Source organism: Sphaerisporangium sp. NPDC049457, assembly GCF_055586705.1.
In genome coordinates, this window is sequence record NZ_JBVJHR010000002.1 from 271,108 (window position 1) to 364,601 (window position 93,494).

Sequence of the window (93,494 nt, forward strand, 5' to 3'; positions counted from 1 at the left end):
CGAGTGCGAGCGCCAGCGCGGCGGCGATGATCCCCCGACCGGCCATCCGTCAACTCCATCTCTCGGCGAGGTGACCCGGCCGCCGGGCCGCCGTCAGGGGGCCCGTCCCGTCCCGCAGGCCACCGCCCGGACACGACGCAGAAGCCTAGCCAACAGCGCGCCCTCGATCGTCGAGATATGTCGGATTTAGTGGTATTTCGCGGCCATGATCACCGTGCGCACCGGAAAGATGTCCGCGCGTATTGAACGGACGCCGACCGAGAACGCCTTCACCTTCGCCCTGCCCGGCCGGACGGCCGCGCAGGGAAGGTACCTGGAACGCATCGGATAAGGCGCAGGCGGCGCGAGGCCCGGGAACCGTGAAGGCCTCCGGCCGGTCGTGCGCCGCCCCGCGACCCTCCTCCTGGAGGCCGGGGACCGCGGGGCCGCCGAGTAGCCTTTGCCCGTGACCGACACCAACCTCGATCCAGAGGACAGCAAGATCATCACGCTGGCCCGTGCCGCGCGCGCTCGCAACGGGACGGTCCAGGGCGCCGCCGTCCGCGACGAGACGGGGCGCACCTACACGGCGACCAACGTGGACCTGCCTTCTCTGCGGTTGTCCGCCGTCCAGGTCGCCGTGGCGATGGCCGCCTCCAGCGGAGCGGTCTCGCTGGAGGCCGCGGCCCTGGTCAGCGATGAGGAGGAGCCCAACGAAGAGGACATGGCGGTCGTCCAGGACCTCGGCGACGCCATTCTGTTCTTCGCGGCCCCCGACGGCTCCCTCAAGGGCCGCTTCCGCTGACGCGTGCTTCCCGCGCGGGCCCGGCCCGGAGCGCCGGTCGAGGCGATGCTCCACCCGCCGAGGGGAGGGGCGGTCGGTCTGATCGGCGACAATGGGTGGCGTGAGTTCCTCAGCCGCTGAGTTCCGTGCCGGGTTCGCCTGCTTCGTCGGCAGGCCCAACGTCGGCAAGTCGACGTTGATGAATGCGCTGGTCGGCGCCAAGGTGGCGATCACCTCGTCCAAGCCCCAGACGACCCGCCGCGCCATCCGCGGCATCGTCAACCGGCCCGACGCCCAGCTCGTCATCGTCGACACGCCGGGCCTGCACCGTCCCCGCACCCTGCTCGGCGAGCGGCTCGACAGCCTCGTGCTGTCCACCCTCACCGAGGTCGACGTCATCGGATTCTGCGTGCCGGCCGACGAGCAGATCGGCAAGGGCGACCGGTTCATCGCCGAGAAGCTCGCGGCCGTCAAGAAGACCCCGGTGGTCGCCGTGGTCACCAAGTGCGACCTGGCCTCCCGCGAGCAGATCGCCGCCCGGCTGCTGGACGTGTCACGGCTTGGCGACTTCGCGGAGATCGTCCCTGTCTCGGCGGAGTCGGGCGAGCAGCTCGACGTGCTCGGCGACCTGCTGATCCAGCGCCTCCCGAAGTCCCCGCCGCTGTACGTGGACGGGCAGCTGACCGACGAGCCCGAGCAGGTGCTGGTCGGCGAGCTCATCCGCGAGGCGGCCCTCGAAGGCGTGCGCGACGAGCTTCCCCACTCCATCGCCGTCGTGGTCGAAGAGATGACCCCCCGGGAGGGCCGCGACGACCTTCTCGACGTCTACGCCCACATGTTCGTCGAACGCCCCTCGCAGAAGGCCATCGTCATCGGCCCGAAGGGCGCCCGCCTCAAGGACGTCGGCACCCGCGCCCGCAAGCAGATCGAGGCCCTCCTCGGCACCCACGTCTACCTGGACCTGCGCATCAAGGTCGCCAAAGACTGGCAACGCGACCCCAAACAACTCCGCCGCCTAGGCTTCTACGACTGACCACCCCCCCGACCAACCTCGCACCACGTCCATTCCGCCCCTGGCGGTGATGCCTTCTGGCGCCGCGTCGGCGGGATGCGGGGTGGTGCGCGTGCGGGTGCCCTGGTGCCGGTGGACGGGGATCCGGTGTCAGCCGTGCGGGCTCAGTTGTGACTCGCCCCAGGTGAGGCGGGTGCGGAGGGTGGGGGCGTCCGGGGCCAGGGCGGAGATCAGCGTGCCTTGGCCGGCGAGCGGCAGCACCGCGCAGCCTTCGGCGAGCACGGCTTCGTTTCCGGTCGTGCCCGGAGGCCGAGGGTTGGTGAAGGCAGGGCCGGCGAGGAGGAGGTTGCCCACGCAGCGTGCGTCGGCGTACACCGCCGGGCTGCCGTCCACGGCCGGGTCGCCGGCCACGAACTCCTGGCGGAGCAGCGGCACGCCTTCGATGGTCGCGTCGAAGCGGGCGTGGCAGCGGCCCGGCCGCTCGCCGTACCGGCCGAAGACGATCTCCTCGCGCCAGGACACCGACGCGCCCCCGGCCAGAGCCAGGCGGACGATCATGCGATGCTCGCAGCCCGCCGCGAGGACGGTGGGCTCCGGGGCGTACACGAGCGTCGCCCCCGCGCCGACCCGGGCCTCGATCGTCATGACGGACTCTCCCGTCCCGGGGAGGACGAGCGTGCCGGCCACCGAGGCGATCTTCAAGTGGGTGCCGGGGGCGACGTCGAGGACCAGTTCGAGACGGTCGCCGCCGAGCGGCCCGGCGGCCGTGGACACCAGGTGCACCGTGCCAGGACCGGTCTGGCGCAAGGTCAGCGGCGGGTCGGACCGCAGCGTGCTCAGCACGGTACGCCCGCCGGACGACGCGGTGGCGACCACCGCCCGTGCGTCGAACGACCGCCGGCCGGCGCCCGGCGCCGCCCCGCCGATCTCAGCCGTTCCCTCCCCGGCCGCCGCGTTCTCCTTCCCGGCCGCCGCGCTTCGGCCGTTTCGGGCGGATGGGGTGGGGGCGTCGGAGCGGGACGGTTCCGGGGGTTCGTACGTCGCGGCGGGGCGGGTGGTCTCGTACATGGGCAGGGGCGCGCTCAGGTGTTGGCGGTGGGGATGGCGGAGTCGTGTGAATGGGTGCGGGCGTGCGCCCAGGACTGAGCCACCCCGTGCACCCATTCGGCCACCGCGTAGACCTCCGGCACCTCCCTGATCGAGGTGAAGAGCACCGGTTTGCCGTCGCGTACGGCCGCCGCGTCCCTGGACATCACCGTGAGGTCGGCTCCCACGTGTTTCGCCAGGTCGGTCTTGTTGATCACGAGCAGGTCGGCGGAGGTGACCCCCGGACCTCCCTTGCGCGGCACCTTGTCGCCGCCCGACACGTCCAGCACGAAGATCTGCTGGTCGGCGAGCCCTCGGCTGAAGGTCGCGGTCAGGTTGTCACCGCCGCTCTCCACGATCACCACGTCCAGCGGACCGAAGCGTTCCTCCAGGGTTTCGACCGCGTCGATGTTGGCGGCGATGTCGTCGCGTATCGCGGTGTGCGGGCAGCAGCCGGTCTGCACGGCGACGATGCGCTCGGGGTCGAGGACGCCGGCCCTGCGCAGGAAGTCGGCGTCCTCGGTGGTGTAGATGTCGTTGGTGACGACGCCCAGCCGGAGCACCGGGCCGAGCGTGCGGCACAGCGCGGCGACCAGCGCGGTCTTGCCGCTTCCGACCGGGCCGCCGATGCCGAGGCGCAGCGCCCTGCCGTGGGCGTCGGGGGAGTCGTGGCGGTCGTCGTGGTTAGCTGACAAAGAGCCGTACCTCCGTGCGTAGGTGCTGTTCGGCCAGCAGATCGAGTGCGGGAGCGGCGTGCGCGGGAAGGCTCTCCCACGCGGTGCGGGCGACGGCCTCACCGGCCGTGCCCGGGGCGGCCGTACGCGCCGCGCCAGCGGCGGCGGCGGTACGGGCGACGCCGGATAGATCCGGCACGAGGCCGGCGAGCACTCGGTGCACGACGACGGGGTCGAGCCCGAGCAGCCGGACGGCCGCGGTGGCCGGTCCGGTGATCGAGGTGTACGCGGCGGCCAGCGCCGCGTCGTGAGGCGAGCACCCGGCGGCGGCGGCCACCGCGCCGAGGGCGATCGGATGGTGCGCGCCGTCGGGTACGGCACGGGCCAGGGTGTCGAGCGCGGGGGACGGCCAGATGCGGCGGCCGCTGCGCAGCAGCAGCCTGCCCTGGGTGCGCGCCGCGCTCCGCTGCGCCGGCGACGCCGTGCGGGCGTCGGCCTCCGCGTCCAGCCCCTGCCACGCCCGTTCGGCGGCGTCGGGGGAGGTCGCCAGGGTGCAGGCGGCGGCGGACAGGGCGGCGGAGACGAGCCCGGACGTGGCGAGCCGGCCACGGAGGAACCGCGCCAGATCCTCCGGGCCGGTGATCGCCCCGATGCGCACCGCCTGCTCCGCGCCCCCGGAGTGACCGTGGCCACCGGCCGGGAGCCGGGAGTCGGCCAGGAGCAGCAGCGCCGCGTCCATGATCAGAACCCGGTCAGAACAGGAAGTAGCGCTGGGCCATGGGAAGCTCCTCCGCCGGGGCGGGCTCGATGAGCTCGCCCTCGACGCGGACCGCGAACGTGTCGGGGTCCACCTCGATGGCCGGGAGCGCGTCGTTCAGCGGCATGGAGTCCTTTCGGCGCGTGCGCACGTCGGCGACCGGCGCCAGCCGCCGGTTCACCCGCAGCCGGTCCGCCAGGCCGTCCTCGATGGCGAGCGGCGCGACGAAGTGCAGCGATGTGGCGGCCGCCGTGACCGGGGCCGCGCCGAACATCGGGCGTGGCATGACGGGCTGGGGGGTGGGGATGGAGGCGTTGGCGTCGCCCATCTGCGCGTAGGCGATGACGCCGCCCTTGACGACGAGCTGCGGCTTGACCCCGAAGAACGCCGGCTCCCACAGCACCAGGTCGGCGAGCTTGCCGACCTCGACCGAGCCGACGTGCGCGTCCAGCCCATGGGCGATGGCCGGGCAGATCGTATATTTCGCTACATAGCGCTGCGCGCGGACGTTGTCGGCCCGTCCGTCGCCGGGCAGCGGACCCCTGCGCCTCTTCATCACATGGGCGGTCTGCCACGTCCTGATGACCGTCTCGCCGACCCGCCCCATCGCCTGGGAGTCGGAACCGATCATCGAGATGGCCCCGATGTCGTGCAGCACGTCCTCGGCGGCCATCGTCGACGGCCTGATGCGCGACTCGGCGAAGGCCAGGTCCTCTGGCACCGACGGGTTGAGGTGGTGGCACACCATCAGCATGTCGAGGTGCTCGTCGAGGGTGTTGACGGTGTGCGGGCGCGTCGGGTTGGTCGAGGACGGCAGCACGTTCGGGTACGCCGCGACGCGGATGATGTCGGGCGCGTGCCCGCCTCCCGCGCCCTCGGTGTGGTACGCGTGGATCGTCCGGTCGCCGATCGCCCCCAGCGTCGACTCGACGAACCCGGCCTCGTTCAGCGTGTCGGTGTGGATGGCGACCTGCACGCCGGTGGCGTCCGCGACCCGCAGGCACGCGTCGATGGCCGACGGCGTCGTCCCCCAGTCCTCGTGCAGCTTGAACCCCGAGGCGCCGGCCCTGAGCTGTTCCAGCAGCCCTTCCTCGCTGACGGTGTTGCCCTTGCCGAGCAGCGCCACGTTGACCGGCATGCCGTCCATCGACTCCAGCATCCGGGCCAGGTACCACGTGCCGGTGACGGTGGTGGCCTTGGTGCCCTCGGCGGGGCCGGTGCCGCCGCCGATGACGGTCGTCACGCCCGCGGCGAGCGCCTCGTCCACGATCTGCGGGCAGATCAGGTGGACGTGCGAGTCGATCGCCCCGGCCGTGATGATCTTGCCGTTGCCCGCCAGGATCTCGGTGGACGGGCCGATCACCAGGTCCGGGTGGACGCCGTCCATCGTGTCGGGGTTCCCCGCCTTGCCGATGGCGACGATGCGCCCGTCCCTGACCCCGATGTCGGCCTTGACCACCCCCCAGTGGTCGAGGATGACCGCTCCGGTGATCACCAGGTCGGGTGCGCCCTCGGCGCGCGTCGTCCTGGCCTGGCCCATGGACTCGCGGATGACCTTGCCGCCGCCGAAGACCACCTCGTCGCCGGCGCCGTGACGTCCACGGGCGAGGTCGTCGGAGACCTCGATGAACAGGTCGGTGTCCGCCAGGCGGATGCGGTCGCCGGTCGTCGGGCCGTACAGCACGGAGTATCGGGAGCGCTCGATCGACGGCCGCGGCTCAGTCACCGGAGTCCCCCTCGTCCGTCTCGGCCGTGCGCGCGTCGAGCGGCCCCGCCCACTCGGGGCGCAGCCCCGGGACGACGCGCCGCCCGCCGATCGGCACGAGCGTCACGTCCCGCTCGATGCCGGGCTCGAACCTGATCGCGGTGCCGGCGGGCACGTCCAGGCGCAGGCCCCACGCCGCGTCCCTGTCGAAGGACAGGCCCGGGTTGGCCGCGGCGAAGTGGTAGTGCGAGCCGACCTGGATCGGCCGGTCGGCCGTGTTCACCACGCGAAGGACCAGGCGCTCTCGCCCCGGGTTCAGCGGGACGGCCCCTTCCGCGTGGACGATCTCGCCGGGCGTCACAGGATGGGCCGGTGGACGGTGACGAGCTTCGTGCCGTCGGGGAAGGTGGCCTCGATCTGAACCGATTCGAGCATCTCCGGGATCCCCTCCATGACGTCCTCGCGGCGGAGCACCTTGCGGCCCGCCTCCATCAGCTCCGCGACGGTCCTGCCGTCCCGAGCGCCCTCCAGGAGGAACGACGCGATGATCGCGGTCGCTTCCGGGTGGTTGAGGCGCAGTCCCCGGGCCTGACGCTCGCGCGCGACGCCCGCCGCGACGTGGATGAGCAGGCGTTCCTGTTCGTGTGGGGTGAGCCGCATGGCCGGACCCTAGGCAACCGCCGTTTCGACGACGTGTCGGAGACATTTCCGGTCTGTGTCGGGAGCACGGGTGCCCGCATATCGCCTGCCCACGTCCTTCCGCGCCCCATTCCGGTAAAGGCAACCGGTCTCCGTCGGGCCCGCCCGATCGTATGCGGACGGGGGCGGAATGCGTATTACGGCCCGGCCCGGCGATCCTTTTGTGTTGTTGCGGTGAGGAGCCGGTAAACGGCAATTAACAATCGCGACGTCAGCGGGAAACGTGGCTCGATCACCTTGGCGGCAGATGGGTCGGTGCGGGGGACGTATCGGCAAGGAGGAGTAATTGCGGAATTCAGCTTGGCGCATCGGGGCCGTTATGGCGGTCCTGGCAACCGGGCTCGCGGCCTGCGGTGGTCAGCCATCGACGACCACGGGCGGCACCGCCGCATCGGGTGGGAGCGACACCATCAAGGTGGGCCTCCTGCACTCCCTCAGCGGCACCATGGCGATCAGCGAGGTCACCGTCCGTGACTCCGAGCTGCTGGCCGTCGAGGAGATCAACAAGGCGGGCGGCGTGCTGGGCAAGCACCTCGTTCCCGTCGTGGAGGACGGCGCGTCCGACTGGCCGACCTTCGCCGAGAAGGCCACCAAGCTGATCGCCCAGGACAAGGTCGCCACCGTGTTCGGCGGCTGGACCTCGGCCAGCCGCAAGGCCATGCTCCCGGTGTTCGAGAAGCGCAAGGCGCTGCTGTGGTACCCGGTCCAGTACGAGGGCCTGGAGAGCTCTCCGTACATTTTCTACACCGGAGCCACCACCAACCAGCAAATCGTCCCGGGATTGGACTACCTCAAAGAAAAAGGCAAGAAAAAGATCTTCCTGGTCGGCAGCGACTACGTGTTCCCGCGCACCGCGAACAAAATCATCAAGGCGTACGCGGCGGCGAACGGAATGCAGGTGCTCGGCGAGGAGTACACCCCGCTCGGCCACACCGAATACAGCACCCTGGTGAACAAGGTCGTCCAGGCCAAGCCGGACGCCGTCTTCAACACGCTGAACGGTGACAGCAACGTCGCCTTCTTCAAGCAGCTGAAGAGCGCCGGGGTGGGCGCCGACACGATGCCGGTCATGTCGGTGAGCGTCGCCGAGGAGGAGGTCAAGGGCATCGGCGTCGACAACATCGCCGGCCACCTGGTCGCCTGGAACTACTACCAGACCACCGAGAACGCGGCGAACGCCAAGTTCGTCGAGGCGTTCAAGGCCAAGTACGGCGCCGACCGGGTGACCTCCGACCCGATGGAGGCCGGCTACAACTCCGTCTACCTGTGGGCCGAGGCGGTCAAGAAGGCCGGGACGACCGACGTCGAGGCCGTGAAGAAGGCCGCGGGCGGCATCGCGATCGAGCGGCCCGAGGGCATGGTCACGATCGACGGCGAGAACCAGCACATGTACAAGACGGCGAGGATCGGCGTCATCGAACCGGACGGCCAGATCAAGGAGGTCTGGAACTCCGGCAAGCCGATCAAGCCCGATCCGTACCTGAAGACCTACCCCTGGGCGGGCGGCCTCACCTGACGGTGGGGACGGCCCACGCGAACGTGGCCCGGGCGGGGAACCAGCCGTCCTCGCCCGGCCACCCACGTCCAGCAGCATCCGGCTGCGTGAGGAGCACCTCATCAGTGACACCGGGACATCAGTGACACAGAGACGGCCGCGCGGCGGCACGCGGAATCGGCGGGGAAGGCAAGGGAGGTGAGCGGGTGGAGGCCATAGTCAACCAGCTGCCCATCGGGCTCTCGATCGCGGCCGTGCTGCTTCTCATCGCACTCGGCCTGACGTTCACGTTCGGCCAGATGGGCGTGATCAACATGGCCCACGGCGAGTTCATCATGGCGGGCGCCTACACCGCCTACCTGCTCCAGGGCTGGGCGGGACGGCAGGCGGTGCTGGTCGCGCTGCCGGTCGCGTTCGCCGTGGCCGGGGTCATGGGGCTGATCCTCGAGCGGCTGGCCATCCGGCACTTCTACGGCCGCCCGCTGGACACTCTGCTGCTGACCTGGGGCGTCAGCCTGGTGCTGCAGCAGCTCGCCCGCGACCTGTTCGGCGCGCCCAACGTCCAGGTGCAGGCGCCGGCATGGCTGCAGGGCGGGGTCGGGATCCTGCCGTACAACCGGCTGTTCATCTTCGCGCTGGCCGTCGGCAGCGTCGTGGCGATCTGGGCGTACATGAACCGCACCTCGCAGGGGCGGCGGATGCAGGCGGTCATGCAGAACCGGCAGCTCGCCGCCGTCAGCGGCATCAACACCGGTCGGGTGGACCAGCGCACCTTCTTCATCGGTTCCGGCCTGGCCGGCATCGCCGGGGTGGCGCTCACGCTGATCGGCCCGGTCGGCCCGGCGCTCGGCACCTACTACATCGTGGACGCGTTCCTCGTCGTGGTCGCCGGCGGCCTCGGCCAGCTGCGCGGCGCGGTGATCGCGGCCGTCGCCCTGGGCCTGCTGAACTCCTACGCCGAGTTCTGGACCAACGCGAGCCTGGCCAAGGTCATCGTGTTCGTGGTCATCATCGGATTCCTGCAGGTGCGGCCGCAGGGACTGTTCGTGCTGAGAGCGAGGGCGCTCACATGACGGCGACCGTGCGGAAGGTCGTGCCGCTCGCTCCGGCGGACGGCGGCCGGCCGTGGCGCGACCGGGTCAAGGGCCCGGCGGTGTTCACGCTCGTGGCCGTGCTGGCCCTGGTGGTGGCGCCGGCGCTGCTCGAGCCGTTCCGCCTGGGACTGCTCGCCAAGTACCTCTGCTTCGGCATCGTCGCGCTCGGCATCGGGCTGGCGTGGGGTCAAGGCGGCATGCTGACCCTCGGCCAGGGCGTGTTCTTCGGGCTCGGCGGCTACGCGATGGGCATGTACCTCAAACTGCACGACGCGGGCGGCGACCTGCCGGACTTCATGGTGTGGAGCGGCGTGGAGAAGCTGCCCGCGCTGTGGGCGCCGTTCGGGAACCCGCTGTTCGCCATCGCCTTCGCCGTCGCGGGGCCGGTGCTGCTCGCCGTCCTGCTCGGCACGCTGGTGTTCCGGCAGCGCGTCCGCGGCGCCTACTTCGCGATCCTGACGCAGGCGCTCGCCGCCGCCACGGTCATCCTGCTGGTCGGCCAGCAGGGGCTGACCGGCGGCACCAACGGCCTGACGAACTTCTTCGACCTGTTCGGCCAGGACCTGGCCGCCGACCAGACGCAGCGCGGGCTGTACCTGGTGGTGGCGGCGGTGCTGGGCCTGCTGTACCTGCTGGCCTGGCAGCTCGTCCGCAGCCGCTTCGGCCGGCTGCTGGTGGCGATCAGGGACGGCGAGGACCGCGTCCGCTTCCTCGGCTACAACCCCGCGACCGTCAAGACCGTCACCTTCGCGGTGTCGGCGGGGATGGCCGGGCTGGCCGGGGCGCTCTTCGTGCCGGTCGTCGGCATCATCTCGCCCGCCCTGCTCGGCGTGGTGCCCTCGCTGGAGCTCGTCGTCGCCGTGGCGGTCGGCGGCAGGTTCTCGCTCGCGGGCGCCGTGCTCGGCGCGGTGCTGATGGGCTACGCCAAGACGGCGTTCAGCGAGCAGTTCGCCGACGGCTGGCTCTATCTGCAGGGGGCGCTGTTCATCCTGGTGATCAGCCTGGCGCCCAAGGGCGTGTTCGGCCTGGCCGCCGCCGCCAGGAACCTGCTGGCCGCGAGGATGCCACGCCGGACGCCGCCGGCGGCGCGACCGCCGGAACCGGCGGTCCCGGACGACGGCCGCGGCCCAGACGTGAGCGTCCCCCTGATCGAGGTACCGGAGTCGCGAGCATGAGCGGGGCACTGCTGGAGGTGCGCGACCTGTCGGTGGTCTTCGACGGGTTCCGCGCGCTGGACGGGGTCGACCTCACCGTCGAGCAGGGGGAGCTGCGCTTCCTCATCGGGCCGAACGGCGCGGGCAAGACCACGCTGATCGACGTCATCACCGGGCTGACCAAGCCCGCCGCGGGCACCGTGCGGTTCGAGGGCGGGGACCTGGTCGGCCGCAAGGAGCACGAGATCGTCCGGATGGGCGTGGGCCGCACCTTCCAGACCTCGGTCGTGTTCGAGGAGCTCACCGTGGTGGAGAACCTCGACCTGGCCGCGTCGTTCCGCAGGCCGCTGTGGTCGCTGGCCCGCCGCCGGCGCGGGGTGTCCGACGCGGTGGCGGCGGCCATGGAGACCACCGGCCTCGACCTGCTCGCCGGCAGGCCCGCCGGGGTGCTGTCCCACGGGCAGCGGCAGTGGCTGGAGATCGGCATGCTCATCGCCCAGCGGCCCCGGCTGCTGCTGCTGGACGAGCCGGTCGCCGGCATGTCCGCCGAGGAACGCCTGCGCACCGGCGAGCTGCTCACCGAGATCGCCAAGGATCACACGGTGATCGTGATCGAGCACGACATGGACTTCCTGCGGCGGTACGCGTCCCAGGTCACGGTGCTCCACGAGGGCAGGGTGCTCGTCGAGGGCTCGGTCGACCAGGTGCGGGCCGACCCTCGTGTACAGGAGGTCTATCTGGGCAGGGCCGAGGAGAGATCCAAGGGCGCGGCCACCGCCGGAGAGGTGAAGTGATGCTGTCGGTGCAGGGCTTGTCAGCGGGGTACGGCAGGGCGCGGGTGCTCTTCGACGTGTCCTTCGAGGTGGAGGCCGGCAGCCTGGTGTGCGTCATGGGACGCAACGGCGTGGGCAAGACCACGCTGCTCAACACCGTGATGGGCGTGCTGCCCGCGACGGCGGGGACGGTCACGTTCGAGGGCAGGGACGTCACCCGGCTGCGGCCGCACGAGCGGGTGCGCCTCGGCCTCGGCTACGTCCCGCAGGGACACGAGACGTTCCCGCAGCTCAGCGTGATGGGCAACCTGCTGGTGACGGTGGAGGCGTCCACGCACAAGGACCCCGCCTCGATCGACGAGGCGCTTGAGGTCTTTCCCCGGCTGAAGCCGCTGCTGAAGAGGCGCGCGGGCTTCCTGTCGGGCGGCCAGCAGCAGCAGCTCGCGATGGCGCGGGCGCTGGTGACCCGGCCCAAGCTGCTGATCCTGGACGAGCCGACCGAGGGCATCCAGCCGTCCATCATCCTGGAGATCGAGGAGGCGATCGAACGGCTGCACGACTCGGGGCTGGCGGTGCTGCTCGTCGAGCAGTACCTGGACCTCGCGCTGCGGCTCGCCGACCGCTTCCTCATCCTGGACGCCGGGCACGTCGTGCGCGCCGGCACCGCCGACGAGCTCCGCGAGGAAGAGGTGCACCGCCTGCTGGCCGTCTGACCGCGGTCACTCCCGCCTGCCGGTCCGCTCGATCGTCCGCGGCAGGTGGGAGTAGTGCAGGTCGAAGGCCGGGCGCTCGGAGCGTATCGGCGGGATGCTCGTGAAGTTGTGCCGCGGGGGTGGGCAGGATGTCGCCCATTCGAGCGAGTTGCCGAAGCCCCACGGGTCGTCGATGGTCACCCTGGGGGCGCGCCGCCAGGTGTACCAGATGTTGTACAGGAACGGCAGCGTCGAGGCGCCCAGGATGAACGCGCCGACCGACGAGATCAGGTTCGCGACCTCGAAGCCGTCGGTCGCCGCGTAGTCGGCGTACCGGCGCGGCATCCCCTGCGCGCCCAGCCAGTGCTGGACGAGGAAGGTGGTGTGGAACCCGACGAACAGCAGCCAGAAGTGCCACTTGCCCAGCTTGTCGTTGAGCATCGTGCCGGTGAGCTTGGGCCACCAGAAGTAGAAGCCGGAGAACATCGCGAACACCACGGTGCCGAAGACGACGTAGTGGAAGTGGGCGACCACGAAGTAGGAGTCGCTCACCTGGAAGTCCAGCGGCGGCGAGGCGAGGATGACGCCGGTCAGGCCGCCGAACAGGAACGTCACCAGGAAGCCGACGGCGAACATCATCGGCGTCGGGAACGTGAGGTGCCCGCGCCACATCGTCCCGACCCAGTTGAAGAACTTCACCCCGGTCGGCACGGCGATGAGGAAGCTCATGAACGAGAAGAACGGCAGCAGCACCTGGCCGGTGACGAACATGTGGTGCGCCCACACCGTCATCGACAGGCCCGCGATCGCGATGGTCGCCCCGACCAGGCCGATGTAGCCGAACACCGGCTTGCGGCTGAACACCGGCAGCACCTCGGTGATGATGCCGAAGAACGGCAGCGCGATGATGTACACCTCAGGGTGCCCGAAGAACCAGAACAGGTGCTGCCAGAGCATCGCCCCGCCCGTGTCGGGGTCGTAGATGTGCGTGCCGAGCCTGCGGTCGGCCTCCAGCGCCAGCAGCGCGGCGGCCAGCACCGGGAAGGCCAGCAGCGCGAGCAGGCTGGTCAGCAGGGTGTTCCACGTGAAGATCGGCATCCGGAACATGGTCATGCCGGGGGCGCGCATGCAGATGATCGTGGTGATGAAGTTGACCGCGCCGAGGATCGTCCCGAGCCCTGACATGGACAGCCCCATGATCCACAGGTCCTTGCCGATGTCCGGCGAGTACGTGGACCGGGACAGCGGCGTGTAGGCGGTCCAGCCGAAGTCCGCGGCGCCGCCGGAGGTGAAGAACCCTGACACCACGATGATGCCGCCGAACAGGAACAGCCAGAAGCTGAACATGTTGAGCCGCGGGAACGCCACGTCCGGCGCGCCGATCTGCAGCGGCATGATGGCGTTGGCGAAGCCCGCGAACAGGGGGGTGGCGAACAGCAGCAGCATGACGGCGCCGTGCATGGTGAACAGCTCGTTGTACTGCTTGTTGCCGACGAACTGCAGCCCCGGCCGGGCCAGCTCGGCGCGGACGACCATCGCCATGATGCCGGCGATCAGGAAGAACCCGAACGAGGCGATGAGGTACATGTTGCCGATCACCTTGTGATCGGTGGAGGCGGCCCATCCCGTCAGGAGACGGCCCTTGCGGGCGAGCTTGCTCGACGGGACAGTGGCCTCCCGCGTGTAGATCACCAGCCCGCCTCCCGCCACGTCCCTGCGTTCGTCCTACAAGTCGGTCCGTAGTCCGATTACAGCGCTCAAAAGGGACCTAGTGCCGAAAATGCGGGCAAAAAGCACGGCGGTGACGGCCAGGGTTTCTTTACCGCACCGGCGACGACCCGCGTCCTCACCCGTGTGCGCGCGTCGTCCACAGCCGGCCGGGGTGACGGGCGGCGGGCGGCGCGGTGCCCGTAAGCTCCCTGCTGAAGACAGGAGGAAACCAATGCAGGATGGCGAGATCCTCGCGAAGATCAAGGGCCTCATCGCCGAGGAGCACGATCTGCGCGCGCGGGTGAGCACCGGAGAGGTGTCCGCGGACGAGGAGCACGGCCGGGTCCGCGAGCTGGAGGAGGCCCTCGACCAGTGCTGGGACCTGCTGCGCCAGCGTAAGGCGCGCAGAGAGTTCGGCGAGGACCCCGACTTCTCCAGTCCGCGCCCGGTCGACGAGGTCGAGAACTACCAGCAGTAGATCGCGTCGGGTCCCCGGCCCGGGGGCGAGATCCGGGCCGGGGCCGCAAGCACGTCGCCACGTACCACCACGTACCGCCGCGTTCCCCCTCCCGCACCCCTGCCGGGGCCTTCGCGTTACGAGATGGCGTCGGCGTCTGCTACGGTCGTGGGTATGCTGCGCGGGCTGCTTCTTAGCTGCCGCGGCGAGGGCCTGTAAGAGGCCGGCTCCCTCGCCGCGGAGCGAGCCATGCGCGTCGGCCGCTTTGCAGGGTTAATCCCGGTGGCGACCACTCTCTGATGCATCAGACCAGCTCAGGCGTTCTGTCCTGACGTGCGCCGCCCCCGGTTCCGACACGAGCAGGAGCACGCCATGTATCCCGAGCAGCAGCCCAGCGCCATGCCCTTCCAGCGCTACCAGTCGTTCGCCCCGGTGCGGCTGACCGACCGCACCTGGCCCGACAAGGTGATCGACCGGGCCCCCCGATGGTGCGCGGTCGACCTGCGCGACGGCAACCAGGCGCTGATCGACCCGATGGACTCCCACCGCAAGCTGCGCATGTTCGACCTGCTGGTACGCATGGGCTACAAGGAGATCGAGGTGGGGTTCCCCGCCGCCTCGCAGACCGAGTTCGACTTCATCCGGCAGATCATCGAAGAGGACCGCATCCCCGACGACGTGGTCATCCAGGTGCTGACGCAGGCGCGGCCCGAGCTGATCGAGCGCACCTTCGAGTCGCTGCGCGGCGCCAAGCAGGCCATCGTCCACCTGTACAACTCCACCTCGACCCTCCAGCGCCGCGTCGTGTTCGGCCTGGACAAAGAGGGCATCACGGCCATCGCCGTCGAGGGTGCCAAGCTGTGCAAGAAGCTCGCCGACACGATGGGCGACACCGAGATCTACTTCCAGTACTCGCCTGAGTCCTTCACCGGCACCGAGCTGGAGTACGCCGTCGAGGTGTGCGACGCCGTCAACGACGTCTGGCAGCCCACCCCCGACCGCAAGGTCATCATCAACCTGCCGGCCACCGTCGAGATGGCCACGCCGAACGTCTACGCCGACCAGATCGAGTGGATGCACCGAAACCTGGCCTACCGCGACTCCATCGTGTTGTCCCTGCACCCGCACAACGACCGCGGCACGGCCGTCGCCGCCGCCGAGCTGGGCTTCCAGGCCGGCGCCGACCGCATCGAGGGCTGCCTGTTCGGCAACGGCGAGCGCACCGGCAACGTCTGCCTGGTCACCCTGGGCCTGAACCTCTTCTCGCAGGGCATCGACCCGCAGGTCGACTTCGGCGACATCGACGAGATCCGCCGCGTCGTGGAGTACTGCAACCAGCTCCCGGTCCACCCCCGCCACCCCTACGGCGGCGAGCTGGTGTACACCGCCTTCTCCGGCTCCCACCAGGACGCCATCAAGAAGGGGCTGGAGGCGCTCGAGCGCGACGCCGCGGCCGACGGCGTGCCGGTCGACGACTTCGCCTGGGCCGTCCCGTACCTGCCGATCGATCCCAAGGACGTCGGGCGCACCTACGAGGCCGTCATCCGGGTCAACAGCCAGTCCGGCAAGGGCGGCGTGGCCTACATCATGAAGGCCGAGCACGGCTTCGACCTGCCGCGCCGGCTGCAGATCGAGTTCTCCGGCGTCATCCAGACCCACACCGACACCGCGGGCGGCGAGGTCACCCCGGCGCAGATGTGGGAGGTCTTCAGCGACGAGTTCCTCCCGAGCACGGTCAAGCCGTGGGGGCACTTCGGCCTGCTGGCGCACCGCAACGTCTCCCAGGTCGACGAGAAGGACGCCATCAGCGCCGACATCCGCATCGGCGGCGAGATCCGCGAGGTCGAGGGCGTGGGCAACGGTCCCATCTCCGCCTTCGTCGACGCCCTCGGCCGCGTCGGGGTCGACGTGCGCGTCCTCGACTACACCGAGCACGCGATGAGCGCGGGCTCCGACGCCCGGGCCGCCGCCTACGTCGAGTGCCAGGTGGGCGAGCGCGTCCTGTGGGGCGTCGGCGTCGACGGCAACACCGTCACCGCCTCCCTCAAGGCCATCCTCTCCGCCGTCAACCGCGCCCTGCGCTGACCGATCGCCGGGCCTCTCCGCCGTCAGCCGGGGTCCTGCGCCGGCCGATCGCCGGGCCTCTCCGCCGTCAGCCGGGGTCCTGCGCCGGCCGGTCGCCCGATCTGAGGCAGGGTCGCGGCGACCGTCAGCCCGCCGCCCGGGTTCGGATGGGCCGTCACGGTCATCGCGTGGGCTGCGGCGATCGAAGCGACGATGGAAAGGCCCAGGCCGGAGCCGCCGGCGCTCACCGTGCGGTCCGGAGCCATCCGGCGGAAGGGTTCGAACAGCTCGGGGATGCGTTCCGCGGGAACCTCGGGGCCGGTGTTGGTGACGACCAGCCCGGCCTCCGGGGTCACCCGCACCTCCACGCTTCCGCCGGGCACATTGTGCCGGACCCCGTTGTCCACCAGGTTGGTCACCAGCTGGGTGAGCAGTACGGGGTCTCCGATCACGGTGGTGGGCCGGGCTCGCAGCGCGACCCCGGGGAAGCCGGCGACGACGTCCGCGACGACCCGGTCGAACCGCACGGCCACGACGTCGTCGAGGCCGTGGTCGCTGCGTGCCAGCAGCAGCAGCCCGTCGATCAGGCGCTCGGTCCGCCGGTTGGCCTCCAGCAGTTCGGTCCGGAAGCGCTCGATCCGGTCGGGGGTCGGGTCGGCCAGCCCGATCTCGATGGCCGCCCGCTGGATGGCCAGCGGCGTCCGCAGCTCGTGCGAGGCGTTCGCGACGAACCTGCTCTGGGCGGCCACCGCGCGTTCGAGGCGGTCGAGCATGGCGTCGAAGGTGTCGGCCAGCTCTCTCAACTCGTCCTTCGGCCCCTTGAGCGCGATCCGTTCGTCCAGGTTCGTCAGCGACAACCGCCGCGCGGTCGCCGTGATCCGCCCCAGCGGGCGCAGTGTGCGCCCGGCCAGCCACCACCCGGCCCAGATCGAGACAACGATCAGCACGATGCCCGCGACCAGTGTGATGATCGAGACACCGGGGCCGATGTCCGCCGCGTACCGCACGACCGGCGGCGTGCCGTCGCGGCTGTAACGGACGGAGCTCGACTGGGTCTTCGACTGGTACGTGACGCCGAAGGCGAAGAAGACGTTGACGGCCGCCAGTATGGCCATGGACGTGGCGATGAGCAGGACGCTGTAGAACGCGGCGAGCCGGACCCTGAGCGTCATGGCAGGCGGTATCCGCTGCCGGCGACCGTCTCGATGACCGGAGGGTCGCCGAGCTTGCCGCGCAGTTTGCTCATGGTGACCCGGACGACCCCGCTGAACGGGTCGGTGTGCTCGTCCCAGGCCCGTTCCAGCATCTCCTCCGCGCTCACGATCGCGCCGTCCGCCCGCATGAGGACCTCCAGCATGGCGAACTCCTTGCGGGACAGCGCCAGATGGCGACCGGCCCGGAACACCTGCATGCGCGGTGCGTCCATGACGATGTCCCCACGGGTCAGCAGCGGCGGGACGGGGGCCATGCTGCGGCGTCCGAGGGCCTGGACCCGGGCCACGAGTTCCGCGTAGTCGAACGGCTTGGGCAGGTAGTCGTCGGCGCCGAGGCCGAGGCCGGTGACCCGGTCGTGCACCGACGCCGCCGCGGTCAGCATCAGGATCCTCGTACGGGCGCCCGCCTGCGCGAGGTCACGGCAGATGGCGTCGCCGGGCGTCCCCGGCAGGTCGCGGTCGAGCACGAGCACGTCGTAGTCGTTGACGCTGAGCCGTTCGGCCGCCGCCGTGCCGTCATAGGCGACGTCGACCGCCATCGCGTACCTGCGCAGCCCCTCGGCGACCAGGTCCGCGAGGGCCTTCTCGTCCTCGGCCACGAGCACTCGCATGCCCAAGTCATATCCCGTCCCGGGTTACCCCGGCGTTAACGGTCACGGAGACGACCGCGAAACGTCCGGTCCGCGATCGTCTGCCGCATGAGAGAACTCGTCCTGTGCCTGGTGTTCCTGGTCGCCGGATGCGGCGCCATCCCCGGCCTCGGCGCCGACGGCGGGCGGCACGACCAGCTGGTCAAGTATGCCCAGTGCCTTCGCGGGCAGGGAATCAACGCGACCGGCCCACCTCCCGGCGACGACGGCTTCAACCCTTTCAGCTAGGGCAGTTCGCCGAGAGCGCGGGCGAGGACGGTGGCGGTGTCCGCGACCACCTTGCTGTCATAGGGAGCCGCGGCGGCCCTGGCGTTGGTGTAGATCGCCATGATCAGCGGCGCGGCCGATGGCGAGGTGCGGATGACGGCGATGTCGTTGGCGCCCCCATAGGTACTGGTGCTGCCCGTCTTGTCGCCGATGATCCAGGTCTTGGGCAGACCCGCGCGGATGCGCTCGCCGCCGGTCGTGTTCGCGAGAAGCCAGGCGTTCAGCCGCGACTCGTCCCGGTCGTCGAGGGCGGAGCCCGCCGCCACCTTCCGCAGATCACGGGCGATGGCCGCCGGAGTGGTCGTGTCCCGCCTCTCCTTGGGACTCCACACGTTCAGCTCGGTCTCCCAGCGGTCCAGCCGGGAGATCGGGTCCTTCAACGTGCGGAAGTACCGCGTCAGGCCCTTCGGCCCGCCGATCTGCTTGAGGATCATGTTCCCCGCGGTGTTGTCGCTATAGATGATCGCCGCCCGGCACAGCTCGGAGACGGTCATCCCATCGTCCACGTGCTTTTCCGTCTCCGGCGAGTTGTCCTTCAGCTCCTCCTTCGTCCAGCGCACGACCCGGCTCATCAGGCCAGGGCTCGACGTGCGCGCCTTCTTCAGCACGGCGGCGCAGGCCATCGCCTTGAAGGTGGACAGCAGCGGGAAGCGTTCGCCGGACCGGTAGCCGAACGCCTTTCCGGTCGCGGTGTCGAGCACGTACGCGCCGATGCGCACGCCGGACGCCTTCTCCAGCTCGCGTAGTTGCCGCCGCGCCGCGGCCGGCGACACCCCGCCGGCCGCGTGGGGGCGGGACGACGGCGTCAGCGCCACCGTCGCCGCGACCGGGGGCGCCCCGCCCGTCGCGTACGGCGCGGCCCATGCCGTGCCGGTCCCATACCCGCTGACGCCCGCCATGACGGAGACCGTCAGAATCCCTGTGCTCGCCGCCGCTCCGAACCGGCGCACCCCGAACATTCGCATTCTCATCCTCACTCGTTGATCGGACTGGACCGCGAGCCAATCAGACCTGTTCGACTTATGTCCAATATCGAGATGAATGCCGGATTCATCCACCGATGGATATCGGACCAGTTCACGACACATGCCGCTCGACCGCGTCCGTCGCGCTCCTCGGGTGGTTCGTGCCGCTCGAACGGCTAGTGGGAGGAGTCGGCGTTAATGCCGCGGATCAAGCATTTACCCACGTGTCGGCGTGGGGGTCAGTGGGACGGGGGACTCTCCCGTTCACACGCGGATGCCTGCGGTGCAACCTGAGAACCGGGCAAAACGGAGATATCGTGGAAGATCATCACTCGCCGGCGGTGAGCCGCCGTGACCTCCTGGGGCTGTCCACCGTCGCCCTGGCCGGCGCGGTGCCCCTGGCCGTATTCCCCGGGTTCGACATCCCGGCTCTCGCGGCGTCCCCCGCGCAGGTCCACGGGCATGGGCACAAGCCGGGGGTGACGCCTCCTGAGGACCTCATGCGGGAGCACGGAGTGCTGAAGAGCATCCTGCTGGTGTACCGGGAGGGGATCCGGCGGATCCAGCGCGGCGAGCAGGTGCCCGCCCACCCGCTGCACGCCGCGGCCCGCGTCATCCGCGACTTCATCGAACGCCACCATGAGCACCTGGAGGAGAGGTACGTCTTCCCGCGCCTGCGCGAGACCGGCAGACTCCGCCACACGGTGGCGGTCCTGTGCACGCAGCACAGGCGGGGACGCGAGCTGACCGACCGCATCCTGGACGCCACCCGCCATTCCAGGGCCTCGGCCCACCGGCGCCACGCCTTGGTCTCCGACATGGCCGCCTTCATCCGCATGTACGAGCCCCACGAGGCCCGGGAGGACACGGTGGTGTTTCCCGCGTTCCGCAAGTTGACCTCCGCCAGGGAGTTCGCCCGCCTGGGCGAGGTTTTCGAGGCCGAGGAGCACCGCCGTTTCGGGCACCGCGGCTTCAACGCCGTGGTCCACCGGGTCACCGACATAGAGAAGGACCTGCGCATCCACGACCTGTCCCGGTTCACCCCGCCGAAGTCATCCCACCACCACAAACACGGCCGAAGCTCGGCCCGCTGACCTCCGGCACCCTCCCTCCGCCCAAAGACACTCGGCGCCCGCGGACCAGACCGGCCGCGGGCCGCCGGGGGCCTCTCCCCCCGGCGGCAGCTTCTCTGGGCTCCCGTTGCCGGCCTGCTGTTGCCGGGCCTGCCGGCGCCGCGCCTCCCGTTGCCGGGCCACGGCGCGCCGCTGTCTCAGGCGTTCGACGCGGTCTGCGCGTAGCCGTCCAGGATGCCGGGCCATCCTCCGGGGGAACCGAACACCTTCGACATCTGCTCGGCCTCCGCGCCGTGCCGTTCGATGTGCCGGTGTTCGAGCTCGACCCGGGTGTGCCCGGCATCCTCGGTGAACCGCACCTCGACCTCGCTGGCGTGGTCGCGGTCCGGGTCGTACTGCCACTGGCCGTTGATCTGCCAGGTGACGACCAGCCGGTGCGGCGGCTCGAAGACCAGGACGCGACCCCAGTCGCACTCGCTCCCGTCGACGTCGCGCTCGTACCAGCGGCCGCCCGCGCGCGGCTCCAGCACGGCCTCCGCCATCTCCGTGGCGCCGATCTTGTGGCCGCGGGGCCACCAGGTGTCGAAGTGCTCGGTGAACAGGCCGAAGGCCCGCTCGATGGAAAGTGCCACGGTCACCGTGTGCCGTATCGGACCAAGAACGTCGTGCATGACTGACTACTCCGTTGTTCCATGACCGTCTCGCGACTGGTCGTCCTGCGCGGCCAACTGCTCCGCCGCCGCCTGGAAGCTCCGCAAGGCTTGGCCCCACATCCGGTCCAGGTAAGCGTGGATGGCCTCGACGCCTCGCCGGTCGATGCGGTAGATGCGCCGCGTCCCCTCTGCCTGGTCGGTGACGAGGCCCGCTTCTTTCAGCACTCGCAGATGCTGCGACACCGCCGGCCTGCTGACCGGCAGCTCGTTGGCGAGCTGGCCCACGGCTTTGGGGCCGAGCGCGAGGCACTCGAAGATGGCCCGCCGCGTCGGATCGGCCAATGCCGCGAGCGCGTCCACTCCGTAAGCTCCCACGAACCGTTAGTCTGCACTTACCAATTAATCCTGTCAAGACGCCCAAAAGACCACAACCTGAGCCCTTCGCCTCCGTCCGACCTCAACCTGACGGCAACCGACGCGTCAGATCCACGGCGACGACCGCGTCAGCGAAAGAGCGACGATCGTGTCAGCTGCATACCGTCCAGCGTGTCAGCGAGGCGGCGTCCAGCGTGTCAGCTCTGTCACGGCCGGGGGCTGCTCGGGTGGCCGGTGCTCGGGTGGCCGAAGAGCCGGGTCAGCCGGTCGGCGTCCAGGTAGGTGGTGATGCCGCTGATCAGGCCCTCGGACACGTCGAGGAGGACCAGCGCGAAGGGGACGTGCACACCGTCGGGTCCGGGTCTCGTCTGCCAGAACGCCGGCGAGCCGTTCGCCGCGACCGGAATGAGGCGCGCCCCGGCGCAGGACGCGGCCGGATCGAGCAGCGCCTGCCTGATCTGGTCGCGGCCGCGAAGCCACCAGGCGAAGGGAGGCATCGACATCGTCGCGTCCTCGCGCAGCAGGGCGACGAGCGCGGCGATGTCATGACGCTCGAACGCGGTGCAATAGCGGCTGAGCAACTCACGCTGGACAGGATCGGACGGCCGGAAGGGCTCGCCGGACGTGACGTCGACCGCCTTGAGCGTCGACCTTGCCCGCTGCAACGCGCTGGTGACCGACGCGGCGGTGGTCTCCAGCAGGGTCGCGACCTCCTCGGTCCGCCAGCGCAGCACCTCGCGCAGGATCAGCACCACTCTCTGCCGCGGCGGCAGGTGCTGCAGCGCGGCGACGAACGCCAGGCGGACCGTCTCACGCCGCACGGCCACCTCCTGCGGATCGCCGTCCAGCGGCAGCACGAGAGAGTCGGGAACGGGGTGGACGAAGAGCCGCTCGGACACCGGCTCGCCGATGCTCGGGCCGGGCGTCCCGGCCGGGCTGAGATCCATGGCCAGTGCCCGGCGCTGCGGGCTGCGCAGCATGTCGAGGCAGATGTTGGTGGCGATGCTGTAGAGCCAGGTGCGCAGCGAGCCCCGCCGCTCGTCATAGCGGTCGAACGACCGCCAGGCACGCAGCAGCGTCTCCTGCACGGCGTCCTCGGCCTCGAAGCCGGAGCCGAGCAACCGGTAGCAGTATCCGGTCAGTTCGGTGCGGAACGGTTCCAGCCGGGCCCCTACGCCGGTCAGCGTCTCCACCATCCCCCGACCATATGCGCCGTCACCGACATCACCGACGCATCACGGGGCCGGCCGATGAGTTTCCGGCGCCGCCCTCGTATCCCACAGGGATGGACCACGAACGCGCGCACAGAGCAGTGCGCGCGAAGCATGAACGGGAGATCGGCGATGACCGAAGAGCAGCTCAGGGACGCGGTGGCGGCGGAACGGCGCGAGCAGGCCGACCTGCTGGCCGCTCTGCGACCGGAACAGTGGGACGCGCCCACGTTGTGCGACGGCTGGAGGGTACGCGAGGTCGTCGCCCACACGACGATGCCCTTCCGCACCTCGCTCGGCAGGACGATGGTGGAGTTGCTGAAGGCGCGCGGGAACATCAACCGCATGGCCGACCGGTGCGCGCGCCGCGACGCCGCCAGGCTGCCGGCCGAGACGCTGCTCGCCACCTTGCGGGACAACGCCGCGAATCCGTGGACCCCGCCCGGCGGAGGCGTCCAGGGCGCGCTGGCGCACGACGTCATCCACGGTCTCGACATCACGGTGGGCCTGGGACTGGACCGCCGGGTCCCGCCCGGGAGAGTCGCCATGGTGCTGGCCGGGATGCGGCCGAAGAACATCGCGTTCTTCGGTACCGACCTCACAGGCGTCGCGCTCCAGGCGACCGACCTCGACTGGAGCCACGGCACGGGACAGCCGGTCCGGGGCCTGGCCCAAGACCTGCTCCTCGCGATCTGCGGCCGCCGCCTCCCACCAGGCCGACTCACCGGCGAGACGGCAACCCGGTTCTCCCAGTAGCTCCCCGCGACCTGGCGGCAGGCGGGAACGCCCGGCATGTCGGTAAGGCCGGCATGCCGGGAAGGGGACGGGCGGTCATGAGGTGCTGGGGATCACGGTCAGGACTCTTCTGCCGACCAGCTCGCCGTCGTGGGTGATGATCACCAGGTTGCCGCGGATCTCGTAGGCGTAGGAGCCGTTCTCGGCGAAGTAGCCGGTCGGGGTCTCCACGGCGGGCACGTTCATGCTGGAGCCGGGACGGTCGGTGAACTCCCCGAAGTAATAGACGGCGCCGTCCTCGGTCCGGCACAGGATGATCCTGATGTTCCCCGACACGTACGCGACGACCAGATCCGCCTCCCCGCCGGGTAGTGCCCGGGCGACCCGGCCGGGGCAGGCGGAACCGGCGCGCCGCGGGCCGGCGCCCGTCTCGTCCGCGTCCGCGGCGGCGGCCACCCCTGAGGAACCGCTCGGGGCGGCCCGCGGGGTCAGGGCGGCCAGCATGTCGCTGACCAGCGCGAGCGCGAGGATTCCCGCCACGAGGATCATCGCGGCTATGAGCAGACCCTTCGCCGCAGATCTGTAAGGCGCGTCCGAGATGGGCGCAGGGCCGAGGACCGGGGGCCTCACATGCCCGTTCGGCGGCGGAGCAGCGTACACCATGGGCGTCGCCGGCCGGGTCGACGGCGGGACGTACCCGCCCGTCCCGCCCGGCGCCGCGTGGGGTGGGAAGAAGAGGGCGCCGTCTTGCGGCCGCCGCCCCACGGCTCCCGGCGCCCCCGATGGAGATGGAGGCGGATAAGGCGATGGCGGAATGGACGATGGGGGATATGGCGGTGGCGGAATGGACGACGGGGGATAAGGCGGTGGCGGGGCGGCCTGCGGCTCGGGCCGCCGCTCGTCGCACGCGACGCAAACGCCGCATCCTCCGTCGTTGAAGGTGTCGCACGCCGTGCACCGCCAGGTGGCGTTCGTCATCACAGGCTGTTCACGATGGTGTTGATGATCTCATCCATCTCGACGTCCTCCAGGCCCTGGCCGGCCTTGGACGGGAACTGCAGGGTGTAGTTCCACTCCTCCGTGATGGTCGTCCACGGCTCGGCGTCCGGTGCGAAGAGCACCAGCCTCTTGGCGGAGTTCTCCATCACGGCCGACGGACTGCTCGCGTACCCCCACTGCTCGAACAGCCCGTCCAGGTCGCGGGGGATGTGACGGGGATACGTGGCCGCGGCCAAGGCCTCGGGCATGCCGAGCGGGTGCGCTGGAGCGTCGGTGAACATCACGATGACATGCCGGCGCCGGTCCAATCCCTTCTCCCAAGGCGAGTCGATGGCCAAAGCCAGCGCCTCGAGCCCCGACTCGGGGAAGTCCCCGCCGCCCGAGGGCCGAAGGCCGCGCACGAAGTCCTCGAACGCCGGGGTCTGGTCGGGGAGGACGAAGAACGCGCTCTCCTCGAGCGCGTCGTCCGCGCGGTCCCCGAAGTCGCGGAACGCGATGACCTTCAGCCGCAGCCGGCTGATCGCCTTGCCCTTCCGGCCCATCACGGTCTCCAGCCGCTGGTGGAACGACAGCGCGTTGTTCTTGACGGTGTCCAGCACCGGTCGCATGCTTTCGGTCACGTCGATGCAGAGCACGATGTCCACGGCGTATCGCAGGTTCGCCGGGTGATGTCCGATAGAAGTCATGACGTTTCCCTTCTCAGATGGGGGCGAGGCCGGCGAACCGGCGCGCGTCCGCCGGCCGCCGGTGGGCGTGCGGGCGCCGATCAGCTCTTGCCGAGGTTGACGCGCAGGCGCGAGGCGCCCGTGCCGGCACGGGACGGCGGGGTGACACCGTCGGCGTGGGGAAGAGGTTGACGGTCTCTCCCATGCTGGTCGGGCCGCATGTGAGAGGGCGGCTCCTCGCCCGGCGCCGCGTGCGGCGTCGCACGAGGGCCAGGGCCGCCGAGAAGCCCGCAGGCGGCGGGGTCGCGCAATGCCTCCACGAACGCGGAGACCGGCGGACGGGTCAGCGGATCGGCGCCGGTCATCGACCGCACCAGCTCCCGCGTCGCCGGTGTCAGCCGGTCGTCCACGCGCAGGCCGGCGCCCGCGTTCACCGCGTCGGCCGGCGAGCCGAACACGGGATCGTGTGCGGGCAGCGCGCCCGTCACGTAGTAGTGCGTCATCAGCCCCAGGGCGAAGATGTCCACGGCGGTGCGAAGCCGCTCCGCCGTGACGGTCTCGTCGCCCTGGACGTACCGCCGCCACTCGGGCGCTCCGTACAGCGAGTCGCCGGTTATGGTCTCGCGGGCCGGGGGATCTCCCGCGACGTAGGAGTCGTCGAAGTCGATGAGCTTGGCGGTGTGGAAGCTGCCCGCGGTCCTCTTCTGGATCAGCACGTTGGCGGGTTTGAGGTCACCGTGCACGACGCCGATGTCGTGCAGGAGGCCGATGCTCAGCGCCAGCGTCCGCAGCAAGATCGACTTCTCCCGTGCCGGGAGCGACCACGGCTCCGCGAGATCGCACGCGTCGATGCGCTCTGTCACCTTGTAGTAGGTGGAGCCCTGGTGGAAGAAGTCGACCGCCAGGACGAGGTTGCCCGCACCGACCGCGTCCGGGCGCAGGCGCCCCATGATGGCGCGATGCCGCCTCTCGAACTCCTCGCATTCTCGAAGCCGCGCCGCTGTGCTCGCCGTCCCCGCGGTGGAGCCCTGTCGCGGGCGCTTCGGTTCGAGAAAGCGCTTCACGAAGTACCGCCGGCCGTCGCGCTCCGCGAAGGCCCACACGCATTTCCCGCCGCCGTCGTTGGTCGGCGGGCTGACGATGCGGTAACCGTTGATGACGCCCCCCAGCTTCATGGTCACCCCTCGGAGCGCGGTGGCATGAGACGCTCGTAGCCGGGCCGGTAGAGATCCCAGCGGCTCCGCCGCCACCCTCGGATCCGCGCTTCGCCGCCGCGCGCGACGTCGTCGGGCATCGTGTAGCGGGCCTCCACCTCCCGCCATCGAGCCGTGTAGGCGTCCTTGAGCTCCGCGAACCCTGAGTAGCCGAAGGCGGCCAGGCACAAGGACGCGTCGTCGGCCGAGTACGCCGCCCCCCACCCCGCCAGTGACCGCGCCCACTCCTGCTCATCGGACGCCGTCGACAAGGCCTCCAGGAGCAGCGACTCGAAGCCCGCAGGTGTGTCGACGTAGCCGAAGAAGCCGTCCGTGGCGCAGATCAGGACGCATGGTGTGTCCAGCAGCACGTTCTGGGAGTCGATGGTGAACGGACGGTCCACGCAGATCAGGTTCGTCAGAGGGGGATCCATGAGCAGCTGATCCAACGCGTCGGTCTCGACGGTGTGATCCCTTGTGAGCGCCTGCAGGCCCGACCGCTCCGTCAGCACGTAGCCCCGGGAGTCCCCGGCCCACAGGGCTTCGCAGTCGACCAGCGCGCCGTGCAGCCGGTAGCGGAGCGCCGCCATCGTGGTGGGAAGGGTCCTGCGCATGGTCCCGACCAGCTTGTTGCCGCGGGTGCCCGGCCGTACGGCGTCCAGTGACCGCGCCAGGTGGCCGCGCAGTGGTCCCGCGCCGAACCCGGCGCCTTCGCGCAGGCGCTCCAGGTACCAGGATTCGACCCCCTTGCGCGCCATGCGGGCGGCGACGAAGGCCCCGGTGCGCGGTGTCCCGTCGCGGGTCACGTGGTCCCGCGCCGCTCCCGCGCCGCCGGCCCCGTCGAACACGCCGATGATGCCCTCGGCGGTCGGCGCATGATGCACGAAAAGAGGTTCGGCGTCCTCCCCGGCGCCGACGCTCCGCTCCACCCACACACCGACGGCCAGCATCTCCGGCGCGCGGTGATGCCAGACGGCCGTCCCTTCCTTGGGCAGGCCTCTCGGCACCTCCCGGAGCGGCGTCTCCTCCTCCACCGGCTCACGGTCGTTCACGCCGCGCTCCCTCCGTGCCTCGTCGTGCCGGACGGCACAGGGCTGAAGGGCCGCTTCATCTCGGCCGGCCACCGGATCCTCCATCGTGTTCCTCCGTTGCATAGATGTGGGTGCCGCGGAGCCGGTCGGTATGCCGCGCGGGTTCGCCGGCAGGTCGCCGATCGCCGTCCGCGTCGTCGGCGGGCCGGTACTGCGACGGTCTGGACGCCTCCGCGTCGTCGGCGGGCCGGTACTGCGACGGTCCGGACGCCTCCTCCTCGCGCCGGGTCGTGCCGATCTCGCCGGTCAGCGAGCCCCGCAGGCGCCTGGAGCGGGTGCCTCCGAAGGGCGCGGCGGAGCCGCCCATGATCCGGTCCAGCAGTGCGCGCTCCGCGTGGAGCAGGTCGAAGGGCTCCCGATCGGTGCCGGATTTGCTCAGCACGTGCTCCAGGGCACGAAGCAGCTCTCCGCGCTCGGCCGCCTCCGCCGTCGTGACGAAGTCCAGCACGGCCCTCGGCCCCTCGACCCTGAGCAGCTCGGCGAGCGTCCCTTCCACGCCGTCGCGGCGCATCCAGGCCAGCTCGTGGTTCCTGCGCAGGTCGGCGAGCCGGGCCGAACGTTCGATGGCCCGGTACGCGCGGCCGGTGGTGGCGATCTCGTCCGGGTCGACCTGGAGTTCGACGTAGACGTTGCGCAGGCGGATCGCGGCGTCGCCGGTGAACCCGTGCAGCTCGCGGTTCAGCGCCTCCTCCGCCTCGTGGAACTGCGCGATGTCGTACCGGCGGGACACCTGGCGCAGCCGCCACTTGACGTGGTCGTAGATCGCGCCGCTGATGTCGCGGATGCCGCGCCGCACGATCTCCGCCGCGTCCCCCACCAGGCAGGTGAGCCGGACGAGCCCCTGGAAGGCGAAGTTCGCGTCCCTGCTCAGCAGGTCCACGTAGAGGACGACCTGGTGCTCGGCGATGTCGACGAGGAACATGCGCTGGTAGGCGCCGTACCAGGCCTCGGAGATCTGCTCTCCGTGGTGGACGGTCAGCGGCTCGCCGACGTGCGGAACGAGCACCAGCGCGGTGCCCGGTTTCGGCGGGCGCAGCGGGTTGATGAGCCGGATCCATGGCAGATCGTGGCTCTCGATGATGGGGTCGTAGGTGAACTGTGACATGTCGTCTCCCTTCTGTAGGTCACGCGTGTGGGGTGACCTTGTTCATCGACGGTCATCGAAGGCGGCGCAGCAGTTCGGCGTGAAGCTCCGCCGCGGCTCGCGAAGGGTTGGCCCGGTCGCCTCCCCATTCGCCCAGGTACCAGGCGAGACGCTCGCGGTGCCGGCCCCGCCGCGCCGCGATGTCGAACACGACCCGGCGCAGGTTCTCCCCGGCCGCCGTGTCGGCCGCGGCGTAGGCGTCGAGACTTTCGCGTAGCGCTTCGAGCGCGAGCGTCTGGACCGGTTTGCGGTCGAGGCCGCGCGCCCACAGCTCGCTGATCTGCTCGTGGTACTCGCCGGCGCAGGACAGGAGCACGGGAAGCGGACGGCGGCCCCGGGGATCGGCGTGATGCCGTCCCAGGCCGATCTCCCCGTCGTCCGGCGGAGGCTGGCGGAGCGCGAAGACGAAGATGGACAGGGCCTTGGTGACCAGGGGAGAGGTGTCCTGCGGCTCTGACCATTCGAGCAACGCGGTCAGGACCTCGCCGGTGTGGCCCTGTTCGATCAGCCGGAGCAGACTCCAGCCGACCGGCTGGAGGAACTTCCAGTCGTCGCGGTCGAGCAGCGTGCGCAGCGCCCTGGTCGACCGCCGCGGGTCCTGCGCGCCGAACCGGCTGCCGAACGCCGTGGCGGCCGCCAGCGACAGCCGCCGCTCGGAGGGCGAGTCCGACTCTTCGGTCCACGATTCGAGCAGGCGCCACACCCGTTCGGTCAGCGGCGGTGCGCTTCCCGCGACGCCGAGCGCGGTCGCCGCTCCGATCCGCATGGGGGCGGTCGAGCTGCCGCCCCACCGGCGCAGGTAACGGTGGACGGCGTGGTCGTAGTCGCCCCAGGCGATGACGCCCGCCGCCACCGCCGCCCGGGCTCGCACGTCGATGTCGGGATGGGTCACCAGCTCGCCGAGCCAGGTCAAGATCGTCGAGCGATGGCCGTCGAGGTAGGTCCACGCGTAGGCCAGCACCGCCTGTCGCATCAGCCGGTTGCGGAAACGGACCCGCGGCGGCTCGGCCTGCGCGGCCGGGCCGATGCCGCCGGTGGGCGCGTGGATCTCGATCCACCGGTGGTCGATTCCGAGGCGGTCACGGAAACGCAGGTCGGGCGGGTCTTCCAGCGTGGGCTTGAGCAAACGGTAGAGCGCGACCGCGGCGTCGGACACCGTCAGGTACGCCGCGTCCTCCAGCACCGCGGCCGCGAGCGCGAACACCCACGACTCGGGGTCGCCGTGGCGGCCGAACCACGCGTGGACCTGCCTGGTCGGATCACGCAGTTCCCTGACGGCGGCCTCGACGTCGCCATCGGCGCCGATGACGGACGCCAGATGCACGGCCACCTGCGGCTGGGGGACCTCGCGGAGCAGGTCCAGCGCCCCGGTGGCCGAGAGCGTCGCCCGCAGGATCGCCCTGTCCTGCGGGGACGAGTCGTCGTCCAGGACACGCCGCTCGATGAGGCGGACAAGGTCGATCTCGCCGAGCGAGGTGAGCACATGCCGGGAACGGCGCGCCGCGTCCTCCAGCGCCCCGCGAGGAGGCTCGGTGACCAGGACCATGTAGCTGCCCAGCTTCTTGAGCCGGGCCGCGGTCTCGGCCAGCCACCACTCGTCGATGGTCTCCACCGTCAGGCGCTGCGGCTCGGCGGAGGCGGCGGGGGCGTCATCGAGCAGGACGACGTAGCCCTTGCCGCGGTGGCGCGGCTCGTCCTCCAGCTCCTCGATGATGGACGAGTCGGTGACGAGGTAGCACCCGTGGTCCTCCCCGCCGTCGCCCCCGTTCGCGGACGTCTCCTCGGACGCCCTGCCCGCCGTCGCGCAGGACGTCGCGTCTCCGTTCTGCCGGAGCATTCTGGCCACGAGGTTGAACGCCGCGGCCTTGCGACCGCCCGGCACCATGGCGAGCACGAGCAGCCGCCGCTCCTGGAGCACGCGCAGTGCGTGGTCGAATCGGGACGGGTAGAGGTAGAACGCGGTGTTGTCGGCCAGATGCTCGCCGTCGATCAGCCGGAGCCTCCTGCCCGCGCCACCGGAGTTCCCGCGGGCCGCCATGTTGAGCCCGCCGGTGATGCTGACGGTGTCCTGGAACAGGGCCAGGGTTCCGATCCGCGTGCCGAGCGAGCCTGTCTGCAGCTGTTCGGCGACCCGGTCCGCGATCGCGGCCACCCGGGCGGACTCGGTGTGCTCTGTATCCTCGCCGCGGCTCATGGCCGCGATGGCGTCCTGCTCGCTGAGCGGTTCGTCCTGGTCGCCCTCCGGGCCGGGCCGGACGGGGGCCTCTTCGGGTGCCGGGGGGTCGCCGCCCTGCGGGACGTTGCGCCCGGCGTCGTCCGCGGCCGCCGAACCTGGGCGATTCGGCGCCGCGGGAGGTTCCTTGGGCGGGACGCCCTGCCGCTGGTTCATCAAGATCTCCCTGTTTCCGCCATGCCGAGGGAAGGGTGCGGAAAGGACGCGACGCCCCGCACCCTGTGTCGGCGAGGGTCAGTTGTAGATGTTCCAGCCGCCGCTGATCTTCACGGTGCCGTTGACGACCTGCGCGTGGTTGATCGACTCCGCGTTGATGGCCGTGCCCGCGGTGCGTCTCTCCTGCCTGCGCACCTGCTTGACGAGGTGTCCGATATCGCGCGCGAAGTCGCGGTCGCGTCCCATGTGGACGACGATGACGTCCCGCAGGGCGCGCACGGCCTCTGGAGCGGCCGGGGAGACACGGACGACGGCCAGCGCCGCCTCGCCTCGTGTGTCCCCTCTGAACTGGTTGAACACCCGGTCGATAAGTCTGTCGGCCGGCTCGCTCGCCGGATGGACCACGAACTCGTCCGGCGAACCGGCGAGGTTCTCGGCCACCAGCCGGGCGGCCCTCATCCCGATGTCCTTGCCGCCGCGGCGGGCGCCTGTGCCGCTGTCGTCCGCGGTGCCTCCGGCCCCCGTACCGCCATCGTGGCCGGTGTCGTCGTCGTACGTGCCGCGGGGGCTCGCCTCGGAGGAGGCGGACGCGGCCGGTGCGTCCTGCCCCGGCCCGTGCGCGGGGCCGGGGGCGTCGAGCGCCGAATCCTGCGCGAGGACCTGCTGGTGCAGCCGCCGCAGCTCGGGCCCGGGGTCGACGCCGATCTCGTCGGCCAGCCGGTCTCTGACGCGATGGAAGGTCGCGAGCGCGTCCTTCTGACGCCCAGCCTGGTAGTAGGCCCGCATGAGGAGGCACGCCAGTCCCTCGTCGGCCGGCCACTCGTCGGCCATGTCGATCAGTTCCGGCAGCACGCGCTGGTGGTGGCCGAGCCGCAGCTCGGCTTCGACGCAGATGGTGAGCACGGTTCGGTACTCGGTCCGCAGCCGCACCCGGTAGCCATCGGCCCAGCGCCCCGTCAGGCCGGCCAGCGGCTGTCCGGCCGGCCGGCCGAAGGAGCCGCCCCATTGCCGCAGCGCCTCGCGCGACAGACGTACGGCCTCCGCGTCGTCATGGCCGGCCATCTGCCGGGCCGCGTGGAAGCGGTCGTGGAACCGGTGCAGGTCGACTTGTTCGCGGTCCACGGACATCCGGTAGCCCGCGCTCTCCTTGGGCGGGAGAACGTCGCCCGCCGCCCCCGCGTTCAGCAGGTTTCTGCGCAGGGCGCCCGCATAGGACTGGAGCAGATCCTGGACCGTCGCGGGAGGCTTCTCGTCCCAGAGCTTGGCGATCAATTCGTCATCGGAGATCGGGTGGCCTTCCGCCACCAGCAGCGCCGCCAGGATGTGGCGGCATTTGCGGTCACCGAGGTCGACGCGAACCTCTCCGGCGTAGGCGTCGACGCCGCTCAATAATCGGAACTCCATTGCTCACCTCTCAAGGGGAAGGTTGACGGTGGTACGTGGTCGAGGCGGCGGAGGGGTGCGTGCGGCGCTGCCGGCGTGTCTCCCCGCCGGCCTCCCCGTTCACCTCCCTGCGCGCCTCCCTGTCCGTGACCAGGCAAAGCTCCCTGCGGGGGATCGCACTCTTCTTCTGCGGGCGGCGAGATGGCCTCCCAGAACAGAAGGAGAAGGATCCATGGCGAACGGCGTGCACCAGAAGGCCGCGTGGTTCAAGGCGACCTTCAGCGACAACGGCGGCGGCTGCGTCGAGGTCGCGATGTTCGAGGGCGGGGTCGCGGTCCGGGACTCCAAGAACTCCCACAGCCCGGTGCTGTTCTTCACCGACCAGGAGTGGGAGGCCTTCCTCGCCGGTGCTCGAGCGGGTGAGTTCGACCTGAACTGACGCGGGATTCGCGTGCGGGGAGCACCGGCGCCGGCTCGGCCGGCCGGTGCTCCCCGCCACGGCCGGTGGAGCGGGTGGCCCATCGGGCGGGTGGCCGTCATCGCGCGGCGCCGCGGATCTCGGCGGCGAGGGCGCCGATGAACTCCCGCGCCTCGTCGTGGAAGACCGCCATCTCGCTCAGCAGCGTCCACTGCCGGCGGTAGATGGCGACGTCATCGGGGTCCTTGGCGGTCAGGCGCATGTGCGTCGTCTCCACCTCGACGAAGGTGTCGGCTCCGTCGTCGTCGCTTTCGTAGATGGTGAAGCCGTGCGAGGGGCACACCAGCGCCTGGCGGTCCAGCGGGATCAAGCCCATGGAGATGTTGTCCAGCGTGCTCAGCGACGAGACGCGGTCGAGCTGGGCCGGCAGGAGCCTCCCCGGCCCGGGGCGGCACCGCAGCGCCGCCTCGGTGATCAGGAACTCGAATCTCCGGTCGTGCTCGTACAGCGCCACCTGCCGCTGAAGGCGTGCGGCGAGGGCCATCGAGAGGTCGCCGTCCGAGTAGGGCGGGTCGAAGAGCGTGAAGACCCGGCGTGCGTACTCCGCGGTCTGCAACAGGCCCGGCACCAGCGTGGGCTGGTAGACGCGGACGATGTGCGCCTGGTCCTCCTGGTCGCGGATCTCGTCCTGCAGGTGAGCCTGAGTCTGCAGGGCGGCCCGCCAGCTGTGCACCTCCGTGAAGACGGCCTCGGTCATGTCGGTCAGCCATTCACGCGTCTGCGCGGACGCGCGGACGGCATCGGCCCATCGGTTGACCTCGGGCAGGGAGGGGATCACCGTTCCCGACTCGATGCGGGAGACCTTCGACTGGCTGATCCCTATCTGATGCGCGAGATCGCGTCCGGAGACGCCGGCGAGATCGCGCAGGCGACGCAGCTCTGTGGCCAGCCGCTGGCGCCGGGTGCGATGTTCGCCTTGCTCGCCGATCGCGCCGGTCATCGCCCAGCCAACAACATCGTGGACTACCTCTTGACGTGCCGTGATGCACTTCGATTCCAGGTGATGTCCGACTAAATCAGCTTGAGTCCGATGTGTCAAGCTGATGCGCCGAACTGGATTCGGCAGGATATCGATGGATTTGCCAGGAAGGCGGGGCATTGGCCCTTGACGGAGCCTAGAGGGCGATTCATATTGATTCAAAATGATTCATGGACGTGACGATGGATGACCGGCAGGCGAACGAGAGGACACGTAGTGCTTGATCGAGAGCGGGAGACGATGGCCGAGGCGGCCGTCGCGGCGCTGAGCTACCTCTCCGACGCCGCGGCGTCGCCCGAGGCGTGGGAGCGGGGCGGGCATGCCGTGCGGGCCGAGTCCGAGCGGCGGCCGCGGACGTCGTTCCGCGATGCCGCGCCCAGGACGGGCGGTGCCGCCGTCCCTCGGCCCGCGCTGATGCTGTGGGGCACGGTGCTGGTGAGCGTCCTGCAGGATTCCGTCATCGGCCAGGTGTTGTCGCTGGTCGTTCTCGCGCTGATGCTGCTCGTTGCTCAGCGGAGGCGCGGCCGGTCAAGGCGCGCGTGCCGGCGCGGCCGAACGGCCGCGCGGACCGCTCGGGTGGCGCCCGCGCGTTTCAGGGCATGCGGACTTCCGTCCGGCAAGCCTGCGGCACCCGGCAACCGCCGGACGCCCGGCGACCGCGAGACGCCCGGGGACCGCGCCATGCCACGCGATCGCGCCGAGTTCTATGCCCGCGGGCGGCCCGCCCGCTGCCGAAGTGGTGCGTCGACCAGGCGTCCGGGCTGGATCCGCTGATCCGTCGGTGGGCTGGCCGGCTGCGCGTTCACCCGTCCGAGGGGGCGTTCACCCGTCCGAGGTGATGCCCAGGAGGTGGGACTGGGTGAGGGCGACGTGGTCGAAGGCGGCGGCGCGGTCTTCTTCGATGACGTTCTTGTACATGCCGAACAGCTCGAAGCTGACGGCGCCGTAGATGTGCGTCCAGGCGGCGAGGGCGCGCAGGATGACGTCGTCGGACAGGTCGGTGAACAGCGACTCGCGCAGCCGCTGGGCGTCCGGGGCGAACGACGCGGGAGCGGGCGGCAACCCGGTCAGGGGCGTCAGCCCGCCCGCCTGATGGGCGTCGCGCAGGATGTTCGCCATGACGATGCCGTCACGGGCCGCCGCCACCGCGGTGTCCTGCGGGGCGACGTAGCCGGGCACCGGCGAGCCGTGGATGAGGGCGTACTCGTGCGGATGGGCCAGCGCCCATGTGCGCACGGCGCGGCAGGCCGCCATCCAGCGGTCGAGATGGCGGTCGCGCGCGCATGCCGCGTCGGCCTCCTCCACGGCGGCGCCGACCGCGTTGAACGCCTCGGTGATGAGCGCGGTGAGCAGTTCGTCGCGGCTCGGAAAGTAGCGGTAGATGGCGGACGACACCATGCCCAGCTCGCGCGCGACGGCGCGCAGGGACAGCCCGGAGGCTCCCTCCATGGCCAACTGGCGCCGCGCGACCTCCTTGATCTCGCCGATCAACTCGGCCCTGACCCGCTCCCGCGCGGTACGACTGGCATTCATCCCGCCAACGTTACCAGAGCATGGGGCCGATTCAAGAGCGGCGCTCTGCGCGATGCCGCCGACCTTGACGAGAAAGCATGTCTGACGCCGCATAGCTATCAGCAACTTTGACCTGGGTTCCGGCAGAGGAACGACTCCATCGTGCTGCACCGTGCTGAGCTTCGATCGGATGAAATCGAGGATCGTGAGGGATTCAAGGTCACCACACCTCTCCGGGCGATCGCCGAGTCCGCCGCTGAGGCGCTGGATCAGGACATGATCGATTCCGCTGTCGCCGAACTCCTCGAACGCGGGGAGGTCACGCGTGGCCAGCTCGTGTGGGCGGCCCAGCGACTCGGAAGCCGCGCTGAACTGGGCGTCGAACGTGCGCTGAGGGCCGATCGGACGTGACGCGATACGGAAATGCGGTTTCACTGCGTCAGGCACTGGAGACCCGTCTCAAGCAACGGGCCGACGTCAACGGCACCGACCTGGGCAGGCTCCGGCGCAGAGTCCTCTTCGAGCGCGTCGCCGTTCGGCTGTCAGCGTTCCGGCCTGGACGTTGGGTCCTCCCAGCGACTACGGTGATCGACCCAACACGCGGGTGAAGGATCTCGTTGATCTGGTGCTGCTGTCGAGACCGGATTGGCCCCGGACGCCGAGCTGGCCAAGATCTGCCGGCACGTTTTCCGCGTCAGGGCGGTGCAGGAGCTTCCTGGCGAGATCGCTGATCCGCCACCTCGGTGGGACATCGAATATCCGCAGATGGCCCGAGGACTCACCGCCGCCCCCGCTGATCTGGCTACGGCCATGGAACTCGTGCGGGGCTTCTGGAGACGATCGCTCACTGATGATTACGGAAGGGACCCCGATAGCACCGGCCGGTAGAACCGCCGACGCGACCCTTCGCGCAAGGCTGCTCTCGTCCCCGAAGCCGTCGATGCGGACCGCTACTCGGGATGAGGAGGGCTCAATGGTGGTCCTCGCTTTGGGCTTCTCTGTCCGCGTCTCGCTTGACCTCTTGGTTTGATCCTGCTCGTCTGGGTGATGTGGAAGGGCGCCCGATCGGTCAGCATCGACCCGGGAACCGCGCCCTCGGTCGCAGCCGCCCCCTCGCGATGGACGACAGGCCGGCTTCGTCCGTCGGGGAACTGGGGGAGAGATGAACGCCGCACGCATCGGGCGACGAGGCAAGGTGATGGCGTCCGTGCTGGCGCTCACTGTGACGGCGCTGTCGGCGGGGGTCTTGTCGGCCGGCCAGGCCCAGGCGGCCGGGTCGTCAGGCGTCTCGTCGACGCCGATGAGCGGACCGTCGCCCTGTCCGGGGCCTGCCCGCGTGAAGCCCACGGTCGTGCTGGTGCACGGCGCCTGGGCCGACGCTTCGAGCTGGAGCGGCGAGGTGAGCGCCCTTCAGCGGGCGGGTTACACCGCGCGGGCCATAGCGAACCCGCTGCGCGGTCTCACGGCCGACGCCGCGTCCGTCGCCGACTTCCTGAAGACGCTCTCCGGGCCGATCGTGCTCGTCGGGCACTCCTACGGGGGCTCGGTCATCACCAACGCCGCCGCGGGCGTCCCCCAGGTCAAGGCCCTGGTGTACGTCGACGCCGCGGCGCCCGCCGTCGGTGAGACCACCGGCGGGCTCAGCGGCTCCGACTCGGCGCTCAGCAAGGATCCCCGCTCCCTCTATGACAGCGTGCCCTACCCGGGAGCGCCCCAAGGAGCGGTCGACCTCTACCTCAAGCAGGACGTCTTCGTCCGTTCGTTCGCCAACGACCTTCCCAGGGACACCGCGGTACGTCTGTGGGCCTCACAACGGGCCGCCTCCACCAGCGCGTTCATGACCCCCTCGAAGGCCGCGGCATGGCGGACGATCCCGTCCTGGTACTTCATCAGTACCGGGGACCGGATCATCACGCCGTCCTCGGAACGCGCCATGGCCCGCCGCGCGCACGCCAAGATCACCGAATTCCGCGGTGGGTCCCATCTGACCCTCATCTCCCACCCCGACGCCGTGACCCGCGTCATCCAGTCCGCGATCTGCTCCGTCCGCTAGTGTCCTGCGGCCACTTTCCTTCACCCGGCACCCGGCACCCGGCACCCGGCACCCGGCACCCGGCACCCGGCACCCGGCACCCGGCACCCGGCGTGTGCCGGGTGCCGGCGCCGGGTCGGCGAGGCGTGGTACGGCGATGGCGGCGCCGTTGCGCGGCGGGGAACCGGAGAACCGTCTCGCACGCTGTCAGATCAGACGACCTGCTTTCACGCCACTGACGAACGCGTCCCACTCGGGTCCGCTGCACGTCAGCGCCGGACCCGCCGGGTTCTTGCTGTCGCGCACACCTCGATGGCCACCAGACAGGCGTGCAACCTCAACACAGTTTCCGCCGTCCGGTCCGGAGTGGGAGGACTTGCTCCAGATGGCCGTTTCCAGTTCCAGGGTCATTTCGTCCACCGCTGCATCCTGTCCTTGATCAGGCTGAGGGATTCACGCCGCGAGAGTGCTTCGGCGCGAATCCCTTCATACCTGAATGTAAGGGTCCTGACGTCTTCTGGCCGCTCGGTCACGCGCCCCAGAATTCCGGCCGATTCAACGTATGCCGTGTCAGCCGCGCCGTCGGCCTGGGCGATGACGAACGCCCCGGCGAGCCCGGCGGTGGAGTAGGCGTCGAATGGCAGGATCTGGATGGTGATCCGGTGTGCCTGCGCGGCTTGGAGAAGGCGCTCAAGCTGTGCCGCCATTACCGCTGGACTGCCTACCGGACGACGAAGAACTCCTTCGTCGATGACGATCCAAAGTAGAGGAGGCTTGGGGCGATCGAGGATGGATTGGCGTTCCATCCGGGCTGTCACCTGTTCTTCTATCTGCTCTGGTGTCACACCGATATCCCCGCTCAGGATGGCCCGGGCATAGTCCTCGGTCTGGAGCAGGCCGGGAACCACCAGCGGTTCCCAAGAGCGCAGAGCCTCGGCCGTGGCTTCGATGTCCAGCCAGGGGCGGAACCATGGGGGAGCGGTGGGGCGGCTGACCATGGGCCACAGGCGCATGAGGGCGCCTTCGGCTTGGAGTGCCTCGTCGCAGAGGCGGGCGAAGTCCTCGGACGGGGACCGTCGTGCCGTCTCGATCATGCTGATCGTGCCCACCGAGTAGGGGATCGCACGGGCGAGACGGGTCTGCGACCAGCCGCGCTCTTTACGGTGTCGCCGCAGCTCGAAGCCGAACAGCGCGGTCGGTGACTCTGACGGGCTGAGCTCGCTTTCCTTGGGCATGGGGGGCTCCGGGAGGCCATTCCTCAGCGTTTCACCGAGGGTTTCAGTTGAAGCGTTGATAACTGGTTGCAGTTGATCGAACACTAACCGTAGTCGGATTCTGGCACCGTCGGAAGTCCTGGGGATCGGATTTCGGAAATGGACGGTGAAACGATGGAGCCTGCGAACCCGCGGCTGAATGTGCTGGGAAGGGCCGCCCTGCCGGGGGTCCGGGAATCGGTGCCGCTCGCGCGTCGTCAGGTGCGCCGATGGCTGGGCGCGGACCACCCCGCGGCCGACGATGTCGTTCTCGCCGTCTCCGAGTTGGTGACCAACGCGATCACGCATTCCGGGTGCGGGAGGGACGATCTCATCGCCCTGACGCTCGCGGAGAACGACGGCGCGATCCACGTGGAGGTGAACGACCCCGGGACTCCGCACCGCGAGCCGGCGGTGCGCGAGGACCCGGACGCGGAGAACGGCCGCGGCCTGCTGATCATCCGAGAACTGGCCGAGGAGTGGGGCACCCGCGCCCTCACCCCCGGCCTTGGCCGCACCGTCTGGTGCTCCATCCGCTTCGCGTCGCCTCTGCTCACTCCGGCGCGTCACGAAGCGAGGGTGGCCCCTTGACACGGCTGCCGGTATCGGCCACGCGGGCGAGAGCATCGGCCGCGAGAAGTCTCATCGCGTCGTAGCACGCGGAGTCGACCACGAGATCATGCATGGCGGCCATGGCGGCCTGCCGATAGGGCGTCCCCAACTCGGCGAGACCCTGCGCGATCCTCAGCCGCCGGTCGGGCGGCAAGCCGGGATCGTCCAGCAGTCCTCGGGCGCGGTCACCGGCGGACCGCCGGTACGAAGGGCGAAGACCGGCCAGGCCCATGGCCATGACGGCTCGCTCGTACGGGCTCGCGAGCGGGTCGGCGATGGACCGTTGAAGGAGCCGGACGGCCCTGTCCCGGCCGCCGGGTCCCGTTCCGGCCAATGCCTGCGCGGCCAGGAGCCGTTCCTCGGGTTCCGCCGAGTCGTCGGCGGTGATCTCGTGCAGGAGCTCGGCGGCCACGTCCCGGCGCGCCAGGTGACGGCGGGCCAGCGCCTCGGCGGCCAGACGACGGAGAGGCGCCGGGGTCGAGGCGTCGGCGCCCTCCCGCGCCAGCGCCTCTCCCGCCTCGTCCTGGACGGACGCGTCCAAGGTCATGGCGGCCAAGGAGTCCAGCGCCAAGGCTCGGTGGGCGCCCGCCACGGTCGTGTCGGCGGACAGGTTCCGAAGCGCCTCGGCCGCTTCGCGGCGTCGTTCGTCGCCCAGCATCGCCAGCGCGTCCGCCGCCCGCCGCCGCACGCCCGCATCGGCGCCCGCTTCGCCCGCGAGCTCGTGGAGGGCGCGGGCCAGCACGTCGCGGTCCTCGTCCTGTTTCATCAGGACGGCGAACGCCTCCCACCGTTCGTCGTCTCCGGCTCCGCTGTCGCCGGCCATCGACTGGAGCGCCTTGATCCCCGAGGTACGTGCCTCAGGCCCCAATTCGAGGAGCATGCCGATGGCGTGTCGGCTCTGGTCGGCGAAAGCGCCTCCCCTCCGCGCGATACGCCGCAGGTGCGCGATCGCGAGATCGCGTTTGTCGGCGCGCTCGGCGAGGGCCATCGCGGCCTCCGCACGCTCCCAGGAGCCGGCGGAGGCGTCGTCGGCGATGGCGTCGAGCAGGTCGCCGGCCCGCGCACGACAGGCCGGCCCCAGGCGGGCGAGCGCTTCCGCGGCCTGGCGGCGCTCCCACGCCCGGAGCCCGGCATCTTCGGCGATCAGTGCGAGCAGGCGTGCTCCTCGGTTCACATGGAGGTCGCTCATCTCCAGGAGACCTGTGACGGCCTGGATCCGTTCACGGCCCGGGCGTGAGGTGTCTTCGGCCAGCCGGGTGAGCAGGTCCACCGCGTCGAAGTGGCAGGCATCGCTCACATCGGCCATCGCCGCGACCGCGAGCGCGCGCGGCAGCTCGCCGTCCGGCCCGTCCGCCTCCTCACGAAATCCGCGCACCGCCGCGAAGGCGAGCCGCCGCGCATCGGGACCGAGCCTCGCCAGCGACTCGATGGCCCACAACCGGTTCCAGGAGTCCACGTCGCCGTCTGTGGCCAGGCGGTGGAGACCCGCCACGGCGCTCTCCAGCGCCTGCGGGGACAGCAACGAGCCCAGGTGTTCCGCCGCCCACCGGCGAACTGTGACGTCGGCGCCGGCGTCCGTCGTCAACTCGCCGAGCAGGATCAGGCCACGGGACTGGGCGACGGGCCCGAGCCTGACGAGGTCTCGCGCCACTCGCAGGCGTTCGACGGGATCGTCGACCAGGTCGACGACCAGCCGGTGCAGGACCTCCGCCCCCTCGTCACGCTCGTCGCCGCCCAGGCCGGCGAGATCCTGTGCCGCCGCGATACGGACGCCGGCATCGGCCGACGCGTCCGCCGCGAGCCGGCGCAACACCTCCGCTCCTTGCGCCCGCCGCTCGCCGCCCAGCTTGGCGAGGGCCTGCGCCGCCTGCCGCCGATCGTCCGGCTCCTGCTCGCCGGCGTCGGTGGCCAGCCGGTACAGCAGGTCCATCCCGGTGTTCTCCTCGTCCCCGCCCAGCTTGATCAGCGAGTCGGCCGCCTTGCGCCGCACCTGTGCGTCGAGAAGGACATCGAGGCTGATCCGCTTGAGGATCTCCGCGCCGCGCTCGCGATGCTCGCCGCCGAGTTCGGCGAGTTCGGCGGCGGCTTCGCGGTGTGAGTCAGGGGCGATGAGCGGGTCGGTGGCGTGCCGGCGCAGCGACTCGGCGACACGCTCGCGCTGTGAGGCGTCGAGCTTCACGATGTCGGCCAGGATCGCCGGCCGATGCCGAACATGGGCGCCTGACACCTCGGCCAGCTGGTCGAGCACCGCGACACATCGCGCACGATGATCCGGGCCGAGGGACGAGAGCTCGGATACGGAGTTCAGGCGAGCCGTCGCCGTCGCGGCGGGGTCCGTCGTGAGTTCGTGCAGGAGGGCTACGGCCCGGCGGTGCCGGTCGGTGCCGGCGGCGTACACCTGGCGGACGGCGTATCTCCTCTCATCGTGATCGATGGTGACATCGGCGGCGATGCGGTCATAGATCTCTGCGGCGACCGAGGGGGGCACCAGGTGGTGGGACTCAAGAAGAAGGAGAGTCTTGTCTCCCGCGTCGACGGAGGGATCGTCGGTCAGCTCTTGGATGGCCGCGCCCGCCTCCTCGCGATATCTGTCCCCTGTATCGAGCAGCTTCTGCACCGCGTCCCGGCGGAACGCGATCGGCGCCGTGTGGTCGGAGGCCAGACGCGTCCACAGGTCCGCCGCCTGGTCGAGATGCACGGCCCCCATGTCCGTCAATACCCGGGCGCTGTTGAACCGGGACTCGGCGGACGCCGTCGCGGTCATCGCCAGCCGATGGATCAGCGTGGCGGCCGATGGTGCCTCGCCAGGCCTGAGCGTCATCCGGGTCGCCATCGCCAGAGCACGTTCGGTCGACGAAGAAAAGGGATGGCGGAAGAGCTCGTCGGCGAAGTGCAGGACGGTCGACAGGAAGCGCGTCCCCAGATTGGCCAGCGTGCTCCCCGCCTGAAGGCGACGGGCGAATGTGAGCGTGGGCCCGGTGACCAGCTTCAGCAGAAGGTCGGCGGCCGTCATCCGATGGCCGTCTTCCAGTTGGGCGAGCTGGATGGCCGTCATCTGGAGCTGCCCGGGCTGCACGGCGGCGTCGGCGCTGATCGCATAGAAGGCTTCCGCGCCGCTCCGCTTGAAGCCGGCACCGAGTTTGGTCAGGTCCTCCGCCGCTCTGTAGCGGCTGCCCGCCAGTAGGTTCCCGGAGTCGGGTCGCACCGCGAGGTCGAACATGACACGCGCGGCGGTCGACCGATGCGATCCGCCGAGCTCCGCCAGGTCGCGGGCAGCGGTGAGCCTGATCCCTGCGTAAAGGCCGAGATCCGCGGTCACCCGCAGCAGCGCTTCGACGGCCTCAGGACGACGGGACGGTTCGATCTTCACAAGAGCGGCCAGGGTCAGCGCCCGGTCGAACGGATCACGGCGAAGATCATGTGCCAGTCGCCCCAGCAGCTGAACGCTTTCGTGTACGTGCCGGCCTCCCAGCTTGTGCAGCTTCTCGGCGGCTGATCGTCGGTCCGAACCGTGGCAAGAGCGGTCCATGGCCAGGTCGTGCAAAATTTCGGCGGCTCGTGGCCGCTGCTCGTGACCGCACTTGGCCAGTTCCTCGGCCATTTCCACGCGTTGCCAGGCGTACACCGCCGGGTCCGTGGCCAACCGGTGAAGCATGTCCGCCGCGCGCGCTCGATGGGGGCCACCCAGCCGTGCCAAACTCTCGGCGGCCGCCCGGCGATCCGTGATCTCCGTGCCGCCGTCCTCGCCGAGGGCGACGAGCAACCGCGCGGCCTCTTCGCGGTGATCGCCCCCGAACCTGGACAGGACGGTCGCCGCCTTGCACCGGATTCTCGCCTCATGCTCGGCAGTGGCGAAGGTCCGCAATATCGCCGGCCCGTCCCGACGCACTCCGCCCGATCGCTCCCGGAGCAGGTCGATGATGGAGATTCTGATCGCGGCACCGAGGGACGCGTCCGCCAGCAGGGCTTCGAGTCGTTCGCGGACGGGGGCGTGGCGGGTCAGGGCGATCACCTCCTCCAGGTCCGTCACCGAACCCGTTCCCACCAAGTCCTCCAGCCGGGACAGGTAGGCCGTGAGCTGGGCGTCCGAGACGGGAGCGCCCTTCTCGACCAGGCCGTCCGCGGCGCCACGCTGGTCCAGAGTCCCGTTCTGGAGGGCGTCCAGGAGCCCCGCGCCCGGTCCCACGAGATGCAGGTAGTGCAGCACCACGCGGGCGGCGGCCTCGTCGCCGAGCAGGAGGTCGCCCATCAGCTTCTCCCACGGCGGTTCGCCGAGGTGGAACTCCCGGGGCAGGGTCTTGGCGCGGGCGGTGGCGGCCAGGTGCTCGGCGAAGGTCTGGTGCAGGAACCGCAGGCGGGTGCGGCTTCTCGACAGCACCCCCGTCTGGGACAACCATTCGGCGAGCGCGCTCTCCCAGTCCAGAGGCAGGTGGGCGGGCATCGGGGCGTGGTCGGCCAGGTAGCGCCGCGCGACCTCCATGAGCGGGGTCTCGGTGGTGGTGTAGGCGGTGGCCAGCGCTTCCATCAGTGCGACACGGTGCTCGTACAGCCACGCCGCCAGGCGCGGACCTCCCGGGACCTCGTCCAGGGTGGCCAGTGACGAGGCTCCCGCCTCGATCCGAGCCTGGGCGTACCGCCCGATGTACTCCTCGTACAGCTCGTACCGTCCGGCCGGCAGCGGGCGGTCGCGGCGCGACTGGTGGATGTTGGCGGCCACGGTGGCCAGGAGGGGTACGACGAGGACCTCCTCCAGGCCGGCCAGCCGCACCTGCCGCAGGAACTCCTCCGCCGCCGCGTTCCCCGAGAGCGTGTCGTCCGGATCGAACCAGTTCCGGGCGAACTGCACCAGGGCGTCCTCGTCGAACGGCTGCAGCTCGTAGAAGCCGACCCTGGAGCCGCGCAGGCGGTCGATCTCGCCGGGGGACAGGGGACGCGTGGTGACCAGGAACCGCGCCGGACCCTCGTCGCCCGGGAACCGGGACGCGAGCGCGGTCAGCAGTCGCTCGCGGTCGTCCTGGTCGGGGATCTCGTCCAAGGCGTCCACCACGATCAGCCACCGGCGTCCGCTCACCTTCCCGGTGAACAGGGACGCCGCCACTTCGCCGTCGGACGGCCCGTACTCCGCGGTGACCGAGGACCGCAGCGCCTCGGGCCAGCCACGATGGAGATGCCCGGCCAGCACGCGCGCTGGCAGCATCAGGGGGACCAGCGGCGCTTCGCCGCCTTGGGCCGCCTCGTCCAGCACGGCCTTCGCGTAGTGCCGGACGAGCATCCTGCCGAGCGTGGTCTTACCCAGACCGGCCGCACCCTCGATCACCAGGTGGTCGTGCTGCTCGAAGACCTGCTCGAACGGCTGCGCCAGGCCCGGGGACGGCCGCCGGTCCTCCTCCACCTCCCAGAACTCCTCGCCATCCTCCTCCCGGGGCCGGCGCGGGTCGGGGGCGGCGGCGACGCTCTGCCGCACGTACACCTCCGACAGCGGAAAGCGTCCATGGGCGCCGCGCAGCGGATAGGGCAGATCATCGGAGACCTGGCACATCAGGCGAAGGACGCCGGTGAGCGGTGGAGGTACCGGTGTCGCCGGCGAGCGGACCGGTGCATGGGACGGCCGGCAGGAGGCGGTCAGGAGCGGCCAGCGACGCAGGAGGGCCGAGACGGGGAGCATCCAGGCGACCTTGGCGCCGTCGGCGCCGTCCTCGGTGACGACGATGCCGACGACCTGGCCGGTGTCGTCGCGTTCCACGGCGGCGCCGCTGAACCCGCGCTGAATACGCCTGCCCACGGCGCGCGTGGCGTCGAGTTGGATCCATTCGGGACCGCCGGGGTCGCCCACTTCGTACGACACCGCCCACACGCCCGTGTCGAGTCCCGGGGGATAGCCGTAGGCGCGCACGGCCGTGCCCCGTTCGGCGCGCTCGGTCAGCTCGGCGGGGACGGTGCCGGCGGGCGGCGTGGAGCGAAGCTCCAGAATGGCCACGTCGCCGCGCTCGTCGTCCTCGATGGGGAACCAGCCGCCGTCGGTGACCCATGCCTGCGAGCGCGCCGCGCCGGCGGCGACCGGGAAGTCGAGCTCCACCGGGTCGGCGGGGCGGGACCGTTCGGCGGCGTGCCGGCCGAGGGCGGCGTTGACCACGTGGGCACAGGTCAGCACGTGCCGGTCGCCGATCAGGACGCCGGCGCCGCACGTCACCGAGCCCGCGCGGACGCGGACGGACCAGCGGCGCACGTCAGGCCTCCGCGACGCGGCGCCAGGCCTCCCGGATGGCCGACTGCGGGGAGTCCACGGCCGCCTCGATCTCGTCACCTGTGCGCGAGGCCCGCCGGACCGTCGGCTTGCCGTCCGTGATCTCCACCACGACTTGGCCGTCCTCGGTCAGAGGCATGCGCATCAGCTCGCTCACATCGACTCCGGGGCATGGGGGGCGGAACCGCCGTAAAGGGCTTCAGCAGATGGTATACGCGCGTAGTCGGTCGAACACCGAGACCGCGCCGGCTGGACGCCGCGTCGCCGCTCTCCAGTGAATTCCCTGCCGGACCCGGCAGGAGGTCCTGGCGCGACGATCCAGTAAGACACGCGGCCTTCGGGGATGCGTCGAGCCACTATGAAAGGCGTCCACCGGAGGGGCCGTCGGGATAGATATCCCGTTATGCGGCTTATGTCCGATAAGTTAACAAAAGGGCAAACTACAGCAAGAGAGTAGTAACTTCAAGTACTTTACACGGCCTTGTCAGGGGTGATCGGATTCGTCCGATTCATCGACTCTGGAGGCTAAGTGAAGCCCTGTTCCCCCCGGAGGGCCTCGGCGTCCGCCGCCGCGGCCCTCATCGCCGTTGTGATCACCCCAGCGGTGGCTCACAGTGCTTCGCCTGCTGGACCGCCCACGGTGCCGCCGGCCGCGACCGGCGGCGCACCCCCCGCGTCCGCCGCGCCCGCCACGGTGACGTTGATCACCGGCGACAAGGTGAAGGTGACGCAGAGACCTGGCGCGACCCCCTTGGTGGACGTCGAGCGCGCGCCGGGAGCCACCGGCTCGGTGCGCGTCAGCACCGAAGGCAAGGACACCTACGTGTACCCCGACGAGGCCGTGGCCTACATCGCGGCCGGTCGGCTCGACAAGCAGCTCTTCGACGTGACGCGGTTGATAGCCCAGGGCTACGACGACGCGCGCAGCCGTGAACTCCCCCTGATCGTCACCCGCGCGCAGGATTCGGCCGCACGTAAGCCCGGCGCCACGGACGGCCCGTCCGCCGCGCCGTCCGGCACCGCGCTGCCGGGTGCCCAGACCACGCTGAGCCTTCCCTCGATCGGCGGTGAGGCGGTCCGCGCCCGCCGGTCGCAGGCCGCGGCCTTCTGGTCGGCCCTGACCGCCCCCGGGCGCGGCGACCGTCCTGAGGCGAGCCGCACCGCCGGCACGCCGGACGACGCGGCGCCCCCCTTCGCCGCCGGCGTCGACAAGGTGTGGCTCGACGCCAAGGCGAAGGCCACCCTGGCCGACACCACCGCGCAGATCGGCGCCCCCGCGGCCTGGGGCGCGGGAGGCACGGGCGCCGGGGTGCGGGTCGCCATCCTGGACAGCGGAGTGGACCCCACTCATCCGGACCTCGCCGACCGCGTCGCGGCCTCCCGCAGCTTCGTCCCCGGCGAGGAGGTCATCGACCGGAACGGGCACGGAACCCACACCGCGTCCACCCTGGCCGGGACGGGCGCGGCCTCCGACGGCAAGGAGCGCGGGGTCGCCCCCGGCGCCGACCTGCTGGTGGGCAAGGTCCTCGACGACAGCAACTCCGGGCCGATCTCGGGCGTCATCGCGGGCATGGAATGGGCGGCGCGCACCGAGCACGCCAAGGTGATCAGCATGAGCCTCGGCGTCAGCGGCTGGCACACCCAGGACGACCCGCTGAGCCAGGCCGTGAACCGGCTGAGCGACGAGACGGGCGCGCTCTTCGTCGTCGCCGCGGGCAACGACGGGAACAGCCCCTACAGCATCGCCGCGCCGGGCACCGCGGACGCCGCGCTGACCGTCGGCGCGGTCGACGCGTCCGACCACCTCGCCCCGTTCTCCAGCGCCGGGCCGCGCCTCGACGACGACGCCCTCAAGCCCGACCTGACCGCTCCCGGCGTCGACGTGCTGGCGGCGCGCTCGCAGTACATCGGCTACGGCGAGGGCTACTACCGCCTGGACAGCGGCACCTCCATGGCGACGCCGCACGTCGCCGGGGCGGCGGTCCTGCTGGCCCAGAAACACCCCGAGTGGCCGGCGCGGCAGATCAAGGACGCCTTGATGAGCACCAGCGTGCCGACCCCCGGCTACAGCCCCTACCAGGCCGGCGCCGGCCGGCTCAACGTGGCCGCCGCCTACCTGCAGGACCAGGTCATCGCGACCGGATCGGTGGACGCGGGGCTCGTCCGATGGACGTCCGGCGGGCAGCGGCAGCCGGTCAAACGGAAGATCACTTACACCAACACCACGGACGACCCCATCGCTCTGGAGCTCTCCGTCGACCGGGGCGACGCCCCCGCGCAGGCGTTCACGATCGCCGCGGACCACCTCACCGTGCCCGCGCGCGGCACCTCGGCGGTCGACCTCACGGTGGACCCGGACGGGCTCGTGGCCGGTCAGTACGCCGCCCGGGTCACGGCGCGGCACGCGGCCGGCGAGGTGCGCACGACCGTGGGGTTCTCCGTCGAGTCCGAGAAGTACGACCTCACCGTCCGCCTGAAGGACCGCGCCGGCCGGCCCCTGAGCGACAACGTCGAGATCAGGAGCGCCGACGGAGGCAGCACCTTCATGTGGGTGCCGAACGGGACGCTAACCAGCCGCTGGGCCCCCGGCTCCTACACGGTCATCGCCGTCCCGGACGTGGAAGGTCTGCACGGCGCCGACTCCCTCGGCCTCGCGACGCTGATCGCTCCTGAGATCGAGCTGACCGGCGACCGGAGCGTTGAGCTCGACGCCTCGCGGGCACGCCAGGTGAAGGTGGCGACGCCCAAGCCGACCAGCGTGGTCAGCGGCAGGGTCGACATCTACCGCTCGTTCACCTCAAGCCGGCCCGCGCCCGGCGACTGGAACGCCGTACACGAGACGATCATGACTCCCGCCGCCTACGACAGCCTGTGGGCTCTGCCGACCAAGAAGAAGGTGGAGAAGGGCAGTTTCGTCTTCACGACCAGGTTCCGCGCCGAGCAGACGCCGCTGAAGATCGGCTACCGTGGCCACGACCTCGGCGACGTCCTCGCGCAGCGCGGTTCGCCGGCTTTGCCGGACGGAACCTCGCGCCTGGACGCCGCCTTCGCCGGCACCGGCGCCGCGGCCGAGTACGCCGGCCTGTCCGTCCGCGGCAGGGCCGTGGTCGTGCGCGACGGCGACGCCGTGACCGCCGCCGACCAGGCGGCGGCGGCGCACAGCGCCGGGGCGGCGATGCTCCTGGTGGTCAACGACGGCCCCGGCCGCAAGAGCGACTGGTACGGCGCCGCCGACGGCGTCACGGCCGGGCCGATCCCGGTCGCCTCGGTGACCCTCGACGAGGGCGAGAAGCTGATCGGCGAGATCGCCGCCGCCGGCCGGAGGGCGGTCCGGCTGGACGTCGAGGCACACCCGGCGCCCGAGTACCTGTACGACCTGGTCGACTACCACCAGGGCGCGGTGCCCGAGGACCCCTCCGCCAGGACCGGCCCGCGCGACCTCGCCCGCGTCGATCTCCAGTTCGCCCCGCCGGCCGGCAGGAAGGGCTTCGAGTACCGGACGGACCTGCCGCCGTACGAGTGGTACTCGGCTCCCGCCTTCGCTCCGGAGCCGGTCAGCTCGGGATCGCGCACCGACTGGGTCTCCGCCGGAGAGGGGATCGTCTGGCAGCAGACCGCCGGCGTGGAGGGCTGGGGAAGCGCGCAGACCGACCGGCTGTCCTACCGGCCGGGCAGCGTGCAGAAGGACCGCTGGTTCGGCCCCATCACCCGGCCGCGCATGATCAGCACCGAAGGCCCGTTCCGCGGCGAGAACGGCCTGAGCGCCACCATCCAGGCGTTCGGTGACGCGGGAGCCGCGCACAGCGGCGGATCCGGCGTACCCGGCGTGCGGCAGACGATCGCGATGTACGAGGGGGACAGGCGACTGGCGCTGGTCGAAGGGTGGCCCAACCTCAACGTCGGGGACCTGGCGGCGCGCAGACTGCCCTACCGGGTGGTCGTCGAGACTCAGGTCGATCCCGCGCTCACCCCCTACTCCACCGCCACCCGGACCGAGTGGAGGTTCACCTCCGGCGCCCCTGTGGGCGCGGACGTGGCGACCATCCCGCTGGTCCAGCTCGACTACGGAACGGACCTGGACGCCGAAGGCCGGGCGCGGCGCGCGTCTGAGCTGTCGATCACACCGGTCGTGCTCAACGGCGACGCCGTCAAGGACCCGATCTCCGCGGTCACGCTGGAGGTCTCCTACGACGACGGCGCCACCTGGCAGCGGCAGGCCCTGAAGGAGAAGAAGGGCACCTGGCGGGCGTCCCTGCACGCGCCGCAGCGAGCCGAGTACGCGACCATCCGGGTCACCGCCGACCAGCGCGACGGCAGCGGCGTCACCCAGACCATCACCCGGGCCTTCGGCCTGAAGTAGGGGTCTAGGAATTAGACGGCGGCCGGCGGGGCGATGACGTGCGCCCCGCCGCGTTCCGCCTTCCATCTCAGGGGGACCACCGAATGAGCGCCGGCCGGGGCATGGCGGAGCGGAAGAACAAATCGAGAGCAGTGCTCTTGACGAGGAGTGCTTCCGCGCGAGAGCATTGCTCTTGAAAGAGAGCGATGTGTTCGTCGAGATGAGGCCGTTCGATGCTGACCGTGATGAAGGGCGCCAACGCGGGTCTGATGTTCCTCCTGGAGCTGGGGGTCTACCTGGCGGTCGGGTACTGGGGGTTCACCTTCAGCTCGAACTGGGGGCTCAAGCTGCTGCTGGGCATCGGCGGTCCGGTGCTGTTCGCGGTGGTCTGGGGAGTGTTCGGGGCGCCGAAGGCGAGCATTCCGCTGCGCGGACTAGGACGGGCGGTCCTTGAGGTCCTCTGGTTCGGCGGTGGCGTCGCGGCCGCGGCGGGGGCCGGCCTGATCACCACCTCGGTGGTGTTCGCCGTGCTGTTCGTCGCCAACGCCGCGCTGCGGCTCGTCTGGCACCAGGTCTGAGACACCGGCGAAGCAGCGTCGTAGCGGCATCGTAGCGGCGTCGTCACAAGGAGGAGCGGAACATGGGAAAGCACGTCATCGTCGGATCCGGGCAGGTCGGCGGACGGCTCGGGCAGATGCTCACGGAGTCGGGACACGAGGTCGTCATCGTCACCCGCTCGGGGTCGGGGCCGTCCGTGCCGGGGATCACCCGGCTCGCGGCGGACGCGAGCGACGCCGACCGGCTCGCCGGCATCGCCAAGGGCGCCGACGCCCTCTACAACTGCGCGAACCCGCGCTACCACGAGTGGGCGCGGGACTGGCCGCCGATCGCGGCCGCGATGCTCGCGGCGGCCGAGCGCGGCGGGGCGGTGCTGGTCATCACCGGCAACCTGTACGGGTACGGGCCGGTGGACCGTCCGATGACCGAGGAGACGCCGCTCGCGGCCCGCGGGACCAAGGGGAAGGTGCGCGCGAAGATGTGGCGCGACGCGCTCGCCGCGCACGAGGCGGGCCGTGTACGCGTGACAGAGGTGCGCGGCTCCGACTACTTCGGTCCGGGGATGTCCGGCCAGAGCATGTTAAGTGACCGTTTCCTCAAGCCGCTGATCGCCGGCAAGCCGATCCGGGTGCCCGCCGATCTCGACCAGCCGCACAGTTTCACCTATATTCCGGACGTGGTGCGGGCGCTTGCGACGGCCGCCGTGGACGAGCGGGCCTGGGGACGGCCCTGGCACGTGCCAACTCCGCCCGCGACGACGGTTCGGCACCTGGCCGAGCGGATGGCCGAAATGGCCGGGGCGGCCGAGCCGCGCGTCTCGACGATCCCCCATGTCGTGATGCGGGCGGGCGGGCTGTTCTCGCCGATGCTGCGCGAGCTGGAGGAGACGCGGTACCAGTTCTTCCGGCCGTTCGTCGTCGACTCCTCGGCGTTCACCGCGACCTTCGGCGCCGCGCCCACTCCGATGGACGAAGTGCTGAAGGAGACGCTCGCCTGGTGGCGTGCCCGATAGGACGCGGGTGCGAACTCGGAGGAGACCTCGGCCGAGAAGTGGTTGGATGGCCGCCATGACCGAGCAGGGAGCCGGCGTCACAGTGCGCCGGGCGACGGCGGTGGACGCGAGTGCGCTGACGTACCTGCGCGCGTTGATGCTGGAGGCGGTGGGCGCGCCCGTCGGGGGCGCGGACGCTGAGTGGCGCATGGCCGCAGAGGCGTGGTTCACCGAACGGCTGGCCGACACCGCGGGCTTCGCGGCGTTCGTCGTGGTGGCATCGCTATCGCCGCCTGGACCGCCGGCGGGCGTTTCGGCCGTAGTCTCTCGGCATGAAGACGACGCGGGTGGCGATGATCGGTCTCGGGGACATCGCGCGGAAGGCGTATCTGCCGGTGCTGTCGGCGACACCCGGGCTGGACCTGCTGCTCTGCACGCGCGACCGGGACACGCTGGAGCGGCTGGGGGACGCCTACCGCCTTCCGGCGCGATTCACCTCGGTCGACCAGGTGATCGCCGAGGGCGTCGAGGCGGCGTTCGTCCACGCCGCCACCGGGGCGCACGTGGAGATCGTGGCGGCCCTGCTGGGGGCCGGAGTGCACGTGTACGTGGACAAGCCGCTCGCCTATGACCTCGCCGGGGCGGAGAAGCTCGTCCTGCTGGCGGAGGAGCGGCGGCGTTCGCTCATGGTGGGATTCAACCGCAGGTACGCGCCCGGGTACGCGGGGCTGCGGGAGTCGCCGCGCGATCTGGTCGTCATGCAGAAGAACCGGAGCGGGCTGCCGGAGGATCCCCGCCGGGCCGTCTTCGACGACTTCATCCACGTGGTGGACACCCTGAGATTCCTCGCGCCGGGCGAGATCTCGGACATGTCGGTGGACGTACGAGTGCGCGGCGGTCTGCTGGAGCACGTCGTCCTGCACCTCTCCGGAGATCGGCCGGACGGCGACGACGGGGGAGGAGCGTTCACGGCCATCGGGATGATGAGCCGGGTCAGCGGGGCGGTGGAGGAGACCTGCGAGGTCATCGGCGGCGGTGGGAAGCGCCGGGTCGTCAACCTCGGCGACGTCGTCGACTATGACGGTGGTGAGACGGTGACCCGCAGACCCGACTGGACGCCCGTGGCCCGCCAGCGCGGCATCGAGCAGGTGTGCCACGCGTTCCTCGCCTCGGTCCGCGACGACCGCGTCATCTCCGCCGACGACGCCCTGCGCACCCACGCCCTCTGCGAACAGATCGTCACCGCCGCCACCAGCTGATCCGCACCCCACGCCCAACCGGACGGCGACGCCGAGCCGCCGTACATCGGCGCCGACATCGCCGCACTACATCCCGCCGCCGCGGCGCCATTGGGGTGACGGCTGGGCAGGTGGGGTTGGTTCGGCCGGTTGGATGGTGGCTTGTGGTGTGGCGGGGATGAATCGGTTGATCGTGGCAAAGGGGTGGTAATCCTCGCAAAGTGGGCAGTGAGCTGCTGAGCCGGTCGGAGGCCGGTGTTGCCGAGCACCACCGGGTGATCCTCGCCGCGTACGGCGCCGTTCATATCGAGCGGCTGATGCGAGACCCGGAACTGCTGGTACGGTCGCCCGGCGGCCGGCCTCTGCGGCGCTCACCGGGAATGGCGTGGTACGTGGCGATCGCTCCGAGGGGGGCATCCGTGCCGTGGCCGTCCGGCGGACGGCTCCATGCCGTTACGGATCGGGAGGCCATCCTCCATCCCGGATGTATTGAGCATATGGTTCATAACGCTGCTCAAAAGGGGAGGTCACGTGCCCGACTTGCTGGTAGGGCCGATGTTGCGCTACGTCGATGAGACGAGCGCGTCCATATGGGTGGAGACGAGCGACCCGTGCGAGGTCGCGATCGAGGTCGCGGGCGCTCGCGCCACCGAGCGCACGTTCACGGTGCACGGTCATCACTACGCGATCATCGACGTCGAAGAGACCGGTGTGTACTCCGTCGAGCTGGACGGGCGGCGGGTGTGGCCGTTGGAGGGCTTCCCCGACAGCCAGATCTGCCCGCTGGCCGAGCTGAACCGTGTGGTGTTCGGCTCCTGCCGCACCAGCGTGCCGCACGACGAGGCGCACGTTCGCACCCATGGCAAGGACGTTCTGCGCGAGTTCGGCCTGCGGCTGCTGGAGGGCGACGACCTGCCGAGCCTGCTGATCTTCCTCGGCGACCAGGTGTACGCCGACGAGCCCTCGCAGGAGATGCTGGACTATATCCGCGCCCGCCGCCAGGACGGCCCCGACGAGATCGTGGACTTCGAGGAGTACGCAGAGCTGTACCGGCAGGCGTGGACCGACCCGGTGGTCCGCTGGGTCCTGTCCACCGTCCCCACGGCCATGATCTTCGACGACCATGACGTGCGCGACGACTGGAACACCTCCATGGCCTGGCGGCGGACGATGGCCGAGGTCCCGTGGTGGCCGACCCGGGTGGTGTCCGCGCTCGGCGCCTACTGGGTCTACCAGCATCTCGGCAACCTCTCGCCGTCCGAGCGCAAGTCCGACGCGCTGTACGCGGAGATCCGCGCGGGCGACGGCGACGGCGGCGCGGCGCTCGACGCGTTCGCCAAGCGGGCCGACGAGGAGCCGTCCTCCACGCGGTGGAGCTACACGCGCGACGTCGGCCGCACGCGGCTCGTCATGCTGGACACCCGGTGCGCCCGCGAGCTCGACCCCGCCCGCCGTCGCATGCTGGACGACGACGAATGGTCCTGGTTCACCGAGGTCGCGACCGGTGACGTCGACCACCTGCTCATCGGCTCGTCGGTCCCGGCGTTCCTGCCGAGCGGCATCTTCGACGTGGAGAGCTGGAACGAGGCCGTCGCGCGCGGGGCGTGGGGGCCACGGGCGGCGGCGTGGGGAGAGAAGATCCGCCAGACGCTCGACCTCGAACACTGGGGGGCGTTCCGGCAGTCGTTCGAAGAGCTCGGACGCCTGCTCGTGGACATCGCCGCGGGCCGGCGCGGCAGGGCCCCGGCCACCATCGTGCTGCTCTCGGGGGACGTGCACTACTCCTACCTGGCGGCGGCGGGCCCGGCGTCGGCGGACCTGGAATCGGCCCGCATCTACCAGGCGGTCTGCTCCCCGATCCGCAACCCGCTGAGCCGCAGTCTGCGCCTGGCGAACGTGATCGGGTCGTTCGGCGTGGCCAGCCTGGTCGGCGGCATCCTGACCCGCACCGTGCGGCTGCCCCGGCGCGCGCTGCGCTGGAAGATCACCAACGGGCCGTGGTTCCCGAACGCCATCGCCTCCCTCGACCTCGACGGCCGCTCAGCGGTGGTGCGCTGGCACACCGCCCGCCCGGACTTCAAGGAGATGAACCAGATCAGACTCACCCCCTGAGCCTTCTCCCGCACCCAGGCCGCCCCCGTTCCATGACGGGCGGCCCGGGCGGTGCGGGCGACGGGCACTGGCCCGGTCATGCCGGGACGGATGTTCCTCATGCGCACGACGGTCATACCGCTTTGCGTCCCTCCTTTCGGCCCGTCTGCCCGGAGACAAGACACCGGTGACAAGCCGCACCCGTCTCCTGTCGGGAACCTCCCGGACCCGTTACAGTCCGATTGGTAAGACTCGGCAGCGGGATACAGGCGGGGAGTGGTGTGCCGTTATACAGGGCGAGTCGCAGCGAATGGTGGCCGAAGCTAAGTGGCACCGCCCGCCTGATCGCCTCAGCCAGTGTGGGGGCGGTGACGGGCCTGCTGGTTCATGGAGTGACCTTGGTTAACGGCAGGAATCTCTTCATCATCACAGGCGGCATCGCCGGTGTGGCCACTGCGATCGTGATGCGGATGTATCGTCGCAGCGGCCGACTCACCGAGGTCAAAGTCACCGTCCCCCAGGTGAGCGAGCTGACATTCCTGGTCAACGATGACAGCAGGCAGACGGCCTGGAAGTTCTTCGTCGAAACGGTCTCACGGATATCGACTCAGCCTCTTCGCGACGACGAGGGCCTGGTGCGTGAGGCCATGAATTCCCTGTACGCACTCTTCCAGAACACCCGCGAAACCCTGAAGGGCAGCCGGCCCTCCCAGTACGTTCCGGGTGGGCAAAGTGTCGAGCATCTGGCGATCCACATGCTGAATACGGAGTTGAGGCCGTTCCTCAGCCGCTGGCATCCCCGACTGCGCGACTACGAGCAGAACCATCCAGGAAGCCGGGAGGCGGACTGGCCGGACAACGACGAGTGCCGGGCCGATCTTCGCCGCCTGCAACGCAGCATGTACGACTACGCCGTAGGTTTCGCCAGGCTGGCCGGTGTACGCGACGCGCCTGCGATGATCAATGTCGAAGGTCGACGTGATTCGGGCAACGACGTTTCCGATCGACTGTAACCTTGCGCTGACCGGCCCGAATCAACGCTTGTCCGATTCGTCTCATTTATGTCGATCGCCCCTTGGTGGGGAGAATGTAGCTACATTCGAGGGGCCTTGCCCGCTGTTTTCGACATGTCGGTTGAGCTCAGCGGGGATTTCAACAATCATTGGGTTATGTCCGCACTCCGGCTCTCCCGTGTGCGCGCGCTGGCTCAACGTGTTGAATCGTTGCTGACCCGGCGCTACCAACACCGAACGTGGTTCGTGCGCAGCCGCCGCCCGTCGATCCCTCCAGGCGATGCGGCACGTCAGAGTTCCGCGCACTATGAGATATTCATAAGCTACAGCAATGAGTGTGCTGGAATCTGTGACGATGTGCGGCGGATTCTGGAAGAGCGGATGGGATTCAGGGGCGAGGTCTTCATCGATCGGCACCGTATTCCTGGGGGCACCAGATGGCTGGCGGAGATCGAAGACGCTCTAGATCAGGCCCGGTACGTCTTGTTGCTGGCGACGGAAGAGGCGGTGCGGAGGCCTGAATGGATCCAGAGGGAGTTGACGGCCGCGAAAGCTCGCGAGACACTTGCCGATCCCGAGAAGCAGTTGAAAATCATCCCGGTGGAGTTCGACGAAGGAGCGAGCACCGTACTTCTCGGAGACGACAGCTGGCAGTACATCAAGGCCACACGGGACGGCGACTCGTGCGCCGACCCTGAGAAACTGGAGCAAGATCTAAGGGCCGCGCTTCTCCACCGAAGCCCGCGTCTCGCAAGAGCTCGGATCAATCTCGAGGAACATCGCAAGGACACCCAGTCATGGGTGGACGACAACTTGCCGTCCCCCTCCTTCTGGGAGAACATCTGGGACGGCTTCATCTCAGGATCAGAGGCGGTCGCCATCGTCGCTCCCGGCGGGCGGGGTAAAACCGTGGTCGCCGCACACTATGTGGATCGCATGCTCAGGCGACAGAAGACCTATCCGATCGTGGTGCGACCGGAGATCCTAGATCAGGGCATCGATGTCTTCGCGCGCCATCTCGGGGCCCTGGACGCGCGAGACTTTCCCGGCCACATGACCGTCCTGCAGGAGGAATTTGGCATACAGGTGTTCTTCGTCGTCGACGGGCTCGACCAAGCGCAGCTCGCCGACGATCCGGATCACTCACGGACCGTGGACATGCTGCTACACCTTTCCGTCGCAGGCCGGCTGGTGCTCACCTGTCGCAACGACGTCTGGGATTCGGCCTACAAGGAGCGTCTCCCGTTCGCGGTGCGCGAGGTGGAGGAACTGGACGGCAGCATGGTGTCGCACCTGCTGCCCGGCGCCTCCGGAAATAAGCTGCTACGGACACCGTTCTTCCTCGACTTTGCCATCCGTCGGCGAGAGAAGTGGGGGATCATCCCGCAGACCGAAATCGGATTCCTCCTGCGCTTGTTCGGTGACGCGGAAAGCGAAGGCGGGGCGCTCCCCGATTCCGCTGGTCCTCGCAAACGGGCGATCATTCAGGCTCTCGCGGAACTGCAGTTGAATGAACTGAACTACGAGATACCTCGGCGTGCCGTGGAGGCCGGCACGCACCTGCCCCCTCAGGTCTTCCAGCAAGCCGTCAAGAAGCTGAAGGATGAGCGTCTCGTGCTGGAGCGAGCCCCCGACAGCCTGCTGAGCGACTTCAGGGAGCCGACGCTACGCCTGGCCCACGACATGCTCGACTGCTTCTCCATGGCACGCGTCGTCTACGACTCCGAGGACCGGCACGCGTCGGCGATCTCCGTATGCCGTAGGTCGGAACGCGAGTGCGGATGGTCCGTCTTGTCGATGCTGGTACGTCTGGCTCACCATCATCATGAGGAGGACCTGCTCAGGACGCTTTTTGGAGAGTTTCTCAGAATCCTGGACCGCAAAAGGTGCAACGACATCTACATGGCTCAGACGTGGGCGGTCACCTACGTATTGCGTGAGCAACTTCCCATGCTGCTTCCGCTCGTCATCGAGGCACTGCGTGGCACTCCGGTGCCAAATCTGCGTCCCGGCGCCGAGGACATGGCAGGAAGCAGGATCGGTGAGGGCGCCCAACTGACCCAGGACGCGGCCAGCAGCGTGGCTTCGGCTTTCCTTGGTTTGGAGAACGGCGGCGACATCGCCGACGCCCCCCGCGTGGTGCCCGTTCTGACGGAAGGACTGGCGAAGTGGGAACTGAAGGGCAGATTCATCGACGCGCTGGCCCGATACAACACTCGTGAGGTGCAGACAGCCCTCGTGGACTTCGGTAACAGGGTGCTCGACACCCGTGAGGATCTGCCGTGCCTGCGGTATGTCGCACGGGGCCTCAACCGATTCGAAGCCGACCACGCCACGATCATGTTGCTGGAACGCGTAGCCCACGATCCCGAGATCGACCCTGTGACGAGAAGACGTGCCTATGAGGTCTTACGCCGTCATGATGGCCGTCCCGTGCCCGATCGCACCGAACATGAGATCATCTACGGCCTCGCGCTCGAGGACGAGCAAGGTCGTACGTCCGACTGGGACGTCGTGCGGGAGTATGCCGCCTTCGTTCAAGACGAGACGCCCAGAAGACGCATGCGTGGCCTTCCCCGATTCGGGATGGAGGTATGCCATGCACTTATCGCATCGTTCCAACATCAAATGGTGTACGTAGGGTCGCCTGTCGCTGCCGCTCTCGGCTGCTTTGATGAACCCATGGCTCGTGATGCTCTGCTAGACCAGTTGATCAAGGACGTCCTTCCCGCGGAGATCAGGGATGCGTGCCTGGACGCGCTTCGGCGGCAAATGGAACGAAAGTCTGACGCCTGGCAGCGTCAGCAATGTCGGCTACTTCTCCTCCAGACCTCCAGAATCGCTCAGTCTCGAGGGGCGGAACCCGTTGCCCGGGAACTCACACGGCTCGCTTGCACCGGCCAGGAGCGAGAGGGGTGGTTCGTCGACTCAGGAGCGCTGGAGGTCATGCGGCCTTGGCCTTTGGATCGCGCTCTTTCACTTCGAACGCGGATCGATGACGTCCCGATAGACGCCGAGATCAGCGCAACCCTCCGTGAACTGGGCAACCTCGAGACGGGGCGGAACCTCGAGCAGAAGTTCCGCTTCACCGATCTCGAGTACACGCCTGACAACTCGCTGAACGTCAGCTTGGCCCCGACCACCTGGAGTGAGTCCAGGAGTTTTCACATCGCACTCGAGCGCGAGCCTCTCCGTCTGAGCCGGGGACAGGACGGCGCCTGGATAGAACCGGTGCCATTGGGAAGAACGGTTCTCCCCGGCATCGCCGTCGTGCATGGCATCGTTCTCACCTCTGACGCTCAGGTGCTCTTCGCCCAGCGAAACCCGAAAGTCGGCTATGCGCCCCTCCACTGGTCGGCGAGTTTCGAGGAACAGCTCAACGACAAGGATCTCGGCCTTGAGCACGATCCGTTCATCCAGGCCGCATGCCGGGGATTCCTGGAAGAGTTCGGCTGTGAGATCAGCCCTTCACGAGTTTCCGTCCTTTCGGTCGCGCTGCAGATCGATCTACTCAATCTGGGGGTCGTCGCCCTGCTCAGACCGATGTTGTCCGCTCGAGAGATTCAAGATCGGTGGGCTGAAGGCGCCACGGACGGCTGGGAAGCCAACCAACTGGGCTGGCTTCCCGTCGCGTCCCTCAACGAGGTCATCAAAGGCCAGTCGAAAATTTTCAGTCCGTTGCACGTCACGTCGCGACTGCGGTGCGCGCTCCTGTCTCGCTGGTCGACGGCGAATCCGATCTAGCGGCCCGAGAGCTCCGGCGTCCTCGGGGACCGCTCCGCGTCATCGGAGGACGCCGCCGTCCCCGACAGCTCGGCCAGGACTTCTGTCAGGCGGTCGACGGCCCAGTTCAGGTCTTCCTCTGAGACTACGAGTGGGGGTGCGAGGCGGATCGTGGAGCCGTGGGTGTCCTTGGCCAGGACTCCGTGCCGCATGAGGGCCTCGCAGACCTCGCGGCCGGTGGCGATGGACGGGTCGATGTCCACACCGGCCCACAGGCCGCGTCCCCGCACCGCGACGACGCCGTGGCCGCCCTCGCCTGCGGGCCCGATGAGGGCGCGCAGCCGCTCGTGCAGGACCGCGCCGAGCTCGCGGGCCCTCGCCTGGTACTCGCCGGTCCTCAGCAGGTCGATGACGGCGCCGCCCACGGCGCACGCCAGGGGGTTGCCGCCGAAGGTCGAGCCGTGCTGTCCCGGCTTGATGACTCCGAGGACGCCGGCGTCGGCGACCACGGCCGACACCGGGACGACGCCGCCGCCGAGCGCCTTGCCCAGCACGTACATGTCGGGGACGACGCCCTCGTGGTCGCAGGCGAAGGTGTCGCCGGTGCGGCCGAGGCCCGACTGGATCTCGTCGGCGACGAACAGGACGTTGTTCTCGGTGCAGATCTCCCTGACCTGCCGCAGGTAGCCCGCCGGCGGCACGAGCACGCCAGCCTCGCCCTGGATGGGCTCCAGCAGCACCGCCACCGTGTCAGGAGTGATCGCCGCGCGGATCGCCTCGGCGGAGCCGTACTCCACGATCGTGAAGCCCGGCGTCGCGGGACCGAAGCCGTCGCGCGCGTCGGGGTCGGTCGAGAAGCTGACGATCGTCGTGGTGCGGCCGTGGAAGTTGTCCGCCATGACGATGATGTTCGCCCGGTCGGGGGCGACGCCCTTGACCTCGTACCCCCACTTGCGGGCCACCTTGATCGCGGTCTCGACGGCCTCGGCTCCGGTGTTCATCGGCAGGACCATGTCCTTGCCGCACAGGTCTGCCAGGCCCTCGCAGAACGTCGCGAACTGGTCGTGGTAGAAGGCGCGGCTGGTCAGCGTCACCCGCTGGAGCTGCTCCTGGGCGGCCTTGAGGATCGCCGCGTTGCCGTGGCCGAAGTTGAGGGACGAGTAGCCGGCCAGGCAGTCGAGGTAGCGCCTGCCCTCCACGTCGGTCACCCAGGCGCCGCGCGCCTCGCGTACGACGACGGGCAGCGGGTGGTAGTTGTGGGCGCTGCGCCGCTCGCTCAGCTCGATGATCTCAGTGGTCGTGCTCATACGCGGATCTCCAAGGTGCAGCACTTCGGGCCGCCGCCGGCCTTGCGCAGCTCGCTGAGGTCGACGGGGATGACGTTGAGGCCCCGGCGCTTGAGGTCCAGGGCCAGCTCGCCGGCCTCGACGTTGATCACGACATTGTGGCCGTCGCTGACGGCGTTGAGGCCGAGTACCGCCGCGTCGTCCGCCGAGGCGATCACGGCGTCGGGGAACATGCGCTGGAGCACCTCGCGGCTGCCCGGCGAGAACGCGCCCGGGTAGTACGCCACGTTGCGCCCGTCGATCGGGAACAGCGCGGTGTCCAGGTGGTAGTAGCGGGGATCCACGAGCTGGAGGGTCACCACGGGGCGGCCGAGGAACTCCTGGGCCTCCTTGTGCGCGGTGATGGCGGTGCGGAAACCGGTGCCCGCCAGGATCACATCGTCCAGGGTGAGGAAGTCGCCCTCGCCCTCGTTGGTCTCGGTGGGCTCCATCGTGGCGTCGAAGCCGTTGTCGGCGAACCAGCGCAGGTAGGCGGGGCCCTCGGCGGCGCGCTCGGCGTTGGCGAACCTCGCCCCGTACACCCGGCCGCCGACCACCAGGGCGCCGTTGGCGGCGAACACCATGTCCGGCAGTCCGTCGATGGGGTCGATCAGGCTGACCTGGTGGCCCAGCTCCTCATAGGCGTCCTTCAGCTGCTCCCACTGGCGCACGGCGGTGGCGGCGTCGGCCCCCGCGTCAGGGTCCATCCAGGGGTTGATCGCATATTCGACCGCAAAGTAGTCGGGACGACACATAAGGTAGTGCCGGCTGTGCGCCATGTATCACTCCGTTGGAAAACGGCTGGTCAGGGATGGCTTCAGCCTAGGAATCGCGGCAGGTCCGAGCCAGGCGCGGAGCTTGCGCGCTTCCGGCGATCGGTTGCGTGGTTCGACCGTTTCATGGCGATTCGTTGCGTGGTCCCGCGATGCGGTTTCACGGGGCACTTGGGCGCGACGTCGCAGGTCACGATATGTTTCGCCGACGTCTCGGGCCGGTGTCCGCCACGTCACACGGGGCGTCGCTCGGGTCGCCCGGGACACGGGCTCAGGTCGCCCGGGATGCGGGGTGCGGGTCGGCCGGGGCGGGGCTCAGGTCGGCCGGGGCGCGGGCTCAGGTCGACTGGGGGACGCCGTCGCGGGCGTGCGGGGTGTCGATGAGGCGCGACAGCACGATCGCGCTCTTGGTGCGGATCACGAACGGCTCGGCGGCGACCCGTTCGATCACCTGCTCGACGTGCCGGACGTCCTTGGCGCGGATGTGCAGCAGCGCGTCGGCCTCGCCGGTGATCGTGCAGGCGGAGATCACTTCAGGATGGCGGGAGACGGCCATGCCGATCTCGGCGGGGGAGGTCTTGCCCCGGCAGAACAACTCCACGTACGCCTCGGTGGTCCACCCCAGCGCCGAGGGCTCTACGAGGGCGGTGAAGCCGGTGATGGCGCCGCTGCTCAGCAGCCGGTCGATCCGCCGCTTGACCGCAGGGGCGGAAAGCCCGATCTGGTGCCCGATTTCGGCATAGGTCGACCGGGCGTCCTCGACCAGGGCCCCCACGATCGCACGATCAAGCGCGTCCAACTCCACGGAGAACTGTATACACGCCGGTTCACCCGCGGCACACAATCAGGGGTCACTGCAAACTTTACGTGACTCTAAGTTTGGTGTTACTGTGATCGGCATGATTCATGCCAGAGGTCTCAGCCGGACCTACACCTCCAAGACCGCCACCGTGGAGGCCGTCCGCGGGGTCGACCTCGACGTCTCACCGGGCGAGATCGTCGGATTCCTCGGCCCGAACGGCGCGGGCAAGACCACCACACTCCGCATGCTCACCACCCTGCTGCGCCCCACCGGCGGCACCGCCACCGTCGCGGGCCGCGACCTGCTCACCGAGCCCGCCGAGGTCAGGCGGCGCATCGGGTACGTTCCCCAGGGCGGCACCATCGGGCCCGCGTCCCTGGTCGGCGCCGAGCTGGCGCTGCAGGCCCGGCTGTACGGGCTGGACGCCGCGATGGCCCGCACCCGGGTGGACGAGCTGCTCGCCGGGCTGGAGCTGCCCGGCGCCCAGGGCCGTCCCGCCGCGTCGCTGTCGGGCGGCGAGCGCCGGCGCGTCGACATCGCGATGGGGCTGCTCCACGAGCCCGACCTGCTGTTCCTGGACGAGCCGACGACGGGGCTCGACCCGCAGAGCAGGGCCGGACTGTGGGACCACCTCAGGCGGCTGCGCGCCGAGAGCGGCCTGACCGTGTTCCTCTCGACCCACTACCTGGAGGAGGCGGACGCGCTCTGCGACCGCGTCCTGATCATCGACGGCGGCCGCATCGTCCGCGAGGGCGCGCCGCAGGCGCTGAAGGCGGAGATCGGCCCCGGCGCGACGCTCGACGAGGTGTTCCTCGCCGTCACCGGCCGCGCCCTGCGCCAGGAGGCCGCCGCGTGACCGCGCTCATCCTGGCCCGCCACTACGTGCGGGAGACCATGCGCACCAAGGCCGCCCTGGTGTTCGGCGCGCTCCAGCCGGTGCTGTTCCTGGTGCTGTTCGGCCCGCTGTTCGCCCGCAGCGGCGTCGGGTCGTGGGAGGTGCTCGTCCCGGGCCTGCTGGTGCAGCTCGGCCTGCTGAGCGCCGGCATGAGCGGGTTCGGCATCGTCTTCGACCAGCGGTTCGGCGTGCTCGAACGGCTGCGGGTCACGCCCGCGAGCCGCATGTCCCTGCTGCTCGGCCGGGTGCTGAAGGACGCTCTGGTGCTGATGATCCAGGCTGTCGCGCTGATCGTGCTCGGGTACGCGCTCGGGCTCCGCGCGCCGCTGCCCGGCGTGCTGCTCGGCCTCGGGCTCGTCCTGGTCCTCGCGGTGGGCCTGTCGTCGCTGTCGTACGCGCTGGCCCTGACGCTGAACCAGGACCTCTTCGCCCCCATCATGAGCACGGTGCTGGTGCCGCTGCTGCTGTTGTCGGGGGCGCTGCTGCCGATGTCTCTGGCGCCGGGCTGGCTGGACGTGCTGTCGCGGCTCACCCCGTTCCGCTACGCCGTCGAAGCCCTGCGCGCGTTGTTCGCGGGGACGTACACCTCGGCGTCCGCCCTGGTCGGTGGGGGCGTGACGGCGCTGTTCATGATCGTGTGCGTCGTCGTCGGCACCCGCCGCTTCCACGCGGAGAACGCCTGACGGTCTCGCGAAGAACGTCCGGCGCCTCGCGGAGAACGCCAGACGCCTCGCGAGGAACGCCTGACGCCGCGCCGCGATGCGACGGCCTCCGTAGCCGGTGTTGTGCCGGCTTCCACGGGCGGCGGTCGCGTCGCGGCGGTCGCGGCGGTCGTGCTCCGGCCTCGCCGGTCAGGCCTTCTCGGCCTCGCCGGTGGCCTGCTCCATGGCGTCCTCGGGGGAGGCCTCAAGGTCGTCGGACGCCTGGGCGAGCGCGGTCTGCTTGTCCAGGCGCACCCAGCTCGTGATGCTCTCGATCGCGAAGAGCACCCCCAGGTACACCGACATCACCGCCACCACCCAGGTGAGCGCGCCGACGGCCGCGCCCACGCCCAGCAGCAGCAGCCGGACCTCCCAGCCGAGCCCGGCCTGGAACACCCACGGGGCCGGCCAGATGCTCTGCCGCGTCCGGTACACCGTGTCGTAGGTGTGGTAGCCCACGACGTAGATCAGCACGAACAGCAGCCACTTGGGCATGTCGGCGGCCAGGCCGAGAATGATGATCGTGAGGAACTCGACGGTCCTGATCAGCGGCGGGACCAGCCAGTCGAACCGGCCGAGGTGGTCGCGCGCCGCGGTGGGCACCATCAGCACCACCATCACCAGCACCGGCAGCAGCATGATCGGGCCGGTGCCGGCGGACAGCACGCCCGTCGCGCCGATGGCCGCCACCGCGACCAGGGTGACCAGCCCGGCCGGCACCGGAGGCAGGCCGGGGCCGAGCTTGCCGCGCAGCAGCGCCACCAGCGGGCCGTCGTCACGGTAGGCGAGCAGGCGTGCCGTCTGGACGCGGCGGCGTTCCTCGTCCGGGTCGGGGGCGGGGACGGGCGTGGTCTGCGGGTGGGTGATCATGCGAGCGACCTCATGAGACGTCCGGTGAGGGTGTAGGTGCCCGCGACGCAACCCCAGATCACGAGCGTGAGGAACGTGACCCGGGGCTCGAACAGAGCCGCGGTGATCGCGATGGCGGCGAAGCGCTCACCGATGGGGAAGACGATCATCTTGCGGGCCCAGTGGACGGCGCGGAACCGTCCGGCCCTGGTCCACATCTTCAGCAGGCCGCGCACACCCGTGCTGCGCGAAGCCTTGCGCTGCTCCAGCGCGTCGCGCAGCTGCCGGTCGTCGGCGACGGTCAGCGCCAGCGTCGGCAGCGGGTTCGGCGGCTTGCGCCGGCTGGCGGCGCCGTAGGAGAAGTCGAGCAGGTGGCGCACCGACTGCACGGACAGGGCGATCAGCGCCAGCGTCCACACGTCGCCCTGCCCGGCCACCACCGAGCCGACGGCCAGGCCGGCGAACACGACGTACTCCTTGGCGCGGTCGAACGTCGCGTCGAGCCACGCGCCGAGCACGCCGAACTTGCGGGCGTACCGGGCGACCTGGCCGTCGACGCAGTCGAAGACGAAGGCGAAGTAGATGAGCAGCCCGCCCGCCACCGCGCCGGCCCGCGTGCCCGTGGCGAAGGCCAGCGCCGCCAGCACGCCGAGGGCGATCGAGATGAGGGTGACCTGGTTGGGCGTCAGCCCGCGCCGCGCCGCCCACCGGGCGATGAAGCGGGAGTAGGTGCTGACGAAGAAGGTGGTGAAGAAGCCGTCGGCGCCCTTGACCGCGTTGTTCAGGCGCGCGCGGTCCTCGTCGTAGGTCGCCATGACGGCCACGGCCTCGTCCGCCTCGGCCTGCGTGCCGACGCGGGAGAAGAACAGGTCTCTGCGACCGCGCGTGCCGACCGAGACGCCCTTGCGGACCAGGCCGAGCACGAGCAGCTGGACCAGGTCGTCCTCGGGGCCGAACAGGTGGGCCAGGTCGGCCAGCTCGCGCGCCGCCTCGGCGAGCGTCGCCGCGTGGCGCTGGTGCAGGTGGAGCGGGCCGAGGAGCACGGCGTTCGGCCGGGTGACCGCGTGGTGGGCGGAGCCGACCGAGATGACCCGTGAACGTCCCACGCGCGAGCGGACCGGAAGCCCCTCGAAGACGTGGTCGCCGATCTCCGGCTCGGCCTCCTCGATCGGGATCTCGTACCCAAGCGGCTCGCCGTTCTCGTCCTCCGGCCGCGGCTCCTTGGCGATGAGCGCCAGCGCCCCCCGCTTGGCCTTGGTGATCTGGTAGATCAGCTCGTCGTGGATCACGACGCCGGCGGGGATGAGGAACAGGTTGTCCGTCGCCCGCTCGGCGACCTCGGCGATCGCGCGCAGGGCGGCGGCCAGGTCGGCGGACTCCACGACCTCGCCGGGGAAGGCGCGGTGGTCGCCGGCCTCCTCCGGCCGCACGATGGCGACGGGGTCGGGATCCATCGACACGGCCTGGCCGTAGAGCCGGTCCAGGACGGTGGGTGAGCCGGGGAGCGACGTCAGCGCCAGGCGACCGGGCGGGACGTGTGGTTCAGGGGAACCGATCGGGCCGGGCGAGGCGCCCAGCAGGACCACGCGGGTCATGTCACCCTTTCAGGCAGCGTGCAGGGGGCGGAGGCGATTTTCAGGGGGTGTCGCCAGGGGGCAAAGTTTAGTGACTGTTCTCGCTAAGGATGCCATCCAGGGTTGACCCGAGATCGATTCGTCGCTTGCGGGAGTCTCATCCGGATTCATGAGCCTCAGAGGCATTCGCCGGATTTGCTCACGCGATGTACCCGCTCCTGGTGAGCGACCGTCCTGTCCCACCCTCCCATGAGCAAGCCGGTCGCCGGGAGGCGCGTCCGATTCGTCCATCGGGGGTGTCGCGTCCCTAGACTGGGCTGGTGAACCTGTACCGCGACGAGGGCATCGTGCTGCGCACCCAGAAGCTGGGCGAGGCCGACCGCATCGTCACGGTCCTGACCAAGCGCACCGGCAAGGTGCGCGGGGTCGCCAAGGGCGTGCGGCGCACCAAGTCCAGATTCGGCGCGCGGCTCGAACCCTTCACCCACGTCGACCTGCAGCTCCACACCGGGCGCTCGCTCGACGTGATCACCCAGGCCGAGACGCTCAGGCCGTACGGCGAGGCCCTGGTCTCCGACTACCCGCGCTACACCGCGGGCACCGCCATGCTGGAGACCGCCGACCGTCTCACCATGGGGGAGAAGGAGCCCGCGCTGCGGCAGTTCCTGCTGCTCGTCGGGGGCCTGCGCGCCCTCGTCGAAGGAGGGCACGAGGCCAGGCTGGTCCTCGACGCCTACTTCCTGCGCTCGCTGGCCGTCGCCGGGTACGCGCCCGCCCTGGAGTCCTGCGCGCGCTGCTCGACCCCCGCGATCAGGGCCTTCGCCATCCCCGCGGGCGGCGTGGTGTGCGGCGGCTGCCGTCCGCAGGGCGCCGCCGTCCCGGCCGCCGAGACGATCGGCCTGATGATCGCGCTCAGCCGGGGCGACTGGGCCTCCGCCGACGCCTCCGAACCCCGCCACCGCGCCGAGTGCAGCGGCCTGGTCGCCGCTTACCTGCAATGGCATCTCGAACACGGAATACGCTCACTACGGCACGTCGAACGCGTCTGAACGCCGCGCCGGCAGCCCCGGCCGCCCGGGCGCCCCGGTCGGCTCGTTCGCCGGAGCCGCGCACCTTCGGATCCATCCACAGGAGAAGCAGACCGTGAACGTCCGTCCACCCACCCCGCACCCCTCAGGCGCCGTCCCGCCGCCGATCCCGCGCGACCTGATCCCCCGGCACGTCGCCATCGTCATGGACGGCAACGGACGCTGGGCGAAGGTGCGAGGGCTGCCGAGGACCGAAGGTCACAAGGCCGGTGAAGCATCGCTCTTCGACGTGATCGAGGGGGCGATCGAGCTGGGCATCCCGAACCTGTCCGCCTACGCCTTCTCCACCGAGAACTGGCGTCGCTCCCCGGACGAGGTCCGCTTCCTCATGGGGTTCAACCGGGACGTCATCCGCCGCCGCCGCGACCAGCTGCACGCCATGGGCGTACGGGTGCGCTGGGCGGGCCGTCCCGGGCGGCTGTGGAAGAGCGTCATCAAGGAGCTGCAGGACGCCGAGGAGATGACCCGGAACAACCGGACGCTCACCCTGCAGTTCTGCGTCAACTACGGCGGCCGCGCCGAGATCGTCGACGCCGCCGTGCGGCTGGCCCAGGACATCGCCGCCGGCCGCGTCAAGGCCGGCAAGGTCTCGGAACGCACCTTCGCCCGCTACCTCGACGAGCCGGACATCCCCGACGTCGACCTGTTCCTGCGCTCTTCGGGTGAGCAGCGCACCTCCAACTTCCTGCTGTGGCAGTCGGCGTACGCCGAGATGGTCTTCCTCAACCAGCTCTGGCCCGACTTCGACCGCCGCGACCTGTGGCAGGCCTGCGAGATCTACGCCAAGCGCGACCGCAGATACGGCGGCGCCCTCCCCAACCAGGTCTGACATCCGACCCGGTGGACAGACTCGGTGGTCCGGCGGTCGGTCAGACTCGGCGGCGGGCGCGGTAGGCGGCGACGTGCATGCGGTTGCCGCAGGTGCGGCTGTCGCAGTAGACCCGCGACCGGTTGCGCGACTCGTCGACGAAGACCCGGTCGCAGTCGGGGGCGGCGCAGGTGCGCAGCCGCTCCCACTCGCCGTCGACCAGCAGGTGGGCCAGCGCGACCCCCAGCTCGGCGGCCAGGTGCTCGGCCACCGGCGCCCCCTTGGCGAAATAGTGCACGTGGAGGGGGTAACCGTCGTGCTGGGTCAGATGGGCGGTGATCCGCGTGCGCTCGAGCAGCACGTTGAGCCGGGCGACCGCCGCCGCGGCGTCGGAAGCGGAGAAGATCGCAAGGAACGTGTCGCGCAGGGTGCGGACCTCGCGCAGGTCGGCCGGGCCGACGCCGTCCACGCCGCTCAGCTCGTGCCGCCGTACGTAGGCCTCCAGATCGTCCACGTCGGTGAGGGCGTCGTACCCGCCCGTCTCCGGGGCGGTGTTCACCAGGTCGGCCACGGCGGCGAGCGAGCACACCATGTCATGGCTGAATGGCATGTCATCTCCTGCCGGGTGCTGGACGAGGACAGGGGCGCGGTGGCCGGCCCGCGACACAGGCGGTGTCCGCGGCCCGGCCTTCGCCGTCACGGAAGCGTATCCCGTAACAGGCCGGCGAAGGGACGTTCCGACGGCCACGAGATGCTCACCCCACCGGGGCGGACGCGGTCCGAGATCGACCTCAGGACGAACGCCCGGTGGTCCGGGACGGACACCATGAGCGCGCGGAGGCGGACGGTCAGCCGGCGGAGGCCAGGGCGGTGCAGTTCGCGCAGGTGCCGAAGATCTCCATGGTGTGCGTGATACCGGTGAACCCGTGCTCCGCGCCGATGGTCTCCGCCCAGCGCTCGACGTCCGGCCCGGCCACCTCAACCGTGCGCCCGCAGTTGCGGCAGACCAGGTGATGGTGGTGGGTCCCGGTGGCGCACGCCCGGTAGACGCACTCGCCGTCGTCGGTGCGCAGCACGTCGATCTGACCCGTCTCGGACAGCGACTGCAGGGCCCGGTACACCGTGGTCAGGCCGATCTTGGCGCCGTCGGCCCGCATCTGGGCGTAGATGTCCTGCGCGCTGCGGAAACCGTCGCTGTGGCTGAGGATCTCGCGCACCGCGGCTCGGCGGCTCGTCATGGGGCGGCCTTCCTCTCGTGGCGTGGAAACGCACCTGTGATCTTCATGGGCCGATCTCCCGCGCGCGGCTCCGGCGCAGGAACCTTCCGGCGCCGAGGGCCAGGACGAAGCCCGCGAGCGCGAGCAGGACGATGGCGGCGCCCGGCGCGACGGACGCGTAGAACGCCGAGGTGAGCCCGCCGACGGTCGACACCACGCCGAGGGCCATCGCCAGCAGCATCGTGGTGCGGAAGCCGCGGGTGATCTGCTGGCTGGTGGCCACCGGCACCACCATCAGCGCGCTCACCAGCAGCAGCCCCACCACGCGCATCGCGATCACGACGGTCAGCGCGGCGGTGACCGCCACGAGCAGACTGAGGAAGCGCACCGGCAGCCCGCTGACCTTGGCGACCTCCTCGTCCTGGCAGAGGACGAACAGCTCGCGGCCGAAGGTGGCCACCACGCCGAGCACGAACGCCGCCAGCACCGTGATGACCCACACGTCCTGCGTGGTGACGCTGCTGATGGAACCGAACAGATAGGACGTCAGCGTCGAGTTGCTGCCGCCGGGGGCGAGCCCGATGAGCAGCACGCCGCCCGCGATGCCCCCGTAGAACAGCAGCGCCAGCGCCACGTCGCCCGTGGTGCGGCCACGGGCGCGGACCAGCTCGATCGCCACGGCTCCGACGATGGACACCAGGACGGCGGTGAGCACGGGCGCGGTACCGGTGAGGAAGCCGAGCGCGACCCCGGTGAGGGCCACGTGGCCGATGCCGTCGCCGAGCAGCGCCAGCCGCCGCTGGACGATGAAGGTGCCGACGGCGGGGGCGGCGAGGCCCACCAGCAGCGCGGCGATCAGCGCCCGCCACATGAAGTCGTACCGCAGCATCTCGATCACTGGCCGGCCCCCGCGCTCATCGGGCCGCCGGACACGTCGTAGGCGTGCGCGCGCTCCTCCTCGTGCCCCGGATGCGGGTGGCATCCGGTGTCGGTGTCGAAGATCGGTCCGTCGTGGGCGACCGTGCCGTCCCGCAGCATGATCGAACGGGTGATCAGCGGCGCCATCGGACCGAGCTCGTGCGCGACCAGGAGCACGGTCTTGCCCTGCTCCACCAGGCTCGCGAGCGTGCCCGCCAGATGCCGCTGGTTCTCGGCGTCCACGCCGGCCGTCGGCTCGTCCATGACGAAGGTGTCGGGCTCGCCGGCCAGCGCGCGGGCGATGAGCACCCGCTGCTGCTGGCCGCCGGAGAGCCGGCCCACCGGGTCGCCCGCGATGCCGGCGAGCCCCATGGCCTCCAGCGCCCTGGCGACCGCCGCGCGGTCGTCGCGCCCGGTGCGGCGCAGCCGGCGCTGCCGGGCGACGCGGCCGGAGGCCACCACCTCGCGGACGGTGGCCGGGACGCCGCCGCCCACCGACAGCCGCTGCGGCACGTACCCGATGCGCCACCAGTCACGGAACCGGCCGGGCGGCACGCCGAACAGCTCGACCGAGCCGGCCGACAGGGGGGTCAGTCCGAGGAGCGCGCGGATGAGCGTGGACTTGCCCGAGCCGTTGGCGCCGAGGACCGCGACCACCTCGCCGGTCTGGATGCGCAGGTCGACCCCGCGCAGCACGGGACGCCCGTCCAGGCTGACGTGCCCCTTCGCCATGGTGAACGCGACCTGCGTGGCCGAACGCGACGCCTGCTGGGACGCGGGGGCCTGCGCGGCCACGCCGGTGCCCTGTGCTGAGCGGATCATGAGCATCCAAGTGCGGTGCGGAGTACGGAGAGGTTCGCGCGCGCGGCGGACAGATAGTCCCCCGCAGGGGGGCGGCTCTCGATGGGATTGAGGACCGCCGTCGTGGCTCCGACCTCCTTGGCGAGGACTTCGGAGACCTTGGGACTGACGAGCTCCTCGGTGAAGATGGTAGTCACCTTCTCCTGGCGGGCGACGCCCGCCACCTGCGCGATGCGCGCGGGGGAGGGCTCGGCCTCCGGGTCGATGCCGCTGACGCCGACCTGCTTGAGCTTGTAGCGGTCCGACAGGTAGCCGAAGGCGGTGTGCGCGGTGACGATCGTGCGGCCGGCGCACGTGGAGAGCCCCTGGGTGAACTCCTTGTCGAGCGTGCCGAGCTCCCCGGCCGCCGAGGACGCCCGGCCGGCGTACCCGGCGGCGTGCGCCTGGTCGACCCGCCCGAGCCGCTCGCCCAGTGCGGTGACCATCGTCGCGAAGCGGTTCGGGTCGAGCCAGAGGTGCGGATCGTAGGAGACGGCCGCGCGTGCGTCTCCCGCCCGGTGCTCCTCCTCGGCGGTGGCCGGGAGGGTGGTCACAACCGAGGCGGCGTCGAACGCCCGGTCCTGCGCGTGCTGTTCGACGGCCTCGTCCACGGCCGGTTGGACGCCCTTGATGTACACGACGAGGTCGGCCCGCTCGATGTCGGCGATCTGGCGCGGGGTCAGCTCCAGGTCGTGCGGCTCGACGCCCGGCCGGGTCAGCCCGGTGACCGTCACGTCCGGCCCGCCAACGCGCGTGGAGATCCATTCGAGGGGATAGAAGGCGGCCAGGATCGTCGGCCTGCCCTGCGACCCTGCCGATGACGCCGAGCTGCCCGGGGAGCAGGCGGACGCGGCGAGCAGGGCGCACGCGCCGAGCAGGACGGCGACGGAGGCGCGGAAGGGGCGGCGGCGATATACGGGTCGTTCGTAATGATCGGAATTGGACGAAAGGGGCATCACGCTGTCAGTATGGCGGGAAATGAAAACCGTTGTCAAAATCGCCCCACCGCCACGAGGTGAGCGCATGGCGAATCCACCGCCCATGGGGATGGCCGCCCATGACGGCGGCGTCCGAGCCGGAGGCGATGTAAGAGGCCGTCCGCCCGGCGTCGTGAGCAGCCATCGGCTTGGCGCCGTGCGTGGTCGCCGGCTCAGCGCGGCGCGGCTCGGCTCAGTGACGTGATCGTCGGCTCAGTGCCGTGCGCGGTCGCTGGACAGGTGCCGGAGGCCGGTCGCCGGACAGGCGCTGGAAGCCGGCCGCCGTCAGAACAGGCCGAAGCGGCTGGCCGCCATCGCGATCAGGAACACCGTCATGACCACGCGCATCAGCCGCGCCCAGTGCCCCAGGGACGGCCAGGACATGTACGCCAGCCACGCCACGAAGCCGAGCACGGGAAGGACGGCGATGCCGCCTCGCCAGTCGGGGACGGCGAAGCCGACCAGCAACAGGATCACCAGGACGACGGGCAGGATCCAGCGTGGCAGCCCGTACAGGAAGACCAGCGGCACCGCGCTCTTGCGCTCGACCGTCCGGCGCAGCCCCGTGGCTCCGGGCGTGAGGAACTGTTCGCCGGGAGGCAGCGGCCGCGCCGCGGGACGCCGGTCGCGCGCCAAGGGGTGACCGGGCACGGCGCGCCCGCGTGCCGCGGAAGAGGACGCGGAAGAGGACGAGGAGCGCGAGGAGTCGCTGCGCTGGTGCTTGTCGGCCACGGTTCGAGCCTAACGTCGAACACCCGCGCGCTGACGCCTCGCTCCAGATGTTCTGGCGGGCTTCCACGGCGAAGCGGGACGGCGGTCCGCGCGGGGGATGGCTGCGCGCCACGCAGAGGCTGGCATGCTGGGCGGCATGCTCGCGCTCATCAGGTATTCGGTGCCCGGCTCGCGGGCCGGGGAGTTCATGGACCAGGCCAGGACGATCCTGGGGACGCTGGCCGCCCAGGACGGCTTCCTCAGCGGCCGCATCGGCAGATCGGTGGACGAGCCCGATCTGTGGGCGCTGGTCAGCGAGTGGAAGGGCGCGGGCTACTACCGTCGTGCGCTGTCGGCGGCGCGCATGGACATGTACCCGCTCATGACCTTGATGATCAACGAGCCGAGCGCCTTCGAGATCGTCGCCGGCGACCAGGAGTGACCGTTCACGGCGCGCAGGGGTGATTGTGGGCGGGGCGCGTCGGTGGTTCCCCTAAGCTTGTGGGTGATCGGGCAGGTGACGCGCCCTCTGATCGATAAACCCAACCCCGACCGCCAGCCGGATGGAGATTCTTGATGGCCCGCCGTACCGACATCATGGACACGATCGTCAGCCTCGCCAAACGACGCGGGCTCGTCTACCCGTCGAGCGAGATCTACGGCGGTCTGCGCGCGTCCTGGGACTACGGCCCGCTCGGCGTCGAGCTCAAGAACAACGTCAAGCGCGAGTGGTGGAAGTCCATGGTCCAGGGCCGCGAGGACGTCGTCGGCCTCGACTCCTCGGTGATCCTGGCGCGCGAGGTCTGGGAGGCCAGCGGCCACGTCAGGGAGTTCGTGGACCCGCTCACCGAGTGCCAGTCGTGCCACAAGCGCTTCCGCGCCGACCACCTCGAGGAGGCCTACGCCGAGAAGCACGGCGGCAAGGCCCCCGAGAACGGCCTGGCCGACCTTTCCTGCCCCAACTGCGGCACCAAGGGCGCGTTCACCGCGCCGCGCATGTTCAACGGCCTGCTCAAGACCTTCCTGGGCGCCGTGGAGGACGAGTCCGGCCTGGCCTACCTGCGTCCCGAGACCGCGCAGGGCATCTTCATCAACTACCTCAACGTGCAGCAGTCGTCCCGCAAGAAGATCCCGTTCGGCATCGGCCAGATCGGCAAGTCGTTCCGCAACGAGATCACCCCGGGCAACTTCATCTTCCGCACGCGCGAGTTCGAGCAGATGGAGATGGAGTTCTTCGTCAAGCCCGGCACCGACGAAGAGTGGCACCAGTACTGGATCGACACCCGCCTCCAGTGGTACATCGACCTCGGCATCAACCGCGACAACCTCCGGCTGTACGAGCACCCGAAGGACAAGCTGTCGCACTACTCCAAGCGCACCGTCGACGTCGAATACCGCTTCAACTTCACCGGTTCCGAGTGGGGTGAGCTGGAGGGTGTGGCCAACCGCACCGACTTCGACCTCACCACGCACGCCGCGGCCTCCGGCACCGACCTGTCGTTCTTCGAGCAGGAGTCCGGCGACCGGTACGTGCCGTACGTCATCGAGCCGGCCGCCGGCGTCGACCGCTGCGCGCTCACCTTCATGATCGACGCCTACACGGTGGACGAGGCCCCGAACGCCAAGGGCGTCATGGAGCAGCGCACGGTCATGCGGCTGGACCACCGGCTCGCGCCGGTCAAGGTGGCGGTGCTGCCCCTGTCGCGCAACGCCGACCTCTCGCCGAAGGCCCGCGACCTGGCCGCCCAGCTGCGCCGCCGCTGGAACGTCGAGTTCGACGACGCCGGAGCGATCGGCCGCCGCTACCGCCGCCAGGACGAGATCGGCACGCCGTTCTGCATCACGGTCGACTTCGACACCCTCGAAGACCACGCCGTCACGATCCGCGAGCGCGACTCCATGGCCCAAAAGCGCATCGCCCTCGACCAGGTGGACCCCTACCTCCGCCAGCACCTCAACGACTGAGGCCGCGTCCCGCCCGTCCGCACGCGGTGGCCGCCGGCGGCCACCGCGGGTCGGTCAGTCCTGCGATTTCCGCGTCTCGGCGGAGATACGGTCGACCGGCTCCGGGGCGGTCGGAGCGGTGACCCGGCGTGCCGCGTCCCAGATGTGGTCGAACTGGTCTATCCAGTAGGTGTACCAGCGTTCGCTGCGGTCGCGGGTGAGGTCGAGGTGCATGCGGGAGGGGGTCGACGCGTTGTGGAAACCGTGGATCTCCACGATCAGGCGGCCGCGTGGTGTGTCCGGGTCGATGAGGACGAGGCTGAAACCCGGGTTGTAGGAGAGCAGGCGATATCCGAACGAGCCGGCCGTCTTCCACTCGCTCATGAGCTCAAGGTGCTCCATGGTGCTGCGCAGGGCGGCGGGGAGCCGCTGGACGGGGAACTCCACCGACTCGTCCAGCTGCAGTGACGCGAGCCGCACGGCGGTCTCCTCGTTCTGGTCGAGGATCACCACCCTGACGCTCCCCCCTCTCCGGGCGAGCACGGTCTTGCGCAGAATCTCGCAGGTCTGCGCCGACAGCAGGTTGACCGCGGAGGGGGCGAACACCCGGACGTCGCGGGCGTTGGCGAACAGCGCCGACAACGGCGTCGACTCGTACACCGAGCGGTCGTGCAGGATGTCGGCGGGCGTGGTCGTCCGCGGCTCCGGCAGGGTGATCCGGTACACCAGCAGGCCCACTCCGGAGAGCAGCACCGCCCATCTGAGATTGTCGTCGAGCGCGTCGCTGAAGATCGACAGGAGCGCGAAGACGAAGACGACCGCGGTGAGCGCGTACGCGTCGATGTGCTGACGAGCCTTGACGTCTTCGAGGATCCGGCGCAGTGCGTGCACGTCCACCGCCATCGGTCAGGGATCATCCGCCCGTGCCTTTCCATTCTCGATGGACGGCGTGGCAGAATCCACCGGCCCGCGGTACTGCTCGAACCGGTGGATTCGGGGCCGGAGTACCGGGTTCGGGACCGGAGTACCGGGTTCGGGGTCCGATGGCCGGGTGGGGGCGGCGGTCGGTCGTGGCCCTGGCGCCGTGGTGTCGCCGTGCCGGAGGCCGGGGACCGGAGGGCGCGGGTTGATCAGGGGCGGTGGCGTGGTCGGTCGAGGGTGGAGGGCAGGATGTCCACGTCGTCGGCCTTGACGAAGGCCACGCGGTGGCCGAGTTGCACCTGGTAGTACAGCGTGCGGCCCCTGACGAGCCGATGGGCCGTCTCGTCGAACGTCGTCGAGTGGTGGTACTCGCCATGCGTCGCCAGCCCGACGGTGTACCGCTGCCCCCGCGGGATCGCGTACTGCAGCGGCACGATCGGCTGCACCGGCACGTCCTTCGGATAGGCCTCGGGTTCGGGGTAGGCCCTGCCGTACACCGGAACGCTCGCGCGCCCGGCTTTGGGAGTGACGATCAGCCCGGCGGCGTCGACCGCGGTGGGCGCGTCGTCCGGATTGTGGAACCACGCGCGCTGGCCGAGGTACCAGATGGCGGTCCAGTCGCCCTTGCGGCCGTCGAGGGCGTACTGCTGGCCGGTGGTGGCCCGGGCGCCGTGGTCGTAGACGTCGTAGCTCGACTCGCCGTCCGGCTTGCGGCCGATGTCCTTGACCAGGGGCGCGTCATGGCCGGGCGCGGTGTGCAGCCGCACGGACGCCGAGCCGTGCGGCCGGCAGTCCCGCTTGGCCTTCTCGCAGCCGGTGTAGCGGGGACGGTGGCGGGCGTAGTCCGTCCTGATCGTCACCAGGCCCCCGCGCGAGCCGGCCGTGGCCTCGAACGGGCTGCCCAACAGCTCGAAGTAGTGGCCCCAGTCCCAGTAGGGTCCCGGGTCGACGTGCATGCCGGCCACGGAGGCAGGCACGGTGCCCGGGACGTTGTCGTGGCCGAGGATGTGCGCGCGGTCGAGCGGGATGCCGTACCGCCGGGCCAGGTAGCGGACCAGCCGTGCGGAGCTGCGGTACATCGCCTCGGTGTACCAGGTGCCGGCCTCGGCGAGGAACCCCTCATGCTCGATGCCGATCGCCTTGGCGTTGACGTACCAGTTGCCGGCGTGCCAGGCGATGTCGCGCGTGCGGACGTGCTGGGCGACGTGCCCGTCGGACGAGCGGATGGTGAAGTGCCAGCTCACGTACGCGGGATCGTCCACCAGCCTCAGGGTCTTGCGGTAGGTCTCCTCGGTGTCGTGGATGACGATGTAGTCGATGCGCTGCCTGCGCGGCCGGTCGGACAGGTCGTGGTTGCCGTAGCCGCCGCCGGGCAGTTCGCGGTACGGCGCCGGCAGCCATTCGCAGGCCAGGTTCGCCGGGCAGTCGGTCTTCCTGCTCCCGGCCTCGCGCAGCCCCAGGCGGTCGACTTGCTCCATGCGCGGAGCGATCTCCGGTGAGGCGGGCAGCCAAACCTGCCCGCCGTCGTCGGTCATCCGGCGGGCGCCCTGCTTGAGCAGGGAGAACACCTCGTCGGCGAACCGGCGGGCGACGCGGGCGTCGGTGGCTCCCGAGTAGCGGGCCACGGCGCCGTACCAGTCGGCGGGTCGCGGGCTCGGCGGCAGGCCGAGGTCCTTCTGATGGCGGGCGAGCAGGGCGGCGCCGCCGAGGACGTTGGCGTCGGGGTCGCGGACCAGCCGGTCGACGGGGATGCCGGTGAGCCGCGCGGCCACCCCGGCCGTTCCCTTCCCGCCCTTGGTGATCGCTCCCTCCCCGGCCGTTCCTTCTCCGGTCGTTCCTTGCCCGGCCGCTTCTTCCGCTTCTTTCGCGGCCTTTCCCCGTCCGGCGCCGTGGAGTGCCCGGCGCGGGGCGGTGAGGTGCATCGGGCCGTATCCCGCGGTGACACTGGGCAGGCCCCGGTTCGCGTCCCAGCGCGACTCCAGGTACGAGACGCCGAGCAGCACCTTCTCGGGGACGCCGTACCTGGCGGCCGCGTCCCGGAACGCCTGCTGCCGGGACGAGCCGTGGCGAGGGAGATGCCGCGTGGTGGGCGGGGCGTGGCGGGGGAGACGTCGCGTGGTGAGTGGGTCGTGGCGGGGGAGGGGCTGGCCGGTGGGCGTCGGGTCGGTCCGGGGGGCGCTCCAGGCGGCCGGCGGCGCGGCGAGGCCGATGAGGAGCAGCGACGCCGCCAGCGGGACGGCGGCGGCCGGCGTACTGCGACGCATGGGCGACCCTTTCTCAGGCGGTCACGCGGGCAGTGCGGACGCTCCTGCGGGACTGCGTGAGCCCGGGATACCGACGGTCACCTTACGACTTCGCGCCCTCGCGTCCACTGATTGTCATGCGGCGTGTCAGATAGTGCTCTCCGGCTGACCGGCGCTCCATCTGCCCGCCGCTGAGGGCGCGCGGACCTAGAGAGGTGACAGGTAGGAGATTTCCTACCTATAGTGGGACGCATGCAGACCACGGACGCCAGGACGGTGTCGGAGGACCAGATCTTCACCGCTCTGGCCAGCCCGGTGCGACGGGAGGTGCTGCGGCTGCTCAGGGAGGAGGGGCCGCAGCCGGTGCAGAGTCTGGCCGGACGCTTCCAGATGGCACGCCCGAGCTTCTCCGAGCACCTGCGGGTGTTGCGGGAGGCAGGACTGGTCGCCGAGCGCAAGGCCGGGCGGCAGCGGCTCTACCGGCTGGAAGCGGCGCCGCTGAACGAGGTGCAGCAGTGGCTGCACCCGTTCGAGCGGTTCTGGCGCGAGAGGCTCGCCGGGCTGCGCGACCTGCTCGACCACATGGACGACGAACGAGACGAGCGATGAGCGACGAGGATCTGACCGACGAGGACCTGACCGCCATTCACGTCGACCAGTTCCTGGCGCACCCGCCCGCGAAGGTGTGGCGGGCGCTGACCGAGCCGGAGTTGCTCGCCCAGTGGTTCATGCCCGGCGACTTCCGCCTGCGGGTCGGTCACCGGTACACCATGCGGGCGGTCCCCATGCCGGGCACGGGTTTCTCCGGCACGGTGCTGGCCGAGGTGCTCGCGTTCGAGACGGGCAGGATGCTCCGCATCGGCTGGCGGGACGCCGACCCGGAGAACGACGCCGACTGGACGATCACCTGGACGCTGGAACCGGAAGGCAAGGGCACCCGGCTGTTCCTCCTGCACGAGGGCTTCGACCCCGACAACCCGCTCCAGCGGCGGGCCCGGAGCATCATGGACGGCGGCTGGCGGTCAAGAGTCCTGCCCGGCCTGGAATCGGCCCTCGACCGCATATAGAGCGCGGGTCCGCGTTGGACGTGCGGGTCCGCGTTGAAGGTGTGGGTCCGCGTCCAACGCGTGAGTCCGCGTTCAACGGGCGAAATCCCGTCGAACGCGTGAAGTCCCGTCGAACGCGAACCGCGTGGAGAAGACGGCTGCCGCGTCTCGGGTCCGCGACCGTGTGTAACCCCCTTGAATGCGTTATTCACCGATTGGATGAACCATGTCTGACATCGCCGAGCGGTTCGATCGTCTCGCGGGCGGCTTCCTGGCGCGCGTCGAGGCGACGCCCGCTGACCGATGGGATCACACCAGCCCATGCGCGGGATGGACGGCCCGTGACGTCGTGGCGCACGTCGTCAACGGGCACCGCGGCATCATCGCCGTCGTGCGCGGCACCCCGCCGCAGCCCTCGCACGGGGTGGGGGTGTCCGGCATGGCCGACGCGCCGCCGGTCGAGCCGGGCGCCGACCTCGCCGCCGCGTACGCCGAGGTCCGGTCGGGAATGCGCGCCGTCCTCACCGATCCGGACCTGGCCGCCACGCCTCTGCCGTTCAGCCCGATCGGCCCCGTCACCGTGGAGCGGGCGGCCGACGTCGTGGGCGCCTTGGAACTGCTCGTCCACACCTGGGACCTGGCCCGCGCCGTCGGCGGGGACGAGACCCTGGACCGCGACGCCGTCATCAGGACGCACGAGCAGCTGCGCCCGCACTACGCGGGGCTGCAGATGACCGAAGCCTTCAGGCCGGAGGCCGCGCCGCCCGCGGGTGCCGACCCGCAGACCGCGTTCCTGTGCTTCACCGGACGCCGCCCCTGACCCGTGCCGCTCCTGACCTGTGCCGGCCCTGACTTACGCCGGGCCTGACTCGTGCCGGGCCTTCGGTGGTTCAGTGGCGCCAGGCGGTCAGGACCTTTTCGACGCTGGAGCGGATCTGCTCGCGGGCGGTCATGCGGGGCACGCCGGACATCAGCAGGTCGTCGTAGTCGGTGTCCAGGTGGCGCACGCTCGCGACCACGGCGAGGGTGATCGCGTTCTCGTCCAGCACGCGCGCGGCGGCGGTGCGCCCCACCCGGCCGCTGCAGCGCACCGCGGCGTGACCGGCGATGGCCTCGGCCCGCTCGGCCGGGCAGCCGGGGAACAGGCGACGGATCTCCGCCGCCATCTCGGCCTGGAACTCGGCGTCCTCGCCGGCCCGCCGCTCGCGGTCGCGCTCCCGGCGGCGCAGCCGCACCTCTTCGTCGGCGAGGCACTGCTCCTCGGCCCGCGCCAGCGCCTCCTCCTCCACCAGCACGCCGAGCCGCTCGTACCGCTTGCGCCGCCGGTTGAAGCGGACGACAACGGCCGACAGGCCGCTCGCCTTCTTGGCGCGGCGGCTCATGGCGGCGTTCCCGGCGGGCAGGAAACACAGGTGGTCCATGTCCGCGCAGGTCAAGCAGTACGGGCGTTCGTCCTCCATGATCAGGTAGGGGCCGGTGCCCCCGCATCCGGCGCAGGACCACTCCTCAAGCGGCGCGACGGCCACGAGGTCGGGGGCCTTGTTGTGCCGCTCCTCGATCTGCCGCCGCCGCGACTCGCTCAGCCGCGGCGAGAGCCAGTGGACGCGGAACAGGCGCTCGGCGGCCTCGTCGCCGTCCGAGGTGAAGCGCAGCGGCCGCCGGTCCCGGCTCGCCGCCGCGTACGCAGCCTCGCTCTCGACCAGATCGCGGCTGAGGGCCCATTCGCGCAGGTGGGAAAGGGCCTGCTCCATCTTGGCCCTGTCCACGGACGCCAGCCGTTCCAGACTGTCGACACGGCCCTGCCGCCACCTCTCGACATGGCGGCCGTGCAGCCAGCCGAGGCCGGTGAGGACGTCGATCGCGGTCACGTGTTCGCGGGTGGCGAGGGCGACCTCCGCCGCCTGGGCCACCCGGCCGCCGAGCTTGCTGCGCACCCGTCCAACACTGCCCTAAGCGGGCGCGTGCGCACGCCGGTTTCCCTGACATGGGGGCTCGGCCGACGTAGGACGGCGGCGGGACATTCATACGGCGGTCACCCCGATGTACGCGATGGGTGAAATGATGCGGGCGGGCGAACCGGACGGCGTTCCCCGAACCGGACGGCGTCCCCATCCGACCCAGGAGCGCACGTGCATCTACTGACCAACCCCGTCAAGGACTACGCCTGGGGCTCCCGCACGGACATCGCCGAGCTCACCGGCAGGCCCGCGCCCGCGTCCGGTCCCGAAGCGGAGATGTGGCTCGGCGCCCACCCGTCCGGTCCGTCGCGGCTCGCCGGAGACGACGGCCGCACCCTGGCCGAGTTCATCGGCGCCGACCCGGCCGGCCGGCTCGGCGCGGCCACGCTCGACGCGTTCGGCGAGCGCCTGCCGTACCTGATGAAGCTCATCGCGGTCGCCCAGCCGCTGTCGCTGCAGGTCCACCCGTCCGCGCGGCAGGCGGTCGACGGCCACGCGCGCGGCGTCTACGGCGATCCCTGGCCCAAGCCCGAACTGGTGTGCGCGCTCACGCCGTTCACCGCGCTGGCCGGGTTCCGTCCCTCCGAGCAGGCCGCGATGCTCGTCGACCGGCTCGGCGTCCCCGACCTGAAGGACGTCGTCTCCCTGCTGGAGGCCGGGGCGCCGCTGAAGGCGCTGGAGGCGCTGCTCGGCAGGCGGCAGGCGGCCGAGCACATGGTGTGGGCCGCCGCCGCGGTGCACCATCCCGACTACGACCTGGTGGTGCGCCTGGCCAGGCGCTACCCGGGCGACCCCGCGTGCCTGGCCCCGCTGCTGCTGCGCAGGCACGACCTCGCTCCCGGCCAGGGTCTCTTCCTCGGCGCCGGCGTGCTCCACTGCTACCTCAAGGGCTTCGGCGTGGAGATCATGGGGAGCTCCGACAACGTCATGCGGGCCGGCCTCACCCCCAAGCCGCTCAATGTCGGCGAGCTGCTGAACATCACCGACCCCGGCGCGGTCCCGCTCGCCCTCCAGGCCGACGCCGCCGGCGTGTTCGACACCCCGAGCCCGGAGTTCCGCCTGCGCCGCCTCCACGGGGAGGGGGCGCAGGTTCGTCTGGACGGCGGAGTGCCGCGCATCCTGCTCGCCACCGGGAGGACGGCCACGGTCGGCTCCGTCGAACTGCGTCAAGGCGAGTCGGTGTTCGTCCCGGCCGCTGAGCCGGCCTACGACGCCCGCACGACCGGCACGCTCTTCGTGGCCGAGCCCGGCATCGCTCCGCAGGGCTGATACTCGCCGTCGCGTACTCGCCGGTCGCGCCGGGAGGGCAGACTGGTGGGCATACCTCGGGGCCGGAAGGGCCGGCGTCCGGGGCACCGTCGATGTGGCCGCGAAGGCGAGGACGTCCGTGAGCGTCGATCTTGGAGTCTGGTACGCGGAGACGCCTCTCACCCCCGAGGAGGCGTCCCGCAGGTACCTGGCCTGGTGCGCCGCCGAGGCGTCCACCGCTTCGGGCGCGCCTCCCGCGCGAGCCGCCGGCCGCACCGCGACGATCTCGGACGGCGGGCCGACCTCGGACGGCGAGCCGGCCATGGATGGCGACGTGCGCCTGGACGGCGGCCTGCGCTTGAGCGGCGACCTGATCCTGAGCAGCGACCTGGTCGTGAGCGACGACCTGTTCCCGAGCGACGACCCGGTCCTCTTCCTGAGCGACGGCCCGGTCGCCGGTGACACGGCCCCGGAGCCCGGTGCCGCGGAGTCCGGTGCCGGGGGGCCGGTCGCCGAGGTGGCCGCCTTCTACGACGCGCTGACCGACGAGTTCCCCGACCTCACCGACGGCGACTACCAGGCCTCGCCATGGGCGACACCGCTGACGGTCGGGGACGAGTTCGTCGTGATGTCCATCGTCTTCCCCCGTGCCGCCGAGGTCTGCCGCACGGTCCTGCGCCTCGCCGCCGACCACGACCTCGTCTGCTTCGACCCCCGCCCCGACGAGCTGTTCTTCGGCCGCCCGCCGGCGAGCTGATGTGGCCGATATGCCGGTCTTCGGAGCGTTCCAGGATCCGGGCCGGCTCAGTTCGGGGGAGGGGAGTAGGGATCGGGGGGCGGCGTCGTGCGAGTTCGCGGGGTCGCCGGTGGCGGGGGGAGCGGCGCGATCTCCCGTGCGTGGTAGGCGGTGAGGTCCTCGCCCTGGTCGTAGAGGCGGACGAGCGCGTCGAGGCAGGGGCCGACCACCTCGGGGACGGCCACCCTGCGCGCCCCGGTGTGCAGGCCTGCCCGGTCATAGAGCACCTCGTAGCACAGCGAACGTGAGAAGATCACCAGTTCCGGCAGGGGTGCGCGGTGTTCGTACTCGCGCACGGCCTCGGCGGGCAGCACCCTGACGTGCTCGCCCGCCGCCGCCCGTACCACCAGGAAGTGCATCTCCCACTGGAGGTACGGCGTGACGGGGGTCTCCACGACGCGCAGCCGCCGGAACTCCGGCAGCGTGCCGTACATCGCCGCGAGCGGGGCGTAGCGATCTCCGATCAGTGCCAGCGCGCGGTCCCAGTCGCCGTCCATCATGGCGCACCAGCTGTCGACGTCGGGCTCGTGGAACTGCTGCGCCCGTTCGAGTTTCCACATGGTGTCACGGGCGGCGGTGAAGACGTTGTCGAACTCCTGCTGGTACTCGGCGACGGGCAGGACCGGTGCATCGGCGGTGCGAAGGCGGTGAAACGGGTCCAAGACTCCTCCGTTGGCGTGACTGTGCTGGGCGTGGCCGGGGTACGGCGTCGCGGGCCGGCCCCGGGTTCTGGAACGCGGGCGGACCCGCGGGCGCCGGGCCGCGGTGGGCCGCCGGTCACTTCCGGTGGGCCGTGGCCAGGCGCGAGGCGTTCAGGAACCGCCGGACGCGATCACCGTGCCGTCGCCACCATGCCCGCGCCCAGAGCGACTGGAACCCGAGGATGACGGCCAGGGTGACCGCCGCGTCGGCGGCGCCGGCCAGACCGTCCGGAGGCCACAGCGCGCCGAGGGTCCGCACCAGCAGCGCGAACGTCGCCGGCAGCGTGACCAGCGCCGCGATCGACACGCACACCACCGTGCCGGCCGCGGCCAGGGGCGCGTACCAGTGCAGGACGCGGCGCTCGGCGGGGGGCATGGCCGCGAGGGGGTTCGGCCGGCGGCGGGCCGAGACCAGGTAGTGCAGGTACGCTCCCGCGTCCCGGTACAGGTTCCGGCAGCCGGTGAGATCCTGCAGGACGAAGTACACGTCGTTGCGCATGAAGATGAGGAACTGGCTCGCCACCATGGTCAGCGTGGTGACCATGACGACCGGCAGGAGCGGATGCCCGCCGGTGGCGACCATCAGGATGACGCAGATGGCGCAGATGGCGCCGTCCACCGCCATGCCGGCCAGGTAGACCGTCATCCGCACCCGGCGTCCCGCCAGCCAGATGCCCGACACATCGGTCTGCGCGGCCAGGAACTGCAGGCGGGTGCCCAGCCGGATCCTCCCCGGCACCCCGGCCGCGCGGGCCGTCGCGAGATGCGCGAGCTCGTGCAGGAGGATGAGCGTCCAGCCCACGGCTATCTGGGTGAGGAGCACGACCGTGCTGTGGCGGCTCCAGAGCAGGTCCCGCCAGCCGGGCATGACGTCCGGATGCAGTGCCAGCGTGACGGCCCCGCACCCGATGACCCCCGCCATGGCGGTGTGCAGCCACGGGCTGAGGGTCCAGCGCACGTGCCGCGCGGTCAGGCGCGGCAGCGTGGGGGGAGGCGGCGCGGGTGAGCCGGTCGCGCGCCCGTCGACCGCCGCGACCAGGCCCGCCTCGGTGAGCCCGGCGACGAAGCCTTCGACGTCGAGCCGGGCGCCGGTCTCGTGGAGGAGACGGCGTTCGGCCTCCTCGACGGACCGTCCTTCCTGCAGCAGCTGGATCGCGCGCAGCCCCGTGTGCGGCACGGCGACGAAGTCCCCGGACTCGACGCGGCCGACGATCCACTCGTCCCCGTCGCGGCGGAATCCGACCTCGTGGAATCGGACCAAGGTCATGGTGGCTGCGTCCCTCCGGAGAACGAGGATCGGCAGGCGGGTCCGGTCCCGCCCGCCGATCACCGTCGATCAGTTGGAGTTGCCAGAGCTGTCAGCGGTGGTTTCGATCTTGTCGAGCCTGCGGATGCTGATCGTCGCCTTTGCTTCGCTCTCGTTCTCGGAGGGCTGGACCTCGCGTTCGTCGTGAGTCATACGGCACCTTCCGGTTAGGAGCGGCCTTTCGGCTTGCCTGACGGAAACACGCGGATTCTCCGCGCCGTTCTCGGCCCGGTCAAGCCCGGTCGCCCCCGGTCGAGCCCGGGTGGTGGAACCGGAGGTGGTGTGGCCGGGGACGTGGTGGCTCTCGGGCCGAGTCGGGGAGCGACGCGGTCAGCGGTCGCCGGACGGCGCGGGCTCGTCGCCGCAGACGGGGCAGCAGGCCCGGGAGGGGTGGCGGACGTCGATGAGGTGGTCGGGGGCGATCAGGTTGAGGCCGCCGACGCGTCCGGGAGGCAGGGCGGGGACGCCGGTGAGCTGGGTGATCACCGCATGGGCCACCAGATGCCCCGAGATGCCCGCCGAGGTGGCGATCACTCCAGGTCCGCCCAGGTCGGCCGGGGTGCCGGGACGCCGCCGCGCCTGCTCGCCCGCGCTGACGCACTCGTAGCACGGGTGGCCGGGCGCGTACACGCCGACCGTCACCAGCGGGCCGCTGTACCCGCCGCCCGCCCATGGGATGCCCGCAGCGGCGCACGCCCGGTTGGCCCAGACGCGCAGGACGTGGCCGCGCGGCTCGTCGGCGCACAGCGCCAGCATGTCGGCGCCGGCGATGATCTCGGCGAGCTCCGCACGGCTGCCGGCGCGCCTGCGCTCGCCGGTGATCGTCACGTCCGAGTTGACCTCGCGAAGCCGCCGTACGGCGACGTCGGCCTTGGGCAGGCCGATGTCGGCCTCGCGGTACAGGACCTGCCGGCTCAGGTTCGACAGTTCCACGACGTCAGGGTCCACGCAGTGCAACCGGCCGACGCCCGCGGCGGCCAGCGCCCAGGCGGCGTGGCTGCCGGTGCCGCCGAGGCCGAGCACCACCACCCTGGCGTTCCTCAGCCTGAGCTGCGCCTCCCAGCCGTGCTCGCGCGGGGTCAGGTCGACGCGCCGGAAGAAGGCGTGGTTCCTGCTGTAGCGGTCGGCCTCCCGCGCGCTGAGTTCCCGCGGTGGCGCCGCGTCGGCGTCTTCCACGTACCCCGAGCCGATGAGCTGGGCGACCACGGACGCGGCCTGGCCGGGGGACAGCGCGGGAAAGCCGGCGGCGAGCCGTGCGCCGATCTCGGAGACCTGACGGGTGCCGTCCATGAGCTCCAGCGCCGCCCAGACCCACCCGTGCGGGTCTTCGATCTCGGCCGCGATGCCGTAGATCTCCCCGCCGACGCGGACGGTGCCGTCGGCGTACCGGTGCGGACGGTGCTCGGCCTTCACCCGGGGACGTCGCAACGACACCACCTCCACCCAGAAAGGATCGGTCTTGTGGTGATCATGTCAAGGGGTGGCGGGCATCCGCTGTCCGAAAAATATGGACATGCCCGTATCCTGCCGTGGTGCTGGAGTTCGCGCTGAGAGCAGCGGTACTACGTGGCCGATCGGCGCCGTGCCCGGGGCGAGGCTGATGCCGCCCCTCGATCTCGCCCAATGGGCGGTGCTGCTGTTCGCCCTCCTGCTGGTCGGCTTCGCCAAGACCGGGATCTCCGGCGCCGGCACGGTGGCGATCGCGCTGTTCGCGCTGGTCCTGCCGACCAAGAGCTCCACAGGGACGCTGCTGCCTCTGCTGCTCGTCGGGGACGTGGTCGCCGTGGTCGCCTACCGGCGGCACGCCGACTGGCCGAGGCTGCTCAGGTTGTTCCCTTGGGTGGCCGTGGGGGTGGTCGCCGGCGCCGTCGTCGTGCGCTGGGTCGACGACGCGCAGATGCGGCGGATCATCGGGGCGATCCTGCTGGTGATCATCGCCATGCACTTCTGGAACCGCAGCAGGGGATCGAAGTTCGCCGACCACCGGACGGTGGCCGCCGCCGCGGGCGTGTTCGCCGGCTTCACCACCATGACCGCCAACGCGGCCGGCCCGATCATGGCGGTGTACTTCCTGGCGGCGGGTCTGCCGATGCTGGGCTTCCTCGGCACGACCGCGTGGTTCTTCCTGACCATCAACGCCTTCAAGGTGCCGTTCAGCGTGGCCCTCGGCCTGATCACCCCCGCCACGCTCGTCTTCGCCGCGGTCACCGCCCCCGTCGTCGTCGCCGGGGGCGTGGCCGGGCGCGTGCTCGTCAAGCACATCAACCGGACCTGGTTCGAACGGCTGACCCTGGCCCTCACCTTCGTGGCCGCCGTCCGCCTGATGTTCTGACCCGCGCGCGGCCGCGCGTGACGAGGTCGGACGCCTCAAATGCCTCAGCCTGAGGGCCTCAGGCGCTCCAGACGCCTCAGACGCCTCCGGCGCCGATGGCGTGGCCGATGAGGTAAACGACCACGGCCGCGCCTCCGCCGATGAGCAGTTGCCGGCCGCCCGTGCGCAGCGGCGACCTGCCGTTGAGCATGCCGAGCAGGGCGCCCACCGTGAACAGGGCGAGGGCGGCCAGCAGCACCGCGGTGACCAGCGCGGCCGTGCCGTCGCCGAACAGGTAGGGGATGACGACCACGACGGCCCCCAGGGCGAAGGCGACGAGGCTGGACAGCGCCGCCGACCACGGCGAGCCCAGCTCGTCCGGGTCCAGGCCCAGCTCCTCGCGGGCCATGGTCTCCAGCGCGGTGGCGTGGTCCTTCATGATCGTGCTGGCGACGTGCTCGGCCTCCTCGGCGTCCAGGCCCTTGGCCCGGTAGATCAGCGCGAGCTCCTCCGCCTCGGCCTCGGGGTCGTCGCGCAGTTCCTCGGCCTCCAGCGAGATCTCCCGCTCGTAGGCCTCCCGCTGGCTGCGCATCGAGATGTACTCGCCGACGGCCATCGAGAACGCGCCGGCCAGCAGCCCGGCGAGCCCGGCGAACAGGATGGTGTGCCCGGCGGCCCCCGACCCCGCGAAGCCCATGGCCAGCGAGGTGTTGGACACCAGGCCGTCGTTGACGCCGAACACGGCCGCGCGCAACGTGCCGGAGCGGTCGCTGCGGTGCCAGCTCTCGCGCCGGGCGACGGCCCTGCCGCCCAGGCCGCCCGGGCCGCCCACGGCGGGCAGATCGCCCTGGCCGGGGCCCGTCGCCCGCTGCCGCTGGCGCAGCCGGGTCAGCACCCGGGCGTGCGAGCGCTCGTCCACGGCCATGCCGGGGTGGGCCTCGGGGTCGCCGTCGTACAGGCCCGCGTCGGCGTGCTCGGCACGCTCCACGAACGGCAGCACCGCGTCGACCGAGTAGCGGCGCGCCACCCACGAGAGAAGGCGGGTGCGCATGCTCGGCCCGCGCGGGCCGGGCACCCGCTCGCCGAGGCCGGCGAGCTTGTCCGCCCAGTGCGCGGCGTGCCGTTCCTCGACGGCGGCGAGCTGGAGGAAGACCTCCCGCCGCTCTCCCTCGGCGCCCGCGGCGAGCCCGCGGTAGAGGGCCGCGCTCTGCCGCTCGGAGTCGAGCGCGCCGCGGTAGCGGGCCGCGGCGTGCCGGTCCCGGCGGGCGCCGTCGTGCTTCTTCTCGGTGTTGCCGGTATCGGCGCTCATGGTCCGCATCTCCTGCCCGGTCGCCGTGCGAAATATCGCCCGGCGCGTCTCATCGTTGGACGTGACGGCCGCGGGGGGCGTCCGTCTGCTTCGTCCGCTTCGTCCAGGGCCCCGCGGGCGTGTCCGGCATCGGCCGCGCGGCCGTCAAGCTGGTGCGCCGTGGCCGAGGCAGTCGTGGCACACCCCGCGGAAGATGACCTGCGCCTCCTCCACCTCCCCCAGGTCGCCGCCCGGAGTGAGGCAGGGCTTCGTGTCCACGACACAGGGGACGTCGCTGACCTGCCCGCACCGCCGGCAGACGAAGTGGTGGTGCCAGCCGTCGGCCACCTCGTACACCGCCGCGCCCGGCCCGACGTCCGCGCGCAGCACGACGCCCAGGTCGGCCAGCGTGACCAGCGCGTTGTAGACGCTGGTGCGGGGCATGGCGACGCCGCGCCCCGCCAGGTGCGCGTGCACCTCGTCGGCCGTGCGGTGCCCGCCCATCAGGCGCAGCGCGTCGGTCACGGCCAGTCGCGGCCGCGTCGCCCGCAGCCCCGCCGCCCGCAGCGACGCCACGGTGTCACCGGCGAACTCGCCCACCGTCTCCTCCGGCCAACGACTTGGTCTTATCTGGACATTGTGCAAATAAGTCTACATCCACCGATGACGCGCGGCCTGGGCGGGACGAGCCGTGAGCGGGGGCCGGGACGGTTCACCCCGCCGCGAGGGCGACGGCGGGGGAGCGGCGGCGGCTCTGGTAGGCGCCGATCTCGCGCAGCAGGGCCGCGGCGGCGGCGCTCGTCGGGTCGCCGGTGACGCTGACGATCTCCCAGGACGGCACGTCGCCGGAGAGCCCTATGAAGCGCACCCGGTCGGTCTTGACCGAGAACGACTGCGGCACGAGCGCCACGCCCAGCCCGAAGGTCACCAGATCGAGCAACGAGTGGACGTCGGTGACCTCGAGAGACACGCGCCGCTCGACGCCCGCGGCGGCGAGCACGCCGTCGGCCAGATCTCTGCTGACCCAGTCGGCGGGGAAGTCGACGAACCGCTCCGCGCCCAGCTCGGCGAGCTCGACCTCGGTCCGCGAGGCCAGCGCATGACCGGGCGGGCAGGCCAGGACGAGCGGCTCGTCGGAGAACGGCGCGGCCACCACGTCGTCCGGGCACCTAGCCGGACGGGCGACGAACGCCAGGTCCAGCCTGCCCACCCGGACCTGTTCGACGAGCTCGCCCGACCCGCCGTGCCGCAGACTGATCTCCAGGCCGGGGTGTGCGTCGGCGAACCGGGCCAGCACGGCCGGCAGGTGCACGGCGTGCAGGCACTGCAGCGAGCCGATGGCCAGGCTGCCCCTGAGCAGGCCCTGGACCGCCGCGACGGCGTCCTTGGCGGCGTCGGTGGCCGACAGCGCCCGCCGCGCCTCCACCAGCAGCGCCCGTCCCGCCGGCGTCAGCTCGACCTGCCGGGTGCTGCGCAGGAACAGCGGAGCGCCCAGCTCGCGCTCCAGCGCCCTGATCGAGGCCGACAGCCCCGACTGCGCCACGCGCAGCCGCTTGGCGGCCCGGGTGAAATGGCAGTCCTCGGCGACGGCGACGAAGTACTCGAGCTGCCGGAGTTCCAAGATTCATCACCATCGCTGCTGAATCGGATCAGTTTCTTCTGTTGGACAGCTTAATCGCGGGCAGAGGAGACTGCCGAAGTAATGACATCTCCGAGGAGGAACCTCATGCAGACTCGCCGCATCGGCGACGTCCAGGTCGGCGCGATCGGTCTGGGCGGCATGCCCATGTCCATCGAGGGACGCCCCGACGAGCAGCGTTCCATCGCGACCATCCACGCCGCGCTCGACGCGGGCGTCACCTTGATCGACACCGCGGACGCCTACCACCTCCTGGCGACCGACGTGGGGCACAACGAGTCGTTGATCGCCCGCGCTCTCGCGAGCTACGGCGGCGACACCTCCGACGTGCTGGTGGCCACTAAGGGCGGTCACCTGCGTCCCGGCGACGGCTCCTGGACGCTGAACGGCTCGCCCGACTACCTCAAGACCGCCTGCGACGCGTCGCTCAAGAGGCTCGGCGTGGAGGCCATCGGCCTCTACCAGTTCCACCGTCCGGACCCGCGCGTGCCGTACGCCGACTCGGTCGGCGCCGTCCGCGACCTGCTCGACGCCGGCAAGATCCGGATGGCCGGCATCTCCAACGCCGACCCCGAGCAGATCCGCCAGGCCGCCGAGATCCTCGGCGGGCGGCTGGTGAGCGTGCAGAACCAGTTCTCGCCCGCCTTCCGCTCCAGCGAGCCCGAACTCGACCTGTGCGCCGAGATGGACATCGCCTTCCTGCCGTGGAGCCCGCTCGGCGGCATCGCCCAGGCCGGCGACCTCGGCTCGCGGTTCGCCGTGTTCGCGGAGGTGGCGCGCGAGCACGAGGTCAGCCCGCAGCAGGTCTGCCTGGCCTGGATGCTCGCCAAGGCCCCCGTCGTGATCCCGATCCCCGGCTCCTCGCGGCCGGAGACGATCCGCGACTCGGTCGGCGCGGCCGATCTGAAGCTGTCGCCCGAGGAGCTTTCCCGCCTCGACGCGGCCTGACCACGCCGGCACCCCGGGCACGCGCGCAGGTACCGGCGCGTGCCCGGGGCGCCCTCGGAGCGTCCCCGGGGCGTCACCGGTAGGTGAGGCGGGCGACCTCCGAGGCCGGTCGGCGGGGTGTCGTGCCGGCGGACGTCACGTGCGCCGTGATCAGGTGATCCGCGGTCGGTGAGCGGTGGTGTCATGGCGGATCGCCGGGGGCGCCGGGGGTCAGTTGGTGCGGGTGTTGGGCAGGTGGGCGCCGAGGTAGCCGACGTACACCTTGCCCGTGGCGCCGCCCGAGTCGTCGTGGAAGTGCATGCGCGGCGCCGGATACCCGACGCCCCGCAGCTTGATGTGCGCCTCCATGAGGATCTCCCCGCGCGGGTCGACCTCGGTCGGCACGGGGAACGTGCGCGGGTCGCGGAACTTGTCGCGGCTGGTGACGCTCTTGGACTCGCGCATGACCAGCATCCCGGCCGGGACCGTGTAGCGTCCCGGCTCGCCGACGGCGCACCAGTCGTAGAACCCGCCCGCGAACTCCCCGCTGGAGCGCGCGCGGGCGAAGTCGTTCAGAGCGTGCAGCGCGTCCCACGCCTTGCCGGCCCAGCTGCGGCGCAGCCCCGGATAGACGACGTCCAGGCGCGCGGCGGGGGAGTCGGTGTCGCCGATCACCACGTGGGTGAGCCTGGACCTGGCCTCGATCAGCGCCTCGGCCAGGCTGTCCGGCCGGAACACCTCCTCGGGGACGGCGACGCCGTACATGGGGTGGCCCAGCTCGGCCAGCGCGCCCTCCAGCCATCGGACCCGCTCGGCCAGCGTGCGCGCCGCGTCCACGGCGTCGGCGTACTCCTCCTGCAGCAGCGCGTAGGCCACCCGCGGGTCCTCCGCGTCCTCCGGGTCGTCCGGCGGCGCCGGTTCGTCGACGACCAGGTCGCGCAGGCCGTCCACGCGCACGCTGAGCGTGCGCAGCTCGCGCAGGAGCTGCTGCCCGGTGTCCAGGCCGGCCGCCAGCCCGAGCGCGGTCTCCAGCTCCTCGCGGACCTCCTTGACCACCAGCTCGGCCACCTCGTGCGCGAGCCCTGGCGGGGCCTCCCCGCCCGCGTGCCGGTCCGCCGCCGGTGCCTCGCCCTCGCGCGGACCCGTCGGCGTCCCCTCTGGCACCTCCAGGATCTCCGTGACCTCAGTGACCTCCGCGACCGTCGCCGCCCCGGGGCGCGTCGCCGATTCGGATCCGCCCGCCGGTCGCGCCGGCGCCGTGGAAGCCGGGCCGGGGAGCGTCCCGGCGGACGGGGCCCGGCCGGACGCGCTGAGGGGCGCGGCCGCCGGCCGGGCGGCCGGGATGACGGCGTCCCCCGGGACGGGCGTGGCGCCGGGCCCGGACGCGGGCGCGACGGCGCCCCCGGCGCCTCTGGTGCCCCCGGTGACGGGGGTGACGGGGGTGACGGGCGGCCTGGGCGCCGGTACGGCGGCGTCCCCGCCGGCCCTGCCGTCCCCGCCGGCCCTGCCGTTCCCGATGGGGCCGGCCGCCGGTGTGACGGCCGCGCCCGCCGGCCCGGGGCGTACGGTGAGCGCCGTCATCTTGCGCCGCAGTTCCTCGCGCGCCGCGTCGGACGGCCCGGGACGCGGACCCATCGCGCCGGCCAGCTCCGCGGACGGCGAGCGCCCCGCCAGCACCCGGTGGACGACCGGCAGGGCGCGTTGCACCTCGTCGGGCAGGTCCGCGCCGGCGGACCGCCCGATCATCCCGTCGGCGATCTTGGCGAGTGCTCCTTCACCCTCTTCGCGTAGTTTCGCCGGGCGCATCGGCGGATGGCGGTAGGCGTGCCGCTCGGCCGCCGGGTCGAAAGGTGCGGCATAGGTGCGGATCGCGCCGCCGTACACGCCGAGCTCCTTCCCGACGGCCTGGTTGAACAGGTCCTCGGTGTGCTTGTCGGCCAGCCGCACCACCACACCTGCCCCGGCGACCGCGGCCGCCAGCCACTCGGCGCGCGCGGCGCTCTCGGCGTCCGGGGTCACGACGGCGAAGGGAACGCGCCGCCGCGGCTCGGTCAGCACCCGGACGAAGTGCGACACTTCCTGCTCCGCCAGGACGACCGACGCGTCCGGCAGGTGGACCGCGCCGTCGGTGATCCGCTGGGTGCGCAAGTAGGCCGGAAGGAACCCGGGCGCCTGCGACGTTCCGCCGTGCGCGCCGCCGAGCCGTTCCACCGTCACCACGACCCAGCCCGCGACCCGGTCGGTCCCGTCGAGGAACACCGCCTTGGTGCGCAGCACGCCGCCGTCGCGCGGCTCATCCAGGACGTACCGCCCGCACCGGTCGCGGTGCTCCATGATCAGCCGGCGCCCGGCCGACTCGTACTCGGCGCTCTGCCGTCCGGCGTCGGCGGCCGGGAGGCCCTTCTCCTCTCCCCACTGGGAGAACGCGCGATGCAGCCGCGCCCGTATGGGCTTGGAGCCGTCTCGCAATACAGCCTGGTACA

The 93,494-nt window shown here is 70.7% G+C and carries 86 protein-coding genes and 1 pseudogene (1 of these 87 running past the window's edge); 38 read left to right on the forward strand and 49 right to left on the reverse strand.

Annotated elements, in window-relative coordinates; all coding sequences use genetic code 11:
- Positions 1–46 carry the 5' portion of a type VII secretion-associated serine protease mycosin gene (mycP, locus tag ACZ6QO_RS04545; protein WP_465847616.1) on the reverse strand. It extends 1,115 nt beyond the left edge of the window, so 46 of the gene's 1,161 nt are visible here — the first part of the coding sequence; the start codon lies at positions 44–46; its stop codon lies off the left edge, out of view.
- 159 nt (positions 47–205) lie between these two features.
- Between mycP and ACZ6QO_RS04550 the strand changes: the two genes are divergently transcribed.
- The 3 genes from ACZ6QO_RS04550 to era all read left to right on the forward strand — a co-directional run bounded on the left by ACZ6QO_RS04550 (position 206) and on the right by era (position 1,796).
- Positions 206–331 carry a hypothetical protein gene (locus ACZ6QO_RS04550; protein ID WP_465847617.1) on the forward strand — a complete coding sequence of 42 codons (126 nt, stop codon included), beginning with the start codon at positions 206–208 and terminating at the stop codon, positions 329–331.
- A 114-nt stretch (positions 332–445) separates the two neighbouring features.
- Positions 446–784 (forward strand): cytidine deaminase, encoded by a 339-nt coding sequence (locus ACZ6QO_RS04555; protein WP_465847619.1) that lies wholly within the window; start codon positions 446–448, stop codon positions 782–784.
- Positions 785–875: 91 nt separating this feature from the next.
- Entirely contained in the window at positions 876–1,796 is a 921-nt protein-coding gene (gene era / locus ACZ6QO_RS04560) for a GTPase Era (RefSeq protein WP_465847621.1), read from the forward strand.
- A gap of 129 nt (positions 1,797–1,925) precedes the next feature.
- On the opposite strand, the gene ACZ6QO_RS04565 is transcribed toward era, so the two are convergent.
- From ACZ6QO_RS04565 to ACZ6QO_RS04590, 6 genes are read right to left on the reverse strand one after another with little or no spacing between them, the layout of a single operon-like run.
- Positions 1,926–2,843, reverse strand: coding sequence for an urease accessory protein UreD (locus ACZ6QO_RS04565; protein WP_465847623.1), 918 nt, complete (start codon positions 2,841–2,843; stop codon positions 1,926–1,928).
- Between the two features lie 14 nt (positions 2,844–2,857).
- A complete protein-coding gene (ureG, locus tag ACZ6QO_RS04570) occupies positions 2,858–3,556 on the reverse strand; it encodes an urease accessory protein UreG (RefSeq protein ID WP_465847625.1) in 699 nt (232 codons plus the stop codon).
- Positions 3,546–4,274 (reverse strand): urease accessory protein UreF, encoded by a 729-nt coding sequence (locus tag ACZ6QO_RS04575; RefSeq protein WP_465847626.1) that lies wholly within the window; start codon positions 4,272–4,274, stop codon positions 3,546–3,548. The genes ureG and ACZ6QO_RS04575 overlap by 11 nt, the downstream gene beginning before the upstream one ends.
- 13 nt (positions 4,275–4,287) lie before the next feature.
- Positions 4,288–6,018: an urease subunit alpha gene (locus ACZ6QO_RS04580; protein WP_465847628.1), complete on the reverse strand. Its 1,731-nt coding sequence runs from the start codon at positions 6,016–6,018 to the stop codon at positions 4,288–4,290.
- Positions 6,011–6,358, reverse strand: a complete 348-nt coding sequence (locus ACZ6QO_RS04585) for an urease subunit beta (RefSeq protein WP_465847630.1) — start codon at positions 6,356–6,358, stop codon at positions 6,011–6,013. Before ACZ6QO_RS04585 ends, ACZ6QO_RS04580 begins: the two co-directional genes overlap by 8 nt.
- A complete protein-coding gene (locus ACZ6QO_RS04590) occupies positions 6,355–6,657 on the reverse strand; it encodes an urease subunit gamma (RefSeq protein ID WP_465847632.1) in 303 nt (100 codons plus the stop codon). The genes ACZ6QO_RS04585 and ACZ6QO_RS04590 overlap by 4 nt, the downstream gene beginning before the upstream one ends.
- A gap of 358 nt (positions 6,658–7,015) precedes the next feature.
- Here ACZ6QO_RS04590 and urtA point away from each other — a divergent pair, with 358 nt between their 5' ends.
- The 5 genes from urtA (at position 7,016) to urtE (ending at position 11,925) form a co-directional block, all read left to right on the forward strand.
- Positions 7,016–8,212: an urea ABC transporter substrate-binding protein gene (gene urtA, locus ACZ6QO_RS04595; protein ID WP_465847634.1), complete on the forward strand. Its 1,197-nt coding sequence runs from the start codon at positions 7,016–7,018 to the stop codon at positions 8,210–8,212.
- A 185-nt stretch (positions 8,213–8,397) separates the two neighbouring features.
- The gene (gene urtB / locus ACZ6QO_RS04600; RefSeq protein WP_465847636.1) at positions 8,398–9,264 is read left to right on the forward strand and encodes an urea ABC transporter permease subunit UrtB; all 867 of its coding nucleotides are present in this window, start codon (positions 8,398–8,400) and stop codon (positions 9,262–9,264) included.
- Complete coding sequence (gene urtC, locus ACZ6QO_RS04605) at positions 9,261–10,460, forward strand: urea ABC transporter permease subunit UrtC (RefSeq protein ID WP_465847638.1); 1,200 nt, start codon at positions 9,261–9,263, stop codon at positions 10,458–10,460. The genes urtB and urtC overlap by 4 nt, the downstream gene beginning before the upstream one ends.
- Positions 10,457–11,233 (forward strand): urea ABC transporter ATP-binding protein UrtD, encoded by a 777-nt coding sequence (gene urtD / locus ACZ6QO_RS04610; RefSeq protein ID WP_465847640.1) that lies wholly within the window; start codon positions 10,457–10,459, stop codon positions 11,231–11,233. The genes urtC and urtD overlap by 4 nt, the downstream gene beginning before the upstream one ends.
- On the forward strand, positions 11,233–11,925 hold the full coding sequence (urtE, locus tag ACZ6QO_RS04615; protein ID WP_465847642.1) for an urea ABC transporter ATP-binding subunit UrtE: 693 nt from the start codon (positions 11,233–11,235) through the stop codon (positions 11,923–11,925). The genes urtD and urtE overlap by 1 nt, the downstream gene beginning before the upstream one ends.
- 6 nt (positions 11,926–11,931) lie before the next feature.
- Here the strand turns inward: urtE and ctaD are convergent, their stop codons facing one another.
- A complete protein-coding gene (ctaD, locus tag ACZ6QO_RS04620; protein WP_465847644.1) occupies positions 11,932–13,596 on the reverse strand; it encodes an aa3-type cytochrome oxidase subunit I in 1,665 nt (554 codons plus the stop codon).
- 250 nt (positions 13,597–13,846) lie between these two features.
- Here ctaD and ACZ6QO_RS04625 point away from each other — a divergent pair, with 250 nt between their 5' ends.
- Positions 13,847–14,092 carry a DUF2630 family protein gene (locus ACZ6QO_RS04625; RefSeq protein WP_465847646.1) on the forward strand — a complete coding sequence of 82 codons (246 nt, stop codon included), beginning with the start codon at positions 13,847–13,849 and terminating at the stop codon, positions 14,090–14,092.
- A 351-nt stretch (positions 14,093–14,443) separates the two neighbouring features.
- Positions 14,444–16,156 carry a 2-isopropylmalate synthase gene (gene leuA / locus ACZ6QO_RS04630; RefSeq protein WP_465847647.1) on the forward strand — a complete coding sequence of 571 codons (1,713 nt, stop codon included), beginning with the start codon at positions 14,444–14,446 and terminating at the stop codon, positions 16,154–16,156.
- A gap of 23 nt (positions 16,157–16,179) precedes the next feature.
- Here the strand turns inward: leuA and ACZ6QO_RS04635 are convergent, their stop codons facing one another.
- Positions 16,180–17,307 carry a sensor histidine kinase gene (locus ACZ6QO_RS04635; protein ID WP_465847649.1) on the reverse strand — a complete coding sequence of 376 codons (1,128 nt, stop codon included), beginning with the start codon at positions 17,305–17,307 and terminating at the stop codon, positions 16,180–16,182.
- Positions 17,304–17,960 (reverse strand): response regulator transcription factor, encoded by a 657-nt coding sequence (locus tag ACZ6QO_RS04640; protein WP_465847651.1) that lies wholly within the window; start codon positions 17,958–17,960, stop codon positions 17,304–17,306. The genes ACZ6QO_RS04635 and ACZ6QO_RS04640 overlap by 4 nt, the downstream gene beginning before the upstream one ends.
- 87 nt (positions 17,961–18,047) lie before the next feature.
- Between ACZ6QO_RS04640 and ACZ6QO_RS04645 the strand changes: the two genes are divergently transcribed.
- On the forward strand, positions 18,048–18,227 hold the full coding sequence (locus ACZ6QO_RS04645) for a hypothetical protein (RefSeq protein WP_465847653.1): 180 nt from the start codon (positions 18,048–18,050) through the stop codon (positions 18,225–18,227).
- On the opposite strand, the gene bla is transcribed toward ACZ6QO_RS04645, so the two are convergent.
- Positions 18,224–19,237 carry a class A beta-lactamase gene (gene bla / locus ACZ6QO_RS04650; RefSeq protein ID WP_465847655.1) on the reverse strand — a complete coding sequence of 338 codons (1,014 nt, stop codon included), beginning with the start codon at positions 19,235–19,237 and terminating at the stop codon, positions 18,224–18,226. The genes ACZ6QO_RS04645 and bla overlap by 4 nt on opposite strands.
- A gap of 311 nt (positions 19,238–19,548) precedes the next feature.
- Between bla and ACZ6QO_RS04655 the strand changes: the two genes are divergently transcribed.
- A complete protein-coding gene (locus ACZ6QO_RS04655) occupies positions 19,549–20,325 on the forward strand; it encodes a hemerythrin domain-containing protein (RefSeq protein WP_465847657.1) in 777 nt (258 codons plus the stop codon).
- A 176-nt stretch (positions 20,326–20,501) separates the two neighbouring features.
- On the opposite strand, the gene ACZ6QO_RS04660 is transcribed toward ACZ6QO_RS04655, so the two are convergent.
- The 3 genes from ACZ6QO_RS04660 to ACZ6QO_RS04670 form a co-directional block, all read right to left on the reverse strand.
- The gene (locus ACZ6QO_RS04660) at positions 20,502–20,942 is read right to left on the reverse strand and encodes an SRPBCC family protein (protein ID WP_465847658.1); all 441 of its coding nucleotides are present in this window, start codon (positions 20,940–20,942) and stop codon (positions 20,502–20,504) included.
- 39 nt (positions 20,943–20,981) lie between these two features.
- On the reverse strand, positions 20,982–21,332 hold the full coding sequence (locus ACZ6QO_RS04665; protein ID WP_465847660.1) for an ArsR/SmtB family transcription factor: 351 nt from the start codon (positions 21,330–21,332) through the stop codon (positions 20,982–20,984).
- A gap of 206 nt (positions 21,333–21,538) precedes the next feature.
- On the reverse strand, positions 21,539–22,528 hold the full coding sequence (locus tag ACZ6QO_RS04670; protein WP_465847662.1) for a sigma-70 family RNA polymerase sigma factor: 990 nt from the start codon (positions 22,526–22,528) through the stop codon (positions 21,539–21,541).
- A gap of 147 nt (positions 22,529–22,675) precedes the next feature.
- On the opposite strand from ACZ6QO_RS04670, the gene ACZ6QO_RS04675 reads away from it, so the two are divergent.
- Positions 22,676–23,299 (forward strand): maleylpyruvate isomerase family mycothiol-dependent enzyme, encoded by a 624-nt coding sequence (locus tag ACZ6QO_RS04675; RefSeq protein ID WP_465847664.1) that lies wholly within the window; start codon positions 22,676–22,678, stop codon positions 23,297–23,299.
- A 75-nt stretch (positions 23,300–23,374) separates the two neighbouring features.
- On the opposite strand, the gene ACZ6QO_RS04680 is transcribed toward ACZ6QO_RS04675, so the two are convergent.
- From ACZ6QO_RS04680 to ACZ6QO_RS04710, 7 genes are all read right to left on the reverse strand, one after another.
- Entirely contained in the window at positions 23,375–23,827 is a 453-nt protein-coding gene (locus ACZ6QO_RS04680) for a hypothetical protein (RefSeq protein ID WP_465847666.1), read from the reverse strand.
- A gap of 428 nt (positions 23,828–24,255) precedes the next feature.
- Positions 24,256–24,963 (reverse strand): vWA domain-containing protein, encoded by a 708-nt coding sequence (locus ACZ6QO_RS04685; protein ID WP_465847668.1) that lies wholly within the window; start codon positions 24,961–24,963, stop codon positions 24,256–24,258.
- 80 nt (positions 24,964–25,043) lie between these two features.
- Positions 25,044–26,117 (reverse strand): protein kinase domain-containing protein, encoded by a 1,074-nt coding sequence (locus tag ACZ6QO_RS04690; protein ID WP_465847670.1) that lies wholly within the window; start codon positions 26,115–26,117, stop codon positions 25,044–25,046.
- A 2-nt stretch (positions 26,118–26,119) separates the two neighbouring features.
- Entirely contained in the window at positions 26,120–27,187 is a 1,068-nt protein-coding gene (locus ACZ6QO_RS04695) for a hypothetical protein (RefSeq protein ID WP_465847671.1), read from the reverse strand.
- A gap of 55 nt (positions 27,188–27,242) precedes the next feature.
- Complete coding sequence (locus ACZ6QO_RS04700; RefSeq protein ID WP_465847673.1) at positions 27,243–28,331, reverse strand: hypothetical protein; 1,089 nt, start codon at positions 28,329–28,331, stop codon at positions 27,243–27,245.
- Between the two features lie 52 nt (positions 28,332–28,383).
- Positions 28,384–30,759 (reverse strand): hypothetical protein, encoded by a 2,376-nt coding sequence (locus ACZ6QO_RS04705; RefSeq protein WP_465847675.1) that lies wholly within the window; start codon positions 30,757–30,759, stop codon positions 28,384–28,386.
- A gap of 78 nt (positions 30,760–30,837) precedes the next feature.
- Positions 30,838–32,163 carry an AfsR/SARP family transcriptional regulator gene (locus ACZ6QO_RS04710; RefSeq protein ID WP_465847677.1) on the reverse strand — a complete coding sequence of 442 codons (1,326 nt, stop codon included), beginning with the start codon at positions 32,161–32,163 and terminating at the stop codon, positions 30,838–30,840.
- A gap of 211 nt (positions 32,164–32,374) precedes the next feature.
- Between ACZ6QO_RS04710 and ACZ6QO_RS04715 the strand changes: the two genes are divergently transcribed.
- Positions 32,375–32,581: a DUF397 domain-containing protein gene (locus ACZ6QO_RS04715; protein ID WP_465847679.1), complete on the forward strand. Its 207-nt coding sequence runs from the start codon at positions 32,375–32,377 to the stop codon at positions 32,579–32,581.
- 97 nt (positions 32,582–32,678) lie between these two features.
- Here the strand turns inward: ACZ6QO_RS04715 and ACZ6QO_RS04720 are convergent, their stop codons facing one another.
- The gene (locus ACZ6QO_RS04720; protein ID WP_465847681.1) at positions 32,679–33,560 is read right to left on the reverse strand and encodes a helix-turn-helix domain-containing protein; all 882 of its coding nucleotides are present in this window, start codon (positions 33,558–33,560) and stop codon (positions 32,679–32,681) included.
- 255 nt (positions 33,561–33,815) lie between these two features.
- On the opposite strand from ACZ6QO_RS04720, the gene ACZ6QO_RS04725 reads away from it, so the two are divergent.
- Positions 33,816–34,373 carry a hypothetical protein gene (locus ACZ6QO_RS04725; protein WP_465847682.1) on the forward strand — a complete coding sequence of 186 codons (558 nt, stop codon included), beginning with the start codon at positions 33,816–33,818 and terminating at the stop codon, positions 34,371–34,373.
- Between the two features lie 48 nt (positions 34,374–34,421).
- Here ACZ6QO_RS04725 and ACZ6QO_RS04730 read toward each other — a convergent pair whose 3' ends face one another.
- Positions 34,422–35,132: a TetR/AcrR family transcriptional regulator gene (locus ACZ6QO_RS04730; RefSeq protein WP_465847684.1), complete on the reverse strand. Its 711-nt coding sequence runs from the start codon at positions 35,130–35,132 to the stop codon at positions 34,422–34,424.
- Positions 35,133–35,273: 141 nt separating this feature from the next.
- Between ACZ6QO_RS04730 and ACZ6QO_RS04735 the strand changes: the two genes are divergently transcribed.
- A complete protein-coding gene (locus tag ACZ6QO_RS04735; RefSeq protein ID WP_465847686.1) occupies positions 35,274–35,522 on the forward strand; it encodes a hypothetical protein in 249 nt (82 codons plus the stop codon).
- A 751-nt stretch (positions 35,523–36,273) separates the two neighbouring features.
- Positions 36,274–37,164, forward strand: coding sequence for an alpha/beta hydrolase (locus tag ACZ6QO_RS04740; RefSeq protein ID WP_465847687.1), 891 nt, complete (start codon positions 36,274–36,276; stop codon positions 37,162–37,164).
- Positions 37,165–37,350: 186 nt separating this feature from the next.
- Here the strand turns inward: ACZ6QO_RS04740 and ACZ6QO_RS04745 are convergent, their stop codons facing one another.
- Both ACZ6QO_RS04745 and ACZ6QO_RS04750 read right to left on the reverse strand, forming a co-directional pair.
- Entirely contained in the window at positions 37,351–37,554 is a 204-nt protein-coding gene (locus ACZ6QO_RS04745) for a DUF397 domain-containing protein (RefSeq protein WP_465848075.1), read from the reverse strand.
- Positions 37,551–38,462, reverse strand: coding sequence for a helix-turn-helix domain-containing protein (locus tag ACZ6QO_RS04750; RefSeq protein ID WP_465847689.1), 912 nt, complete (start codon positions 38,460–38,462; stop codon positions 37,551–37,553). The genes ACZ6QO_RS04745 and ACZ6QO_RS04750 overlap by 4 nt, the downstream gene beginning before the upstream one ends.
- Positions 38,463–38,516: 54 nt before the next feature.
- Here ACZ6QO_RS04750 and ACZ6QO_RS04755 point away from each other — a divergent pair, with 54 nt between their 5' ends.
- Positions 38,517–38,987 carry an ATP-binding protein gene (locus ACZ6QO_RS04755; protein ID WP_465847690.1) on the forward strand — a complete coding sequence of 157 codons (471 nt, stop codon included), beginning with the start codon at positions 38,517–38,519 and terminating at the stop codon, positions 38,985–38,987.
- Here ACZ6QO_RS04755 and ACZ6QO_RS04760 read toward each other — a convergent pair.
- On the reverse strand, positions 38,950–45,234 hold the full coding sequence (locus ACZ6QO_RS04760; RefSeq protein ID WP_465847692.1) for a trypsin-like peptidase domain-containing protein: 6,285 nt from the start codon (positions 45,232–45,234) through the stop codon (positions 38,950–38,952). The two genes, ACZ6QO_RS04755 and ACZ6QO_RS04760, sit on opposite strands and share 38 nt — an antisense overlap.
- Position 45,235: 1 nt before the next feature.
- Positions 45,236–45,409 carry a hypothetical protein gene (locus tag ACZ6QO_RS04765; protein ID WP_465847693.1) on the reverse strand — a complete coding sequence of 58 codons (174 nt, stop codon included), beginning with the start codon at positions 45,407–45,409 and terminating at the stop codon, positions 45,236–45,238.
- Positions 45,410–45,976: 567 nt separating this feature from the next.
- Between ACZ6QO_RS04765 and ACZ6QO_RS04770 the strand changes: the two genes are divergently transcribed.
- From ACZ6QO_RS04770 to ACZ6QO_RS04800, 7 genes are all read left to right on the forward strand, one after another.
- Positions 45,977–49,612, forward strand: a complete 3,636-nt coding sequence (locus ACZ6QO_RS04770; protein WP_465847695.1) for a S8 family serine peptidase — start codon at positions 45,977–45,979, stop codon at positions 49,610–49,612.
- Between the two features lie 212 nt (positions 49,613–49,824).
- Positions 49,825–50,169, forward strand: a complete 345-nt coding sequence (locus tag ACZ6QO_RS04775) for a YrdB family protein (RefSeq protein WP_465847696.1) — start codon at positions 49,825–49,827, stop codon at positions 50,167–50,169.
- Between the two features lie 62 nt (positions 50,170–50,231).
- On the forward strand, positions 50,232–51,161 hold the full coding sequence (locus ACZ6QO_RS04780; protein ID WP_465847697.1) for an NAD-dependent epimerase/dehydratase family protein: 930 nt from the start codon (positions 50,232–50,234) through the stop codon (positions 51,159–51,161).
- Positions 51,162–51,472: 311 nt separating this feature from the next.
- Positions 51,473–52,399 (forward strand): Gfo/Idh/MocA family protein, encoded by a 927-nt coding sequence (locus ACZ6QO_RS04785; RefSeq protein ID WP_465847698.1) that lies wholly within the window; start codon positions 51,473–51,475, stop codon positions 52,397–52,399.
- Between the two features lie 510 nt (positions 52,400–52,909).
- The gene (locus tag ACZ6QO_RS04790; protein WP_465847700.1) at positions 52,910–54,490 is read left to right on the forward strand and encodes an alkaline phosphatase D family protein; all 1,581 of its coding nucleotides are present in this window, start codon (positions 52,910–52,912) and stop codon (positions 54,488–54,490) included.
- Between the two features lie 347 nt (positions 54,491–54,837).
- On the forward strand, positions 54,838–55,482 hold the full coding sequence (locus ACZ6QO_RS04795; RefSeq protein WP_465847701.1) for a hypothetical protein: 645 nt from the start codon (positions 54,838–54,840) through the stop codon (positions 55,480–55,482).
- 114 nt (positions 55,483–55,596) lie between these two features.
- A complete protein-coding gene (locus ACZ6QO_RS04800) occupies positions 55,597–59,226 on the forward strand; it encodes a TIR domain-containing protein (protein WP_465847703.1) in 3,630 nt (1,209 codons plus the stop codon).
- On the opposite strand, the gene rocD is transcribed toward ACZ6QO_RS04800, so the two are convergent.
- The 3 genes from rocD to ACZ6QO_RS04815 all read right to left on the reverse strand — a co-directional run bounded on the left by rocD (position 59,223) and on the right by ACZ6QO_RS04815 (position 62,108).
- Positions 59,223–60,512, reverse strand: coding sequence for an ornithine--oxo-acid transaminase (gene rocD / locus ACZ6QO_RS04805; RefSeq protein ID WP_465847705.1), 1,290 nt, complete (start codon positions 60,510–60,512; stop codon positions 59,223–59,225). The genes ACZ6QO_RS04800 and rocD overlap by 4 nt on opposite strands.
- Positions 60,509–61,309 (reverse strand): dimethylargininase, encoded by an 801-nt coding sequence (ddaH, locus tag ACZ6QO_RS04810; RefSeq protein ID WP_465847707.1) that lies wholly within the window; start codon positions 61,307–61,309, stop codon positions 60,509–60,511. The genes rocD and ddaH overlap by 4 nt, the downstream gene beginning before the upstream one ends.
- Positions 61,310–61,640: 331 nt before the next feature.
- A complete protein-coding gene (locus tag ACZ6QO_RS04815) occupies positions 61,641–62,108 on the reverse strand; it encodes an Lrp/AsnC family transcriptional regulator (protein WP_465847708.1) in 468 nt (155 codons plus the stop codon).
- 94 nt (positions 62,109–62,202) lie between these two features.
- On the opposite strand from ACZ6QO_RS04815, the gene ACZ6QO_RS04820 reads away from it, so the two are divergent.
- Together ACZ6QO_RS04820 and ACZ6QO_RS04825 are read left to right on the forward strand one after the other, a co-directional pair.
- On the forward strand, positions 62,203–62,961 hold the full coding sequence (locus ACZ6QO_RS04820) for an ABC transporter ATP-binding protein (protein WP_465847710.1): 759 nt from the start codon (positions 62,203–62,205) through the stop codon (positions 62,959–62,961).
- Positions 62,958–63,683 carry an ABC transporter permease gene (locus ACZ6QO_RS04825; protein ID WP_465847711.1) on the forward strand — a complete coding sequence of 242 codons (726 nt, stop codon included), beginning with the start codon at positions 62,958–62,960 and terminating at the stop codon, positions 63,681–63,683. Before ACZ6QO_RS04820 ends, ACZ6QO_RS04825 begins: the two co-directional genes overlap by 4 nt.
- 168 nt (positions 63,684–63,851) lie before the next feature.
- Here ACZ6QO_RS04825 and ACZ6QO_RS04830 read toward each other — a convergent pair whose 3' ends face one another.
- Positions 63,852–64,571, reverse strand: coding sequence for a DUF5941 domain-containing protein (locus ACZ6QO_RS04830; RefSeq protein WP_465847713.1), 720 nt, complete (start codon positions 64,569–64,571; stop codon positions 63,852–63,854).
- Positions 64,568–66,145: a CDP-alcohol phosphatidyltransferase family protein gene (locus ACZ6QO_RS04835; RefSeq protein WP_465847715.1), complete on the reverse strand. Its 1,578-nt coding sequence runs from the start codon at positions 66,143–66,145 to the stop codon at positions 64,568–64,570. Before ACZ6QO_RS04835 ends, ACZ6QO_RS04830 begins: the two co-directional genes overlap by 4 nt.
- 299 nt (positions 66,146–66,444) lie before the next feature.
- On the opposite strand from ACZ6QO_RS04835, the gene recO reads away from it, so the two are divergent.
- Together recO and ACZ6QO_RS04845 are read left to right on the forward strand one after the other, a co-directional pair.
- Positions 66,445–67,173 (forward strand): DNA repair protein RecO, encoded by a 729-nt coding sequence (gene recO, locus ACZ6QO_RS04840; protein WP_465847716.1) that lies wholly within the window; start codon positions 66,445–66,447, stop codon positions 67,171–67,173.
- A gap of 94 nt (positions 67,174–67,267) precedes the next feature.
- Positions 67,268–68,041, forward strand: coding sequence for an isoprenyl transferase (locus ACZ6QO_RS04845; RefSeq protein ID WP_465847718.1), 774 nt, complete (start codon positions 67,268–67,270; stop codon positions 68,039–68,041).
- A 40-nt stretch (positions 68,042–68,081) separates the two neighbouring features.
- Here ACZ6QO_RS04845 and ACZ6QO_RS04850 read toward each other — a convergent pair whose 3' ends face one another.
- The 6 genes from ACZ6QO_RS04850 to ACZ6QO_RS04875 form a co-directional block, all read right to left on the reverse strand.
- Positions 68,082–68,630, reverse strand: coding sequence for a CGNR zinc finger domain-containing protein (locus ACZ6QO_RS04850; RefSeq protein ID WP_465847719.1), 549 nt, complete (start codon positions 68,628–68,630; stop codon positions 68,082–68,084).
- A gap of 238 nt (positions 68,631–68,868) precedes the next feature.
- Positions 68,869–69,258 carry a Fur family transcriptional regulator gene (locus ACZ6QO_RS04855; protein ID WP_465847721.1) on the reverse strand — a complete coding sequence of 130 codons (390 nt, stop codon included), beginning with the start codon at positions 69,256–69,258 and terminating at the stop codon, positions 68,869–68,871.
- A gap of 43 nt (positions 69,259–69,301) precedes the next feature.
- Positions 69,302–70,135: a metal ABC transporter permease gene (locus ACZ6QO_RS04860; RefSeq protein WP_465847723.1), complete on the reverse strand. Its 834-nt coding sequence runs from the start codon at positions 70,133–70,135 to the stop codon at positions 69,302–69,304.
- Entirely contained in the window at positions 70,132–70,887 is a 756-nt protein-coding gene (locus tag ACZ6QO_RS04865; RefSeq protein ID WP_465848077.1) for a metal ABC transporter ATP-binding protein, read from the reverse strand. The genes ACZ6QO_RS04860 and ACZ6QO_RS04865 overlap by 4 nt, the downstream gene beginning before the upstream one ends.
- An 86-nt stretch (positions 70,888–70,973) precedes the next feature.
- Entirely contained in the window at positions 70,974–71,951 is a 978-nt protein-coding gene (locus tag ACZ6QO_RS04870; RefSeq protein WP_465848079.1) for a metal ABC transporter substrate-binding protein, read from the reverse strand.
- Between the two features lie 306 nt (positions 71,952–72,257).
- Positions 72,258–72,704, reverse strand: coding sequence for a DUF6703 family protein (locus tag ACZ6QO_RS04875; protein ID WP_465847724.1), 447 nt, complete (start codon positions 72,702–72,704; stop codon positions 72,258–72,260).
- A 136-nt stretch (positions 72,705–72,840) separates the two neighbouring features.
- Between ACZ6QO_RS04875 and ACZ6QO_RS04880 the strand changes: the two genes are divergently transcribed.
- Together ACZ6QO_RS04880 and ACZ6QO_RS04885 are read left to right on the forward strand one after the other, a co-directional pair.
- Positions 72,841–73,125, forward strand: coding sequence for an antibiotic biosynthesis monooxygenase family protein (locus ACZ6QO_RS04880; RefSeq protein ID WP_465847725.1), 285 nt, complete (start codon positions 72,841–72,843; stop codon positions 73,123–73,125).
- A 134-nt stretch (positions 73,126–73,259) separates the two neighbouring features.
- Positions 73,260–74,648: a glycine--tRNA ligase gene (locus tag ACZ6QO_RS04885; RefSeq protein WP_465847726.1), complete on the forward strand. Its 1,389-nt coding sequence runs from the start codon at positions 73,260–73,262 to the stop codon at positions 74,646–74,648.
- A 54-nt stretch (positions 74,649–74,702) separates the two neighbouring features.
- Here the strand turns inward: ACZ6QO_RS04885 and ACZ6QO_RS04890 are convergent, their stop codons facing one another.
- Both ACZ6QO_RS04890 and ACZ6QO_RS04895 read right to left on the reverse strand, forming a co-directional pair.
- Positions 74,703–75,530: a hypothetical protein gene (locus ACZ6QO_RS04890; RefSeq protein WP_465847728.1), complete on the reverse strand. Its 828-nt coding sequence runs from the start codon at positions 75,528–75,530 to the stop codon at positions 74,703–74,705.
- Between the two features lie 227 nt (positions 75,531–75,757).
- Positions 75,758–77,812 carry an N-acetylmuramoyl-L-alanine amidase gene (locus ACZ6QO_RS04895; protein WP_465847730.1) on the reverse strand — a complete coding sequence of 685 codons (2,055 nt, stop codon included), beginning with the start codon at positions 77,810–77,812 and terminating at the stop codon, positions 75,758–75,760.
- Positions 77,813–78,043: 231 nt separating this feature from the next.
- On the opposite strand from ACZ6QO_RS04895, the gene ACZ6QO_RS04900 reads away from it, so the two are divergent.
- The 3 genes from ACZ6QO_RS04900 (at position 78,044) to ACZ6QO_RS04910 (ending at position 79,657) form a co-directional block, all read left to right on the forward strand.
- The gene (locus tag ACZ6QO_RS04900; RefSeq protein ID WP_465847732.1) at positions 78,044–78,400 is read left to right on the forward strand and encodes an ArsR/SmtB family transcription factor; all 357 of its coding nucleotides are present in this window, start codon (positions 78,044–78,046) and stop codon (positions 78,398–78,400) included.
- Positions 78,397–78,858 carry an SRPBCC family protein gene (locus tag ACZ6QO_RS04905; RefSeq protein ID WP_465847734.1) on the forward strand — a complete coding sequence of 154 codons (462 nt, stop codon included), beginning with the start codon at positions 78,397–78,399 and terminating at the stop codon, positions 78,856–78,858. Before ACZ6QO_RS04900 ends, ACZ6QO_RS04905 begins: the two co-directional genes overlap by 4 nt.
- Before the next feature lie 205 nt (positions 78,859–79,063).
- Positions 79,064–79,657 carry a TIGR03086 family metal-binding protein gene (locus tag ACZ6QO_RS04910; protein ID WP_465847736.1) on the forward strand — a complete coding sequence of 198 codons (594 nt, stop codon included), beginning with the start codon at positions 79,064–79,066 and terminating at the stop codon, positions 79,655–79,657.
- A gap of 70 nt (positions 79,658–79,727) precedes the next feature.
- On the opposite strand, the gene ACZ6QO_RS04915 is transcribed toward ACZ6QO_RS04910, so the two are convergent.
- Positions 79,728–80,771 carry a DUF2293 domain-containing protein gene (locus ACZ6QO_RS04915; protein ID WP_465847738.1) on the reverse strand — a complete coding sequence of 348 codons (1,044 nt, stop codon included), beginning with the start codon at positions 80,769–80,771 and terminating at the stop codon, positions 79,728–79,730.
- 195 nt (positions 80,772–80,966) lie between these two features.
- On the opposite strand from ACZ6QO_RS04915, the gene manA reads away from it, so the two are divergent.
- Positions 80,967–82,064, forward strand: coding sequence for a mannose-6-phosphate isomerase, class I (gene manA / locus ACZ6QO_RS04920; protein ID WP_465847740.1), 1,098 nt, complete (start codon positions 80,967–80,969; stop codon positions 82,062–82,064).
- A gap of 118 nt (positions 82,065–82,182) precedes the next feature.
- A complete protein-coding gene (locus tag ACZ6QO_RS04925) occupies positions 82,183–82,800 on the forward strand; it encodes a hypothetical protein (RefSeq protein WP_465847742.1) in 618 nt (205 codons plus the stop codon).
- Between the two features lie 47 nt (positions 82,801–82,847).
- Here the strand turns inward: ACZ6QO_RS04925 and ACZ6QO_RS04930 are convergent, their stop codons facing one another.
- The 4 genes from ACZ6QO_RS04930 to ACZ6QO_RS04945 all read right to left on the reverse strand — a co-directional run bounded on the left by ACZ6QO_RS04930 (position 82,848) and on the right by ACZ6QO_RS04945 (position 86,289).
- Positions 82,848–83,501, reverse strand: a complete 654-nt coding sequence (locus tag ACZ6QO_RS04930) for a DUF6879 family protein (protein WP_465847744.1) — start codon at positions 83,499–83,501, stop codon at positions 82,848–82,850.
- A gap of 115 nt (positions 83,502–83,616) precedes the next feature.
- The gene (locus ACZ6QO_RS04935) at positions 83,617–84,807 is read right to left on the reverse strand and encodes a hypothetical protein (RefSeq protein WP_465847745.1); all 1,191 of its coding nucleotides are present in this window, start codon (positions 84,805–84,807) and stop codon (positions 83,617–83,619) included.
- 69 nt (positions 84,808–84,876) lie between these two features.
- Positions 84,877–84,999, reverse strand: coding sequence for a hypothetical protein (locus ACZ6QO_RS04940; RefSeq protein ID WP_465847747.1), 123 nt, complete (start codon positions 84,997–84,999; stop codon positions 84,877–84,879).
- A gap of 177 nt (positions 85,000–85,176) precedes the next feature.
- Positions 85,177–86,289, reverse strand: coding sequence for a HesA/MoeB/ThiF family protein (locus ACZ6QO_RS04945; RefSeq protein ID WP_465847749.1), 1,113 nt, complete (start codon positions 86,287–86,289; stop codon positions 85,177–85,179).
- Between the two features lie 157 nt (positions 86,290–86,446).
- Between ACZ6QO_RS04945 and ACZ6QO_RS04950 the strand changes: the two genes are divergently transcribed.
- A complete protein-coding gene (locus ACZ6QO_RS04950; RefSeq protein WP_465847751.1) occupies positions 86,447–87,178 on the forward strand; it encodes a sulfite exporter TauE/SafE family protein in 732 nt (243 codons plus the stop codon).
- A 76-nt stretch (positions 87,179–87,254) separates the two neighbouring features.
- Here the strand turns inward: ACZ6QO_RS04950 and ACZ6QO_RS04955 are convergent, their stop codons facing one another.
- From ACZ6QO_RS04955 to ACZ6QO_RS04965, 3 genes are all read right to left on the reverse strand, one after another.
- Positions 87,255–88,466, reverse strand: a complete 1,212-nt coding sequence (locus tag ACZ6QO_RS04955) for a VIT1/CCC1 transporter family protein (RefSeq protein WP_465847752.1) — start codon at positions 88,464–88,466, stop codon at positions 87,255–87,257.
- A gap of 144 nt (positions 88,467–88,610) precedes the next feature.
- Positions 88,611–89,045 carry a Fur family transcriptional regulator gene (locus ACZ6QO_RS04960; RefSeq protein WP_465847754.1) on the reverse strand — a complete coding sequence of 145 codons (435 nt, stop codon included), beginning with the start codon at positions 89,043–89,045 and terminating at the stop codon, positions 88,611–88,613.
- A 112-nt stretch (positions 89,046–89,157) separates the two neighbouring features.
- Positions 89,158–90,066, reverse strand: a complete 909-nt coding sequence (locus tag ACZ6QO_RS04965; RefSeq protein WP_465847756.1) for a LysR family transcriptional regulator — start codon at positions 90,064–90,066, stop codon at positions 89,158–89,160.
- Between the two features lie 105 nt (positions 90,067–90,171).
- On the opposite strand from ACZ6QO_RS04965, the gene ACZ6QO_RS04970 reads away from it, so the two are divergent.
- Complete coding sequence (locus ACZ6QO_RS04970) at positions 90,172–91,032, forward strand: aldo/keto reductase (protein WP_465847758.1); 861 nt, start codon at positions 90,172–90,174, stop codon at positions 91,030–91,032.
- A 210-nt stretch (positions 91,033–91,242) separates the two neighbouring features.
- Here the strand turns inward: ACZ6QO_RS04970 and ACZ6QO_RS04975 are convergent.
- Positions 91,243–93,494 (reverse strand): annotated as a pseudogene (locus ACZ6QO_RS04975) (hypothetical protein); the annotation flags it as partial.

Bases quoted from the DNA above. Each gene is read 5' to 3' on its own strand.
- ACZ6QO_RS04550 (WP_465847617.1), top strand. From the start codon at position 206: ATGATCACCGTGCGCACCGGAAAGATGTCCGCGCGTATTGAACGGACG.
- era (WP_465847621.1), top strand. From the start codon at position 876: ATGGGTGGCGTGAGTTCCTCAGCCGCTGAGTTCCGTGCCGGGTTCGCC.
- ACZ6QO_RS04565 (WP_465847623.1), bottom strand. From the start codon at position 2,843: ATGTACGAGACCACCCGCCCCGCCGCGACGTACGAACCCCCGGAACCG.
- ACZ6QO_RS04575 (WP_465847626.1), bottom strand. From the start codon at position 4,274: ATGGACGCGGCGCTGCTGCTCCTGGCCGACTCCCGGCTCCCGGCCGGT.
- ACZ6QO_RS04590 (WP_465847632.1), bottom strand. From the start codon at position 6,657: ATGCGGCTCACCCCACACGAACAGGAACGCCTGCTCATCCACGTCGCG.
- urtA (WP_465847634.1), top strand. From the start codon at position 7,016: ATGGCGGTCCTGGCAACCGGGCTCGCGGCCTGCGGTGGTCAGCCATCG.
- urtC (WP_465847638.1), top strand. From the start codon at position 9,261: ATGACGGCGACCGTGCGGAAGGTCGTGCCGCTCGCTCCGGCGGACGGC.
- urtD (WP_465847640.1), top strand. From the start codon at position 10,457: ATGAGCGGGGCACTGCTGGAGGTGCGCGACCTGTCGGTGGTCTTCGAC.
- urtE (WP_465847642.1), top strand. From the start codon at position 11,233: ATGCTGTCGGTGCAGGGCTTGTCAGCGGGGTACGGCAGGGCGCGGGTG.
- ACZ6QO_RS04625 (WP_465847646.1), top strand. From the start codon at position 13,847: ATGCAGGATGGCGAGATCCTCGCGAAGATCAAGGGCCTCATCGCCGAG.
- leuA (WP_465847647.1), top strand. From the start codon at position 14,444: ATGTATCCCGAGCAGCAGCCCAGCGCCATGCCCTTCCAGCGCTACCAG.
- ACZ6QO_RS04635 (WP_465847649.1), bottom strand. From the start codon at position 17,307: ATGACGCTCAGGGTCCGGCTCGCCGCGTTCTACAGCGTCCTGCTCATC.
- ACZ6QO_RS04640 (WP_465847651.1), bottom strand. From the start codon at position 17,960: ATGCGAGTGCTCGTGGCCGAGGACGAGAAGGCCCTCGCGGACCTGGTC.
- ACZ6QO_RS04645 (WP_465847653.1), top strand. From the start codon at position 18,048: ATGAGAGAACTCGTCCTGTGCCTGGTGTTCCTGGTCGCCGGATGCGGC.
- bla (WP_465847655.1), bottom strand. From the start codon at position 19,237: ATGAGAATGCGAATGTTCGGGGTGCGCCGGTTCGGAGCGGCGGCGAGC.
- ACZ6QO_RS04670 (WP_465847662.1), bottom strand. From the start codon at position 22,528: ATGGTGGAGACGCTGACCGGCGTAGGGGCCCGGCTGGAACCGTTCCGC.
- ACZ6QO_RS04675 (WP_465847664.1), top strand. From the start codon at position 22,676: ATGACCGAAGAGCAGCTCAGGGACGCGGTGGCGGCGGAACGGCGCGAG.
- ACZ6QO_RS04680 (WP_465847666.1), bottom strand. From the start codon at position 23,827: ATGATCCTCGTGGCGGGAATCCTCGCGCTCGCGCTGGTCAGCGACATG.
- ACZ6QO_RS04685 (WP_465847668.1), bottom strand. From the start codon at position 24,963: ATGACTTCTATCGGACATCACCCGGCGAACCTGCGATACGCCGTGGAC.
- ACZ6QO_RS04690 (WP_465847670.1), bottom strand. From the start codon at position 26,117: ATGAAGCTGGGGGGCGTCATCAACGGTTACCGCATCGTCAGCCCGCCG.
- ACZ6QO_RS04700 (WP_465847673.1), bottom strand. From the start codon at position 28,331: ATGTCACAGTTCACCTACGACCCCATCATCGAGAGCCACGATCTGCCA.
- ACZ6QO_RS04705 (WP_465847675.1), bottom strand. From the start codon at position 30,759: ATGAACCAGCGGCAGGGCGTCCCGCCCAAGGAACCTCCCGCGGCGCCG.
- ACZ6QO_RS04710 (WP_465847677.1), bottom strand. From the start codon at position 32,163: ATGGAGTTCCGATTATTGAGCGGCGTCGACGCCTACGCCGGAGAGGTT.
- ACZ6QO_RS04715 (WP_465847679.1), top strand. From the start codon at position 32,375: ATGGCGAACGGCGTGCACCAGAAGGCCGCGTGGTTCAAGGCGACCTTC.
- ACZ6QO_RS04720 (WP_465847681.1), bottom strand. From the start codon at position 33,560: ATGACCGGCGCGATCGGCGAGCAAGGCGAACATCGCACCCGGCGCCAG.
- ACZ6QO_RS04730 (WP_465847684.1), bottom strand. From the start codon at position 35,132: ATGAATGCCAGTCGTACCGCGCGGGAGCGGGTCAGGGCCGAGTTGATC.
- ACZ6QO_RS04740 (WP_465847687.1), top strand. From the start codon at position 36,274: ATGAACGCCGCACGCATCGGGCGACGAGGCAAGGTGATGGCGTCCGTG.
- ACZ6QO_RS04745 (WP_465848075.1), bottom strand. From the start codon at position 37,554: ATGACCCTGGAACTGGAAACGGCCATCTGGAGCAAGTCCTCCCACTCC.
- ACZ6QO_RS04755 (WP_465847690.1), top strand. From the start codon at position 38,517: ATGGACGGTGAAACGATGGAGCCTGCGAACCCGCGGCTGAATGTGCTG.
- ACZ6QO_RS04775 (WP_465847696.1), top strand. From the start codon at position 49,825: ATGCTGACCGTGATGAAGGGCGCCAACGCGGGTCTGATGTTCCTCCTG.
- ACZ6QO_RS04780 (WP_465847697.1), top strand. From the start codon at position 50,232: ATGGGAAAGCACGTCATCGTCGGATCCGGGCAGGTCGGCGGACGGCTC.
- ACZ6QO_RS04785 (WP_465847698.1), top strand. From the start codon at position 51,473: ATGAAGACGACGCGGGTGGCGATGATCGGTCTCGGGGACATCGCGCGG.
- ACZ6QO_RS04800 (WP_465847703.1), top strand. From the start codon at position 55,597: ATGTCGGTTGAGCTCAGCGGGGATTTCAACAATCATTGGGTTATGTCC.
- rocD (WP_465847705.1), bottom strand. From the start codon at position 60,512: ATGAGCACGACCACTGAGATCATCGAGCTGAGCGAGCGGCGCAGCGCC.
- ddaH (WP_465847707.1), bottom strand. From the start codon at position 61,309: ATGGCGCACAGCCGGCACTACCTTATGTGTCGTCCCGACTACTTTGCG.
- ACZ6QO_RS04820 (WP_465847710.1), top strand. From the start codon at position 62,203: ATGATTCATGCCAGAGGTCTCAGCCGGACCTACACCTCCAAGACCGCC.
- ACZ6QO_RS04830 (WP_465847713.1), bottom strand. From the start codon at position 64,571: ATGATCACCCACCCGCAGACCACGCCCGTCCCCGCCCCCGACCCGGAC.
- ACZ6QO_RS04835 (WP_465847715.1), bottom strand. From the start codon at position 66,145: ATGACCCGCGTGGTCCTGCTGGGCGCCTCGCCCGGCCCGATCGGTTCC.
- ACZ6QO_RS04850 (WP_465847719.1), bottom strand. From the start codon at position 68,630: ATGCCATTCAGCCATGACATGGTGTGCTCGCTCGCCGCCGTGGCCGAC.
- ACZ6QO_RS04855 (WP_465847721.1), bottom strand. From the start codon at position 69,258: ATGACGAGCCGCCGAGCCGCGGTGCGCGAGATCCTCAGCCACAGCGAC.
- ACZ6QO_RS04865 (WP_465848077.1), bottom strand. From the start codon at position 70,887: ATGGCGAAGGGGCACGTCAGCCTGGACGGGCGTCCCGTGCTGCGCGGG.
- ACZ6QO_RS04870 (WP_465848079.1), bottom strand. From the start codon at position 71,951: ATGCCCCTTTCGTCCAATTCCGATCATTACGAACGACCCGTATATCGC.
- ACZ6QO_RS04880 (WP_465847725.1), top strand. From the start codon at position 72,841: ATGCTCGCGCTCATCAGGTATTCGGTGCCCGGCTCGCGGGCCGGGGAG.
- ACZ6QO_RS04885 (WP_465847726.1), top strand. From the start codon at position 73,260: ATGGCCCGCCGTACCGACATCATGGACACGATCGTCAGCCTCGCCAAA.
- ACZ6QO_RS04890 (WP_465847728.1), bottom strand. From the start codon at position 75,530: ATGGCGGTGGACGTGCACGCACTGCGCCGGATCCTCGAAGACGTCAAG.
- ACZ6QO_RS04895 (WP_465847730.1), bottom strand. From the start codon at position 77,812: ATGCGTCGCAGTACGCCGGCCGCCGCCGTCCCGCTGGCGGCGTCGCTG.
- ACZ6QO_RS04900 (WP_465847732.1), top strand. From the start codon at position 78,044: ATGCAGACCACGGACGCCAGGACGGTGTCGGAGGACCAGATCTTCACC.
- ACZ6QO_RS04905 (WP_465847734.1), top strand. From the start codon at position 78,397: ATGAGCGACGAGGATCTGACCGACGAGGACCTGACCGCCATTCACGTC.
- ACZ6QO_RS04910 (WP_465847736.1), top strand. From the start codon at position 79,064: ATGTCTGACATCGCCGAGCGGTTCGATCGTCTCGCGGGCGGCTTCCTG.
- ACZ6QO_RS04935 (WP_465847745.1), bottom strand. From the start codon at position 84,807: ATGACCTTGGTCCGATTCCACGAGGTCGGATTCCGCCGCGACGGGGAC.
- ACZ6QO_RS04940 (WP_465847747.1), bottom strand. From the start codon at position 84,999: ATGACTCACGACGAACGCGAGGTCCAGCCCTCCGAGAACGAGAGCGAA.
- ACZ6QO_RS04950 (WP_465847751.1), top strand. From the start codon at position 86,447: ATGCCGCCCCTCGATCTCGCCCAATGGGCGGTGCTGCTGTTCGCCCTC.
- ACZ6QO_RS04955 (WP_465847752.1), bottom strand. From the start codon at position 88,466: ATGAGCGCCGATACCGGCAACACCGAGAAGAAGCACGACGGCGCCCGC.
- ACZ6QO_RS04970 (WP_465847758.1), top strand. From the start codon at position 90,172: ATGCAGACTCGCCGCATCGGCGACGTCCAGGTCGGCGCGATCGGTCTG.